Origin of the sequence: Rummeliibacillus sp. G93, assembly GCF_023515935.1 — a bacterium.
GTDB classification, from domain to species: Bacteria; Bacillota; Bacilli; order Bacillales_A; family Planococcaceae; genus Rummeliibacillus; species Rummeliibacillus stabekisii.
The window spans coordinates 1555373-1670715 of sequence record NZ_CP097314.1 but is presented as its reverse complement, the minus strand read 5'-3'; the positions used below and the strand labels follow the sequence as shown (position 1 = coordinate 1670715).

The 115343-nt window shown below is 35.5% G+C and carries 107 protein-coding genes, 2 pseudogenes, 2 riboswitches and 1 other annotated feature (2 of these 112 running past the window's edge); of the genes and pseudogenes, 27 read left to right on the top strand and 82 right to left on the bottom strand.

All coding sequences use genetic code 11. The features are described 5' to 3' along the window. On the bottom strand, positions 1-125 hold the start of the coding sequence (locus M2M59_RS08295) for a LysR family transcriptional regulator (RefSeq protein ID WP_249775993.1). Its footprint begins 751 nt before the window's first position; only the first 125 of its 876 coding nucleotides appear in the window; the start codon lies at positions 123-125; the stop codon falls past the left edge of the window. Positions 126-304: 179 nt separating this feature from the next. On the opposite strand from M2M59_RS08295, the gene M2M59_RS08290 reads away from it, so the two are divergent. From M2M59_RS08290 to M2M59_RS08260, 7 genes are all read left to right on the top strand, one after another. Continuing rightward, complete coding sequence (locus M2M59_RS08290; protein WP_249774289.1) at positions 305-772, top strand: nucleoside deaminase; 468 nt, start codon at positions 305-307, stop codon at positions 770-772. Between the two features lie 21 nt (positions 773-793). Beyond that, positions 794-2014 (top strand): amidohydrolase, encoded by a 1221-nt coding sequence (locus M2M59_RS08285; protein WP_371923778.1) that lies wholly within the window; start codon positions 794-796, stop codon positions 2012-2014. Positions 2015-2256: 242 nt separating this feature from the next. Then, positions 2257-3504: an amidohydrolase gene (locus M2M59_RS08280; RefSeq protein ID WP_249774287.1), complete on the top strand. Its 1248-nt coding sequence runs from the start codon at positions 2257-2259 to the stop codon at positions 3502-3504. Continuing rightward, positions 3501-4724: an amidohydrolase gene (locus tag M2M59_RS08275; protein ID WP_249774286.1), complete on the top strand. Its 1224-nt coding sequence runs from the start codon at positions 3501-3503 to the stop codon at positions 4722-4724. Before M2M59_RS08280 ends, M2M59_RS08275 begins: the two co-directional genes overlap by 4 nt. A gap of 235 nt (positions 4725-4959) precedes the next feature. Then, positions 4960-5445 carry a hypothetical protein gene (locus tag M2M59_RS08270; protein ID WP_249774285.1) on the top strand — a complete coding sequence of 162 codons (486 nt, stop codon included), beginning with the start codon at positions 4960-4962 and terminating at the stop codon, positions 5443-5445. Between the two features lie 112 nt (positions 5446-5557). Next, complete coding sequence (locus M2M59_RS08265; protein WP_249774284.1) at positions 5558-6313, top strand: class I SAM-dependent methyltransferase; 756 nt, start codon at positions 5558-5560, stop codon at positions 6311-6313. A gap of 498 nt (positions 6314-6811) precedes the next feature. Beyond that, on the top strand, positions 6812-7048 hold the full coding sequence (locus tag M2M59_RS08260) for a hypothetical protein (protein ID WP_249774283.1): 237 nt from the start codon (positions 6812-6814) through the stop codon (positions 7046-7048). 378 nt (positions 7049-7426) lie between these two features. On the opposite strand, the gene M2M59_RS08255 is transcribed toward M2M59_RS08260, so the two are convergent. Further along, positions 7427-7720 carry a hypothetical protein gene (locus M2M59_RS08255; RefSeq protein WP_147193428.1) on the bottom strand — a complete coding sequence of 98 codons (294 nt, stop codon included), beginning with the start codon at positions 7718-7720 and terminating at the stop codon, positions 7427-7429. 774 nt (positions 7721-8494) lie between these two features. Here M2M59_RS08255 and M2M59_RS08250 point away from each other — a divergent pair. Next, positions 8495-8761, top strand: coding sequence for a tyrosine-type recombinase/integrase (locus M2M59_RS08250; protein WP_249774282.1), 267 nt, complete (start codon positions 8495-8497; stop codon positions 8759-8761). A 374-nt stretch (positions 8762-9135) separates the two neighbouring features. Here M2M59_RS08250 and M2M59_RS08245 read toward each other — a convergent pair whose 3' ends face one another. Continuing rightward, a complete protein-coding gene (locus M2M59_RS08245; protein ID WP_249774281.1) occupies positions 9136-10545 on the bottom strand; it encodes a right-handed parallel beta-helix repeat-containing protein in 1410 nt (469 codons plus the stop codon). A gap of 230 nt (positions 10546-10775) precedes the next feature. Continuing rightward, positions 10776-10962 (bottom strand): annotated as a pseudogene (locus M2M59_RS16520) (hypothetical protein); the annotation flags it as partial. Positions 10963-11261: 299 nt separating this feature from the next. On the opposite strand from M2M59_RS16520, the gene M2M59_RS08240 reads away from it, so the two are divergent. After that, positions 11262-11702, top strand: a complete 441-nt coding sequence (locus M2M59_RS08240) for a hypothetical protein (protein WP_249774280.1) — start codon at positions 11262-11264, stop codon at positions 11700-11702. A gap of 346 nt (positions 11703-12048) precedes the next feature. On the opposite strand, the gene M2M59_RS08235 is transcribed toward M2M59_RS08240, so the two are convergent. Next, a complete protein-coding gene (locus M2M59_RS08235; protein ID WP_371859436.1) occupies positions 12049-12663 on the bottom strand; it encodes an ankyrin repeat domain-containing protein in 615 nt (204 codons plus the stop codon). Between the two features lie 1074 nt (positions 12664-13737). Then, positions 13738-14610: a YitT family protein gene (locus M2M59_RS08230; RefSeq protein ID WP_147193431.1), complete on the bottom strand. Its 873-nt coding sequence runs from the start codon at positions 14608-14610 to the stop codon at positions 13738-13740. A 700-nt stretch (positions 14611-15310) separates the two neighbouring features. Between M2M59_RS08230 and M2M59_RS08225 the strand changes: the two genes are divergently transcribed. After that, complete coding sequence (locus tag M2M59_RS08225) at positions 15311-16168, top strand: manganese catalase family protein (RefSeq protein WP_147193432.1); 858 nt, start codon at positions 15311-15313, stop codon at positions 16166-16168. A gap of 436 nt (positions 16169-16604) precedes the next feature. Here the strand turns inward: M2M59_RS08225 and M2M59_RS08220 are convergent, their stop codons facing one another. From M2M59_RS08220 to M2M59_RS08205, 4 genes are read right to left on the bottom strand one after another with little or no spacing between them, the layout of a single operon-like run. Next, positions 16605-17369: an IucA/IucC family C-terminal-domain containing protein gene (locus M2M59_RS08220; protein ID WP_249774279.1), complete on the bottom strand. Its 765-nt coding sequence runs from the start codon at positions 17367-17369 to the stop codon at positions 16605-16607. Further along, positions 17350-18183, bottom strand: coding sequence for an ABC transporter ATP-binding protein (locus tag M2M59_RS08215; RefSeq protein WP_249774278.1), 834 nt, complete (start codon positions 18181-18183; stop codon positions 17350-17352). Before M2M59_RS08215 ends, M2M59_RS08220 begins: the two co-directional genes overlap by 20 nt. A 16-nt stretch (positions 18184-18199) precedes the next feature. After that, on the bottom strand, positions 18200-19255 hold the full coding sequence (locus tag M2M59_RS08210; protein ID WP_249774277.1) for a FecCD family ABC transporter permease: 1056 nt from the start codon (positions 19253-19255) through the stop codon (positions 18200-18202). After that, positions 19252-20256 carry a FecCD family ABC transporter permease gene (locus M2M59_RS08205; protein ID WP_147193435.1) on the bottom strand — a complete coding sequence of 335 codons (1005 nt, stop codon included), beginning with the start codon at positions 20254-20256 and terminating at the stop codon, positions 19252-19254. Before M2M59_RS08205 ends, M2M59_RS08210 begins: the two co-directional genes overlap by 4 nt. A gap of 174 nt (positions 20257-20430) precedes the next feature. On the opposite strand from M2M59_RS08205, the gene M2M59_RS08200 reads away from it, so the two are divergent. Beyond that, on the top strand, positions 20431-21417 hold the full coding sequence (locus M2M59_RS08200) for an ABC transporter substrate-binding protein (protein WP_249774276.1): 987 nt from the start codon (positions 20431-20433) through the stop codon (positions 21415-21417). A gap of 270 nt (positions 21418-21687) precedes the next feature. Here the strand turns inward: M2M59_RS08200 and M2M59_RS08195 are convergent, their stop codons facing one another. The 5 genes from M2M59_RS08195 to M2M59_RS08175 form a co-directional block, all read right to left on the bottom strand. Beyond that, positions 21688-22308 (bottom strand): hypothetical protein, encoded by a 621-nt coding sequence (locus M2M59_RS08195; protein WP_249774275.1) that lies wholly within the window; start codon positions 22306-22308, stop codon positions 21688-21690. Between the two features lie 412 nt (positions 22309-22720). Then, the gene (locus tag M2M59_RS08190) at positions 22721-23746 is read right to left on the bottom strand and encodes an NADH:flavin oxidoreductase/NADH oxidase (RefSeq protein ID WP_249774274.1); all 1026 of its coding nucleotides are present in this window, start codon (positions 23744-23746) and stop codon (positions 22721-22723) included. Between the two features lie 165 nt (positions 23747-23911). Further along, positions 23912-24334, bottom strand: coding sequence for a MarR family winged helix-turn-helix transcriptional regulator (locus M2M59_RS08185; protein ID WP_249774273.1), 423 nt, complete (start codon positions 24332-24334; stop codon positions 23912-23914). Between the two features lie 240 nt (positions 24335-24574). Further along, the gene (gene fosM, locus M2M59_RS08180; RefSeq protein ID WP_249774272.1) at positions 24575-24997 is read right to left on the bottom strand and encodes a FosM family fosfomycin resistance protein; all 423 of its coding nucleotides are present in this window, start codon (positions 24995-24997) and stop codon (positions 24575-24577) included. A gap of 33 nt (positions 24998-25030) precedes the next feature. Further along, complete coding sequence (locus tag M2M59_RS08175) at positions 25031-25957, bottom strand: EamA family transporter (protein ID WP_249774271.1); 927 nt, start codon at positions 25955-25957, stop codon at positions 25031-25033. Between the two features lie 111 nt (positions 25958-26068). Here M2M59_RS08175 and M2M59_RS08170 point away from each other — a divergent pair, with 111 nt between their 5' ends. Then, positions 26069-26950: an AraC family transcriptional regulator gene (locus M2M59_RS08170; RefSeq protein ID WP_371923777.1), complete on the top strand. Its 882-nt coding sequence runs from the start codon at positions 26069-26071 to the stop codon at positions 26948-26950. 63 nt (positions 26951-27013) lie between these two features. Here the strand turns inward: M2M59_RS08170 and M2M59_RS08165 are convergent, their stop codons facing one another. The 4 genes from M2M59_RS08165 to M2M59_RS08150 all read right to left on the bottom strand — a co-directional run bounded on the left by M2M59_RS08165 (position 27014) and on the right by M2M59_RS08150 (position 30340). Beyond that, entirely contained in the window at positions 27014-27547 is a 534-nt protein-coding gene (locus tag M2M59_RS08165) for a hypothetical protein (protein ID WP_249774269.1), read from the bottom strand. Between the two features lie 84 nt (positions 27548-27631). Beyond that, complete coding sequence (locus M2M59_RS08160; protein WP_249774268.1) at positions 27632-28018, bottom strand: DUF2975 domain-containing protein; 387 nt, start codon at positions 28016-28018, stop codon at positions 27632-27634. Positions 28019-28286: 268 nt separating this feature from the next. Next, on the bottom strand, positions 28287-28790 hold the full coding sequence (locus tag M2M59_RS08155; RefSeq protein ID WP_184117482.1) for a YusW family protein: 504 nt from the start codon (positions 28788-28790) through the stop codon (positions 28287-28289). A gap of 101 nt (positions 28791-28891) precedes the next feature. Continuing rightward, positions 28892-30340 (bottom strand): SulP family inorganic anion transporter, encoded by a 1449-nt coding sequence (locus M2M59_RS08150; RefSeq protein ID WP_249774267.1) that lies wholly within the window; start codon positions 30338-30340, stop codon positions 28892-28894. Between the two features lie 183 nt (positions 30341-30523). Here M2M59_RS08150 and M2M59_RS08145 point away from each other — a divergent pair, with 183 nt between their 5' ends. Continuing rightward, on the top strand, positions 30524-31066 hold the full coding sequence (locus M2M59_RS08145; RefSeq protein WP_066787203.1) for a recombinase family protein: 543 nt from the start codon (positions 30524-30526) through the stop codon (positions 31064-31066). Positions 31067-31126: 60 nt separating this feature from the next. Here M2M59_RS08145 and M2M59_RS08140 read toward each other — a convergent pair whose 3' ends face one another. The 4 genes from M2M59_RS08140 to M2M59_RS08125 form a co-directional block, all read right to left on the bottom strand. Next, on the bottom strand, positions 31127-31513 hold the full coding sequence (locus M2M59_RS08140) for a hypothetical protein (RefSeq protein ID WP_147193447.1): 387 nt from the start codon (positions 31511-31513) through the stop codon (positions 31127-31129). A 32-nt stretch (positions 31514-31545) separates the two neighbouring features. Beyond that, positions 31546-31956: a GNAT family N-acetyltransferase gene (locus tag M2M59_RS08135; RefSeq protein ID WP_147195040.1), complete on the bottom strand. Its 411-nt coding sequence runs from the start codon at positions 31954-31956 to the stop codon at positions 31546-31548. A gap of 163 nt (positions 31957-32119) precedes the next feature. After that, complete coding sequence (lepB, locus tag M2M59_RS08130) at positions 32120-32641, bottom strand: signal peptidase I (protein WP_256467854.1); 522 nt, start codon at positions 32639-32641, stop codon at positions 32120-32122. Positions 32642-32737: 96 nt separating this feature from the next. Beyond that, positions 32738-33232: a hypothetical protein gene (locus M2M59_RS08125; RefSeq protein WP_249774266.1), complete on the bottom strand. Its 495-nt coding sequence runs from the start codon at positions 33230-33232 to the stop codon at positions 32738-32740. A 153-nt stretch (positions 33233-33385) separates the two neighbouring features. Between M2M59_RS08125 and M2M59_RS08120 the strand changes: the two genes are divergently transcribed. After that, complete coding sequence (locus M2M59_RS08120; RefSeq protein WP_305882074.1) at positions 33386-34228, top strand: aldo/keto reductase; 843 nt, start codon at positions 33386-33388, stop codon at positions 34226-34228. 44 nt (positions 34229-34272) lie between these two features. On the opposite strand, the gene M2M59_RS08115 is transcribed toward M2M59_RS08120, so the two are convergent. The 14 genes from M2M59_RS08115 to M2M59_RS08050 all read right to left on the bottom strand — a co-directional run bounded on the left by M2M59_RS08115 (position 34273) and on the right by M2M59_RS08050 (position 48909). Next, positions 34273-36279: an FtsX-like permease family protein gene (locus M2M59_RS08115; protein WP_249774265.1), complete on the bottom strand. Its 2007-nt coding sequence runs from the start codon at positions 36277-36279 to the stop codon at positions 34273-34275. Then, complete coding sequence (locus M2M59_RS08110; RefSeq protein ID WP_249774264.1) at positions 36269-37030, bottom strand: ABC transporter ATP-binding protein; 762 nt, start codon at positions 37028-37030, stop codon at positions 36269-36271. The genes M2M59_RS08115 and M2M59_RS08110 overlap by 11 nt, the downstream gene beginning before the upstream one ends. Positions 37031-37127: 97 nt before the next feature. Continuing rightward, positions 37128-38108, bottom strand: a complete 981-nt coding sequence (locus M2M59_RS08105; RefSeq protein ID WP_249774263.1) for a sensor histidine kinase — start codon at positions 38106-38108, stop codon at positions 37128-37130. Continuing rightward, positions 38109-38807, bottom strand: a complete 699-nt coding sequence (locus M2M59_RS08100; RefSeq protein ID WP_249774262.1) for a response regulator transcription factor — start codon at positions 38805-38807, stop codon at positions 38109-38111. It abuts the gene before it with no gap. 162 nt (positions 38808-38969) lie between these two features. Then, on the bottom strand, positions 38970-40376 hold the full coding sequence (locus tag M2M59_RS08095) for a sensor histidine kinase (protein ID WP_249774261.1): 1407 nt from the start codon (positions 40374-40376) through the stop codon (positions 38970-38972). A 2-nt stretch (positions 40377-40378) separates the two neighbouring features. Further along, positions 40379-41086, bottom strand: a complete 708-nt coding sequence (locus tag M2M59_RS08090; RefSeq protein ID WP_371923776.1) for a response regulator transcription factor — start codon at positions 41084-41086, stop codon at positions 40379-40381. An 83-nt stretch (positions 41087-41169) separates the two neighbouring features. Further along, positions 41170-41529 carry a YxeA family protein gene (locus M2M59_RS08085; RefSeq protein ID WP_147193456.1) on the bottom strand — a complete coding sequence of 120 codons (360 nt, stop codon included), beginning with the start codon at positions 41527-41529 and terminating at the stop codon, positions 41170-41172. A gap of 16 nt (positions 41530-41545) precedes the next feature. Continuing rightward, the gene (locus M2M59_RS08080; RefSeq protein WP_249774260.1) at positions 41546-43471 is read right to left on the bottom strand and encodes an ABC transporter permease; all 1926 of its coding nucleotides are present in this window, start codon (positions 43469-43471) and stop codon (positions 41546-41548) included. 1 nt (position 43472) lies between these two features. Continuing rightward, positions 43473-44228 (bottom strand): ABC transporter ATP-binding protein, encoded by a 756-nt coding sequence (locus M2M59_RS08075; RefSeq protein WP_147193458.1) that lies wholly within the window; start codon positions 44226-44228, stop codon positions 43473-43475. A 271-nt stretch (positions 44229-44499) separates the two neighbouring features. Continuing rightward, positions 44500-44970: a DinB family protein gene (locus M2M59_RS08070; RefSeq protein ID WP_249774259.1), complete on the bottom strand. Its 471-nt coding sequence runs from the start codon at positions 44968-44970 to the stop codon at positions 44500-44502. Positions 44971-45128: 158 nt separating this feature from the next. Continuing rightward, positions 45129-46331: a M20 family metallopeptidase gene (locus tag M2M59_RS08065; RefSeq protein ID WP_249774258.1), complete on the bottom strand. Its 1203-nt coding sequence runs from the start codon at positions 46329-46331 to the stop codon at positions 45129-45131. A 45-nt stretch (positions 46332-46376) separates the two neighbouring features. After that, a complete protein-coding gene (locus tag M2M59_RS08060) occupies positions 46377-47219 on the bottom strand; it encodes a MetQ/NlpA family ABC transporter substrate-binding protein (RefSeq protein WP_249774257.1) in 843 nt (280 codons plus the stop codon). Positions 47220-47237: 18 nt separating this feature from the next. Further along, on the bottom strand, positions 47238-47888 hold the full coding sequence (locus M2M59_RS08055; protein WP_066787149.1) for a methionine ABC transporter permease: 651 nt from the start codon (positions 47886-47888) through the stop codon (positions 47238-47240). Then, a complete protein-coding gene (locus M2M59_RS08050; protein WP_150284414.1) occupies positions 47878-48909 on the bottom strand; it encodes a methionine ABC transporter ATP-binding protein in 1032 nt (343 codons plus the stop codon). The genes M2M59_RS08055 and M2M59_RS08050 overlap by 11 nt, the downstream gene beginning before the upstream one ends. Positions 48910-49005: 96 nt before the next feature. Then, positions 49006-49108: riboswitch (SAM riboswitch) on the bottom strand. A gap of 143 nt (positions 49109-49251) precedes the next feature. Then, a riboswitch (SAM riboswitch) is annotated at positions 49252-49352 on the bottom strand. 241 nt (positions 49353-49593) lie between these two features. On the opposite strand from M2M59_RS08050, the gene M2M59_RS08045 reads away from it, so the two are divergent. Then, positions 49594-49854: a hypothetical protein gene (locus M2M59_RS08045; protein ID WP_249775957.1), complete on the top strand. Its 261-nt coding sequence runs from the start codon at positions 49594-49596 to the stop codon at positions 49852-49854. A 131-nt stretch (positions 49855-49985) separates the two neighbouring features. Here M2M59_RS08045 and M2M59_RS08040 read toward each other — a convergent pair whose 3' ends face one another. Together M2M59_RS08040 and M2M59_RS08035 are read right to left on the bottom strand one after the other, a co-directional pair. Further along, entirely contained in the window at positions 49986-51311 is a 1326-nt protein-coding gene (locus M2M59_RS08040; RefSeq protein ID WP_249775956.1) for a PA2928 family protein, read from the bottom strand. 174 nt (positions 51312-51485) lie between these two features. Beyond that, positions 51486-52166, bottom strand: a pseudogene (locus tag M2M59_RS08035) (Type 1 glutamine amidotransferase-like domain-containing protein); the annotation flags it as partial. 356 nt (positions 52167-52522) lie between these two features. Here M2M59_RS08035 and M2M59_RS08030 point away from each other — a divergent pair. Together M2M59_RS08030 and M2M59_RS08025 are read left to right on the top strand one after the other, a co-directional pair. Then, the gene (locus M2M59_RS08030) at positions 52523-53905 is read left to right on the top strand and encodes an alkaline phosphatase (RefSeq protein ID WP_249775989.1); all 1383 of its coding nucleotides are present in this window, start codon (positions 52523-52525) and stop codon (positions 53903-53905) included. Positions 53906-54014: 109 nt separating this feature from the next. After that, positions 54015-54668, top strand: coding sequence for a DUF4352 domain-containing protein (locus tag M2M59_RS08025; protein WP_249775954.1), 654 nt, complete (start codon positions 54015-54017; stop codon positions 54666-54668). A 654-nt stretch (positions 54669-55322) separates the two neighbouring features. Here M2M59_RS08025 and M2M59_RS08020 read toward each other — a convergent pair. The 5 genes from M2M59_RS08020 to M2M59_RS08000 form a co-directional block, all read right to left on the bottom strand. After that, positions 55323-55427 carry a 3D domain-containing protein gene (locus M2M59_RS08020; protein WP_249775953.1) on the bottom strand — a complete coding sequence of 35 codons (105 nt, stop codon included), beginning with the start codon at positions 55425-55427 and terminating at the stop codon, positions 55323-55325. Positions 55428-55707: 280 nt separating this feature from the next. Further along, on the bottom strand, positions 55708-56502 hold the full coding sequence (locus tag M2M59_RS08015) for an SDR family NAD(P)-dependent oxidoreductase (protein WP_249775952.1): 795 nt from the start codon (positions 56500-56502) through the stop codon (positions 55708-55710). 121 nt (positions 56503-56623) lie between these two features. After that, entirely contained in the window at positions 56624-57637 is a 1014-nt protein-coding gene (locus M2M59_RS08010) for an AraC family transcriptional regulator (protein ID WP_249775951.1), read from the bottom strand. 515 nt (positions 57638-58152) lie between these two features. Continuing rightward, positions 58153-59514 carry an amino acid permease gene (locus M2M59_RS08005; protein WP_249775950.1) on the bottom strand — a complete coding sequence of 454 codons (1362 nt, stop codon included), beginning with the start codon at positions 59512-59514 and terminating at the stop codon, positions 58153-58155. An 80-nt stretch (positions 59515-59594) separates the two neighbouring features. Further along, positions 59595-59854 (bottom strand) — a binding site (T-box leader). 131 nt (positions 59855-59985) lie between these two features. Then, on the bottom strand, positions 59986-61173 hold the full coding sequence (locus tag M2M59_RS08000) for an erythromycin esterase family protein (protein WP_249775949.1): 1188 nt from the start codon (positions 61171-61173) through the stop codon (positions 59986-59988). 294 nt (positions 61174-61467) lie between these two features. On the opposite strand from M2M59_RS08000, the gene M2M59_RS07995 reads away from it, so the two are divergent. Then, positions 61468-61836, top strand: a complete 369-nt coding sequence (locus tag M2M59_RS07995) for a DUF3889 domain-containing protein (RefSeq protein WP_249775948.1) — start codon at positions 61468-61470, stop codon at positions 61834-61836. A gap of 110 nt (positions 61837-61946) precedes the next feature. Here M2M59_RS07995 and M2M59_RS07990 read toward each other — a convergent pair whose 3' ends face one another. Beyond that, positions 61947-62597, bottom strand: coding sequence for a DedA family protein (locus M2M59_RS07990; RefSeq protein WP_249775947.1), 651 nt, complete (start codon positions 62595-62597; stop codon positions 61947-61949). Positions 62598-62864: 267 nt separating this feature from the next. Between M2M59_RS07990 and M2M59_RS07985 the strand changes: the two genes are divergently transcribed. Then, positions 62865-64034, top strand: a complete 1170-nt coding sequence (locus tag M2M59_RS07985) for an acyl-CoA dehydrogenase family protein (RefSeq protein ID WP_249775946.1) — start codon at positions 62865-62867, stop codon at positions 64032-64034. A 123-nt stretch (positions 64035-64157) separates the two neighbouring features. Here M2M59_RS07985 and M2M59_RS07980 read toward each other — a convergent pair whose 3' ends face one another. The 7 genes from M2M59_RS07980 to M2M59_RS07950 all read right to left on the bottom strand — a co-directional run bounded on the left by M2M59_RS07980 (position 64158) and on the right by M2M59_RS07950 (position 69753). Further along, entirely contained in the window at positions 64158-64694 is a 537-nt protein-coding gene (locus M2M59_RS07980) for a hypothetical protein (RefSeq protein WP_147193473.1), read from the bottom strand. A 358-nt stretch (positions 64695-65052) separates the two neighbouring features. Continuing rightward, positions 65053-66006, bottom strand: a complete 954-nt coding sequence (locus M2M59_RS07975; protein WP_147193474.1) for an ABC transporter permease — start codon at positions 66004-66006, stop codon at positions 65053-65055. Further along, positions 65999-66904, bottom strand: a complete 906-nt coding sequence (locus M2M59_RS07970) for an ABC transporter ATP-binding protein (protein WP_249775945.1) — start codon at positions 66902-66904, stop codon at positions 65999-66001. The genes M2M59_RS07975 and M2M59_RS07970 overlap by 8 nt, the downstream gene beginning before the upstream one ends. Further along, positions 66897-67613 (bottom strand): ABC transporter ATP-binding protein, encoded by a 717-nt coding sequence (locus tag M2M59_RS07965; RefSeq protein ID WP_249775944.1) that lies wholly within the window; start codon positions 67611-67613, stop codon positions 66897-66899. The genes M2M59_RS07970 and M2M59_RS07965 overlap by 8 nt, the downstream gene beginning before the upstream one ends. Next, entirely contained in the window at positions 67603-67980 is a 378-nt protein-coding gene (locus M2M59_RS07960; RefSeq protein WP_147193477.1) for a GntR family transcriptional regulator, read from the bottom strand. Before M2M59_RS07960 ends, M2M59_RS07965 begins: the two co-directional genes overlap by 11 nt. A gap of 356 nt (positions 67981-68336) precedes the next feature. Continuing rightward, positions 68337-69044, bottom strand: a complete 708-nt coding sequence (locus M2M59_RS07955) for a hypothetical protein (protein WP_249775943.1) — start codon at positions 69042-69044, stop codon at positions 68337-68339. Between the two features lie 130 nt (positions 69045-69174). Further along, the gene (locus M2M59_RS07950; protein WP_249775942.1) at positions 69175-69753 is read right to left on the bottom strand and encodes a hypothetical protein; all 579 of its coding nucleotides are present in this window, start codon (positions 69751-69753) and stop codon (positions 69175-69177) included. Between the two features lie 169 nt (positions 69754-69922). On the opposite strand from M2M59_RS07950, the gene M2M59_RS07945 reads away from it, so the two are divergent. From M2M59_RS07945 to M2M59_RS07935, 3 genes are all read left to right on the top strand, one after another. Beyond that, the gene (locus M2M59_RS07945; RefSeq protein WP_249775941.1) at positions 69923-70252 is read left to right on the top strand and encodes a PadR family transcriptional regulator; all 330 of its coding nucleotides are present in this window, start codon (positions 69923-69925) and stop codon (positions 70250-70252) included. A 1-nt stretch (position 70253) separates the two neighbouring features. After that, positions 70254-71099 carry a DUF1129 domain-containing protein gene (locus M2M59_RS07940; protein ID WP_249775940.1) on the top strand — a complete coding sequence of 282 codons (846 nt, stop codon included), beginning with the start codon at positions 70254-70256 and terminating at the stop codon, positions 71097-71099. A 103-nt stretch (positions 71100-71202) separates the two neighbouring features. After that, a complete protein-coding gene (locus tag M2M59_RS07935; protein ID WP_249775939.1) occupies positions 71203-71355 on the top strand; it encodes a hypothetical protein in 153 nt (50 codons plus the stop codon). A gap of 56 nt (positions 71356-71411) precedes the next feature. Here M2M59_RS07935 and M2M59_RS07930 read toward each other — a convergent pair whose 3' ends face one another. From M2M59_RS07930 to M2M59_RS07920, 3 genes are read right to left on the bottom strand one after another with little or no spacing between them, the layout of a single operon-like run. Further along, positions 71412-72134 (bottom strand): amino acid ABC transporter ATP-binding protein, encoded by a 723-nt coding sequence (locus tag M2M59_RS07930; RefSeq protein WP_249775938.1) that lies wholly within the window; start codon positions 72132-72134, stop codon positions 71412-71414. Continuing rightward, complete coding sequence (locus tag M2M59_RS07925) at positions 72127-72789, bottom strand: amino acid ABC transporter permease (RefSeq protein ID WP_249775937.1); 663 nt, start codon at positions 72787-72789, stop codon at positions 72127-72129. The genes M2M59_RS07930 and M2M59_RS07925 overlap by 8 nt, the downstream gene beginning before the upstream one ends. A gap of 22 nt (positions 72790-72811) precedes the next feature. Beyond that, positions 72812-73597 (bottom strand): transporter substrate-binding domain-containing protein, encoded by a 786-nt coding sequence (locus M2M59_RS07920; protein WP_249775936.1) that lies wholly within the window; start codon positions 73595-73597, stop codon positions 72812-72814. Positions 73598-74242: 645 nt separating this feature from the next. Here M2M59_RS07920 and M2M59_RS07915 point away from each other — a divergent pair. After that, positions 74243-74578, top strand: coding sequence for a 2Fe-2S iron-sulfur cluster-binding protein (locus tag M2M59_RS07915; protein WP_147193485.1), 336 nt, complete (start codon positions 74243-74245; stop codon positions 74576-74578). A gap of 181 nt (positions 74579-74759) precedes the next feature. Here the strand turns inward: M2M59_RS07915 and M2M59_RS07910 are convergent, their stop codons facing one another. The 10 genes from M2M59_RS07910 to M2M59_RS07865 all read right to left on the bottom strand — a co-directional run bounded on the left by M2M59_RS07910 (position 74760) and on the right by M2M59_RS07865 (position 86481). Then, a complete protein-coding gene (locus M2M59_RS07910; RefSeq protein ID WP_249775935.1) occupies positions 74760-75821 on the bottom strand; it encodes an SLAC1 family transporter in 1062 nt (353 codons plus the stop codon). A gap of 100 nt (positions 75822-75921) precedes the next feature. Further along, a complete protein-coding gene (locus tag M2M59_RS07905) occupies positions 75922-76707 on the bottom strand; it encodes a transporter substrate-binding domain-containing protein (RefSeq protein ID WP_249775934.1) in 786 nt (261 codons plus the stop codon). A gap of 1 nt (position 76708) precedes the next feature. Continuing rightward, complete coding sequence (locus tag M2M59_RS07900; protein ID WP_249775933.1) at positions 76709-78016, bottom strand: aspartate aminotransferase family protein; 1308 nt, start codon at positions 78014-78016, stop codon at positions 76709-76711. Between the two features lie 245 nt (positions 78017-78261). Continuing rightward, the gene (gene speB / locus M2M59_RS07895) at positions 78262-79107 is read right to left on the bottom strand and encodes an agmatinase (RefSeq protein ID WP_249775988.1); all 846 of its coding nucleotides are present in this window, start codon (positions 79105-79107) and stop codon (positions 78262-78264) included. A gap of 4 nt (positions 79108-79111) precedes the next feature. Continuing rightward, positions 79112-79966: a polyamine aminopropyltransferase gene (gene speE / locus M2M59_RS07890; RefSeq protein WP_147193491.1), complete on the bottom strand. Its 855-nt coding sequence runs from the start codon at positions 79964-79966 to the stop codon at positions 79112-79114. Then, complete coding sequence (speD, locus tag M2M59_RS07885) at positions 79966-80406, bottom strand: adenosylmethionine decarboxylase (protein WP_066787050.1); 441 nt, start codon at positions 80404-80406, stop codon at positions 79966-79968. The genes speE and speD overlap by 1 nt, the downstream gene beginning before the upstream one ends. Next, positions 80407-81903, bottom strand: coding sequence for an aminotransferase class I/II-fold pyridoxal phosphate-dependent enzyme (locus M2M59_RS07880; RefSeq protein ID WP_249775932.1), 1497 nt, complete (start codon positions 81901-81903; stop codon positions 80407-80409). Continuing rightward, a complete protein-coding gene (gene metK / locus M2M59_RS07875; protein WP_249775987.1) occupies positions 81903-83090 on the bottom strand; it encodes a methionine adenosyltransferase in 1188 nt (395 codons plus the stop codon). The genes M2M59_RS07880 and metK overlap by 1 nt, the downstream gene beginning before the upstream one ends. A gap of 388 nt (positions 83091-83478) precedes the next feature. Further along, the gene (locus tag M2M59_RS07870) at positions 83479-85845 is read right to left on the bottom strand and encodes a heavy metal translocating P-type ATPase (RefSeq protein ID WP_249775931.1); all 2367 of its coding nucleotides are present in this window, start codon (positions 85843-85845) and stop codon (positions 83479-83481) included. A 387-nt stretch (positions 85846-86232) separates the two neighbouring features. Then, the gene (locus tag M2M59_RS07865) at positions 86233-86481 is read right to left on the bottom strand and encodes a hypothetical protein (RefSeq protein ID WP_147193494.1); all 249 of its coding nucleotides are present in this window, start codon (positions 86479-86481) and stop codon (positions 86233-86235) included. An 835-nt stretch (positions 86482-87316) separates the two neighbouring features. Here M2M59_RS07865 and M2M59_RS07860 point away from each other — a divergent pair. Continuing rightward, positions 87317-87826, top strand: coding sequence for a YfiT family bacillithiol transferase (locus tag M2M59_RS07860; protein WP_249775930.1), 510 nt, complete (start codon positions 87317-87319; stop codon positions 87824-87826). A gap of 571 nt (positions 87827-88397) precedes the next feature. Here the strand turns inward: M2M59_RS07860 and parC are convergent. Both parC and parE read right to left on the bottom strand, forming a co-directional pair. After that, complete coding sequence (gene parC, locus M2M59_RS07855; RefSeq protein ID WP_249775929.1) at positions 88398-90821, bottom strand: DNA topoisomerase IV subunit A; 2424 nt, start codon at positions 90819-90821, stop codon at positions 88398-88400. Continuing rightward, the gene (gene parE / locus M2M59_RS07850; RefSeq protein WP_150284385.1) at positions 90818-92791 is read right to left on the bottom strand and encodes a DNA topoisomerase IV subunit B; all 1974 of its coding nucleotides are present in this window, start codon (positions 92789-92791) and stop codon (positions 90818-90820) included. Before parE ends, parC begins: the two co-directional genes overlap by 4 nt. Positions 92792-93031: 240 nt before the next feature. On the opposite strand from parE, the gene plsY reads away from it, so the two are divergent. Continuing rightward, positions 93032-93634 (top strand): glycerol-3-phosphate 1-O-acyltransferase PlsY, encoded by a 603-nt coding sequence (gene plsY, locus M2M59_RS07845; protein ID WP_249775928.1) that lies wholly within the window; start codon positions 93032-93034, stop codon positions 93632-93634. Positions 93635-93649: 15 nt separating this feature from the next. Beyond that, complete coding sequence (locus M2M59_RS07840; protein WP_066787020.1) at positions 93650-93937, top strand: HesB/YadR/YfhF family protein; 288 nt, start codon at positions 93650-93652, stop codon at positions 93935-93937. Between the two features lie 61 nt (positions 93938-93998). Here the strand turns inward: M2M59_RS07840 and M2M59_RS07835 are convergent, their stop codons facing one another. The 13 genes from M2M59_RS07835 to M2M59_RS07775 form a co-directional block, all read right to left on the bottom strand. Beyond that, on the bottom strand, positions 93999-94421 hold the full coding sequence (locus tag M2M59_RS07835; RefSeq protein ID WP_249775927.1) for an acyl-CoA thioesterase: 423 nt from the start codon (positions 94419-94421) through the stop codon (positions 93999-94001). Between the two features lie 135 nt (positions 94422-94556). Next, positions 94557-97262, bottom strand: coding sequence for an aconitate hydratase AcnA (acnA, locus tag M2M59_RS07830; RefSeq protein ID WP_147193500.1), 2706 nt, complete (start codon positions 97260-97262; stop codon positions 94557-94559). A gap of 665 nt (positions 97263-97927) precedes the next feature. Then, entirely contained in the window at positions 97928-99193 is a 1266-nt protein-coding gene (locus M2M59_RS07825) for a cytosine deaminase (RefSeq protein ID WP_249775926.1), read from the bottom strand. Then, the gene (gene codB / locus M2M59_RS07820) at positions 99190-100473 is read right to left on the bottom strand and encodes a cytosine permease (RefSeq protein WP_249775925.1); all 1284 of its coding nucleotides are present in this window, start codon (positions 100471-100473) and stop codon (positions 99190-99192) included. The genes M2M59_RS07825 and codB overlap by 4 nt, the downstream gene beginning before the upstream one ends. Before the next feature lie 308 nt (positions 100474-100781). Beyond that, positions 100782-102065 carry an MFS transporter gene (locus M2M59_RS07815; protein WP_249775924.1) on the bottom strand — a complete coding sequence of 428 codons (1284 nt, stop codon included), beginning with the start codon at positions 102063-102065 and terminating at the stop codon, positions 100782-100784. Positions 102066-102220: 155 nt separating this feature from the next. Continuing rightward, on the bottom strand, positions 102221-103156 hold the full coding sequence (arcC, locus tag M2M59_RS07810; RefSeq protein WP_066786998.1) for a carbamate kinase: 936 nt from the start codon (positions 103154-103156) through the stop codon (positions 102221-102223). An 86-nt stretch (positions 103157-103242) separates the two neighbouring features. Further along, entirely contained in the window at positions 103243-104517 is a 1275-nt protein-coding gene (locus M2M59_RS07805; protein WP_066786995.1) for a YlbE family protein, read from the bottom strand. Positions 104518-104579: 62 nt separating this feature from the next. Further along, the gene (fdrA, locus tag M2M59_RS07800; protein ID WP_066786992.1) at positions 104580-106325 is read right to left on the bottom strand and encodes an acyl-CoA synthetase FdrA; all 1746 of its coding nucleotides are present in this window, start codon (positions 106323-106325) and stop codon (positions 104580-104582) included. Between the two features lie 73 nt (positions 106326-106398). Beyond that, the gene (allD, locus tag M2M59_RS07795; RefSeq protein ID WP_249775923.1) at positions 106399-107448 is read right to left on the bottom strand and encodes an ureidoglycolate dehydrogenase; all 1050 of its coding nucleotides are present in this window, start codon (positions 107446-107448) and stop codon (positions 106399-106401) included. Positions 107449-107479: 31 nt separating this feature from the next. Continuing rightward, complete coding sequence (allD, locus tag M2M59_RS07790) at positions 107480-108529, bottom strand: ureidoglycolate dehydrogenase (protein WP_147193505.1); 1050 nt, start codon at positions 108527-108529, stop codon at positions 107480-107482. Between the two features lie 153 nt (positions 108530-108682). Further along, complete coding sequence (allE, locus tag M2M59_RS07785; RefSeq protein ID WP_066786979.1) at positions 108683-109447, bottom strand: (S)-ureidoglycine aminohydrolase; 765 nt, start codon at positions 109445-109447, stop codon at positions 108683-108685. 43 nt (positions 109448-109490) lie between these two features. Further along, positions 109491-110723, bottom strand: coding sequence for an allantoate deiminase (allC, locus tag M2M59_RS07780; RefSeq protein WP_147195048.1), 1233 nt, complete (start codon positions 110721-110723; stop codon positions 109491-109493). Between the two features lie 326 nt (positions 110724-111049). Continuing rightward, entirely contained in the window at positions 111050-112717 is a 1668-nt protein-coding gene (locus M2M59_RS07775; RefSeq protein ID WP_249775922.1) for a PucR family transcriptional regulator, read from the bottom strand. Positions 112718-112974: 257 nt separating this feature from the next. Between M2M59_RS07775 and M2M59_RS07770 the strand changes: the two genes are divergently transcribed. Further along, positions 112975-113844, top strand: coding sequence for an alpha/beta hydrolase (locus M2M59_RS07770; RefSeq protein WP_249775921.1), 870 nt, complete (start codon positions 112975-112977; stop codon positions 113842-113844). A gap of 53 nt (positions 113845-113897) precedes the next feature. Here the strand turns inward: M2M59_RS07770 and M2M59_RS07765 are convergent, their stop codons facing one another. After that, complete coding sequence (locus tag M2M59_RS07765) at positions 113898-115220, bottom strand: uracil/xanthine transporter (RefSeq protein WP_249775920.1); 1323 nt, start codon at positions 115218-115220, stop codon at positions 113898-113900. A gap of 21 nt (positions 115221-115241) precedes the next feature. Next, positions 115242-115343, bottom strand: partial view of an oxamate carbamoyltransferase subunit AllH family protein gene (locus tag M2M59_RS07760; RefSeq protein ID WP_249775919.1) — the 3' portion only. The gene runs 801 nt beyond the window's last position; 102 of the gene's 903 nt are visible here — the last part of the coding sequence; the start codon falls outside the window, past its right edge; its stop codon occupies positions 115242-115244.

Here is a 115343-nt window from a genome sequence, read left to right as displayed (position 1 = left end):
TCATCTTCCATTGCTTTCAATTGCTGGCTTAATGGTGGTTGAGACATATGAAGCCTTTTAGCAGCAGCGGAAATTTTCCTTTCCTCTACCATGGCAATAAAATAGCGCAATTGTCTGATATCAATCAATGAAATTCCCTCCTTATAGTTAAATGATATATGAAAAATATAAGTAAAACTAATTTTATTAATATTTTTCATATATTTAAGCGCGTGATAACATATTTATATCGGCGATGTAACTCCTAAAACAGAGTGCATTACTGCCGTTAAAGGTTAAACAAATTAAGATGAGGTGAATTGAAATGGATTTTGTACAACGAACAATCGATTTAGCGCGTGAAAATGTGGAAGCGGGTGGACGCCCATTCGCTACAGTAATAGTTCGAGACGGTGAGATTATTGCTGAGAGTCCCAACTTAGTGGCGCAAACAAATGATCCGACTGCACATGCTGAAATAGTCGCTATTAGAGAAGCATGTAAGAAGCTACAAACTGAACATTTAACAGATTGTGATATTTACATCCTCACTACACCATGTCCTATGTGTTTAGGTGCAATGTATTATTGCAGCCCTAGAAAAGTAATCTATATAACAACTCGTGAGGATTATGTTCCATATTATAAGGATGATCGCAAGTACTTTGAGTTGGAAACATTTTATGATGAATTTAGTAAACCTATAGAAGAACGCCGATTACCTATGGTTCAACAGCCAAATGAAGATAGTATTAAAGTGTATCAACGTTGGAACGAGTTAAACTCAAAATAAACGGTGAAAGGATTGATGTGTGTGAATTCTACTTATTGGTTAACTAATACACGTCTAGAGACAAGTTATCAAATCAATGAAGGAAATGTAACAGGAACAAATTCAGAAGAATTCCACTTATTGATTAAAGATAAGAAAATTGCAAAAATAATTGCTGCTTCTGAAGAGATCACAGACAATCTACCGCAAAAAGATGCGAAACAACTACTAGCTCTACCTTCTTTTATTGAAAAACATTGTCATTTGGACAAAACCTTACTAGGCGACCGTTGGCGATCTGTGACACCAGTTCGAAATATTTTTGAACGATTGGAGATTGAAAAAGAAGTTCTTCCTTCTCTAGAGACCACTACACAAGAACGAGCAGAATTGTTGCTTGAAAAATATGTGGAATATGGCATTACTCATGTGCGTACACATGTAGATATTTATCCTGAGGTAGGTTTAAAGAATTTAGAAAATGTCCTAAAGGTATTACGAAAATTTGAGGGGAAATTAACATATGAAATTGTAGCCTTCCCTCAGCATGGACTGTTACGTACAGATTCAAGAGACTTAATTAGAGAAGCGTTAAAAAGTGGTGCAAGTTTTGTAGGCGGTGTTGACCCGGCTACAGTGGATGGGGATATAGAGGCTTCACTAAAAGCAATGGTGGAGTTGGCCGTTGAAGGTAATGCTGGAATCGACTTGCATTTGCATGATCCTGATCATTTGGGTATTTTCACAATGAAAAAACTAGCTCAATTAACAAAAGAAGCAGGTTTGCAAGGAAAAGTAGCGATTAGCCATGCGTTTGGTCTCGGAGATATCTCGATATCTCAAGCAGAAGAAATGGCCGAATTACTAGCTGATGCCGGAATCACTATTATCTCTAGCGTACCGATTGATCGTAAATTCCCTCCGATGGGCTTATTGCGCGAGCGTGGCGTATCAGTTGCAGTAGGATGTGATAACATTTTTGATGTTTGGTCACCTTTCGGCAATGGAGATATATTAGAACGGGTTGGACGTTTAGCTGAGATTTCTCATTGGGTGGATGAACGGTCACTTTCACAAGCACTTTATTATATTACAGGCGGTAAGACACCATTGAATCAAGAAGGAAAACAAGTATGGCCAAAGGTTGGAGATGAGGCAAATCTTGTTTTGGTCGAAGCATCGTGTTCTGCAGAAGCTGTTGCTCGCAGATCTAAACGAGTAGCTACCATTTTCAATGGAGAAATGACTGCAGGTTCACTTTAAGCATACTAAGAGCATTAGGGGTGTAAGGTTCTGAGTTGTGAGGCGTTAGCATAAGAAAATATAGGAAGTTGTCTTTGAATACTTGTTTTCATAATAGAAGTATTCAAAGACATACTTCTATTTGGTTTTAGTCAACAAGAAAACTATACATAAAATCCTAAATGAATTGAGTTGGATGTTCTTTTAGCGAAGCAGCGAGAGCTATCTAGCGCATTGAATGGGACTAAAAGGGGAGTGGTTTTTTGCAAATATTATTAAAAAATGTGCGTTTGGAAACAGGATATCTGTATGACCAAACATTTGTAACAGCGACAAAAACAGATTTATTTGATGTGTTAATTGAAAATGGGACATTTATTGAAATTGCCCCAACGATTGAAGTAAGTAATGTAGTAGTAATTGATGCCAAAAACCAGCTACTCATTCCATCATTTAAAGAGATGCATATACATATTGATAAAACATATTTCAGTGGAGAATGGAAAGCACCAACTGCACCTACAGAAGGGATTTTTTCTCGTTTAAAGGAAGAGGCGTTATTATTACCGAAGCAATTGCATGTTGCAGCAGATAGGGCACACGCGATGATCCAACACTATATTAAAATGGGACATACACATATTCGAACACATGTGAATGTTGATCCACAGATCGAGACGAAACATATAGAAATAGTCAAACATGTATTAGAAAGCTATCAAGAACAAATCACGTATGAAATTGTGGCATTCCCACAGCATGGTCTATTACGTAATGGTCCTTCTTTTTTATCAATCCTTGAGAAAGCTCTACAATTGGGTGCTACCCATATAGGAGGGGTAGATCCTTCTTTAGTAGATCGCAATAGTAGAGAAGTGATAAAAACAACTTTTGAATTAGCTGAAAAATATGAGATAGGCATCGACATGCATTTACATGAGCAAAATACATTAGGCGAATTTGACATTCAACAAATTCTAAACGAAATGGAACAACGCTCTTTTAAAAAGGATGTAACGATTAGTCATGCGTTCGCTTTTGCAGACTTATCTGAAAAGTCACTAGATCAGTTAATAAGTCGAATGGCTACCAATAAAGTTGGTTTAACGACAACCATTCCTATTGGTCCAGGTGCTATTACAATCCCTGTGAAGTATTTGTATGATAGGGGCGTAAAAGTTTCATTTGGCCATGATAGCCTGGTGGATCATTGGTCGCCTTTCGGAAGTGGAGATACTATACAAAAATTAAATCAATTTATAGAGCGCTTTGGTTATATAGATGAATGGCATATAGGACAATCCTTAAAATATGCGACAGGCGGAATCACACCTTTAAATCTTGCTGGAGAACAACAATGGCCAAAAATTGGAGATACAGCGAATGCACTACTTGTAGATGCAGTTAGCTCCGCACATCTGATTGCTAGACAATGTCCTATTTCCACAGTAATCTCAAACGGGAAGGTCATTCATGAAGAAAAGATAGATTTAAGGGGGAAATTTCGATGAGCACATGGGTACGGAATGTTCGACTGGAAACAGGGGAAACAACATATGAAGATGGCAGTATTAAAACCGAGACAAGTTTGTTTCACATTCAAGTATCAGAAGCAGGATTGATTCAAGAAATCCTGCCTGCTTCATCGAATGTACCTAAAACAAATTCAATCGACATGCAAGGGAAATTGGCCCTTCCTGCATTTAAAGAAATGCATAATCATTTGGATAAAACCTATCTTTCTGTAGGGTGGAAGGCTTGTCGTCCTGTGAATAGTTTGTCCGAAAGATTAGAGTTGGAAGCGGCAGAATTAGAAGTCCTTTCTGAGACGGTGACGCAAAGAGCTTCTGCTATGATTGAATTACATTTGAATAATGGTGTGAATCATATCCGAACACATGTCAATATCGACCCTTTTATAAAGCTAAAAAATCTAGAGGGCGTTAAAAAAGCACTGGAGTCCTATGAGCAATATTTAACCTATGAAATCGTTGCATTTCCGCAACATGGCTTGCTAGCTCATGATGAAATGCCTGACTTATTAAGACAAGCTCTAGATTCTGGTGCCACAATCTTAGGAGCGCTTGATCCAGCTGGTATTGATCAAGATATTGAAAAGTCATTACAAGTAACCATGGATATTGCTAAGGACTACAATGTAGATCTGGATATGCATCTACACGATAGAGGACAAGTAGGTTTTTATACGATGGATAAATGGCTTGATATGGTGAAGGAACAAAATTATAATGGGCATACAGCTTTCAGTCATGCATTTGGGTTAAGTAAATTAACGCCACCTTCACAAAAGAAATTTGCGGAAAAGTTAAGTGAGTATGAAGTGGAAATCATGTCTACTGTTCCTATATCAATTAATCATCAGCTAATACCTATAGATATTTTGAAAACAGAAGGTGTTAAAGTGGCTTTAGGCTGTGATGGCTTTTATGATTCTTGGAGTCCGTATTTCTCAGGCGATATTTTAGAAAAGGTACATAATTTTTGCCAATATACGGGTAAATCCAGCGAACGTGCCTTACGCAATAGTTTAAGCTTGATTACACAAGGTGTAACTCCCTTATGCACAGAAGGACAACAACAATGGCCGAAAGTAGGTACAGAAGCTAGTTTCGTATTTGTTGATGCAAGCTGCAGTGCAGAAGTAATAGCGAGACTGCCGAAAAACAGAATGTTAATGCATAAAGGCAAGTTATATCAATCGAAACACTAGAGACAAGTAGGTAAATTTAACACTAACCAAAAATTTAAAAATTATAAAATAAAAAAATCTACGGAAGAGCGAGAAAAAGTTCTGTCGTAGATTTTTTAGCATGAAGGTTTTAGAGAATATTAATAATTTTCATATAGATGCTGTTATGCAAAGATAAACCCCTCAAATGGGTATAATAAGAGGGCAGGAATTTAGTTCGAATTATGTTCTTAATACTCAAATGGAGGCGGGATAAATGGAAGAAAAAAAGATGGAAACATATTTTAATACAAAGGATATTGCCAAGCGAAATGCTCTATTAAAGCAAATTGTATTTGACTTGCCAGAGCAAGGAAAGGACTTTTTTCTAAAAGTATATAAAAAAGAACGATATTTGGATATGCGGCTTACTGCCATTAGAGGATACGCTGCCTTCGCAAGTGAAGAAGAAGTGGCCGTTTTAATGAACAAGATGTTAGAAATCTTAAAAAAGCGTTCTGAAACTACGCCATATAATTATGAGGAATATGAAATTTTGCGATCAGCTTTTTTAATGCCCTACCTGGTGGAAAAGTATCCTTATGACTGTTTCAAAAAATTTAATGAACAGCTAGAGAAACAGTACCATATCATGCCTGATGTTTTTAAAGGGATTTTCACCTGCAATGATAAAGGTGAACATATCCAACTGATACCACCCGCAGTAGCACGGAAACAGATGGAAGGTTTCTTGCGTAAGTGAAGAAGGGTAAAGATGAAGAGATACTTAGATAAGAGGATTAACGATTAACCAGCTCACCCTAACTGGTTCGAAATTATTTTGTACATAATGTCTTAAGAAAGAAGGTAGTATTTTGGAGACATCTGGAAATTTTTCAGGCAAGGCTGATGTATATGCGAAATATCGCCCTAGTTACCCTAAAGAATACATCGATTATTTATTTTCAACTAACCATTTGAAAGATGATCGGATAGTGGCTGATATTGGTTCAGGTACTGGCATATTTAGCCGTCAGCTGCTTGAAAGAGGCTTAAATGTGATTGGCGTAGAGCCAAATGATGACATGAGAACGATGGCTGAGCAATCGTTAAACCAATATACTCGTTATATTTCAGTAAAAGCAACTGCAGAAAATACCACACTGAAAGGGAACAGTGTAGATTTAATAACGGTTGCTCAGGCCTTTCATTGGTTTGATAAGGAAGCATTCAAAAATGAATGTCAACGGATTTTGAAACAAAAGGCAAATGTTGCTCTTGTTTGGAACAGCAGAGATTTAACTAGCCCGGTAATTAAAGAAAATGAAGAGATTTGCCAAAGGATCTGTTCAAATTTCAAAGGATTTAGCGGTGGAATAGAGGAAACGCCAGAAGTATTTAGCAAATTTTTTAAAGAAGGTAAGTATGAGTTTAAAAAATATTCAAGTGAGATACTTTTTGATTATGAAGGTTTTTTGGGAAGAAATTTATCAGCATCCTATGCACCGAAAAAAGATGATAAAGAGTACGAAAAATTTGTTTTCCTCCTATCAGAGTTATTCGAAAAATATAGTGAAAACGGAAAAATTGCTCTCCAAAACATAACGCGAAGCTATCTAGGCACTGTCTAAACAACTGAACACATATTAAATGGGTTAATGTCTGTATTAATTTAGTAAAAGGTTCTTTTGATGATTTTCTGTAGCCTTCATAAATCAAAAGAATCTTTTAATATTGTTGAAAAAGGAAAGGGTGAATTTAAAATAATCCATTACTGTGTAAATTTTTGCTTTGTAGTAGAGAAACTTAGATAGAAAAAACTTTTAAAAGCCGGCGCACATTGCACGGCTTTATTGGGTTTATTATAAAACATTTTTTATTGAGATGTGACAAGAAGGAATTTAACAGATTTACCTAGGTAGTTGTACCAATAAGTAAAAAAGTAACTTCGGCAGTACAGCAAGCAGATATCTTTTGTTGTGCTACATGATCAACTAGAGCTGTTTTAGATGGAGAATTATTAAAGCCAGGTGTTCAAATCAATGGATTTGGTTCATATTTGCCGAATATACGTTAAATTGATGCAACATCCATATTAAAGGCCAATAAAATAGTAGTTGATGATTTTAATGGCGTTAAAAATGAAGCTGGGGAATTTATCCATGCTGCTAAAAAAAGGTATCTGGTCATTCGATAAGGTATATTGCGGACTTGGTGTATTTGTAACAGAACTTAAAAATGTCAGAGATGATGATGAGATAACTATTTTCAAATCGGTAGGTGCGGCTTACTATGATATTGTAGTTGCTAAAGGAGTATATCAAAAGGCTAAGCAACAAGGATTTGGCATAGAGATTAATATATAATTGATAAAATAACTTCTTTGGCTATATTGCTTAAAGAAGTTATTTTTATAATTAACAAAAACATGAGGTATAAAGTTGAAAAATCGAGAAAACATAAGGAGACAGATTTAGATCGTTCTTACAGCCAAGCATATGGGAAAGCTCTCAGTGGTTATAAAGGAAAAAGGAGTAATGAATAGTGGAAATAAAAAAGTGATGAATTAGAAGTATAAAAGAGATCTACAATTACAAATTCTTAGGGGATCTTATTTATAATTTTTTTAGTTTACATAATATAAATTATAGGAAGTTATATTTCATAATAAAGTATACTTATAATAGTGAGATATTTGAGATTTTTTATAACAAAAAACCCAGCATTTCAGCCAGGCTTTTTGTTTATGGATTTTTATGACGTGCTTTAACATGTTCTTTTTTAGAATGAATCATTGAGTTGGCTGTGTTCCAAATTTTTTCTTTAATCTTTACTCCAAATTTATACCATTTGAACGATTGGATATGTTGCAGCCATTTTTGATGCTTTTCATGGCGCTTTGCAATCTCTTCATCTGGCATTTCTAATCTTTGGATAGCTTTTGTATATTGATTCATTTCCAACTTGAATTTAATGTCAAGCAATAAAAAAGGAATAAGTGCTAGAATAAAAATTGCTCCAAGATATACCAAAACCACTGATCAACCTCCTATATCTTTTCTATTCCCACTATTTCCTATGTATATGCATTCCATTCATTTATAAATCAAAAAAATTTAAATAAAACTTAAAATTGTTTTAATTATTTTGTAACACTTGATTTCACTTTTATCTGAACTGTAAGTTAAATGATTAGAGTTGGAATATACGATTGGATCTTATGCCCTTTTATATTAAGGAATACATATTATCAAAAAAACGCTCTGGTTTGTCCCCTAACACGCTTTTGCAATGCCTATATAGATATAAACAATTTTTTAATTGGTTGCTGTCTGAAGGGATTTTGGAAGCTGCAAATGCTGCTTCAATTGACTATAAAGAATTAGAAATTATGAAAAAAGAAACGATTGAATTTTACTTGGATTTGAGAGGAAAATATAGATGAAGGAGATCAAGTTGAGCATCGTGGACCTATAGTTGTCGAGTTATCTATCCATGCTTTAATATCCTTGTTTAATTACTTAACGGAGGAAACAGAAATGGAAAACGGCGAATGTCACTTCTATAGGAATGATATGAATAAAATAGTTATCCATAAGAAAAAAAAACAGCTAATAGACAAGCTAGAAATATCAGTTCAATTATCTTAAACGAAGAAGAAATTTCTGAGTACCTGGAATTCATCAAAAATGATCATGGTTATTTACTCGACTCCCCCTTGCTCAATGAGGTTTTGAAAGAGACAAGGAACGGGATATTGCCATAATCTTTCTAATCCAGGGTACGGGAATGCGTGTTGGTGAAATTGCCTCTTGAAGGGAAAAAGTGCATCTATTGAAATCACTCATAAAGGTGGATCTTTTGTAAGTGTACACGGTGGAACAGCGAAAGCCCTCTCCCGCCGAGCCATACAATATGTGGTTAATGAATATTCAGCTGCCTTGGGTCAAAGTAATGGTATAAGTCCCCATAAGCTTCGTCATAGTTTTGCGGTAGACTTGATTCGTAAAGATGGTGATATTATCCTGCTTCGGAATCAACTTGGACATAATGATATTAAGACAAATTCGCTTTACTAAATTGGCAAATAAAAATAGCGAGAAAATCTTAACTAAAATGGATCAGCAACGAAATACAACAAATTAAAAAATCTATCTTTTAATCCTCTAAGAATAACTAATATGTATTAAGCAATTGACTAAAATATCTGAATTGAGGATAGATGAACAGCTGAAAGGTCTGTATTCATCTATCCTATTTTTACAGCAAATGAGCTAATTTACCACAACAATAAAGTATGGTGTTATTACGAACTATGTAAACGCTGACTCTCCTTCATTATCCTAGAGGTGTTTAACCCCCATAGGTTTCTTAAATAAATTCAAGTGCATCTATACATCTAATTACGATCAGATAAAAAGCAAACATGTCCACGGAAATATCTAATACAAAGTTAGAATACAATTTTTTTGGCAGGAGAATCTTTTTTTAATCTAAAATCATATTTGTTTGCATTTTGATATTTTGGATCTATATAACTGGATTTCTTATCACTTTTTGAAGCTTTTAGAAATTCGGGAAAAGATTTATGTTCTCTCTCCTTCCATATCCAAATACCGATTTCTCCTTTTTCTTTATGATAAACATTCTTACCTAGTTTATTTTTTTGATTAGTTGTAAAATAGTTAGAGATGAAAATCCGTGATGGGCCAGCAGTTAAAATATTCTTCTCAATTACATTGTTTTTTGTATCATATTGTAATAATAGCTGTCCTCCATTTAACCCCTTTGTATCATTCCGATAAAGAATATTTTGAGAGATAGTAGAATTGGTTGTACCTCCTCGATGTTTATCATAGCCACCAATTGATATCCCAGTGTAAAAATTTTCATATATGGTATTGTTTATTATATTAATATTACTAGCGTATTTTTTAGCATGCTCAGAGGTTGCTTCAATTCCAATATCACTTTTATAAATAGTATTTTGTTTAATGGTTATATTCTTTCCACCATCTACATAAATACCGCCAGCAGAATAATCCTCTCCATATGCTGGATTGCCGTAAGAGGATATTTCATAAATTATATTGTTCTTTACGATTCCATTTCGCACATAGTCCACTTTTTCGTCATTGGAAGTTCCTTCATAACCAATCAGATCAATCCCGATATTATTACTCCGACGAACTATATTATTCTCCACTTTAAAATCGTAAATATTTCCATTTAGCACAAGAGATTCACTTAATCCCAGTTTCAAATCCTGTAACGTATTATTAAAAATATTTATATCTTTTATTTTGCCTGTTCCATATATAGCAATCCCATGGGCATTCCCATCATCTGTATGAGTTTCAATGCGTTGGACTGTATTATTTCTTAATTTAATATGGCTACTAGTCCCCGTTACATAAATCCCCATTACTGTTTTGTCTTCTAAATCAGTAGATAGATCCTGGATAGTTATTCCACTGATAGTAACATAATTTTTATTATTAATCGTCACTAAAGCGGTATCCTCTTCACCATCTTTCATGTTCTTTCCACTTAAAATAACCTTCTCCTTATTGTAGGCCTTAAATAAAATTGGCTTTGAATTAGTACCACTATGTTTTACGATAAGTTTTTCATGATAAACTCCTTTACGTAAAAGAATAGTAGTACCTGCATTTGCTTCTGACGCTGCTTTTTTGAGTGTGCGAAATGGCTTTGATTTTGTACCAACATTTTGATCACTTCCATTTGTTGCAACGTAAATAGCCTTAGTAATAGCCTTGGCCTGCTTCTCTTCTTTATTGGTTATAACCAAAACAGCTGCCAAAGAAACTGCTGTCAAGAGAATAATATAAATTTTTTTCATTAAATCATTCCTTAGTTAATATATTTCTAACTTTCATACTAATTTAAGCTATATTAAATATAGCAAAAAAACTTAAAACGTGGAACGGGATGGCAAAGGCTTCCTTTATTCATTGCCTATCCTCAGCTCCGCATAGATACGGCATAAAAAATAAAAAGAAATGTTAATAACTTTATTACAGGATTAGCATATATGCTCGGCAATTTAATTAGCCTCCAATTTCTTGGTGCTTATTCCCCTACCATACCATCATTATCTCGGTCATCCATATATGGGTATACTTGTTATGGGTATACTATAACCTGCTGCTATTGCTTCTTTAATTGTCGCTTGTCCATCCCCATTTATATCAACACTAGAAATATTGCCTTTTGAATTGGAATACTTATTATCAGTTAGACCAAGTGATTTGTTTACTTAATCACTAAAACTCCTGCATTCATCTATCTTTTTATATAACAAATGAACTCATTACTATAAAATAAAGTTTTTGTATGTTCAACTAAAACGCCAATGAACTAACGCCTCCAATTGTTTAAGTATTACTTATTGACAAATATTAGATATCAACTATATTCTCTGACTTGAATAGATTTTCTTTAAAATAGTTAACAAAAGAATGCTCATTCTCATCCATATTTCTTGCTGCTCCACAAATACTCGACTTAGTCTATTTTGGTTAAGATCCCAATTCTTTAAGATTAGGAGGCCTTGAATTGATTCGTTATAAAAGAAGATTACGAATGAAGGATTTAGAAATTTTTATGCTTTTTAAAGAGGGTACTTCGATGGGATATTTAATCATTGAAGATACGAAAAGAACGTTAAATTCAGCTGAAAAACAACTTCTACCTTTTAAAATTATGGACGAAGATGAATTAGATGAATATAAGAATTTGATTAAGATTTATATTTTAGCTGATGAAGAATTATCAAAAGATGATAAATCAATATTCGAAGAATTTGCGATGGATTTAGTTGATGAAAAAGATTATTGTGCCTACATACTAGAATCATATGTAGATGAGCAATTCTTCTACGTTTCTCAAGTTGATTTAGAAGTAGAAGATTATAAAAAAATGCTTAAAATTGTTAACTCTTCTTACGATATTTCAAATTTAGATTTAAAAAACTTGAGTTATTTATCACAAGAATAATAATATTTAAGTAAAAGAAGAAAAGGTAAAGGCATCACGAGGATGTTTTTACCTTTTCTATGATTAGGTGAACAATTTTATTTAGTCAATCCACAACTTAATCAATAATTGAACCATTGGATAAAGGGATTAACTTGACAGTTAAATGTGGAATAAAACTTCTGCCGGTTGAATGAGTAATCAACGATTAATATCAATTTCATTATTCTTTATTGTGCCTCCAATAAAAGCTTTGCCAGTGGGAGGGATATCTGAAGAAGATAAAGCGGGAATTACATTTTTGTCTATTATTTATAGTAGTATGTTTCTCTTGTACCGAATGGGATTTAATACAATATAGACCTAGTTATTTTGCCCCTGCTTTTAATAAAATTTTTTCAATCTCTAAATAGCCTTTTTTACGTGCATGTTGTAAAGGTGTCACCTTTTTGGTGTCTGGAATGTTCACATCTGCTCCATGTTCTATCAGCAATTGAACCGTTTGTTGCTGCTTTTCGTCCCCATCATTCAAAATAATCGCTTCTAATAAAGCCGTCCATCCAAGATTATTGACATGATTTACATCAATATCCGTATGGGTGAGTATTTCTTTTATTACATCTATATATCCATGTTCTGAAGCAGGGATTAAAGCAGTTCCTCCATACCGATTTGTAATAGTCGGATCGGCCCCTGCTTCAATTGTAAGTTTTAAAATATCTATATATCCTTCTGCACCAGCATACAGGAAAGGGTTGTTTTTCATATCATCCCTAATATTCACATCTGCTCCAGCTTTGATGAGAACTTTTGCGGTTTCTACATCATTGTTATAGGTCGAAATCATAGTAGCAGTCCTATCTTTTGAGTCTTGTGCGTTGATATTCGCCCCTTTCTTGATGAGTTTGCTTACAGTATCTACCTCTCCATGTTCCGCTGCTTGAAGCAACTGCTCATTTAATCCTTTGTGCACGATTCTCATCTCCTTTTCTTGTTTTTTTGGTTCGCCACTAATATTTGAAATACAACCTTGAAGCAAGAGAATACAACCTATAAACGCTATCATCCACTTCCACATAAATATTCCTCTCAATTCTAATTTTATTGTTACCCTGCTCTTTTTACATGATGACCAAAATTTTTTATATCTAGCGACTTATATCGGAAAACGCGTAAGTTAAATATATAATTCATTTATTCTACTCTTTCCAAAGAACAAGGCATCCTTGTATAAGAGAGCTAATGCCTACCACAAAAAATGTTCGTTGCATTAAAATAGATACTTATGCTATCGATAATTGAAATAATCCCTTGACCACAATAGCTAGCCGGCATACCAACCCTTTTCTCTTTAAGGGTTTTATAAGTTGCGATAAGTTTGATTTAAAATAATGATATCTTAATAGGTAGTATATGAAAAATATTAAAAAAATTAATTTTACTTATATTTTTCATATAGAAAGTGGAACTTTCCTTTAAGGGATATTATCCAAACTAGAAGAAAGATCTCTGGAGCTGTTTAAAGAACTCATAAGTCATATCTTCTGCCTCTGTTATACCGAATAATCTCAATCCATTTCTATACTTTATCATCGTTGTATAATCTCTTCTATTTCGGTGCCTCTTCAGAATTACAACAAATATTTGGCCATCTTACCATCTTGGCTGAATATGAAGATAAAAACCCTTTGTGTAAGTGTGATTGTGGTAATCTTGTGACTCGAAGCAGATCACTACTTTGTAAAAGGACAGCAAGTTCTTCGTGTGGCTGTTTAAAAGGAGAAACTATCGCATAAGGCATATCAAGAAAATGATTATATAAAAAGACAAAATTCACTTGATGTTGAAAGTGAATTTTGTCTTTTTCTAGCTTTAAAATAATGTTATCTTAAAAATACCTTGTAACCTGTATTACATTAAAAGAACCCATTTTGTGAAAAAAAGTTGACTCAAATGGGTTCTTTCTTTGTGAAGTAATGTTATCGCGATAATTATGGAAGTTCTTATTCAAAGATTGCTCTTTACAGTATAAGTGTTATATTGACAAAACTTTTATCTAATGAATATCATTCTTTCTAAAATTACCGCCCTTTACTTCTGATACCTCATAAACAGTAACAAAAGATTTTGGGTCAATTTCATTTATAATTTCCTTTAGTTTGGTTTCTTCTAAGCGATTAATGACACAGCTGATTTCTTTAAACTTTTCGTGGGAAAACCCGCCATAAACCTCGTTAAACGTTGCACTTCTACCTAAGCGATCGCGTATAGTTTCTACCATTAATTCAGGTTGACTTGTGATAATTTTAAAGGTTTTAGAACCACTCAAACCTTCCTCCACAATGTGAACTACTTTAGAAGCTATAAAGTATGCAATTGCCGAAAGAATTGCTCCTTGTAAACCAAATACGGTTGAAACAACTATAAATACAAACACGTTTAAGAAGAGAATGAAATCACTTGTCCCAAATGGTAATTTTCGCGATAGAAGTACGGCAAGCATGTCAATTCCATCTAATGCACCGCCATTACGTAAGGCTAGTCCCATCCCAAAACCAAGAATAATACCACCAACAACCGTAATCAACAAAGTATCCCCTTGAATAATTGCCGGCGTATGGTGAAATAAGATGGTGCCAAACGATAATGAAACAATGCCGATAATTGAAAATAGGGCAAAAGTTTTTCCGATTTGTTTATAACCCAACCAAATAAAAGGGATATTTATGATGGCAATGAGAGCTCCCAATGGTAGTCCAAAAAGTTCAGAACCCACAATGCTTAGCCCAGTCACCCCTCCATCGGATACATGATTTGGAATTAATACTGTTTCTAGTCCATAGGCAGCTATAAATCCCCCTAAAATGACTAATAATCCTCGAATAATTATTTTTAGTTTATTGGTCTTTTGTTTTTTGCTTTTCTCCATAAATTCCTCACTTCTAGTCTTTTTTAAAGTATAACACATTTTATTCTCTGCATTGTAGCCATTCCTCAAACTCAAAGTAGGGATCTTAAGCAATATTGTTTCCCTTCTAGTAAAATTCCTTCAAAGGATTTTAAGTAGCTGTTTAGTGAATATCTTCTTATATGATTTACCAGAACGTCATATCAGTTTCAATCCGTCAAAGTTTGAATTTGAATGATCCTTGCAACTAGACTTATTCGAGACAAACAAATTTAAACGAAGATTGTTAGGAGATACTATGGATTGCATACACTCGCGTTTTGGCTCTGGAGCAGTTCTACATGCAGTTTCCTATACAGAAACAAGTACCGTTTAGTTTTAGTATATTTATACTCAAATTCGCTAATCGAATGAGTTAATTTGTAAAAATCCTTGATTTATTCTATGAATTATTTTTAAAAATCCACTTATACTATCCTTGTTTAAAAAATGGCAAAAAACAAGAAAAGGACGTGTAGAATGTAAGAGATTACTTAGCGGAAATCCAAAAATGCATTAAGATGAAGTATTTAGTGTTTGGACTGGTTTAACTACAAGCTACGGCATGATTTCTGGCTTTCAAACTTTTTCTAATAGTGTATATGACGAAGATGTTAAAAATAATTGAAGAAATTACATGTAGATTATTTTAAAACCTATTAATCCGAATCGAGGAATGTAAATGTATTATTACAAAAATGAATTAATTAATATTATTAAACCCGGCAAACCAGATCCACAAGCAGCACGGGTCATGCAAGAAATATTAGGTGGTCATTATGGTGAAATGAGAACCATGATGCAATACTTTTTCCAAAGCTCTAATTTTAGAGGCAAGGAAACACAATATCGTGATTTACTTCGTGGCGTTTTCTTAGAAGAAATAGCTCACGTAGAACTTGTTCAGAATACAATTAATCAATTACTTAATGATTCTGGGGAATCTTCTGCACCGGGCAACAATGGTTTGGATCAAGCACCATTAGATGATGCTGTTAGACATGCAAATCCACACCATTATATTATGGCAGCTCAATCATCTTTACCTGTCGATGCTTCAGGTAATCCGTGGAATGGCTCATGGGTGTATGCACATGGAAACCTTATTGCAGATTTATTGGACAATTTAGTTCTTGAATCAACTGGTGTCCTTCAAAAGACACGTATTTATGAAATGAGTTCTAATCAGACTTTTAGAGAAACACTTGCATTCCTAATAGTTCGTGACAATGCTCACCAAAATGCATTTGCCAAAGCATTAGAAACTTTAGGTGTAGATTGGGGTAAACTATTCCCTGTTCCGAACTATGATATCAACAAATATCCTGAATGTAGAAAGTATGTTGAAATGGGCTATCATAATGCTCAATTTAATTTCAGATTAGACCCGACACGTATCGGTGAAATCTTTCAAGGGCAATCTCCAAGTAGAAATGGCGGAGAATTAAATGTAACTCCTCCACCAGAAGGATTCCCTGTGCCGGTTTTGCCAGAAATGCCAAATGAGCATAGCCCAGGTCTCAATGATATGAATAATTAATTCACCTATTTTCTGCTGTAGCCTGTGACAACGGTACAGCTTTTTATTATTGAGAAGTTGACTTTTAATGACAAATAACAATCAAAATTACATTAAGAGTGGTTCCATAATGGTAATTTGTTGAAAAATACCTTAAGAGGATTCTTCAATTGTTAGTTGAAGAGAGAATGAAAAAGATTCCCTTTGAGTGTTGCTTAAGCTCAATAGCTTTAATAAAAATATCTTGTTAATATGCTGCGCCATGGAACATGAAAATGTATTTAATGAACCATCAATTTCTAGATAACTATTCCCTACCATCCCATCGTTATCTCGGTCATCCTTATATCGGTATAATTAGACTATAAACAAAAACAAATATAGCTCCTAATTTCAATCTGTAATCAAAAAATTGCATTAAAAAATAAAGCGTTCTCCTATTTAGTGGAGAGTCGCTTTATTTTTTATCTACTCTACCCTTAGTACCACTAAGTGGACATGTGTTACAGCTCCTGCTTCCGTTCTTTAACCTATAGGATAAACAACATGTTTTTCTTTGTCTGATGTTGACATTGTCATTAACAAAATCGTAACCGAACTTTTCAAAAACATTTGAGTTAGAAATACCTAAAACATTTTCAGGTGCTTCATGAATAAGGTAATGGATATCTTCCTTAGCACGAATTCTGATTTCTAAGTTGTCATGAGTCGAAAGAGTCTCATAAAGCCAATAAATATAAATCACAATATTCTCCCAGAGAATATCTTTAGAGACTTTAGTTTCTTTTTTTAGATGGTTCACTATAAGAAATAAATGTTCTGCAAAGAGTTCCTTGATGCATTCTTTTCTCCATTCATCTCTATCTTCAGTTGAAGCAAAAGTTGTTGTGTGGTTAAAATAAATCTTGGGAAGCCATTGTTCCTGATTTTCAATACTCTCTAAAGAAATATTTTGAAATGAAATATCAAGCTTTTTATTATAAACAGTCATTGAATAAAGAAAGATAACAGCTAAAAATGCGTATCTCTTTATAAAAATAGATGCTGTTGTTTGGAGATTTGGTGCTACCATCAAATTCGATAGTTTCTCCAAATAAATAGAGAGCATATCACTGTCCATTAATTGCGCTAACTCAATCGAAAGCTCTGATCGGCTCTTTGTTGAAGTAAATCGAAATTCTCGTAATTTTTGTTTCTCCTGCTCAGTAAGATGCGACTCCATTTAATACCGCTTCCCCTTTTAAAATGCTTCGTCCTTTTCCGTATGGAATACACATGGGTGTTCCAAAAATTGGATCATGGATGATTTCACTCTCTAAATCAAAGACATTTTTCACGAGTGACTTTGTAATAATATCTTCAGGTTTCCCTTTTTTATATACTGTTTGATTACGAACGGTAATAATATAATCCGCATATCTGCAGGCTAGATTAATATCATGTAACACCATGATAATTGTTCGCTTTTGTTGTTTATTTAGTTTATATAATAAATCTAATATTTCTATTTGATGAGTTAAATCTAAGTAAGTAGTTGGCTCGTCTAATAAAATAATATCCGTATTTTGAGCTAGTGTCATAGCAATCCAAGCGCGTTGCCTTTGACCGCCAGATAATTCTTCGATAGGTTTATCCTTCAAATGTTCAACTCCCGTAGATATTAAAGCATTCATAACGATTTCTTCATCTTCTTGTGACCATTGACTATGCCAACTTTGATGAGGGTATCTCCCCTGCTTAACAAGCTGTAAAACGGTCAGTCCTTCTGGTGCAACCGGGGACTGTGGTAGAATAGAAAGTTCTTTAGCAACTTGTTTATTTGTAAGTTTGAAGACGTTTTTCCCATCTAATAATATGGAGCCTTCACTTGGTTTTAATAGTCTAGCGATGGAACGTAGAAGTGTCGATTTACCACAACCATTAGAACCAATTAAAATTGTCACTTCGCCTACTGGAATTGATAAGTCAAGATTATTTATAATAATAGAATTTCCGTAGCTAAGCGTTAGAGATTTTGCTTCAATTGTTTCTGTCATATTTTCTCGGACTCCTTTATTTTTTGGGGTTTCTAAATAATAAATAAATAAAGTAAGGCGCACCAATAGCGGCGGTGAAAACGCCTGCTGGTACTTCAAGTGGACTGAAGGCAGTACGACCTATAACATCTGCAATCATTACTAGAAGTGCACCAATTGTAGCGGCAGTAGGAATTAAAACACCAAAAGATGAACCTACTAGTCGTCGTGCAATATGCGGTGCCATTAATCCAACAAAGCCAATAGCTCCAGCAAAAGCAATGGCCCCTGCAACTAAGGCAGTACTCAACAATAAAAGTAAGAAACGCATTTTTTGAACGGAGTGTCCAAGGCTAGATGCAGTGTCATCTCCGAATTCTTGAACATTTAAATGTCTCGTTATAAAGAAAGTAATAAGCAACAAAAGAATTGTCCAAGGAATAAGCATTTTTACTTGATCCCAGTTAGCTCCACTAACGCTCCCTGTAATCCACATATTCGCTTCAGTTGCTTTATAGATTGGTCCAAGCAACATTAGCATCGTCGTCATCGCCTGCATAAATGCAGATACACCAATACCGATTAAAACGAGTCTAATTGGTGTAATACCATCTTTCCAAGCGAAAATATATACTAAAAATCCAATACTAGTAGCGCCGATAAATCCTGCAACAGGAAGCCATTGAATACTTACCGTTAATGAATGGTTCGAATCACTGAAAATAGCTAAAAAGGCAACAACAGCAGCTCCACCACCAGCCGAAATCCCAATAATATCTGGAGACGCTAGTGGATTTTTTATCATTCCTTGTAATATCGCACCAGCTACTGCTAAAGCCATTCCTGCAAAAGTAGCGATAAAGATTCGGGGTAATCTAAAATCTATAACGACTAACTGGTCAAAATCATTACCTCCACCAAATATGATTTGTAACACGTTCAATGGATTAATATAGGAATCCCCAACTGAAGCGCTAAAAATGAATATCGCTATCGTTAGGAATACTAAAAGTATGATTTTCTTATATGCTTTTATATCAAGCAGAAAAGATAGTCGATCTTTAAGGAGTCTAATTGTTTTGAAGTGATTCATGCTTTTTTGAACCCCTTTCTTGCAATGTAAATAAAGAATGGTGTTCCAATAAATGCTGTCATGACTCCGACAGGTACCTCTTGAGGCATGATTATATAACGGGCAGCCACATCTGCTATTAATAACAAAATACTCCCTAATAACGCTGCCATAGGTATTAGCCACTTATGGTCATTACCAATACACTTTCTAGCAATATGTGGAATGACAATTCCGATAAAACCGATTGGACCAGCAACTGCAACAGAGCCTCCAGCAAGTAGAATAACGATTATACCAACAATTACTTTGATAAAACCTAGATTCAATCCCAATCCTTTTGCTATATCGTCGCCTAGTGCAAGTACATTCATTTTAGGAGAAATGAATAAAGCAGCAATCCAACCTAAAGCTAGGTATGGAAAAACAGAGGTTAATATCTCTAATTTTCTTCCTTGCACGGAACCTGCAAGCCAAAATAATACTTGGTCAAGTTCTGCCTCGTTGGTTGCTAGTAAGCCCTGAGTGAAAGATGAAAATAATGCACTCATAGCGGCACCAGCTAAAGTGATTTTAATAGGAGTCATTGCGTCCCTTCCGGAAGAACTTATTCCTAAAACTGCAATTGCAGCAATAGTAGCTCCTAAAAAGGCAATCCAAGCAAATGACTGTAAACCAGAAATTTTAAAGAAAACCATAGAGAAAACGACTGCAAATCCCGCACCTGCATTGATACCTAAAATACCAGGCGAGGCTAGCGGATTTTTTGTTAGCGTTTGCATAAGAACGCCTGTTATAGCTAAAGAAGCTCCAACGCTTGCAGCGATTAATGCTCTAGGAACACGTAAATTTCTAATAATAATATGCTCATTTGAGTGGTCAAATTGAGTAAAAGCATGTAATGCGGTTTCAATAGAGGTATCTGCGTAACCATATACAATGCTAATTCCGATACATAGTATCAGGATGATAACGCTAATCAATAAAGCTAATGTTTTCGAAATAGTATTATTAAATATCATATGTAGTTAAATCTCTTTCCTAAATTTAATATTCAAAGCATATGAAATAATTTCCTAAATAGTTATTGACAACGAAAATATCGTGCCATATGATTATTACAATACAAGTGATAATGATTATCATTATCGAATTTCATTTTTAATTTTATCACATACATTGGAGGAAGAAAAGAGATGCCAAGTACATTTCGCAAATTGATTGCACTGTTAGCAATCATTGCTGTATTTACACTAGCTGCTTGTGGAAATACAAAAGAAAAAAATAAAGACCAAAATGCTTCAAAAGAAAAAATAGTTTCATATTCGGTTAAACATGCAATGGGATCAACAGAAGTTAAAGGGATGCCAAAACGTATTGTTGTATTAACAAATGAAGGAACAGAAGCTTTACTAGCAATGGGTGTAAAACCAGTAGGAGCAGTAAAATCATGGGCAGGAGACCCTTGGTATGATCATATTAAAGATAAAATGGATAATGTTGAAGTAGTTGGCGAGGAGGGCGCAATCAATATTGAAAAAATTGCTTCCTTAAGACCCGACTTGATCATTGGTAATAAAATGAGACAAGAAAAGGATTATGAAAAACTAAGTAAAATCGCCCCAACTGTTTTCTCAGAAACATTACGCGGTGATTGGAAAGAAAACTTTGAACTGTATGCTAAAGCCTTAAATAAAGAATCTAAGGGAAAAGACGTTTTGCAAAAATACGACGATAAAGTAAAAGCTTTAAAAGCTAAACTTGGAGATAAAACAAACCAACAAGTATCAGTTGTTCGCTTTTTGGCTGATAAATCTCGAATTTACTATACTGACTCATTCTCTGGTGTCATTTTTAATGAGCTTGGATTTAAACGAGTTCCTGAACAAGACAAAATGTTTAAAGCTGACAGTAAGCTAGGTAACCTTGCTATTGAAGTAGGAAAAGAAGCTATTCCTAAAATGGATGGTGATCTAATATTCTATTTTACATACCTTCCAACTGGTGATGATACAGCATTAGCAACTGAAAAAGATTGGACAAATGATCCACTATGGAAAAATCTATCAGCAGTTAAAAAAGGTCATGCATATAGAGTCGATGATTCTATTTGGAATACAGCAGGTGGCGTACTAGCTGCGAATTTAATGCTAGACCAAATTGATAAGATTTTCTCAAAATAACATTATTAAAATAAGACCCGGTTGGAAAATAGAGTATTTTCTATCCGGGTTTCTTTATGGGTAAAAGTAGATTATTTAGACTAGCATATTCACCTTAAATATAGGTAATACAGGTATAAACTTTACTATAACTCCCCTAGATATCAGATGAAGGCAACCTGTAGATATTTTCGTTTGTAAATTTCACGATGCATTAATCATTTAGCTTAATATTTTTAAAAAACATTTATCCTTTGCTAAAGATACTGTTCTAAAATTTATTTGTAAATTTTAGTCTTTAATAAATGAATAAATATCATACTCGGAAAGATCAAATAAATTCATCCTAATTGTGTCGTAATGTGAAGATGAAATCTCTAATACCTCTCTAAGGGAAACACTGATTAGATAGTAATTTCCATCTTCACTAGCTAAGAAATCTCCATCAGATAAATCTCTTAAATGTAACATTCTACGGCCTTTTACTTTTACTTCAAATACATCACTCGGATTAAATTTTTTAATCCCTAAAGATAGCATAATTTCTTTTACATTTTCATCCATTTCCTTTTCTTTCACTTTAATAAAATCAATATTAATTTTATTTAGATTTAAATCAGATAGAATTAATTCATTATCGGATGAAACACCAGCAATTACTCCCGAGCTAAAAAAAATCTCAAGTTGGGTTTCATTGCTTGTTTTTTCATTAAATATTTTTATACCAGTAATAGAAAAATCTTTCTCATCTTTTTTTTCATATTTTCTTATAACTTCCCTTTTATATGAAACGCCAAAAGAATAATCCGAATCTCCAATTACAGGAACTATATCTTGCAAGATTCCTTCCATTATTTGTTTCAGATAAATCGAATATTCGCTTGGTAGTTTTTCTAAAACGGCTATCAGCATTGCATTAAACCTGTTTACATCAATTTCAATACATTCTTTTTTAGCCCTCCTTGTAACGTCGTCATGTACTTTCTGTAGAATAAATTTAACATATTGCTATTTCAAATAGGGTTTGCGGTGATACAGCATATACATCCGTTGTCGGGTATGTATATATTATTCTATTCTTTTTTCAACTTGTACAGTGGGATATATATCTTTTTTATCCTAATGTTTTAGCGAAGTTCAACTATTTAATTTTCCTTTCTATCAGTATTTATATTATTCTTACTCTTTTCATAAAATCTCTAATATAAAATATATAAGTTTATAATATAAAAAGATGATGTCCCAAATTGCAGACATCATCTTTTAACTTATAAAATTAACGTATTACCTTAGTAAAGCACGCTATCTGAAGATATTAAGGCATTTATCTAAAACCACGTTCATATTGTTTGGGTTCATTTATTTCCTTTTTAAGCTTTGCTGCTGCATCTAATGCCCAATATGGATTACGCAACATACCACGACCAACAGCAACAAGATCAGCTTCTTCGTTCCCAATTACAGCATTGGCTAGAATAGGATCATCTAATCTTCCCACTGCAATAACTGGAACATTCAGAGCTTCCTTGATTTTACGAGCTAGCGGTACTTGATAAGCTGCCTGAGTACCAGGTCGACCCCCTGCACCAATTGGCCCTTCTCCACCTGAAGAGATATGGAAGATGTCTACGCCTGCTTTTTGGTATTCTTTCGCAAATTGAATACTTTCATTAATGCCGTATCCCCCATCCACATATTCACTTGCAGATATTCGCATAATTAATGGCATATTTTCAGGTATCTCTTTTTTAGCTGCTTCAATAACTTCCCGACCAAACTTAGTCAGATCTTTTCCATATTCGTCCTCTCTCTTATTTGTTAAAGGAGAATGGAATTGATGAATTAAATAGCCATGAGCACCGTGAATTTCAATAGCATCAACGCCGGCTTTTACTGCACGTTCTACAGCCTTACGGAATTTTTCGACCATTTCTTTTACTTCATCAGTTGAAAGGGCTCTTGGTGTCTTAGAATTTTCATCGAATGGAATTGCAGAAGCAGAAACCGGTACTTCAGCATCTTCTGCTTTACGTCCAGCGTGAGCAATCTGGATACCTACTTTGGCTCCATGTTGATGGCAAGCTTCTACAATGCGTGCTAATGGAGCAATTTGTTCATCTGACCATAAACCTAAGTCAAAGTCAGTAATTCGTCCATCAGGTTCTACATCTGTCATTTCTATAATAATAAAACTTGTTCCCCCAATTGCTCGAGATACATAGTGTATATAATGCCAATCTGTAGCAATGCCGTCTTTCTTTTCAACGGAATATTGACACATAGGAGGCATGACAACACGGTTCTTTAACTCTAAGCCTTTGAACTTATAAGGACTAAATAAATGTTCCATTTGAAAACTCCTTTTTCTTTAAATTTAATCGATTTAATTAAACGAAAAAGATTCATTCGAAAATTAAATGCATGACGCATGCATTTAATTTAATGCTAAACAATACTTCATGTCAAGTCAAAGTACTTCATCTAAAATGTAGTACTTTGACTTCATTTTATTTTCTTATAACCCCTCTGTTAACTGTTTCATTACAGCTTCAACATTAACAGTTGAAAGATTCGATTTTAGTATTTTATGGAAAGAGGCTAAACTTCCTTGAAGTTTTTGTTCTCCTAGATTAGTTAGACGTGTATAAGTACCCCTACGATCATCCGTACAAACTTGTTTTTCTAATGCCCCGCAGCTATTCGCTTCCATATTGCCTACAAGCCTAGACATTGCACTTTGACTCAATCCTACCATCTCTTGTAGTTGTTGTAATCTGAGCTTTTTTTCTGGCGCTTTAGAAAGGTGGTAGAGTACGTAGAATGCTTTTAATGACAAGTTATACTCTATTTGTAGGACATCCTCTAATTCTTTCTTTAATTTACTTTGTATAGAATCTATGACCAACCAGTGCTCCATAAAATCATTATTATTCTTCATTCTATTCCACCTATTCAGCATTATATTATGGCTTTCCGATTAAAATTTATGCATAAACTAATATATCTCAAAAAAACAAGTTACATAATAATTTCTTTAACATAAAATTCTACTATGTATTCGCATAGATAGTCAACTTGACATTAGGTGTATGAAATTAAGAATAATGTTGATCAAATTTATAATGCGGATTCTATTTACTTCTTTCTTATCAATAGCTTCTATTAATGTTACCTATACTCAATTGAAAAATTCCATATGAGGTTTCTTTTCTTTGTAATAATCTAATCTGTTCTGCAGTGTACCAGTATGAAATTCGAACTTATGGCCATCTGGATCTGTAAAATATATAGATTTTTTATCCTTTTCGTCTCTAGGACGACCCGAAAGTATGTTTACTCCTAATTTCTCTAATTTACTATAGATATCATCGATTTCCGCTTCTTCTACGGAAAAAGCTATATGAGTGTATGATTGATTTATTTCATTACGAGGAATATTCTGTTCCTCATTTAGAGCAAGCCACATGCCATTTAAATCAAAGTAAGCAGTACTTCTTCCTTTAACCAATAGTTTCGCTTCACAGACATCCTGATAAAATGCTATAGATTGTTCCAAATTAGACACAGAAAATAAAAAATGATTTAATCCTTTAATAAACAATATAGTCACCCCTATTTATTAGTATATACACTGTTATGATGATTGCTTAGTATGCGAAGAAGAATCTTTATTCAAAGCCACCGATAATATCATCGTAATAATACAGGCAGTGCCGACCCATTGAAAAAAACCAAAAGATTCTTTTAACCAAAAAACTGTTGTTAATACGGCCGCTAACGGTTCCAAACTCCCTAAGAGGCTTGTTTCTTTAGGTGAAAGACTTTGCAAACTTTCTATATAAAACCAGAATGCCATCATTGTACCAAAAATTATTACAAAAACTAAATATATATAAGATTCCACTGTTAAGCTATTAAAGTCCATTTGCCAAGGAGGGTGGATAAAACTTAATGTAAACCCACCAATAACCATCGCCCAACCAACAATGACAAGAGATTCGAATTGTGCTAGAAGAGGAACTGCATATAATGTGTAAAATGCAAGAGCTAATCCAGACAAGACACCCCAGACAATTGCGGGTATTGGTACAGATAGACTTGAGATTGAACCATTCGTTAATAAGAAAAAGCAACCCCCTAATGCAAGAAAAACAGTTAACACATCTTGTCTTGTAAATACAGCCTTCTTACGTAAAACCAAATAAATAATAATCATCACAGGTGCTAAGTATTGTAATAGTGTTGCAACGGCAGCATTCCCATATTTAATCGATGCCATATATGTATATTGGACCGAAAGCATACCTAGTAATCCAAATATAATGAGTTGAACAGCTGTTCTTTTATTTTTCCAGATGCCAAAAACTTGGGAACGGCTTTTTCCAAAAAACTGTATGCTTAAAAGCAAGAATCCGGATATGAGCAATCGTGTCGTAACGAGCCAATTTACATCAATTTTACTTTGGTGAAATAGTTTCTGTGCAACTGTACCTCCCACACCCCAAAATATAGCCCCCATAATTACGAGTAACAATCCTTTTCTTCTAGTAGTTCTATGCATGTTCATACTCCACCTCTAATATAATAATAGTGTTATAATAAGGGGAAAATAATTATAATAATACATAAAAAGAATGAAAAAATATAAATATATTGAGGTGATGATGTGCAGGTGAACAATTTTGAAGTAAATAAAAGTTTAAAAGAACTCACCCAACATCGTACTGTTGAATTACCAATTGCATGTTATGAGACAAAGATAAACCAAAACATTCATGGTCATATACCGCTCCATTGGCATGAGGAAATTCAATTTGTGTTGGTTCTTATCGGTGAAGCAACTTTTCAAATAAACGAAGAGAAATTAATAGTACGAGAAGGAGAAGGTGTATATATAAATAGTGGCTGTTTGCATATGGCAGAAGATAGGAAAAAAACAGACTGTGTCTATATTTGTTTAAATGTATCACCTCATTTCGTCCTCCCACAAGAACTCTATACGACTTATGTTCTTCCTTTTATTCAAGCAACTAACTTATCTTACATCCCTGTTGATACGAATACGCAATGGGGTAAAAACATAGTAGAAGCCATTCTTAAAATCAAAGAGTTGATGGAACAAAAAGTGCAGTTCTTTGAAATGGATATAAACATGCAACTAACGGTGATTTGGAAAAACCTAATCTGTAATGGTTTTCAACCAGAATATATTCAGACAGAAAAGTTAAAAAGTCAACGAATGAAACAAATGTTAAGTTGGATCCAAGTTCATTATACTGAGAAAATCAAATTAGAGGATATTGCTAAAGCCGGTCAATTGAGCCGCTCTGAATGCTGTAGGTACTTCAAGCGAACTTTAAAAACGACACCATTAAATTATGTAATTGATTATCGAATTCAAAAAAGCCTTCTCCTTTTACTGCAAGAAGAGACTAGTGTGACAGAAGTTGCTTATGAAGTCGGTTTTAATAGTACCAGCTATTTTATTGAAAAATTTAAAAGATCAATGAACATGACACCGTTAGCATATAAAAAATACTTTATGGAGGATTGAAGCATCTATTTCGGGGACTCTCTCAAAATAAGCAAAAGAAAAAGACCTATCATATCCACTATGCTAGGCTTTTTTCTTAATATTTTGGTTGCTTGCCGTAAAAACAAAACAGGTAATACATGCAACGAATGATACAACCATGCCGAACAATAATCCAAAACCCTTCATAAATATGTCTTCCCCTTGATAAGAAGGCTTGATGGTAACAAACCAATAGATGAATAGTATTAAAAGGAAAAAGTAAAAACTGCTCCCAACTACGCTCATTTTTATACGATTTCGTTTTGATCCTTGCCAAGCTTTATTTATAGCTATCCATAGAAGAATGCTAGTCAATACAGCAGCAAACATTAAAAGTATGTGAAGATAAGGGATGGGAAAGAAAATCAATAGGTAAAGAATTAAGCCAGTTGAGAAGAACAAAACAGCATTCATACAAAATAAAAATAGGCCAGAGAGCCAATGGTTTTGGAACCAGTTTGCGTTTTTTAACTTATGTACAAGATTATTTTTTTTACCAAGATGTTCAATGAATGTCTTTCTAAAATAAATGATGAGTAAAACTCCGATACATCCAACCATTAATATAGACGTCATAATACTACTCCCCTTTAATCAACTTATCAGTTGGATAATTGTTTGTGGCAGGCTTAAAAGGCCATAGATCGGCATTCGGTTTTCTCAGACAGTCAGATCATTTTCTGCTTTTATGTGAAGAGCTCTTTCTAATGTTTCTTGTAGGACTGCTGCGAACAAAGTAATAACAACAGTAACAAAAATGATAGCAGCCGCAATAAGTGCGAGGCCTGGGTGAAGAGCATTTTGTTGGAGAAGGATGAGCACACCGATTGTATACATTGAAATAATCGTTAACGCACTCTTCTTTATACATCCTAATGCCTCGACAGCTACCTTTGAAAAAGCGGTTTCCTCCTGAATAAAATTTAGTAATCGATAAGCTTGATATAAAGCGATATAAAAAGGTATTGCAGTGATATAAATGCCTATTAGAAGAGGTAATGCCAAGTAAGCATATGTTGGGTTAGCTTCTGCAGCTTGACTGGCCATGCTCGGTAACCAAAAAACGCAGCATATTAAGAGGAATAGGCCAATCACAATAATAGAAAACCTCAAAAAAATTAACGATTCCCTTTTCATAAAGACCTCCAAATTTTGTTATTACAGCTATCATACTAATTTATTTATCGTTTTTCAATAAAAATATATTCTTTTTCACTATTAATTTATAATTGTGCTTTTAGAAACGAATAAAGGATTCATATTTTGATGCCTTTACAGAAAAACACGCAGGCCCTTAAGAAAAGGCCCGCGTGTTTTATTTCGTGAAAGTATAATGTCTTTCTACATTATCCTCAAATTTAATTTCTAATTCAATTTTCTTGTAATCTGAACCTAAATGGAAGACAGAGATAACTTCATTTAATACCTCTTGGTCTGGGGTTTTTGAATCGAATGTTAATTTTTTAAAGAGTTTTTGCACATGTTCGTACGCCGCGTTACCTTCTAACAATTGATTTTTACGATTATTTTCTACTTTTACTTCTGCCCCGTCACGTTCATTTTCATATTCAATATTGTAAAATTGATTAGCTCCATAATCTACTTCTAAATCAAATTCGGAGAAGCTAAAAGGAGCACCGTTGACTTTTTTATTGGTAGTATCGTTGCTATTTGGTGGCGCAGTTGTGACAGGTTCGTTTTCACCGCTGTTAGAGACTGGTGCATTCTTGTGTACATTTGATGCTTTATCTTTATCGCCGCAGCCCATTAGCGAAGCGGCTAAAAGAGGAATCGCAAGAATAGCAGACCATTTAGACATGTTCTTCATCTCCTTTATAGTATTAGCAATAGTATTTGCAGATAAAGGGATGAATAAACATATAACTACCATTCTTTATAAATAAACAAGGTTTGTTCATTTTATACCTTTAAATTGTTGTGTATAGCAAACCGGTCCATCATTTTCTGACTGGATGAAGATAACCCTCTAAGTGTTACTGTATTACCATTAACATGAAACTTCTGAATTACTTTGTCAATGGCCAATACCGCTGAATCATCCCATATTTGAGCATTGGAAAAATCTATTATCACTTCTTTATGCTCCACATTGTAATGAAAAGAATCAATGAAACGGTCTGATGAAGCAAAGAATAGTTGCCCTTTGACTATACAAATAATTTCTTCATTCACTTGTTGTTCTTTTACTTGCAAACGAGATATCTTAGCTACGAAAAATAATGCACTTAAAATGACGCCTGCTAAAACACCTTTTGATAGGTCATGGGTGGCAATCACAATAATAACCGTGACAAGCATTACAATCGCATCCATCTTAGGAGCTTTTCTTATATATGAAAAGGACGACCAATCAAATGTTCCTATTGAAACGATAATCATAATGCCTGCTAAAACAGACATCGGAATTTGAACAACCAAATCGCCAAGAACAACAATCAAGAACATAAGGAAAATGCCTGCTACGAATGTTGACAATCTGCTTCTCCCACCAGAGCTTACATTTATGACCGATTGGCCGATCATTGCACATCCTGCCATACCGCCAAAAAAGCCATTTACAATGTTGGCAATACCTTGACCTCTCGCTTCTTTATTCTTATTGCTTTCGGTCTTAGTCATATCATCTATAATGGATGCTGTTAGTAAAGACTCTAATAAACCAACGATCGCTAAGGCGAATGAATAAGGGAAAATAATTTTCAATGTTTCAAACGAAAAAGGAACATCAGGAATAAAGAAATTAGGTAATGATTTAGTAATTTCACCTAGATCACCAACTGTACGTAGATCCATATGTGTATTCATCGCTATCGCTGTTAAGATAACTATAGCAATTAAGGGTGCAGGAATTGCCTTGAAAAATCTAGGTACTATATAGACAATTAACAATGTGATACCTATAAAGACATATGTCATATTAGGGACATGAATAAAGTTCGGCACTTGAGCCATGAAAATTAAGAGGGCAAGCGAGTTAACAAAACCAATCATGACAGCACGAGGAATGAATTTCATCAGCTTTGCTATTTTAAATATGCCAAATAGTACTTGGATAACCCCTGTTAATATGGTGGCTGCCAACAAATAGTTAAGTCCGTGCTCTTTTACTAATGGGCCCATCAACAAAGCCATAGAACCAGTAGCAGCAGAAATCATTGCTGGTCTTCCTCCGACAAAAGAAATAATAACTGCGATGCTGAAAGAAGCATACAACCCCACCATTGGGTCAACGCCAGCAATGATTGAAAAAGCAAGTGCTTCAGGAATTAAAGCTAAAGCTACCACAATACCTGCAAGAATATCCGCTCTTACATTAGAAAACCATTGTTTCTGGATGCTTTCTAACATATATTCACCTCATTTCGATAATATCTGTTTAAGAGTTATATAGCTTGAAGCTTTTTAACTTTTTCAGACAACAAAATGAAGTATAACACCTTACTTCCCAAAATAGAACCATTTTGGAACTATTTTTTGATGATTTATAGTATGTTATAATAGAAAAAACGACTTTTATATAGGAGAGCCAATATGTTAATAGGATATATGAGGCCTTATATTGAGGATCAAAACTGTGAAAAACAAATCCAAACACTTCAAAGCTTTCAATGTGATCAGTTGATTCAAGAAGAACATTCGTCTGCAAAGAAAAGGATACATTTGCAAAAGATGATGGAAAACATTCAATCTGGAGATAAAATACTTGTAAACAGATTGTTTATCTTAGCAGATTCGACGCGCCATTTAGTTGAACTATTAGAGATTGCCCATGCTAAAGGTGCTTTCTTCTATTCGATTCACGAGGGTATCGATACAAGTAGCGAAGGCGGCTATTCATTTGAGGAGATTGTTAAACATTTACTTGATTTTCAAAGTGACGTCATTAGTGAAAGAACAAGAAAGGGTTTAGATAGAGCAAAACAAAAAGGAGTATCAGCTGGACGCCCTAAAAAACCGGATGAAAATGTGAAGCGCGCCATCCAAATGTATCAAAGTAAGCAACATAGTCTTACAGAAATAAAAAATGAAACAGGTATCAGCAAATCAACCTTATATAGGTATCTTGAACGTTAAATATAATTTAAAAACACCAGCGACTCCCCAAATATTTCGGGAATCCACTGGTGTTTTATATTATCCTTCTGTTAAAGCATAGTACTTCTTTTCTATTCCGTTAATTTCAACGATTAAAACATCATTTCTTTCTTTCGTTGAGTATATCTTAGTTCCTACTGGAATATTGTTAGCCATCTTATTCTTAAAGGTTTGGCCAGAGCCATATTTACTTTCCACTTTGCCAATTTCTTTATCTTTGGTTACTTCCAATTGATTAACCCAATCAATATTTGTTTGATAAAGAGTATCATGGACCATTAACAGATCGGCATTATTATCTTCTTTTAATACTTCCGCTGCTGTAGGCGGTGCACTCACAGTCTGTGTTTCCTTAACTTTGCTTCCGCACGCTGTCACGAAAATAGATACTGCAACAAGAAGTACGATGAGTGTTTTATAGCTCATCGCTAATTCCCCCCTGAAACTAAATTAATAGCTTAGTTTACATTTCCAGCTTGCATCGCGTAATTTCTTACTATCATACCATTGGTTTGTTTCATGTCGAGCTGTTCATAATAAGCTACTAAATCATCATCACAACATAAATCCACCATATAGATATCTTCTAATTCATGCAACATACGCTTTACCAAATCTTTGCCGATACCTTTACTTTTATACTCAGGCAACACTTCTAGAAGTGGAATATACGCGGACAACACACCATCGCTAATCGCCGTTATAAAACCTACTACCTTATTTTTCTCTTTATCAAGTGCAAGTACCACTTTATTGCTGTTTTTTAGTAATTGTAGATGTGTTATCGGACTTGGCGGGTTTGGCCAATCCACGAAAAAGCCTTGTAGCATATCTGAAGAAATGTTATCTAGAGAATTTGTATAAATCATCATCATTCAACTCCTGAATTGTATTTTTCAACATCATAGAAGCAGATGATTAATCAAAAGTATAATAACAATATAGCGACCCCCACATTTTAGTTCACACTATAAAGTTCGATAAAGGAACAGCAAACCCCTTCCATTATTCGAAAACTTTTATAAAACTTCTTTAGTGCCAAGACTGATTAAATGGTTTAAAACGAAGCAATACTTTTCCTCTGATCTCTTTCCTATAATCGATCGGCCCAAAGTCTCTAGAATCCATAGAATGATTGCGATTATCTCCCATAACAAAGACTTTACGTTTTGGAATCACGATATCAATTGATGGACTATCCATTGTTTCTTTTATGTATGGCTCTTTAACCATTTTTCCATTGCGATAGAGTGTTTTTCCTCTAATTTGAATATGGTCTCCCGGCAAACCAATGACACGTTTTATATATAAGTCATGGCCCGCTACAATGTCAGCATCAAAACTGACAATATCATTATATTCTGGGGCATGAAATTCGTAGGAAACTTTGCTGGAAAGCAGGTAATCCCCTTCATGTAAACTGTTTTCCATACTATCTCCTACGACGACCTCGGGCGTAAAAAAAGTCCGAAAGAGCATCACCAAAAGAATCATTACTACAAGAGTAAAAATAAAATATTTAAAGTCCTCTATTAATGCAGCATATTTTTTCACTAAAATCGCCTAATTTCTATTAAGAATATGGTTGTGGTTAATTCTATTATTATCTATACTCCCTTCCTTACGCAATGCTATAAAAGGAGAGATGTCTCAAGCTCTCCTAATACCTGATAAAGACATAATGGTCGGAATAGCAATCATGAGAATGACAAAAACCCACAGCATTCCCTCTAAATTTGAATCATTTCCTATTGCCATTTGTATAGATTGCCAGATATAAACCGATTGAAAGAGAAATAGCATTGTTCTAATAAAAACTAAAAGGCACACCATTTGTTTCGTTTCTCTTTGCTGATCGCTAGTAAGCTGGATGTGCGGGTTCTTATGATAGCTTGGGGATTTTTCTAACCAATATAGTCCCACAGCCAGAATGCCAATTAACAATGGAAGGAAAAGCAAGAAAACGCGCGAGCCGAGTTCTATAGACTCTCCTCTTACCCCAAAATCAATAGGTACTTTCAATGGAATGCTTGAGAACATAAACCATACATAAGAAGCAGAAACTACAAATAGTCCAAACCCACTTAAATTGACGAGTTGCAACAACAAAAGGCTTCTTCCTTGAAAAGTTGTATGGTGTTTCATGCTAAATCTCCCCGCTTCTTTTTATAAAAGTTATGGTTAGATTGGACAATTATACAATTATTATGTATGATTCTAAACCTGATAAGATGAAAATTTGGTAAAATCATTACAATTAAGATAAAATAGTTAATGGTAAAAGAAGGAGTGAATAATATGGTAAAACAAACAGTTACATTAAATAATGGCAATGAAATGCCTGCAGTAGGCTACGGTACATTTCGTGTAAAAGATAGCAATGAACTTTCAGATATGGTTGTAGTAGCTATCAAAGAAGGTTACCGCCACATTGATACAGCGCACATCTATCAAAATGAAGAGAGTGTTGGTTTAGGTATTAAAAAAGCAATCGATGAAGGACTTGTTACGCGTGAGGAATTATTCGTAACCTCAAAAGTATGGAATGACGGGCTTACATATGATGAAACAATCGCAGCTTATGAAGAAAGCCTTCGCAAACTAGGTCTAGATTATTTAGATCTTTATATTATTCACTGGCCAGGCCTAGATGAAAATTATGTAGAAGTGTATAAGGCGCTTGAAGAACTTTATAATAATAAAAGAGTCAAAAATATTGGCGTCAGCAATTTCCACGTTCATCACCTGGAAACATTGCTTTCAAAAACATCAGTAGTCCCTGCAGTAAATCAAATCGAATTCCAACCAAAATTAACACAAGTTGAAGTACGAGAATACTGCAAAAAACACGGTATTCAAGTTGAAGCTTGGTCTCCTCTTATGAATGGCGAAATTTTAAACCATGAAGTTCTTGTTGATATCGCAAAAAAATATAATAAATCAACAGCTCAAATTGTATTAAAGTGGGACTTAGAAAATGATGTCATTACGATTCCCAAATCAATGACACCATCTAGAATCCGTGAAAATCTGGAGTTATTTGATTTTGAATTAACACAAGATGAAATCGACAAAATTTCTTCATTGAACGAAGGATTCCATTTCGGTCCGAATCCTGACGAATATAACTTCAATAATTAATCATAAAAAGGCAAAAGCTCTTAGAGCTTTTGCCTTTTGTTTTTTTATTGAGGTAAACTGTCGTTGACAATTTTACGATAGTATTTTGTTGAAAGGATAGCGAAGATAGAGTAAAGAACAATATAGATGCCAATCGTTACAACTAGTGGGATTACTAATTCTGTTCCAAATAACATCCAGCCTGATTTTACTGCAAAGTAGCTATGGCAAACACCAACAACTAGCGGGATGCCAAAACTAAAGAGTTGCTTGCGGCGTATTCCTTTCATGATTTCGTCTGTCGTAAAACCAATTTTACGAAGAGTTTTAAAGGATTCCCGCTCTTCTTCAGCTTCTGTCATCTGTTTAAAGTAGAGGATGCTGCCAGTTGCAAGTAAGAAAGCTAGTCCTAAAAAGCCAGTCACAAAAATAAGTAATCCAATGTTTTCTAGAGAATGCTTGTATGTTTCGCTCTTGATGGAAAATTGTTCTTCCGGAGCAAAATCCCCTTTACTATGTGATGTGAAAATACCACCTTTTGTTGACTTTTTATAAATTGAAATGGCTTTATCCATCTGCTCACTATTAGTAATCGTGTAGCCAGTATAGGTACGCCAGCCTGTTTGTTTAAGAATTTGTTTGTTAGTCTTAATTTGATTAAACAACTGATCTGACAGTACAATTGTTTTTTTTCCGCCATATGTTATTTCTGAAGGAACACTATTCTTTGCTTCAACCCCTATTAACTTCAAATGTTTAATCGAATTATTTACTCTTAATTTCATTTGGTTACCGATTTCTAATGGCATTATTTTTTGGAATATGGAGTTGTAACCCAGTATATAAGCTTCGTTTTTATTTAAGCTAATAGAAGGTAATTTTTTCTTTACATCACTTTCTTTTAGAACAATTGTATCAGAGTACTGATTACCTTTGCTCGCTTGTTTTGCTTCTTCATTTTTCATCACTGGTGTGAAATCGATAGGGACATTTAATAATTCATAATGATCTGTTTTATAATTTATTTCTTTTGCTTGTAGTGATTTTTCAAAAGCACTATCTTGATCATTAGCAACACTCATATCATAGGGAGTATATTGCTCTATTTGTGCCCCTATTGAATAGTAGGTAATGGACGATAGAGAAAGAACTGTAAGCGCGAGTGCCGTCAAAACCGTAATAATTGATAATGACAATGCATTACTTTTCATTCTATGCATAATGGGCGATACGGCCAGGACATCTTTTAATGAGAGATGTCCATTTTTAGAGCTGCGAATGGCATTCATAATTAAAGCAATAGAAAAACGGAAGACGAAATAAGTACCAATAATGACACTAGCCAATACGACTCCCATTTTGATAAATAATGTGTTTTCGTTTGCACTCTCATTTATATTAAAAATTGTAGTTGATAAATAGTACCCATACACAATAGCTGCTAGGCCTACTGCACCTAAAATGAGTTGAATTGGATTCATCTTTTTCATTTTTTGCTCACTGTTACTTGTTGTATGGAATAACTGTAACAACGTTGAACGATTTACAACCCATGTTGTTTGAATCAATACAATAATAAATAATCCAGCAAAAACAATCAGTGTTTGGACTAGTGCTATGAATGAAAAATCTAGCATAACTAATCCATCAACATGTATAATCTTCAAGAAAATTAGCGCAAAGAAACGTGAAAATAGGAACCCGATTAGAATGCCTGCTACTAAGGCAGCCACCCAAAGCAATAAGTTTTCAAGTGCAAGAATATAAGAGATTGTTGACTTTGGCATTCCAACAATTTGGTATAATCCAATTTCCTTACTTCGTCTTTTTAAAAATAACTGATTCGCATAGAAGACGAAGAAAAAGACAATAATCACAAGCATAACAGCGCCTACTTTAAAGCCGGCTCCTGCCTTTATGCTTGACCGAGTTAATTGATCAATCGCATCATTATGCTGCAATGTCACAAATGAAAAATAAAGGGCTGCACTGAAAATCAATGCGAAAAAATAGAGATAGTAGTGTTTAATGTTCTTTCGCATGCTGCGAAGAATTAATGTACTAATCTTCATAGCCATCACCGCCTAGAACACCTTGCGTATGCATGATGTCTTGGAAAAATTGCGTGCGTTTTTTGTCGCCTTTATATAATTGTGTATAAATCTGTCCATCTTTTAAGAAAAGAACGCGACTGCAGTAACTTGCAGCGACGGGATCATGAGTGACCATCATAATAGTTGCACCATTTGTTTTATTTAAAGATGCTAAGTTCTCTAATAGAGACGAAGCAGCTTTTGAATCAAGTGCGCCTGTGGGCTCATCTGCGAATACAATACTCGGTTTAATAATTAGCGCACGAGCTGCTGCTGTACGTTGTTTTTGGCCGCCTGATAATTCATTTGGGTATTTCTTTAATAAATCTACAATCCCCAATTGCTTAGCTAATTTTTGGCACCGGTTTTCTGCTTCTTTTTCATTTGTTTTACCAACCGCGAGTGGAAGTAAGATATTTTCCTTAACTGTTAGCGTATCTAGAAGGTTGTAATCTTGAAAGATAAAACCCATCTCAGTACGCCGAAATGAAGCAAGTTGTTTTGATTTCATTTTTTGTAGCATTTGCCCATTGATCTCTATTGTCCCCTGGGTAGGATTATCAATTGAACAGAGTACGTTTAAAAGCGTTGTTTTCCCAGAACCTGATGGCCCCATGATCCCAACATATTCCCCTGCTTCTACATCTAAGTCAATCCCCTTTAATACTTCTTGTGCAGACTGTTTTTTTCCATATATCTTTTTGATTTTACGTCCTTTTAATATTTCCATATTATCTCCTCCTGATTAACTATTTATATTTTATAAAACTCTTGATAAATAATCGTTCGATTGACGTGACATTTAAAAAAGCAAAGTGACAAAAATGTCACTTTGCTATGGTTTCCAAGTAAGGATTGGATGTAGGGAAAGTAAGTGTGAACGTACTCCCTTCATTTATTGAAGATTGTACAGTAAGATTAATCCCTAATTTAACAGCCGCATTCCTTGCGAGGTAAAGGCCCATTCCTGTTGATGCGCTCTGCTTTCGTCCTGTCGTTCCTGTAAAGGATTTATCAAAAATTCTAGGTAAATCAGAAGGAGCAATCCCTTCTCCAGTATCTTCAATGGACAGTATTTTATGTCCTTTATCATCAGTAGACATACGGATTGTAATAACATCTCCATTATGGCTATATTTCACCGCATTGGTTAGTATTTGTCTTAGTAAAAAGGATAACCATTTTTGATCTGTTAAAACCTTTTCTACATTACCCTCTACTTCAATAGCCAAATTTTTCGCAAGGCACCAGGATTGTAGCTCCTTTACTTCAAGCATGATAACAGATGAAAGGTTTATCTGCTGCATCATAGTATCCTGCTCGATTTCAGCCAGTCGCAAAGTATGAAGCGTTTGATCTAGAAGTAAATGAATTCTGAGCCATTCAACTTGAAGTGATTTTTGATATTCTCTTGGCAAATCTTCAATCATGAGTTTCATTGCTGTGAGAGGCGTTTTCACCTCATGAATCCATGCTAAATGCTCATCGCGCTCTTGCATTCTTCTGATATTCAGTTCATTTTGATAATGCTCAAACTCCCGTTCAATTCCCTTGATTCTAGCGAGAAATACATCATTCATACACTGATACTCGCTAAGATCTTCATCCATTTCCTTAATGGCAATAGATTCTCTAAAGTAACGCCACAACAAAAACACTAGGAAAAAGAAGATTGTCGTTAAATTCATATACATGATGGAAATCAGCTTAAAGCCTGTATCTAGGTAGATTAAAAAATTAATCCATACTAAGCAGCCTATGAAAAATAGAATCCAAGGAAGCCGATCTTTTAGATAAAATAAAAACAATTAGGACACGTCCCTTGTAATCGCCATATAACCAAGTCCTTTTTTTGTAACAATCACATCAGCCAAGTTCAATTGTTCTAGTTTGCCTCTTAATCGGTTAATATTAACTGTCAATGTGTTGTCATTGACAAATCGTTCGTCATCCCAAAGCTCACGCATTAAATCATCTCTAGAGACAATTTGGTTTTTATACTTTAATAGAATTCGCAAAATGGATTGCTCATTCTTAGTTAAATCAGCGGTTTGGTGTTGGTATGTAACAGTGCTAGAAGCGTAATCGATTGATGCTCCATTCCATAATACATACTCATCTTTTTCTCCTTCTTCTGCATAAGCATAGGTCCTTCGTAAAATAGCTTGGACCTTTGCTAGTAGAACGTCCATATGGAATGGCTTTTGAATATAATCATCCGCTCCCATTCCCATTGCCATCACCATATCCATGGGCTGATCGCGAGATGACAAGAAGAGAATTGGTACATTAGAAATAGCACGAATTTCTCTGCACCAATGAAATCCATCGTATGCAGGAAGCTGAATATCAATTAAAACAAGCTGGGGATTTATTTCATGATATGAATGCATGACATCCTTGAAATTTTCAGGCTGTTTCACGTTTAAATCCCACTTTGTAAATTGCTGTTTTATTAGTTGAAATATTGACGTATCATCTTCGATTAATAAAATAGTAAATGCCATATGCAAGCTCCTTATCAAGTCCTTTAAACTTTATTTATCATACCACTTCTTTTAAAATATTTTCATCCTCATCTAAATCTTTAATAGTTGAATATAACAACAATAATTAATAATAAAAAGGCAAAAGTTCTAAGAGCTTTTGCCTTTTACACAATAAGAAGATTATATTTGAATTTCAATCGACGTTCCGCAATCAATCTCACTTTGAATGGTGATTTGACCGTCATGGGCTTTGATTATATCATGGGCAATCGCCATACCTAGTCCAGACCCCTTATGTGCAGCTCCAGTATTTGTACCCCGATAGTAGCGATCAAAAATCCTTTCTATCTCTTTCTTCTTAATGCCCTTACCATTATCTTTAATCAAAATATGTGTATGGTCTTTCTTTTCAATACTTATTTCTATCTTTACATGATCATTGTTATGAACAATAGCATTATAAATTAGATTATTAATAGCCCTGCGGAAAAGTATTTCATCCACTTCTTCGATTATGATCTCTTGCTTCACATGAAACTGTATTTCACGATTCCCATATTTAGGATCATTCAATACATCAATCACAATTGTACGCAGAAGGGCGACAATATTTATTTCTTTTTTGTTTAAAGAAAGTTCTTTGTTCTTTATTCTAGTTGATAAATTTAAATCTTCCATGACGTCTTTAATGTATCGTGACTTTTCCTCAATTATTCCTGCATATTCCCTTATTTCATCAGTAGAAAAAGTATAATCTTTATCTTTCATCATTTCTGCATAGCCTTGAATAGAGGAGAGCGGAGTTTTAATATCATGAGAAATGTTGGAAATCCATTCCTCTCTCATTAAATCGAGTCTTTTCCTTTCTTTCTCACTTAACTTTAATTGGTCAGCTAAATGATTTAAATTATAAAAGACATTTTTATATAACCCTCTTGGCTTAGCATGGTGATTAAATTCATGATTAGCAAGTTTTTTTATACCGTCAATTAGAGTATACAATGGCTGTGTTAACCTTTTGCTAAAGACATAACCGATCATTAACGCAATTAAGATATCAACAAGAAAAATAATTACCCCAATATTAAATAATCTAATTATATCTTGATTGTTGTAGGAGATAAATTGGCGATCTAAATTTTGATTTTCAATACCTAACAAATAGCTAAACTGATGTCCATTTATATTCTTTTCTCCTACATAAACGACTGTTTTTGCATTTATTTCTTTATACTTATACATTTGAATAATATCTGCAGGTATATACTTTTTCTTACTGTTTGGAGGAGTTCTAAACCCGTATACCTCTGTACCGTTTTCATCCAAGATTTGAATCCACGCATTCTTTTTCGTTAACTTTTTTTCTCCTTCTTCAGAAATTGTCACTGCATGCTTCTCTGTGATGATCTCTTTATTAAAGTTTCTTGTGAATTGTTCGGGTGATATTTCATGATTTTGAAAAATTGGGACACCAAAAGAATTCTGTGCTGTAAGCAAACCTATCCCAAGGAAGAGATTAATGAAAATAACTGAAATAACTACCAATACAATAGAAATTAAATATCTTCCTGTTAGCTTCCACTTCATAACTATTCTTCCTCTATAACCAGCTTATACCCTAAGCCTTTAACGGTCATCAGAAATTGAGGATGAGAAGGCTTTTCTTCGATTTTTTCACGAAGCCTTCGTATATGAACCATGACTGTATTATCCATCCCGAAAAAATCTTCACCCCATACTAAATCATAAAGCTGTTCTTTGCTAATTACCTTGTTTTTATTTTGTAGGAAAACTTTCATCAGCCCAAGTTCTTTTGGTTTCAATTCAATCACTCGTCCACTCTTTTTTAACTCCGCTTTTTCTTCGTTTAATTCAAATGGACCTGCCTTTAATTTTCTCTCTACCACTGCTTCAGACTTCATGTATTCTGTGCGGCGTAAATGAGCTTTAACACGATAAGCAAGCTCTTTAGGGCTAAATGGTTTTGTAATGTAATCATCCCCACCAATGGCAAAACCCAATATCTTATCTATTTCTTCCGTTTTAGCTGATAAGAATAGAATAGGTACCTTGGAGATATTTCTTATTTGTTTACAGACATCATAGCCTTCTCCATCCGGTAGCATAATGTCCAATATAACAAGATCTGGGTTATTGTTTTGAAATTGTTCCAACCCTTCTTGAGAAGTAGTTGCCGTTATAACGTTTTCGATTCCTTCTTTTTTTAGTACGGTTTTGATAAGGCGTAAAATATCTTCCTCATCATCGATGATTAGAATTTTATTGTTTATTGACACGATGTATGACCTCCAGATTTGTCCTCTGCTTATTATATTATAGTAAAAAGGAATCCTTTTACATAAGGATTCCTTCTTCATAATTATTTTACCAACTTCTCACTAGCTTTTTTGGGAATATCCCCTTTTTTCACTTCCTGATATGAAGTAACACCTTTATCATTTTTTACAAATAAAGATAAATAAGCATTTTTCCGAAGCTGTTTTTGTGCGGTAAATGTTAATGTTTTAGCTTTACCATCCTTATCGAAAGCGGGGAGTTTATACTCATAAGAAACATATGTTTTCCCATTATCATCTTTATCTTTTAACATCGTTCCTTCTCCAGTAATTTGAGTGTAGTATTGTTCTGCACCTAACCTATTGAAGTTAACATTCTGAAGAATAACTAATCCGCCGACTATTATGACAATAGCTACAATAAATCCAATTAATTTTTTCATGTTTTTTTCCTCTTTTCTATTTAATGATTATCTTGTAATAGTTCCTTACTGTTAAGAAATAATAGACAATGTAAATACAAACGTATGCGCCTATACAGATGCTGACAGGCATCATCAAATTTGTTTCCATTAACTTAGATAGCATGGTTAGTGCCACGATTGAGTGTGAAATACCTGCTATTAATGGCAATGCAAAAATGAATAGGATTTGTTTTGAAATCGACCTTTTCACTTCTTTTTTGTTTACACCAATTTTGTGTAAAATCACATAACGGTCTTTATCTAAGGTTGCCTCAGTCAGTTGTTTAAAGTAGATAATGCTTCCTGTTGCTGCAAGGAATACTAATCCTAAAAATCCTGCAATGAAAATGATTAAACCTGTTGATTCCAAACCTTGGGCATAATTTGAATAGAAACTTGAGAAATCTGCTTCCTCTGGTAACAAGTTTTCTATTTTTTTTGTTAAAACTTTGGCATTCTCGTCATTACTTAGTTTGTAAACTTCCATGTTGACGACTTTTGTTTTACCTGCAAATTTTGCGAATAGTTCATCACTAATTACAATTGTCATACCTGCTGTAGGTGTATTTAATACATTATATTTCTTCAATTTTTTAAAGGTAATATCCTCATTTTTATTATTCACTTTTAAAGGAATTGATGCCCCTATATACTTAGGCGAGAAACTCTCTGAATAGCCGGCTTCTAGTGCAGCTGCTTCATTTCCCTTTAATGATAAAGATTCATTTCTTTTTTGTAACTTAGCTAACTGGTTAAAGGTTTTGTTGTTGATTATGCTGTATTCCATTTCGTCAGGTAAATTGTTGTTATGAAGATTTGATATATTGACATCCACTATAAATGTCGGGACCGTCTCATGATAGATAATTTTATGATCTTTCGCTCCCCAGATCTGTTCATCGATCTGCTTAGATACATTTTCATTTTTAGCGATAAACATCATGCTATTAGGATTTATTAATTCTGCATTGCTACGATTGTTATAATATAAACTGTAGGCGGCTCCCACTGCAGTTAATGTTGTTGCACTTAGTACAGCAATAATTGTTAATGTACGTGCATTTCCTTTTATTCTATACAGTAGTTGCGATGTACTAATTAAGTTAATTCCATTCCAAAAATGTTTTTTGTTTTTTCGTAATAACTTTAATAAATAAACCGTTAATGTACTAAACAATAAATACGTGCCCAAAATAACTGCTAGTAAGATAAGAATTGGTGTTACCAAAAACCCTATCTTTCTCCATACTTCAGACATTAAGATATCTTGTAATGCAAGCCAATATCCAATGCCAACTAAGAGAACTGCAATTAATGCGGTGGTAATAGAAGACTTTGGTTCTTTTTCGCCTTCTTGTTCTGCTTTAAACAGCTCAATTAATTTAAACCGGTAAATTAACCGATATCCGTGTATTGAAGTAATGGCAGTAATCAGAATAAATACGATAACTGTATTTACAATTGCTTGAGAAGAAATAGCTAGACTTCCAATGGCTTTAAAACCCATTACTTTCATTAAAATGATGACAAAAACCTTTGAAAGGAACAAACCAAGGATAATGCCGATCACTAAAGCGATGAGCCCCATTATAAAATTTTCGTAAAATAGCATTCGGCCGATTTGCTTCTTGCGAACTCCAAGTAAAGAGTAGAGACCGACTTCTTTCTTACGTTTCTTCACAAAAAACGAGTTTGAATACCAAATAAATACAGCAACAAATATAATTAGCACAATGGAAGCACCATTAAAAACTGAGCTAATTTTATCGGATGTTTCCGTTGTTTCTTGTATTGATTGGTCATACTTTAAAGAAACAAAGGTAAAGTAAATGATAATACTAAAAATCATTGATCCTATATATAAAGAATAGTTAGCAAAGTTTTTTCGTATATTCTTTCTGGCGATGCTAAATAGCGTCATTTTATTGTCCACCTCCAAGAGAAGCAAGGACATTTAGTATTTTTTGAAAGAATTCTTCACGGGAAAGTTGCATTTTTTGAATTTCCGCATAGATTCCTCCATCTTTGATAAATAAAATACGTTTACAAAAGCTTGCTGCGAAGGCATCATGTGTGACCATCATTATGGTTGAATGATTTTGCTCATTAAGTACTGTTAAACTTTCCAATAAATCAGTAGCAGATTTGGAATCCAAGGCCCCTGTTGGCTCATCCGCCAAAATAAGACTTGGTTTTGTCACCATCGCTCTTGAAGCGGCTGTTCTCTGCTTTTGCCCGCCAGAGATTTGATATGGATATTTATCAAGTATTCCTTGAATACCAAATGTTTCGGCTATTTCTTTTACACGTGTTTCTATTACATTTGGAGATACTTTGGACAATGCAAGAGGCAATAAGATATTTTCCCTTACTGTTAAAGTATCTAGCAAATTATAATCTTGAAAAATAAAACCAAGGTTATTACGGCGAAAATCTGATAACTGCTCTTCCTTCATGGTTACAATATTTTGACCAGCTATGATTACTTCACCTGAAGAGGGAGTATCAATAGTAGAAAATATATTAAGTAATGTAGATTTCCCTGCACCTGAAGGACCCATGATACCAATAAATTCACCTTCATTTATTTTAAAGTCAATATCCTCCAATGCTTTATATTGATTTCCTTTTGTCCCATACACTTTTTGAACATTTTTTGCGGATAAGATGGTTTTCATTGAAATGTCCTCCTTTAATGACTACATTTCAGATTATATTGGACCGACCTTACACTGTTTTAATCTAAACCTTACATAAACCTTAAATATAGAGAAATCATCAAGAATGAAGTTAAAAAGTTATGATTTCAAATGTAGTTTCGTAGAAACTCATTGTAAAATATCATAATGTTTCTTGTCGTTGATTTTTGATTATTTTAATATAGACTAACGAGGTATATAAATTTAAAATATAACGATAAATAAAAAGAGATGGCTGAATGCCCATCCCTTATTTTTTGTGTAAGATTTCTTTTATTTGATTGAAGTGATGCTGATCATGTTCTGCAAGACCTTCAAAGTAGTCGTATAAATTTAGCGTTGTTTGTCCAATAGTTATCTCTTCTTTCCAACGAATATCTGGAATTCCCTCTATTTTTTGAAGAAGTTCACTTCTTACTAAAATAAAGTCGGTTATAATTACCTTTTTTTCTTGTTCTCTAGCATTATGAGCAGATGTAGCATTTAATGTTTTTACATCAGGCCCTATTGGAAGTTCCTGAACTGAAAATAGGTAAGGTAAACGGTTATTTATGATAAATTCATCCCAAGGAATTAAATGTCCAATGATTTCAGCTACAGTCCATTTCCCTTCTTCTATTTTCCTCCTCCATTGCTCTTCTCTTAAATTATTCAATGATCGCACAAATTCTATAGCATATTGATGATGTTTAATTATCTTATTTCGTCCATTTATATTCATATAATCGTCTCTCTTCTTATATTATTTACTATGTAAGGTTCCAAACAAATAGAGTGGTTTTCCAAATGAATTAGCTATAGTTTATCATCCTTAATAATTATTTTCTTTATCAAGATAAAATAAAGCCCCTCAGCTAATTGCTGAGAGGTTTTATAGTTTTATTCTGCTTCGTCTGCTTTTTTCTGGTTAAATTCAGTTTTGATCGCATCTAACAAGTCAGGTTCAGTTATTAAGCGCAAAGCAGTAAGAGCAAGTGCTTTAGCACCTTTAATTAACGCTTCATCACCCTTTTCAGATTTTGCAGCTTCTCTAAATGCAATCGTGTGAGGTACAAGATCATCTGGACCAATTTTAATATATGGATGTATAGTAGGGACTACCTGGCTGATATTACCTGCATCTGTAGAGCCGATTCCATCACGTCCGCCAGCAACCTTCTCCCCTAACTCTTCTATTATGTCTTTAAACACTGCATTGAATGTATCATTAAGCAACAGATTATCTACTTCATTTTGGAAGGCAATAATATTAAGTTTTGCCCCAGTTGCGAGTGCTGCTCCTTCAGCGATAGCTTTTACTCGTTTGGTTACTTCGTTCAAACCTTTTCTTGTTGCTGCTCGAATGAAGAATCTAGCTTTTGCATATTCAGGCACAATATTCGGTGCATCCCCACCATGTGTAATAATTCCGTGAATACGAACATCACTTGTCACATGTTGGCGTAGGGCATTAATGCCATTAAACAATTGAATAACAGCATCCAGTGCATTGATACCTTTTTCAGGGGTTGCTGCTGCATGCGCCGCTGCACCGATAAACTCGAAATCGAGCGGATCTACTGCAAGCGATGGCGATGTTAGATTGGTTACACCTTGAGGATGTATCATCATTGCCGCATCAATTCCTTCTACTAATCCGTGTTTCACAAAGCTACCTTTCGCGCTTCCATTTGGTCCTCCCTCTTCTGCAGGTGTACCAAAGACAACCGCTTCTCCACCAACCTCATCCACCACTTTGCTTAAACTAATAGCAGCAGCAACACTCATGGTTCCAATAATATTATGCCCGCATGCATGACCGATTCCAGGAAGAGCATCATATTCAGCTAAAAAAGCAATTGATGGACCTGGTTTAGTAGATTTATAACGAGCAACAAATGCTGTTTTGTGACCAGCCACATCTCTCTCTACTGCAAAACCTTCTTCTTGGAGAAGGTTTGTTAATTCTTCAGAAGCAAAAAATTCCTCATTTCCGATCTCTGGATTATTATGAATCCTGTGGCTTGTTTCAATATACCTTCCTTGATTAACATCCACATTTGCTGTTATTGCCTCACTTAAATGTGTAAGTACTTGTGTCATATTAATTCCTCCTCATATTTTATTAAACTTTTAGCAACAATCTTTTTACCAACCTATTTTCTTCAATGGTACAAATGTTGGGATCAGTGTGCCGCCATATTCTTTATTGATGAATTTCGCTGTATCTTCCTCTTGGTATAACTCTGCAATTCGTTTTAAGGTTTTGTTGTTTTTATCTTTGTCATTCACTGCGATAATGTTCAGATAATCAATTGCTGTCTCGCTCTCATGGAAAATTGAATCTTTGATTGGATTAAGACTTGCATCTCGGGCAATACCGTTATTAATAACGCCTGCATCCACATCTTCTAATGCTCTCGGTATTTGAGCAGGAGCAGTAGGAATAAGTTCAATATTTTTAGGGTTTTCAATGACACTATCTTTAATAGAGCCTAAGCCATCATAACCATCTACTAATTTTATAAGGCCAGCCTCCTGCAGTAATAATAGGGCTCTCCCTTGATTTGAAACATCATTTGGCAAAGCAATCTTTGCACCTTTTTTGATATCTTTAATGTCCTTCAATTTGTTTGAGTAAACAGCCATAGGTGCTAAACATGTTGTAGCAATTGGAACAAGTTTAAGATTATGTTCTTTAATAAATTGGTCAAAATAAGCAACAGTTTGGAATGAATTGGCATCCAACTCACCATCTGCTAACGCTGTATTTGGAAGTACGTAATCATTAAAAGATACAAGCTTAATTTTGATTCCTTCTTTAGCTGCTTTTTTCGCTACATAATCCCAAATTTGCGTATCTGTCCCCGTAATGCCGATTTTATATGTTTTTGATTTTCCATCTGCCTCCTTACCGCTGGATTCGCTTGAACAGGCTGCCGTAAAAATAACTAGTGACAGCACCAGAATGGATAGTAAACATTTTTTCATTTTAATTTCCTCCTTAGATTAACCTCTTCTTATTTTTTTCGATAAAATGTTGCCAAATGACTGTAGCCCCTGAACCAAAACAATTAGTATGGCTACGGTAATTAGCATGGTGGTCGTATCAAAACGTTGATAGCCGAACGTTATGGCTAAGTCGCCAATACCACCGCCGCCTACGGTTCCTGCCATAGCCGATGCTCCAATCAGACCAATTGTCGCGATGGTAAAATTCACAATAAGTGAACTAAGAGCCTCAGGCAGTAAAAACCTGAAAATTGTCTGAAATGGAGTAGCCCCCATAGCATCTGCCGCCTCTAAAACACCTTTATCAACCTCTAGTAGCGAGCTTTCAACTAATCGAGCAATGTAAGGGCCTGCGTAGAAGACTAGTGGAACAATAGCTGCAGATGTTCCAATAGATGTTCCGACAATGAGCCGGGTAACTGGGATGATGGCTACGAGCAAAATAATAAAGGGCACAGATCGGAAAACATTGATCACTGCATTTAAAACCGTGAATACTGGAAGGTTCTCAATGATCTGTCCTTTACGAGTGACAAATAACAGGATGCCTAGCGGAAGGCCGATAATGATTGAAAAGATAAATGAAAAACCAACCATTTGAATAGTTTGAATGAGCGCTTCAATGATTTGTTCAGAATTAACTAGCATGTGCTACCACTTCCTTGTAAAGAATTTGTTGAGCTTGCATATATGATAATGCTCGTTTCACTTCCGTATCGGCTCCTTGGATTTCAACAATCAGTTTGCCAAAAGGAATACCTTGCAGTTCGGTAATATTGCCGAATAGCACATTGATTTCCACATCGAGAATTTTAGATAACTGTGATAAAAAAGGACTTCCTGTAGACTCGCCGACAAACGTAATATGGAAAATATGATTTAGTGCTTGCTTGCGTTCCATCATATTGAGTATTGATGGTGGAATTTGATCATGCATTACGGTACTAACAAAGTTTTGAGCAGTGTTAGTTTTCGGTGCGGAAAAGATATCAAATACTGTTCCTTCTTCTATCACTTTCCCCGCTTCCATCACTGCCACTCTGTCGCATATTTCTCGAATGACAGCCATTTCATGCGTGATCATTAAAATCGTAATCCCATACTCTTTGTTAATCTTCTTCAAGAGTTCCAATATGGAACCAGTTGTCTGTGGATCTAGAGCAGAGGTCGCTTCATCACAAAGTAGAATTGAAGGCTGTGTTGCTAAAGCGCGCGCTATGCCTACGCGTTGTTTCTGGCCGCCGGATAGTTGATCAGGATAGACTTGAGCTTTGTCACCTAAACCAACGAATTCAAGTAATTCTGAAACCCTTTGTTTGATTTGATCCTTAGGAACTTTACTTAAAATGAGCGGCATGGCTACATTTGCATATACTGTTTTGGAATTGAGCAAATTAAAGTGTTGAAATACCATACCAATGCTTTTCTTTACTTCGCGAATTCGCTTTTTGCTAATGGTTGTTAAGTCATGACCGTCTACTATGACTTTTCCGGAAGTAGGTTTTTCTAGTGAATTTACACAACGAATTAAGGAGCTTTTTCCTGCACCACTGAAGCCGACTACGCCAAATATTTCACCTTTATTAACTTTTAAATTAATCGAATTTAATGCACGTATCTCCTTTCCTCCGCTGTTATACACTTTAGAAACATTTTGGAATTCTATCATCCGTTCAATCTCCTTCCGATTTTTTCAACAAAAAAGTCCTTCTCCATGGAAGAAGAAGGACAGTAAGACATATGACTTCATATGTACGGTAACGTCTTCTTATCTTCCAAGCTTAATCGCTTGCTGGAATTGGCACGGTGCAAAAATGTCCGCTGCCGAGGTTTCAAAGGGCCAGTCCCTCCACCTCTCTTGATAAGGGCAATATTTAATTAAGTATAAGTGGTACATCTGCTAAACTGTGTTTTTAATTCCCCCTTTCAAATTAATTTTGCCATAAAAAAATCCTTCTCCATGGAAGAAGAAGGACACAAAGACATATGGCTTCATATGTACAAATACGTGTTCTTATCTTCCAAGCTTAATCGCTTGCTGGAATTGGCACGGTGCATATGTCCGTTGCCGAAGCTTCACAGGGCCAGTCCCTCCGCTTCTCTGGATAAGAAAAATGATTATTTGATTGATTTTTACTATACATGGTCATTTTTGAATAGTCAATATAAAATAATATTTTAAAAGATTTTTATTTTTCTTATTGATGTTTCTTTTATTATTTACATAGACTAACGAGGTTTATATATTTATTATTTTTATCTATTTTCAATGATTATTTCTCTAATAATCATTATATATTTTAGAAAATTTTGATAAAGTGTTATTACCCATATTTTACAAAGGAGTAATTCTATGAAAAAAATACTGACTGTTTTTTTGCTTGTAAGCTTTGTATTTCTTCTTAACTTTCTTATTTTAGGTCCTACTCGTACCTTGCTACCTTATTGGACTTCTTTCTTTATCATTTGTTTAGTCATTACCTTATTTAATTTCTTCCGATCAATGAATAAAAATTTTACAGTAACATTTATTTTTATGGGTGTTGCATTGGGTTGTTTAGGTTTATGTTTATTTTCTTTTTTGATTACTAGTGGATATGAAATTTACAAATAAAAGAGGAAAAATACTCTTTCCAATTTAAAAGCCGATGAAATTTTACAGCTAAGTAGAATTTCATCGGCTTTTATAGATAGTTTATAGTAAACAAAGTACAAGAAAGAGACTTTAGTAGTTTCGTTTATTAATTATTTTCCAAGCTTATAATCATACTGATACACTACTTTCCCTGTTTCGTTGTTGATTTTATATTGATAACGTCCCGTCCAAGCATAGACAAACTTTGTGTCAGCGAATACTTCTAATGAAGTGGTGGCATTCTCAAGTGGAGCATCTAAAAGTTGCTCCCAAATCAAGTCTTGTTTTGTAAGATCAAGTAAGGCTAAGGTCTGCCGATTATCGTTGCGCTTTTTCTGATAAACAATGAGCTGCTTTTCAACAGGCTTACTTTCAACTAGCCTTACGCCCATTAGCTCGGGGTAAAGTTTTTTTATTTTCTCGCTTCGTTTTTCAACACCTGCTACACTCTCATCCCATCCTACTGGTAAAGTACGTATTTTATCAGCATAACTCGGATCTTCTTTTATTTCGTTCGTAGCTAAATTTAACTTAAAATAACGACCATCTAAGCCGTAAAGATAGACTTTATTTAGACCTTTAATAGAATAGTCAGTATACATGTAGCTTAAATTATCTTCTAATACAGGGAATTTATTCAGAAAGTCTTTTTCGTCTGCTTGCTTTTTCCCTGTTTTTGGATCTATAAAATAAAGGGTTTTCTTTTTATTATTTAACACCAACAGTCCCTCGCTAGTCTCTCCTACTAAGTATTCTTGCCAAGTAGAGATCCTACTCCACAGCTTTTTACCAGTATGAAGATCAATAGCACTCATTAAGAAACCTTTAAAGTTGGTGGTTATTCCATTTTCTGTTCCATTGGGTGTAGTTTTACTTATTTTAACGACCGATATTGGCTTTTCTTTTAAATCGAAGAGTACAACAGGTGATTCTAGTTCAATTCTTTTGGGTGCGAAAAGTCCATTAAACCCCCATAACAGGCATGAAAAAACGAAAAACACCGTTATTAAAAACGAGCTGAATTTCAAGAACATTTTACCTAAGGTTTGTTCTTTTTTCTTCAATTGATAAATTTGGCGAGGTATAAAAATAAATAATGATAGGATAACTAAGGCAGCAATCACTGTTAACAGAATGTAATCAGACCGCCAACCTGTTGGTATCCAATTGGCTAGATAATTTGGCTGCAGGAACTTGAGTAAGGCCGAACCAAGTAGAAAATTAAAGAACAGTACAATAATTAATTTTTTAAAAATCTTAATTATTGAAAAAGGCTCAGTTTCTTCGTTTCTCTTCTTCGCTACTATATAAATCATCTTGATAGGCAAATATAATAAACGGAGGTAGAGTAAGATTAGAGCCGTATTATGTATTATATTAGAATTAAAGTTTAGCAGCATTAGCCACTTTTCAAAAAAATTTGTTATTATATCCATTTTTCAATCCTTTTAATTAATATTTTACTTAATTATATCATTCTCTTCCTATTTCTCACAGTTTTCACATGTCCAAGGCTCATGATCACCTAACCATCTCTAGCCTATTTTAAGATGAGGAACATTAGAAAACTTTCCTCACAAAAATCGTTCAGTAATTAAATAAGGTGACACCTAAGAATTGCCTAAATACAATGTATCTATCTCAATTTGAGTAGCTCCATTATCCATGTACTTAACATAGTATGCCTTTGCATTTGGTCTTGAACTAACAGAAGAAGATAATATTTCATTTTTAAAGTGAAGTGCCACTCCGTCATCAACTGCATAACCTTCTTTTATTTTCCCTTCCGAAACTAATTGTTTATATGAAGGCTTTCTTTTATTCTCACCGTCAAAATGGGGACAGTTACTTCCCTTTAAGAGCCCTAAACAATCCAACTTATACAAAGGAGCATTCAATGGGTCAGTTAATCCTTCTTCGAACCAACAAATTGAACCAGCACTTAATCCTGTTAGTATAATCCCTTTTTTATAAGCCTTTTTCAAAACGTTATCTAAACCCCATTCTTTCCATAAAACTAGCATATTTTTGGTATTGCCACCGCCTACATAGATTATATCTTGCTCCAGAACGTATCTTTCTAGGTCAGTAAATTCCGGCTCAAATAATGACAAATGAGAAGGCTGACAAGGTAGAGTCTTAAATGCCTTATAAAATCTATCAATATAATTTGTTTGATCTCCACTAGTCGTAGGAACAAAACAAACCTTTGGTAAATCTTTCTTAATTTGAGCTAATATATATTTATCAAGTAAGAGGTTTTCTGGCTCCATAGAAAAACCTCCTCCACCGCAATAATCTGTCTCATTTCTTCATCCCTCCTTGAATATCCCTTTTTCAAACTCCTACAAAAGGAGGTTTAATCTCCCCCCTCTATTTAATCAGTCTTCTTAAGCTGAAGTTCAAAATTAGTGCCTCACTATTATATGTTATTTAAGTGTACCAATTATTCCTAAAAAACGGAATAATATCATATGAAGTTGGATTTAAGAGCGTTGATTGACGTTAGACTTCTATTAAAATAACATTTTCAGAATAAATACCAAAAAAACTCCCTTCTTTACAATATCTTATCTTTCTATCAATATCTGCTTAATAATAGTTGATTAAAGTAAAGTTAGACCAAATAAAGGAGGAAATGTTATTGATGAAATCATTCTTATCAAAAAAGCTAATCTCGATTGCAGCCGTATCTACTCTAGCACTTAGCAGCTTTACTATTGCTGGTTCAGAGGCAGAGGCAAAAAGTTCTTCCAAGAAAACAACGCCTAAAAATGTCATTTTCCTAATCGGTGATGGTATGGGGAACTCATATACTTCCGCGTACCGGTATTTGAAAAATTCTTCAAACTCAAAGTTTAAAAACCAAACATCATTTGACAGGTACTTAGTTGGTCAACAAATGACTTACCCAGAAGATCCGTTACAAAATGTAACCGACTCTGCTTCTGCAGCAACGGCTATGTCAGCAGGGGTAAAAACGTACAATAATGCAATAGCAGTCGATAATAATAAGAAAGATGTGAAAACAGTCCTCGAATCAGCAAAAGAAATGGGCAAGGCAACTGGTTTAGTTGCTACTTCTGAAATTACACATGCTACTCCCGCTGCTTTCGGAGCCCATGATGAAAGCCGTAAGAATATGAACGGTATTGCAGATGATTACTTTGATGAATTAGTAAAAGGAAAACATAAAATTGATGTATTACTCGGCGGAGGCAAATCTAATTTCGTACGTGAAGATCGTGATTTGACAAAAGAATTTAAAAAAGATGGCTATAATTATGTTACCTCGAAAGCTGAATTACAAAAGAATAAGAATAATCAATTACTCGGATTATTTGCTGATGGCGGTATGGACAAGATGATTGATAGAAATGCCGAAACCCCTTCTCTCGCAGATATGACCAATTCAGCAATAAAACAGCTCAGCAAAGACAAAGACGGCTTCTTCTTAATGATTGAAGGAAGCCAAATTGATTGGGCAGGCCATGACAACGACATCGTTGGCGCTATGAGTGAAATGAAGGATTTTGAAAAAGCATTTCAAGCTGCTATCAATTACGCTAAAAAAGACAAAAACACATTAGTTGTGGCAACTGCCGATCACTCTACTGGCGGATTTTCGTTAGCAGCAAATGATGACTATAATTGGTTCCCTGAAGCCATTAAAGCTGCAAAGAAAACCCCTGATTTTATGGCAGCACAAATTGCTGGAGGAGCCGATGTTGAAGGTACATTAAAGAAATATAGCGGTTTGTCTTTAACGGAAGATGAAATCAATTCTGTAAAAGAAGCCAACACAGGTAAAGTAACAGATATCGATAATGCCATCGAAAAAATTTACGATAAGCGTTCAAACACAGGCTGGACTACTGGCGGGCATACTGGAGAAGATGTAAATGTTTATGCATTTGGTCCAGAATCAACAAAATTTGCAGGCCAAATCGATAATACAGATCAAGCGAAAATTATCTTTAATCTAATTGAAAAAAATAAAAAGAATAAAACAAAGATTAAAGATAAATAATACTCAGCTTTTAATATCTTTTCATCCCAAAACAGGTATATTTTCTATTAAATCTGTGAGAAAGCAGGCGTCTAAATGGCGCCTCTTTTCATAAGTTGGAGGGTTTTCTTTGAAGAAATTGTTATCTATGACCTTTATATGTCTCTGCTTTGCCACATTAACTGCGGGCTGCTTATTCCAATCAAACTCTTCAACTGATACACATGTTGAAGCTGCAAGTAATAAGGATTACCTAAAAACGTATCAACCTAATCCTCAAGTAACAGACGATCGTACACTTTTAAAGTCCGAGGACGATATAACGGACAAGCGTGGTTATGCAAAATTAGAGAACATTAATTTATCTCAGAAAAGCTATAAAATTGGAGACATTACACTAATCATTCGTGATGTTAAAAAAATTCATCTTGAACCAACGTATAGCATGATGGATTATTTTCATGTTTTAACACAAGATGAAACATTTAGCGTTGTAAAAGCATTCGTAGAAATTACGAATAATAGCGATAAAAGTTTACTTTTCTCCCCTGTTGGATCACTGACTGCTAATACCGGACAAAAGTGGACGTTTGAACATGATATATACCTGGACGATATAACAGGAGAAATCAAGCCTCATGAAACGAAAAAAGGTAATATTGGTTATGTTTTAGAAAATGGTAGCAACCCCAGGGAATTCACCCTTCAAACGAGTGATATTTTTGATAATAAAGAGCAAAAAGTAGCAGCTGGCACAAAAATTATACTTACTTTGCCAAAGTAAGAGTTTATGCCAGAAAGACAAAAAGCGGAAAAATGAGGTGATTTTCTTTTAGCCTTTTACATATTCGATATACGAACCAGCTAGCAATTCTATTGTTTGCTGGCTTTTTTACAATAATATGCTTAAGGATTATCAGGCAACCCATGTTTAATGATTACTATTCAATTCCCAAAATTGAAAGAATCAATAATAGTATCATAAAAAAAATAAAGCAACTCAGTATATGAATTTTAATCGACTTTTGTTGATTTTTACTTTTTCCTAATCCCGACGCAGCAATAATAATAAGTGATCCAAAAAATAAGAACATGATTGTTTGTGCAAATATCACTGACCAATACATTATAACAACTATAATCGTTAAATAGTTTAATAACATCAGTAACTTCAATACCTTAAAGGGATTCTTAAAGTTTAATTTTTTCTTCATATTAAGTATGAATATAACAAAAGATACTAAATATAAAATACAAAAAGTAATGCTAATAACAGACATAGCCAAAATTAATTACCTTCTCTTTCCAAAATTAATATATTCAACTACCCTGCTCCTGAGGAACGTTTGTAAATGATTATCTTATTCTATTAGTTTAGATTTATATATTACTATTTGGAGTATGATTGTATTGTTACTTTCACATGGTGCCGTCGTCCTCAATTGACGGTTTGCTTATTTATCCTCATATAAACGTCTATTTTACAACCTTTTATAGCATCACCTATATCCCCTGCAATAGCTAACCCATAACATTTTAACATAAACAATTATATGAAGAGGAATCACCTTAGTGTCAACTGCAATGACCTTTTTATATGGGTTTATTCTTAGATTGATACCAATCTTTGTGATTCCTGTACAGCCTACACATGTATCAGTATAAGTGGTTGTTGTAACATACATAGACTTTGGCTTTGCTTTCGCTTGACCATTAGTCGGCAACATACAAAACGAATTAAAAAAAGATTTTCACCAATAGTATTAGAGCATCCTAATGTATTCGTTTCTTAAACTATATACAATATTTGAAATAGAAAAAAGTTAAAAAATAGTCGGGACCATTCCCCCATCCATGCGGATTGGAGAACCTTTAAATGCGGATGCATAAGGACTACACACAAATGTAGTTAGTCTACCAATTTCCATTGGCTTGATAAATCGTTGTATTTCAGATTGGGGTAAGTTTTTAGACATAAAATCTTTCTCTTTTTCTGAAAAAGTTAAATCTTCATTAGGGTATATACCATCAATTATTTGATGAACATTTTCAGAGAGTGTTGGTCCTGGCATGATCGTATTAACTGTAACTTCTTTTCCGATTGTTAATTTAGATAAGCTTTTTGATAATGATAATAGCATTGATTTTGTCATACAGTACTGAGGCATTTGTCCTGAAGGCATTATTGCTTCCTCACTCGCAATAAAGATAACGCGACCATAATTATTTTTTAACATTTTAGGTAAATAAAAATTAGATAACCCATTTGCAGCAAGAACATTAATACGGAAGTATTTTTCCCATACTTCGTCGTCAATGTCCTCGAATTGCATAATTTCATAGATACCCATACTGTTAACTAAAATATCAATAGTGGGGTACTTTTTAAATAAAGCTTCTCTTTGTTGAATATCGACAATATCGCCTGTAGCATTTTGAGGAGAGGTTGCAGGGAACTCCGTTTTAATTTCATTTACAATTCGTTCTACCTCTTCATAATTTCGTCCATTAATTAGTACATTGACACCTTCTTTGGCAAGTTCAATGGCAATTGCTTTACCTATACCTTTCGTTGATCCTGTAACTAAAGCTATTTTATTGTTTAATCCCATATCCATAACACATTTCTCCATTTCATTTACCTTTTAGTTAATAATAAAAAATGCTCTTATCCTTTAAGATATTAATTAGGTTAATATTTTCTAATATAATGTAAAAAATTGTACATATAAGAAAAAGTTAATTTATCGAGTTTGTATTTAAATGTTCAGTCCGCCAATTTGCGGGAGTATCACCTTCCCAAATGCGGAATGCGCGGTAGAACGAGTTTTGGTCTTCGTATCCAACCATAAATGCCACTTCTTTAATTTCGAACGAGGGGTCTGCCAAGTACTCTCGAGCCAAACCATATCGGACTTGTGTCAAAAGCTGTTTGAAACTCGTGCCTTCATCAGTAAGACGTCGCTGCAAGGTGCGACCGCTCATCCCCAGCTCGCTAGCGACAGTCTTAATGTCAGGGCACCCTCCTGGTAGGCTACGTTTCATGATCCACTTGACCATTTCAGTGATTGAGCGACTGTGTTGCTGCTTATCCAACGATTTATCCAATACGGGAGTTAAAATCTCGAGCAACTCTTCGTTATACGAGACAAAAGGGAGGTCCAGATCTCCTCGATGTAGCGTCAACCTGTTACAATTTCCTCCAATCCGGATATGGCAGCCAAAGTAAGCTTCAAGTACCTCTTTGTCCCCCATTGATTGTGAAAATTCGACAGATCTCGCCATCACTGGTTTACCTGTGCCGCGACGTCCAAGCTCCAAAAGAAATGCCAGCGTGATTCCAACCAGCATAGATGGTCCCGATTGCTCGGTATACAACCAATCTAGTTCAATTGTACAGACCTCACCTTCCTCAGTGATACGAAGGCTTTCAGGAGGACACAGTTGTTTATACCGTGCCATACGTTTTAAAGCGTCACGGTAGTCACGAGCATGGTAAGTCGCTAAGACTGCGGGTGGGTAATGCGCTGTTTCAAAGACGGTCGTAAGCTTAATAATTCCTTCGGCAGTGTCCTCAATGAGATCCGAGTATGCCTGCCAAATCGCAAAATACTGTTGGTTGGTGACAGTTGGGTCAGCAATAATGGTGAGCGGTAGTTGTGCTTTTCGAGCCACGTCGTGGGGAGCAATTCCTAATTGATGTAAGCCTGCCCAGAATCCTGCTGGGAATTTAATACGATTATGAGACTTCATAATGGGTCCTCCTTTAGCTATCTATAAATTCATTAGTTCTGATTGTGTTTGCGTTCTACCTAGTTTTCAGGATAGATATTATAATACCTATTTAATGTCGCCTTGTAACTAGTGGAGGGCGACATTTCGTTAGCCAACTGCGTCAACCAAATCCGTTAGTATTAGTACGATTAACGAAATGAAGCTGCCGATTAAATAGGCAGCTTCATTAAAAGATATGATTCTTTCTTTTAGTAAATAATTTATAGTAATCTCAGCTTAAAGGCTTTCATGCTTGATAATTATAGAGGGCTTTTTAAAGATTATGGGGCTGGTCATCATATTTTTCCAATCCGAAATCATTAACATGTCTGCGTCAGCTTTGATAAGAGATTTGACGGTAACTTCTATTATTTCATTTTTAAAGGTAATATTTAGTTTAATCATTTTTAATATATCATTAAGAATGTCTCAACATAGGTAGTAAAGACATTTACTTGAAATTCATTTTCAAACCATTCAATAGAATGAACTAACTATTGTTTAATCTTTATTAATTTGTAACCAATGTAAAGAATCAAGAACCAAATCGGTGCAACAAACAATGCAACCCGCATACCAGGAATGAACGCCATTAAGACAACGACCATTAATAAGAATGTTAGGGCAATATATGAAGAAATTGGATGCCAAGGCATTTTGAATTTCAGCGCTGCAACTTCTTCTTTTGATTTTGCTTTACGGAATTTAATTTGTGTACATAAAATAATTGTCCAGCTCGTCACAACGGCAACTGTTGCCACTGCAGAGATGTATGTAAATACTTGCTCTGGTACGACATAATTTAAGACAACGGCTATTAACAACATCGCAGAAGAGAATAAAATACCACGGACAGGTGTACCATTTTTGCTTACTCGCTTGAACACTTTTGATCCCTGATTTTGTAATGCTAAGTTGTATAACATACGGCCTGAACCATATAGTCCACTGTTGAATGCTGAAACCGCTGCTGTAATGACAACGAAGTTAATAATATGTGCTGCTGCGGGAATACCGATTGCATCGAATATTTGAACGAATGGGCTGCCACTTGAACCAACTTCATCCCAAGGATAAATGGCCATCATAACACCTAAAGCGCCAATGTAGAAAATTAAAATACGCCAAACGATATTGTTAATTGCCTTTGGCACTGATTTACTGGGATTTTTTGCTTCTCCAGCTGTGATACCAACTAGTTCTACGCCCCCAAATGAAAACATTACTAAGACGAAACACATTAACAATCCTTCAAGACCATTTGGCATGAAACCGCCATGTTCCCAAAGATTACTTAAGCCCATTGGCTCGCCATTGTTACCGACACCGAAAATAATAATACATAAACCTACAATAATCATTGCAACAATTGCCACAACTTTGATCATCGCGAACCAGAATTCGAATTCACCGTACATTTTTACATTCGCTAAGTTAACAAGTGTCATGACGACAAGAACGACAAGTGCTGTTACCCATTGTGGTATATCTGGGAACCAGTAGTTAATATACACGCCTACCACTGTTAATTCTGCCATCCCAACGACAATCCACATGAACCAATATGTCCATCCTGTTAAGAAGCCCGCGAATTTCCCTACATATTTATCGGCATACTTGCTGAATGAGCCAGAGACAGGTTCAGCGACAGCCATTTCACCCAATGCACGCATGATCGTAAAGATGACTAATCCTCCAATTAAATACGCTAGCAATACAGCAGGACCTGCTAATTGAATCGTTGAACTTGAACCATAGAATAAGCCGACGCCAATCGACCCACCCAGAGCAATTAATTGCATATGACGGTTACTTAAATCACGTTTTAACTGTGAATCTTGATGATTTTCTTTCATACTTCCTTACTCCTCATCCTGTGAAATTTTCAAAATGTTTTGTGCAAAAAGGATAAAAAAAAACGCCCTTTTGGATTAACCAAAAGGACGATTCAACTCGTGTTACCACCTTTAATTTGTTAGCAACTCACATTGCTTACCTTAGAAAGTACGGCCAGTCATTTACTGACGATACTCTTGCACATGATTACGGATGCTTACCGGTATAGCCTACTAAGAAAAATCTTTTCGGTACACAGCTCCAAGATGAATTCTCAATCGTTTTACATGCACCTCTCAACAACCGGTAACTTTCTGTTTGTAAAAATGAATTGATACTATTTCTTTTCATAGCCTTTATTTTATACAAATGTTTTTGAATTGTTTTTAATTTTATATTAAAAAAATTTTTTGTCAATATATAATTATTAAATTTTCTTAAATTATTTATGCTATTTAACTATATAAATCCTTCACTAAAAAAGGTATTCCCTACTTATAATAATGAGAGGGGCCTACATGTTTAATGAAAAAAATACCGTCGTAATGGTTTCTGATGATCATCCGGTCTTCCCAATATCCTTGATTTAATGCAGTGATTGGTTCGAACATCCACTCATTATATTTCTCTTTTTTCTGATACTTTAAATCAATGAATGAGTAGTCATAAGGTATCTCATTGAGGATAAATTCAAGACTATTCTTGCTATACTTTTTATCAAAATTCACTTGATTAGAGACTGTAGCATATCTTTCTGCTATAGTTCCATCATGCATATAAAAACCCATTATATAACTTTTCTTTTTATAATCGCTTGGTAGATTCTCATACATAGATTGTATTTTCCACTTCTGAAAAGTATTTCTATCAATATCTTTTCCTGCAATTTCGATTTGACGGTTTCGGACATGAATGTTGTGCCCCCACACGATTATTTTTTTGTCTGGGTAAACCTGAGTTGATAACCATAGCAAGTTTTCTCCCATCATTTTGTCTCTAATTATACTACTGGTTTCCTCTGTTGTGGTTTCCTCTGCTTTTTTAGCCTTATAATATCTTTCCAACATCACAAATCGGTTTTCTAATGTTTTCTCTAATACTTTTGCAAGATTTTTTTCGTTCGGATATTCACGCTTTAATTCTTCTGAATGGGTATGTATGAATGCTATTATCTCTTGATAGGAATTCTTAACGTTACTTAATTCTTCTCTTGAAAGGCTATTTCCCTCGACCATTTTATTATTGTATGTTTCAAACCAGTTCAATTCTATTTCTTTATATCGTTGCGCAAGCTTATCATTATAAATTTTAATCCAATTACTTAGAAATTGAAAAAAATAACCTGTCCCCCTCATATCAAATCCTCCGAAAGATAGGTCATTTGTGTTTCGTTGTTGTATTAAATAATCAATTAAGGGTTTTGTTTCTTGATTATTCCACGGAGAAAGAAATGCAGATAATATTTCATTTGAATTCATATACTGGTTGATTGAACTTTCTGCAGAAACAGCAGCTCCCTCACCAATATTTCCTTCGAATAACACAACATCAAATCCTAATTCTTCGTGCAAGTATTTTATTAATCTTACTTTGGACTGGCTATATTCAGAGATGCCATGTGAACTTTCACCGAGAAATACATACTTTTTGTCCTTTAAAATTGGCGACAAAAATTTCAAGTCTGAATAATCATTGGATGTCAACGAGTTAATTTTATGACTATGGGTTATTAACCATGATTTTTCAGCATTTTTATGAGTATAAATGACAGATATTACTACGATAATAAGGAGAACTATAATCGTAAACGAGTATTTATTGAAGTTCTTAATGACTTTTTACCCCTCCAAATTTAGAATTATTTGTAATAATTTCTTTTATATAGGTTCGTTATGAAAGAGCCTATATCCTTCATGAGACTATATAAATAATCATCCGAAATTTCAAAGACTAATTTCAAAGGGAGCAATGATATGAAAACAATTTTATTAATCCAATTCGCTCTTTTTTCAACGTTTATTGGTGATATTTCACATAATGATTTAGATCAAAATACGAATAATAAACATACGATCTCTACTTATTACAAATGGGGACAAGTTGCTATTCAAAAAACAAAAGAGCAATATCCTCAAGCTAAAATTATTGATTATTTTCAAGTTGGAAAAGTTTCCATCACAGATTACTCTATAGAAAAGTTTAGATTTTGGATAAAAGATAGTAATAAAGAATTTGGAGTGTATGTTGATCTTAAAATTAATAATTCAACTGGAGAATTAATTGAAATTCAGTTTAAAGAAACAAAAACCGAACTGACCCAAGGCACTTTATCAGCACCGTGAACAGTTCGGCTATTTTTATGGATGAATAAGTAGTTATCAAGTTTTGTATGTGATTTCAGTAAAATATAGGTGGTCAATACCGTAAAGAAAAGAAAGGTATTCTTTAATTTTCAGTGCATGTTTCCCTTTCTTCTAAACGTTCCGCCCTTTTTTACTATTATAAAAACTACAGGAACTAATATTGGTATCATCGAAATAATAGCTAGAGACACCGCTAAATTATTTTCAACCAACTTAAGATTTCCTAATACAAAACCTATAATAAGCCAAAAGAAAGTCCACAGAACTGCGCCTATACTATTGAATTTTAAAAAAGTATAAAATGGATAATTTGTATACGCACTTACACAAGGAATAGTTGTTCGCATAAACGGAATAAACCGTGAAATGATTATAGAAATATCTCTATAACGTTGGATAAATGCTTCTGCTGATTGTATTTGGTTCTCCTTTAAGAAATTCAGCCTTGGCTTTTTATGCTGCCATTTTCTTATTAAAGTACCTATATAATAGTTCTGACTATCTCCGCTTATTGTTGCAAATATAAAGAGAGCTAATAAAATCCATAGATTCAATTCCCCTACTGCAGCTAGTGCAGCGCTTGCAAATACTATAGAGTCCCCCGGCAAAAATGTTAAAACAATAAACGCGGTTTTTAAATAAACAACTAGAAATAAGAAAATGTAAATTTGCACACCATATATATCTGTTAAATTATCTAAGTTTTTATCTAAATTAGAAATAATATGCCCTATGTTCATTATTCCTTCTCACATCCTTGTTATTTAAAGTATAGTATATGATAAAGAATCTTATTAAATCCTTAAGTTTACTCCTTTACACCTCTTAATAAAATAAGTCCATTTAGATACATATTTAATTGCGTATAGACTTTATTATCTGATAATATAAATTTAGAATATTAACATCTATAGTAGTCCACCCTGTTTTAAATTGAGTGGATTTTATTTTAACTATAATCCTAGTAAACCTCTAAGTCTTATTTATTTTAATTGTGGGGTGTATATATGAAAGAGATATTTATAAGAACTGATCTACAGCGTAATTGGCTGCACAAACTTGAAACATTACGAGCCGAGCTTTCCGCAGATTCTTTAGAAATTGATAAAAATGCTCTTTTTCCAATAAGAAACTTTGAAACTCTCAGAAAAGCGGGTTATCCCAAAATTACTTTACCTAAAGAATATGGCGGAGAAGGTTTTTCTGTGTATGACATGATTCTTCTTCAAGAAACGTTAGCAAGCTATGACGCAAATACTTCGTTAGCAATTGGCTGGACACTAGGCATTATCGGCGAGCTTTATGAACATAAGCTATGGGATCCAGCACTATTAGAATCATTTTCAAAAGAAGTACAGAAAAATATCTTTATTAATCGGGCCGTAAGTGAAGCTCATACCGGTAGCCCAACGCGGGGCGGCCGTCCTGCTACACATGCTGTACGTGCAAAGAATGGTTGGACTATAAACGGCCGTAAGATTTTCACAACTGCTTCACCAATTTTAGACTATTTCATAGTAAGCGCTTGGATTGAGGAACAACAAGTAATCGGCTTTTTCCTCATCAATAAGGATGTTCCCGGGTTATCAATCGAAGAAACTTGGGATGTAATGTCCATGCGAGGTACGGGCAGCCATGATTTAGTGCTTGAAAATGTCCAGGTGGAAGCTTCAGCACTTGTTGAATATCCGCAAAGTCCTTTTGGAGGCACGCATATCAATGGCTGGATTTTGCAAATTCCTGCCACATATCTTGGGATTGCCCAGGCTGCACGTGACTATGTAGTAAACTTTGCCAATCATCATCAACCTAATAGCTTGAATGCGCCGATTGCTACTCTTCCTAACGTACAGCAGCATATAGGAAATATTGAATTAAAGCTGGATCAAGCACGCTTTACTTTATATGGGGCTGCCGAGGCATACGATGATTTAGAAAGGCGTCCATATTTAACAAATGAACTGGCAGTGGCGAAACACACTGTTACTAACGCAGCAATTGAAATTGTAGATATTGCTATGCGAATTGCAGGCGCAAAAAGTCTTCAGAATTCAAATCCTTTACAACGCTATTATCGAGATGTCCGGGCTGGTCTTCATAATCCACCAATGGATGACATGACTATTACGAAGCTGGCACAAACCGCGATTGACCAGGGTAAACAATCAAAATCATAATCATAAATTCCATATAAACAAAAATAAAAAAGCCTATAAAATCTTAGTAAAAGAATTTACAGGCTTTTTATCAACTTTTGTCTTGTTCATCTATTAGTTCACCAGGAAATATTGTTAATTCATTTATAAAGATCTCTTTGGCCAAATAAAATATGAAATCGATATTACAAAGTCAATACCTATTATCAAAGTCCATAATTGTAGGATTTCATAAAAAGGCGCATTTTGTACGTGATTATTTGTTATTAAAATCATACCAAATAATAATAATGCACCTATTATATAAGCAAAAACATGTTGTCCAAATGATTTCATACCATGACGAGCAAATTCCATCCCATATCTTTTAACAGGTTTAGAGCCATCTTTCATAATATAATACCGAAATTTCTCATCAAGCCAAGCAATCATGCTTTTACCAAATGCGATAGAACTGCCAATATAAACAGCGGCGATAGCATGTGCAGCTGTAGGCTTAGCACCAAAGTAAATATCCAATCCTGCTACAACCAGCAAAATTAAATCGATTAAAGGGACAGACGTAAAAAACAATAGGCTTAACTTTTTTCGCTTAAATACATACCTTAAAGTCAGTCCGACTAATATAACCACCCAAAATGCGATTTCACAAGCAACGATCAACCAGGCGATCAAGTTCAATTCTTCACCTCCACTTTTCTCTTGTACTTCGTTCAATGTTACAAGTTACGTTCTCTTATAAATTTTCTTTGGAAATTAGTCCTGTACTTCATTATTATTACTGTATTTTACAAATAGCAATTTGACAATCGTTTTTTAAAAGAAATTAAAATATTCTGTTACTGTCATTTTTTTCATTTTTATATAGACTAGCAAGGTTTATAAAATTGCTCTTATATAAATAAACTAGATAAGGTTAATTGAAATTAAGTAAAAAATTGTAAGGATTTTTTAAAACTAAAATGGTGCCTGCCCATTTTTATAAAAAATGAGTCAGACACCATTAAATAATTGTTCTAAACTATTATTTCTCTTAGTCTTACGCAGCTACATCTCGTTTTGTAAATACACCAAATGCAAGAAGCATAAAGACAATAAAGTAAATTAATAACATTGTAATAGAGAATCCTAGTGTCATACCATCAACCATTGGGATTCCATCGAAGTATTGAGATAGATCTGTATTAGCAAATAAGATGTATTTAGCCCAATTATACTGAGCGGCAATAATCGCTGTGACAGTACTACCCATAAATAAAAGGAAAATCGATAAACCTGTAGCTAATGAACTATTTCTAAATACAGCTGAAATCATAAATGCCATAGTAGTAATCATGATAACATCGATTGAAGCCAACAAATATCTTTTGATTAAATATAGAAGCATATTCTGCTCTACAACTGTTCCATTGGCATATGCAAGATGTGCATTATTCCCATCACCTGTACCGAATAATGCAAATCCTAAAATGGCAGCGCTAATAAATAAGATAGCTAATAAAAATACATCAAATATAATAACAGTTAAATATTTGGATAACAGAATTTTCGTTCGTTTAATAGGACGAATAAGCAACAGCTTGATTGTTCCCCATCCAAACTCGCTTGCCACAATTCCGGCTGCGACAATAATCGTAAACAATCCAGCAAATGAAATGAATGACGCACTGTCATAAATAAATGACCAACCTGTTTCAGCTTGCTCAGGAGGTAAATTATGATCTAAACGATATTGATTAATAGCTATATCTCTTTCTAAGCTTTGCTTATAGGTATTTGCTGATTTTGGAAGACCTTTCATTTCCTTCTTATACTCTTTTGTTTCTTGTTGTAATTCCTGCTTCCATTGCGGATTTGTACTCTGGCCTGAATCTCCATACACCTTTGTCAGAATGCCAGTCCCTAACACCGCAAGGACTAGTAGCCCAATCATTACGTAAGTTCCAGGTCGTTTAAATATTTTAATCCATTCATTTTTTATAAGATTAAGCATGCTTCTCCCCCCCTGTCGTAACTTCCATAAAGCGATCTTCTAGTGTTTTTGCTATTGGTTTTACTTCGTAAATTGAAATGCCTGCTTCAGTGAATTTTTGAATCATTTTTGGTACTTCTTCTTTTTCAAGCTCAATTTCATATCCTTTGTCCACTTTTTCATATAGAATGTTATCTAGTATACCAACATTCTCCAAATTGACCTCGAAGAAGTATTTTTGTTTTGTGTCATTTACATAATCGTGAACTTTTTGTATGTCTACGAGCTTCCCATTTTGGATAATTGCTATACGATCACACATCATTTCCATTTCAGATAATAGATGGCTCGAAACAATTACCGACATTCCTTTTTCTTTCGTCAGCTTTTTCAAATGATCTCGAATTTCTCTTATTCCCGCTGGGTCAAGACCATTTGTAGGTTCGTCTAAAATCATTACTTTTGGGTCGTGAAGCAAACTTTGGGCCAGGCCTAATCGTTGTCTCATTCCAAGTGAATACGTTTTAACTTTATCGTGAATGCGTTCTTTTAAACCGACAAATTCGACTACTTCGTCGATCTTTTGCTTTGATATACCTTTTATCATACGAGCATATTGCATTAGATTTTGATAACCAGTTAAAAATTTGTACATCTCTGGATTCTCTACGATACCTCCAATATTCATCAGAGCAGCTTCGAATTCTTTTTCTACATTTTTGCCGCAAATTAAGATTTCGCCTGATGTAATTCCCATCAATCCTACCATCATACGAATAGTTGTTGTTTTTCCCGCTCCATTAGGTCCAAGAAAGCCAAATACTTCTCCCTCTTCAATAGTGAAGCTCAAATCATCAATAATTTTCTTCCCTTTGATTACTTTCGTTACATGGTTCAATTGTACAACCGGACTAGCCATTCATCTTCGCCTCCATATTCTTTGCAGTATCCTTAAACCAATCTAATACCGATAGTCCTTCTTCTTCTCTTAACTCCTCTACATTTTTCTGACCAATTATGTTCCCGTGGAAAATGACAATCGCTTCATCAAGTAGAGGTTCGATTTCATCGATTTCATGTGTCGCAATAATCACTGTTTGTAAATCAAAATTAATGTAGGACAATAAGCTCTTCACGATGGAATCGCGAACCATTGGATCAAGACCTGAAAATGGCTCATCTAAAAGAAGTACAGGTGCATTTCTTGAGAGCGCCAAAACAAGTTTTAACCGGCCCCTAGTTCCCTTTGATAATTGTTTTATCTTTTTTTCTCGTTCCAGCTTCATTTCTTTCAATAATTCTTCGGCTTTTACAGAATCAAAATCAGTAAATTGGGTTGCATAATAATCTACCATATTCGCTACTGTAAAGCCTGGATAAAACATATCAAGTTCAGTTAAATAAGCCACATTTTTAGAAATTTTTCTTGATACTTCTTCATTTCCAACTTCCACTTTGCCGCTATTTGGATAAACAAGACCAGCAATCATTTTTAGAGTAGTGGACTTCCCACTGCCATTAGGTCCCAGTAGCCCATAAATTTTGCCTGTTTCGAATGTAAGAGAAACATTCTTTAAAGAAAATTCTTTTCCATACTTTTTCGAAACATTGCTTAGTTTAACGGCCATCCTGCTCCCCCCTTAAATATTGCTTTAATCCTTCCGTTATATCTTCTTCCGAGAGCCCAAGTCCTCTCATGCTTTGGACAAAACGATCAATAATTTCTCGTTGTAACTGAGTTTTTAATGAATCCACAATCTCTTCATTTTGTGTGACAAATGTTCCTTGGCCACGCTTCGTTTCCACAATTCCCATCCTTTCCATCTCACTATACGTTCTTTGGACTGTGTTAGGGTTAACACCTGATACGATCGCCATTTCTCGTACAGACGGAAGTTTCTCGCCTGGTCTGATCTCTCCTCTTACGATTTGGGATGACAAATGATCGGCTATTTGGATATAGATGGGCTTTGATGCTTGAAATTCTTTTGTCATCTTCTACACCTCAACTTTCCGGTCGAGAAGCAGGCAGGATATTACAAATAATCCAACAGAAATAGCCACATACAAAACAAGAGTTAAAACCGGTAAATTCATTGTATTTAATCCAAGCGTATAACCCGCATGACTGTATTTAAAACTCGCACCCATTATAACGGGGATCTTCCATTTAGTTAATATGTCTTGTAAAACATCGATACTTTCTAAAAAAGAAGAAATTAGGCTCAGCAGTATGAACAAAACAAACACGAAGAGCCAGCGCCAACTTTTCATTTTCGGATATTTACCTAATGAGTGATAAACCGTCCAATAAAACAAACACCAGAGAGAAAAATATAAGCTTATCAATACTAAACCGGCGTTAAAACCGGTAAATTCATTGTATTTAATCCAAGCGTATAACCCGCATGACTGTATTTAAAACTCGCACCCATTATAACGGGGATCTTCCATTTAGTTAATATGTCTTGTAAAACATCGATACTTTCTAAAAAAGAAGAAATTAGGCTCAGCAGTATGAACAAAACAAACACGAAGAGCCAGCGCCAACTTTTCATTTTCGGATATTTACCTAATGAGTGATAAACCGTCCAATAAAACAAACACCAGAGAGAAAAATATAAGCTTATCAATACTAAACCGGCGTTTAGTGTGGTCAATTCGATAAATAAATCTGCTTTATCCAAAATAAATAAATCTTTGAAGAACAGATAGATCACTAACCCAACACAAGTTATAAATAATTGAGCGATCAGCTGATATGCAATGGAAATAACTATCTTTGACAGAATCAATAATTTGCTGTTTTGAGGGTTATAAAGCCATAATTGGGTTTTCCCTTCTAAACGAAGCATAGATAGTAGCATCCCCGGCAAGAAAAATACATGAAAACCAAGTAGCATGATGACGGCTATCGGTAGAAAAGATAATGGCTGGTGAAAATAAACTTCTAAGGCGAATGGTAAAATCAAAAACAACGCAAGAAATCCAATCCATAAAAAGAACCAATTTTTCGAAATATGAAAGTCCTTTTTCAATAGCCCTTGAAAAGCTAACATGTAATACACATCCTTCTGTCACTCTGTCTTAGTGTCCTAATTAAATAGTACACTAAGACAGAAATAAAAATCAACAGAAATTTGAAGAAAAATTATATAACTGTAAAATAAAGTATTAATCTATAGCATGCTATAATTCTTTTCTAATTCTCTTTAATAAATTCAGTGCATCTTGAGTCGATTGAATTAAAGCTGGTCTACCCTTCTTGACCCTTAACTTCATAGCTTCTATTAAACAGGTTTCTGCTTCATCTAATCTCTTTAACTCTAAGAGACATTTCCCTTTGTGCTGCAAAACAAAGTCCAGATATTCATCGGTTTTATTTTCTTTGCCTAATTTCATCGCAAAATTAAAATGCTCTATAGCTATTCCATGTTCATTATCATACTTATACGCCTCGCCAAGTCGAATGGAAGTAATAATTTCTTTTGTTGTGCTTTTTTCTTTCTGAGCATACAAAAGACAGTACTTTAAACAAGCAATGGCCTTCTTTTGCTTTCCATTAATTCTATATAAATTGCCTAATGCTCCATTTAAAATATATAATTCCTCCTCTTTCAAATCCTGTTTCAATAAGCATTGAGCTTGAATAATCAAATCTTTTACTTTAGAACCGTCAGTAGGTTTTTCTCTTAAATAATCTGTTGAATCAAAATATGTTAGATTATTTATCTCATTCATTTTTTCCCTAAAACTTTGTATCGTCAACTTAAAGTCCCCCTTGGAAACTCGTTCAGTCTATATATTAATACAATAACTCCCAATTAAAAACCTTGTTTTTTCAGAAAATAAAATAATTTCTCCACTAGTATGTTTTACAAAGTAGTTAACATATGATACAGTACTATTATGTTATACAAAGTAGTGAGGCGAGCAAATGAAAGAAACCCAATTGTTAAAGGGCGTACTGGAGGGCTGTGTCTTAGCCATCATTAAGCGACAACAAGTTTATGGCTATGAGCTGGTACAAATTATGAGGGATTATGGATTTACTACAATTGTCGGCGGGACCATCTATCCTTTGCTACAGAAATTAGAAAAACAGGGGCTTATTAAGAGCAAGGAGTTAACTTCACCAGATGGGCCTAATAGGAAATACTTTTTTATCACAGCTTATGGTGAAGAGCAATTAATGAGTTTTGAAGAACAATGGAATTCATTAATAATAAAGGTTAACCGAATAGTAGAAAATGAGGAGAGTGAATAAAGTGGCAAATTCTTCAGCCGAACAATTGGTTGAGCAAAATAATCATCTTAGAGAACTTTTGTCCAAAGAAAATAAGGCGTACTACGAAGATATTTTAATGTACATGCGTACTCTTGGTCTTTTCTATAATGAATTGGAAACAGAAAAGCAATTAATGATGATATTACAAGATATATTAGAAGCACAGAAAAATGGTGAATCTGCAGAAAGCTTTTTTGGAAAACACCCAAAAGAAATGGTAGACCAAATAACAAAACAGTATGATAGACCCTCTTGGAAATCCATCTTTAAAATGAGTGGCTGGCTATTCTTAATTAGTTCTTTGTTTGTATTCATAGGAAGTTTTACAGCTCCCCTTTTACAAATAAACATCTTTGTTCTTTTAATGAATGGGGTGTTTTCAATTGCTTTGATTTATGGTTTGTTTAAATTAATTCATGTGAGTATTTATATGAAGGCGAAATTACCGAAGTTTATACAATTTTTCATATTATGGTTGATATTTATGCTATCATTCGGCATCTTTTTCCTCATTCAGTTTTATGCACCTAAGCAAGGTATCGTTAAAATTGGTCCTCCAATAGATTGGATTCTGATCATTGGTGTCGTTTTGACTGCTGTCTTGTATATCTCTACCAAAAAGAAACGAGAATTCTATGGCGCCCTTGCTTTTATCTTAACCTTAGGAATCTTTGGTCTATTATTAAGAATTCCTCAAACAAGAGAGTATCTGCAAAATGATCAAAATCATATTTATATGATGCTTGGCGTTATTCTCCCATTTGCTTTATTTATATTGATTAATTTGTTTACACTCTGGAAAATGAAGGATGATCAAAAGGTTTAATTCTTTTTAAAATTTGGTTGAAAGGCAGAAAATCTTTTGAAATCTTTTTATATTCTTTGTAGAATAAGAAGAGAAAGATTTAACGAGGAAACGAGGTTATCTCATGTCATTACAACATTCAGATAAAAAAACTTATTCACCTGAGGAACTACTAAAGGAAATACAGCGATTAGCAGAACTCTTACAAAAAGAGGATTTGTCAGAAGAAGAGTATCTCAAAGAAAAAGAGAAACTCATGGAAAAATTAAATAAATAATTAAACAGGCTATTCTTAAGTTCTTCGGACTTAAGAATAGCCTGTTTTCTTTTCTACTACAATACTTTTTCTAAGAAATCCTTTGCACGCTGTGTGGAAGGATTGTTAAAGAAGTCTGTTGGTGAAGCATCTTCAATGAGTTGGCCACCGTCCAAGAAGAATATCCTGTCTGCCACTTCACGAGCAAATCCCATTTCATGCGTGACGATCAACATGGTCATCCCTGTTTTAGTCAACGATTTCATTACATCTAGCACTTCTTTAACCATCTCTGGATCTAGCGCTGATGTAGGTTCATCAAATAACATAAGGTCAGGTTCCATCGCCAATGCTCTTGCTATGGCTACACGCTGTTTTTGGCCGCCAGATAACCGATTTGGGTATTCATCTTTTTTCTCCAAAAGACCTACTTGCTTTAACAGCTCCTCTCCCCTTTTTTCAGCATTCTCCTTTGAGATTTTCAATACTTTCATGGGAGCATACGTCAAATTCTCCATTACCGTTCTATGGGGAAAAAGATGAAAATGCTGGAATACCATGCCTACTTTTTCACGAATTTTCATTAAGTCTGTTTTTTTCTCAGTGATCAACTGATCGTTAATTTGGATATCACCGCTAGTTGGTGTTTCTAGCATGTTGATACAGCGTAAAAATGTTGATTTACCAGAGCCGGATGGGCCGATGATCGCAATTATTTCGCCATCTTGAACAGTTGTTGAGATTCCTTTTAGCACTTCATTATTGCCAAATGTTTTGTGCAAGTCTTGTACTTTAATCACCTATTCTCATCCTTTTCTCAACCAATTTTCCTGCATATGATAGTATCAGTACAATAATATAATAGATTAAACCTGCTACTAGCAATGGCTCGATATAGTGGAATGTAGATCCACCCACAATATAAGCGCGTCTCATAATATCGAGTGCTCCAATTACTGTAACGATAGCGGATTCTTTTGTTAGCGAGATAAACTCGTTCATTAAAGCAGGAATAATATTTTTTAAAGCTTGTGGCAAGATAATGTCTTTCATCATGCTCGTATAGGATACGCCAAGCGCTTGGGCAGCTTCACTCTGCCCTTTATCTACGGCCATAATACCGCCACGAATAATTTCTGAAATATAAGCAGCTGAATTAAGTGAGAAAGCTAATATTGCTGCTGGCATAGGGCTTATGTCAATGCTTGGGAACATTTGCGGTATTCCCATATAAATAATGATTAATTGCAAAACAAGCGGTGTACCGCGGAATACAGATGTATAAAAATCTGCAAGCCATTGTAACGGTTTTATTCCGCTTAACTTAATGAGTGATAATAATACACCCAAAATAAAGCCAAAAACACACGCGAACGCGGCTATCTCTAGCGTCACGCCAATCCCTTTTAAGATATAAGGGATGGAGTCTGCAATGGCTGAAAAATCTAGATTCATCTAAACTACCTACTTCCCTTAATTAATCAACTTTGAACCATTTGGCTTTCATCTTATCGATTTCGCCAGAGTCATTTAATTCTTTTACAGCTTTATTGAAATCTTTCACTAATTTGCTACCTTTAGGGAAAGCTGCTGCTTTTTTCTGGTTATCGACACCATCAATCGTCGAGAATTTTAGATCTTTATTTTGTTTAACATAATTTTTAGCTACAATATCTTCTAATACAATGGCGTCTAGTCTTCCTAATTTCACTTCTTGAATCAATTCTGGTACTCTGTCACGCGTTTCTACTTTTACTCTTGGCACTTTATCTGCAATTTCGTTGGCTGTATCTTCTTCAATGGATGAAACCTGCGCACCGACTTTTTTACCTTTCAAATCCTCAAGTTTGTCGTATGTCACATCTTTTTTAGTAATGAGATAATCTTCTGTATCATAGTAGGAATCCGTAAAGTCCACCACTTTAGAACGTTTTTCATCTGGTGTAATGCCCGCCATCGCAAAATCAATTTTTTTTGCTTGTACGGATGGAATTAAACTATTAAACTCCATATCTTGTATTTTCAATTGATAACCCATTTTTTTAGTTACTGCATTGGCGAAATCAACGTCAAATCCAATAATTTCATCTGACTTTGCTGCATCGATGTATTCAAATGGTGCGAAGTCTGCTGATGTGCCCATCACTAAAACCTTTTTTTGATTGTTATCGGAAGATGAACCATCCTTGCTGGAATCTGATCCGCACCCTGCTAGAGTTAATGATAATACTGCTGCTGCTGTAAATAACCATTTCTTTTTCATTGTCCAAATCTCCTATCTCGTCATTGTTTCAATAAAACCACCCTATGTAACATCGTGTTTTATTATGAATTCATATGAATAATTATAGATTTTAATTTATAATTATAATAACATATTAATAAAAAAAAAAAAGCATTTTTTGCATAAAAATAAATATAATCTATTAAAAATATATTAACAGAATCTTTAAATAATTACAATTACATTTGTATAATTTTGTCTAATTACCTTATTCCTCAGGCAATAATCATTTCGGATTCAATTGATAATGTTATGAAGGCAGTCTAAAGCAAGATTCCGCCAGGTTTCTATCAGAAAACTCATTTAGTCGTGATACTCTGCATTTCCAATCTGTATTTTATGATGTCAACGAGTTTATTACGTTAATTTATTGCCATCCCATGCATTGGCGTATTCTTCATTATCCTGTATGAAATTTATTTTATACAGCTAGCCAAATTAAATTTACCTACATTTGAAAACCCTTCTTCAAACTAACCACCATTCGGACACTCATTAAAACGATAGCTTATGCATTCCATCAATGAATGTTTTTTGTATGAGAATAGTCAGATTAATACAAACTGATATTAACATTTACTTCGCAAAACCTGATTATGAGGAAATTGAAAGGAGTATTCATCAATGCCACTTGTCACAGTACTTGGAGGAGAAACATTTGAAGTTGAAGCTGGTAAAAAATTAGTTTTAGCCCTTGAAGATAATGGAATAGAAATCTTTCACCAGTGTGGCGGAAAAGCTAAATGTACTACTTGTAGAGTGGAAGTCTTAGCTGGAGAATACAAAGATATTTCGAAAGTAGAAAAAAACGCCTTTGCTATTAAGAATATTGACGAGAATTTATATGAAGACTGTTTACGTTTATCTTGTCAAATTCGTGTCATTGAAGACATAACTGTTAAGCCAATTATAACTTCAGAAAATAAAAAAGGCTCTAGAGGACCTAGACCTGCAGATTAACTATGCTTAGATAAAAAACGCGGTGTTTAAGGCAATACCGCGTTTTTTTATAATTGAATTATATGATTATTGTAACCTTTCTTAGCTTTTTTAAAGCTAACAAAGGCACTTCTATATCTATTGTTTTTATGCATAAAAAACCAGTTCCATTTAGGTACTGGTTAAATGCTTTATATTACCTCTATCGTAATTTGTAAATTTTTACCTTTAATAAACAACTTACCATTAGTATGGCTTCAAACAAAAAGAAACCTATGACCACATATTTCCCTACATCGATAATGTAATATCTAATTGAACTTAATGGACCCGTCGGCAAATGCATCGTAAAGCTTAAGTACATACCAAATGTAAAGTTTCTTGCCCATTGTGAAGTTTGGTATTGAAGTACGCCCTTTTTTATTCCATATGCCTTCAACCGTTCAATTAAACGTAATATTTCAATGCTCTCTACTATAAGAAATATAAGTGAGACAATAATCCAAAGTACAAATAAGCTTTTGCCGTCTGATATTTTCGTAATACATAACGATAATCCAGTGATTGAAAGAGCTCCGTGAATAATACAATTTGTGCTTTTCCACTCTTTTATCTGTTCACGAAATGATTGTGAACGCATCGCTCTTATAAAAAGCCATATGCTCAGGCAGTAAAAGATCAGATCTATAAGCAAAATGAATGAAATACTCCCTTTATTAAATAGGTCCGGGAATAATATAAAACCTGCAATCACTAACGATTGGGTCGCTACGCTTGGCAATAGTGCTACACCATTTATCTTATTTGCAAAAGATTTATTTTTAAATAAAAATAAGTAATTCCGAACTACTATGACAATATATCCTACATACAGAAGAATAGCCATAGAATAGAGAAATATTTGATCCCATTTCATCTGAGATAAGTGATTGTCCATATTCAATAAAACAATGGATGTAGCAGCAATCCATGTCCCTATTCCAAAACTGTTGATTGGGTCTATAATATGTTTCTTTGCAAAATCTCCTTTCTTTAGATTGAGAAGCAATAAAACAAATAGTAAAGTATAGATGATGAATAAAACACAAGCATATATCAAACCAATCACTTCATGATAATGGGGAAATAACTGAATAATACCGATTGATAAAATCCCCATTGCCATCACCACAGCTCCTGCAGGTGTAGGAATAGAAACTTCACTTACTTTAAAAAATAAATTCAAGAGAATAAATATACAGACTATCGTAGTTAGTACCATCATAATAACACAACCCTTAACAGAAAATACGTCTTCTAGTATACCTCCATTCTTAATTAGATACAAAAAAGCCCCGCTCTCGTTAAGAAAACAGGGCATACGATTACTTTACTTTAAACCATTTAACCTTCAATTCTTCTACTTTGCCTTCCTTTTCTAGCTCTTCCATAGCACGGTCAAATTTCTCTGTTAGTTTACTACCTTCAGGAAAAGCAGCTGATTTGGATTGATCTTCTTGCTCCTCAATAACATAATAGGTTAAATCCTTATTATCTTTTAGATAATTGTCTGCTACTATATCTTCTGTTATGATGGCATCTATTCTCCCTAACTTTACTTCCTGCACAAGTTCAGGAATACGATCTCGGCTTACTAATTTAACACCTTTGTACTTTTTCGCTAATGTTTTCGCTAATTTCTCTTGAATAGATGCAGTTTGAGATCCCAACACTTTCCCTGCAAGATCTGAGTCTTTTTCTATACCGCTTCCTTTCTTAGTAAGAATGTATTCCTTTGTATCATAGTAGGAACTTGAGAAATCTACTACCTTATCACGTTCTTCATTTGGCGTCATACCAGCAAGTACGAAATCTACTTTGTTCGCTTGAAGCGCAGGAATAAGGCTACTAAACTCCATATCCTTCACTTGAACTTGATAACCTAATTTCTTCATAACCGCTTTGGCTAGATCAATATCGAAACCTATTATTTCATCAGAAACTTTCGCATCAATATATTCGAAAGGTGCATAGTCTGCTGCTGTGCCCATAACAAGAACTTTTTCTTTATTTTCTGCTTGTGCATCTGAATTTTTCTCTGTATCTTTTGTTCCACAGCCTACCAACAATACTGCTAGCAAGGCTATTGCAGCAAATAACCATTTTTTCATTCTACTCACTCCGTTTATCCATATATTTTTGTATTGCATGATCAAGCATTGTTAAGCCCTCATCTATTTGTTCTTTCGTTACTGTTAAAGGCGGTATCATTCGTATCACATCGTTGTCATTACCACAAAGATAAAAGAGGACGCCTTCTTCTAGTGCATTATCCAATATCTCCTTTAATGCTATCCCATCCCCTAACCCTGTTTTTGGATCGATTATGTTAATACCAATCATTAAGCCAATTGCTCGAACTTCCCCGACCACGTCATATTTTTCTTGAATGCCCTTTAAAAATTCGACTGCATAAGCCCCTACTTGTTTTGTATTCTCGAGCAAGTTTTCTTCTTTCATTACTTCAAGCGTTGTTAAAGCAACTGAGCATGAAATTGGATTACCACCGAATGTCGTCCCATGTGAGCCCATTGGCCACTTCTCCATTAGTTCTCGGCTTGCAACAGTTGCACTTAGAGGCAGACCTGAAGCAACCCCCTTCGCTATTGCCATAATATCTGGTGTGACACCGAATGTTTGTGCAGCAAACCATTCTCCTGTGCGCCCGAAGCCAGTTTGAACTTCATCGAATATAAGCAAAATACCATACTGATTACAAAGTTCCCGGAGTTTTTGTAGCCATTCTTTCGGCGGTATAATATAGCCCCCTTCACCTAGCACAGGCTCTACGATAAATGCCGCCACTTCTTCCGGTGTAACCTGATGCTTAAAGAGTGTCTTTACATTTTTCTCAAGCAGATCCACCGTATATTGAACTGAAGCAAAGCCTGTTGGAGCTTCATTTACATTGGCATACGGTATCGAATAGACATTAGATGGGTTCAAAAATTTACGGTATTTACTTTTGGATGTTGTCACACTTAATGCACCAAGAGAACGGCCATGAAAACAACCTGTGAAAGAAATTATATAAGGTCGCCCTGTAGTAAATTTCGCTAATTTGATTGCTCCTTCAATTGCTTCAGTGCCACTATTTCCATAGAAAAAACAATCTAAATTTCCCGGTGTGATTTCCGCAAGATTCTTCGATAACTTTAATATAGATTCATACATAATAACACCAGATGGACCATGGACTAATTGATCTGCTGCATCTTTTATACTTTGAACAATTTTCGGATGACGATGACCAGTATTTGCTACAGCAATGCCTGCAGTGAAATCAAGATATGTCTTGCCGTCTGCTCCAAAATAGTAACACCCTTCTTCCTTTATCACTGGTAAATTTGGATGATCCTTTGCCATACTAGGAGCTAGATAATCGCCCATCTGTTCATATAATTCTAACCAACTCTCCATGATGTCCTCCTTATTAACTGAATTGAATTTATATTATATTTATAAATATAATAGCATAAATATTCATTTAGTAAAGAGTTTTTTAAATTGTTAGAAACAGTATATAAAAAAAAGCATCTCTTTTTTTGAAATGCGTCCTTGTTACTTTATGTTAAATATCTAAAAGTGTGCCTAAGAAGTTTTCTAAAGATGAAGCTATTTACTAAAAAAGCCACACTTATAATAAGTGTGGCAGTGTTCTTAATCTATTTTCCTACGATTAATAATAATTCACGAATCGTTTTACATGCAATAGCAGTGGATGCGCCTGTTGGGTCATAAGGAGGGGATAACTCCACAACATCTGCTCCTACCACATGATTCAAATCATCAAGTACCTTTAATCCAGCTAACAATTCTTTATACGTAATACCACCTGGTTCAGGTGTTCCAGTGCCTGGGAAAGTGCCCGGATCTAATACATCGAGATCGATAGTTATATATATAGGAAGATTCTCTAATTTTTTTACGATTTCAGGTAAAGTTTCTATTGAAAAACGTTCCATATAGGTATGGTCTTTCGCCCATTCGAATTCTTCTTTAAGGCCTGAACGAATGCCAAATTGAAAGATGCGTCCGTCGCCTATGAATTCATGGCAACGTCTAATAACAGAAGCATGTGATAGTTTTTCACCCATATAGTCTTCTCGAAGATCTGTGTGTGCATCAATATGAATAACATGTAAATCCGGGTATTTTTCGTATGCGGCTTGGATGGTTGGGTAGCTTACCAAGTGCTCTCCACCGACCATTACAAACTTTTTCCCGTCATTAACAAGGCCTCTTGTAAATAGTAGAATTTCATTCATTGTTTTTTCAGTATTACCAAGTGGTAAATCAAGATCGCCAGAATCATGCACAGCAATATCTTCTAAGTCTCGATCAAGGTAAGGAGAATACGTTTCTAACCCATATGAGTCAGGGCGAATAGCTTGCATTGCAAAACGGGTACCTGGACGAAAACTAGTTGTCCCATCAAATGGAATCCCAAATAGAGCCAGTTCAGACTCCTCATAGGTGTTGTCACAGCCAATAAATGTTGATATATTCATTGTTTTACTTTGCAATCTTCAATGCCTCCCTTACATAGCTAGGCAATGCAAAAGCCCCAAGGTGTAAATCTGTATTATAATATTTCGTTTTCAACCCGAATGCATTCCACTTTTGTGCATCTAAATTAGTAATTGGGTGTTTTGTTTTTGATGCAAATCCGAATAGCCAATGGCCTGAAGGGTATGTTGGCATATGATATTGGTAAACTTCTGCAATTGGGAAAATGGTTGATAGTTTATGCCTTGCTTTTTTCATATTGTCCGCATACTCTGCAAAATAAGGTGATTCATGTTGATTGATTAAGATTCCATCAGTATTTAAAACTCTGTAGCATTCTTGATAAAAGGCAGTTGTAAACAAACCTTCTCCCACAGAAATTGGATCTGTTGAGTCCACAATAATCAAGTCAAATGATGCATCAGCAGCTTTTTTTACATAAGCTAGGCCGTCTTCAAATTTTAGAGACATGCGCGGATCTTCTTCTACCCCTTCAGCAGTGACAGGTAAATATTCTTGGCACAAGCGAAACACCCGCTCATCAATTTCCACCATAACTACTTCTTCGACTGTAGGATAACGCAATACTTCACGCGCTGTACCGCCATCCCCTCCCCCAATGATCAGAACCTTCTTGATATTTGGGTTTGTAGCAAAAGCAGGATGGACAATCATATCGTGGTAGATGAATTGGTCTTTTTCATTTACCATCATTAGTCCATCAAGTGTGAAAAATGTGCCAAACTCTTTACCTTTATAGAAATCGATTTTTTGAAAGGGCGATTGCTCACTATGCAAATGCTCATCATAGGAAATTGAAAACTTACAGTCTTCGCTCCATTGTTCTGTATACCAATTCATTATTTTGCACCTTCTAATTCATATTCTTCTGGTTTCACTTGAATTTTGCCTAATTCACGATTAGCAAATTGGCGAATTTTTTCAACGGTTCCTCGAGGAAAATCAAAGGATTCCACTTTTTTTGCTTTAAGCTTTTCAGCTAAGTAATCTCCGGCCTTCCATGGGCTAACTGACTCCCCGCACGTATAAACATCTACAGATGCAAAACCATACTCAGGCCATGTATGGATGGTTAAATGAGATTCAGATATAATTACAGCTCCCGAAACTCCATACGGATTGAAATGATGAAAAACAGATTCAACTATCGTTGCACCAGAATAGTCTGCTGCTTCACACATATATTGTTCAATTAATGCGTTATTCTCTATTATTTCACTTGGACACCCGTATAACTCAATTAATACATGTCTTCCTAAAGTATTTAATTCTAAACCCATTTACTTTTTCTCCTTTACGACCGTAATATGATTTTTTCTAGGTGAATCTGATAAAATATTACCAAAATTCTGGATATAATAATGATACTGTTCGATAACTTCTTTTGAAACGTATTCTCCAGGTATAACAAGAGGTATTCCTGGTGGGTAAATCATGAGAGAATCAGCACTTATTCTTCCTATTGCTTCGTGAATGGGTATTTCTTCATGTTCTGCATAGTAAGCCTCTCTCGGTGTTAAAAGTAAAGTGTTTGCACTAAAAGGCGTAACATGCGGGTATCGGATACTTTTCCCTTTGCCGTATTTGCGCTCAATATCAACCAAAGCAGTCACTAGCTTTTCTAGAGATTCTTTTGTATCAGCTGGAGTGATTACAGCCATAACAACATAACCTTCTGCTAATTCCATTTGAATATTATATTTTTCTTTTAGAAGCGTGTACACTTCAAAACCAGATAGTCCGCTTTCATTCACTCTGATGACAAGCTTTGTATAATCATGCAATTGACTAAATCTATGTTTTACATAGCTATTCTTTAATACTTCAAAGGAAGTATGTTCTTCTATTTCAATGATTGTTTGTTCAATGATTTCTTTTAAAGAATGATAACGAATGGCACCATATAATGCTAACTCGTGCCTAGCAACATCCAAGGAACTCATTAAAAGATAGCTAGCACTTGTCGATTGGAGCATATTCAATGATTTTTGAATTTGTTCTCTCGAAATTCGATCGCTGTTTAAAAGCAAGATAGAACTTTGCGTAAGCGAACCACCAGTTTTATGCATACTCATTGTGACCAAGTCTGCTCCTGCTTGGATGGGGTCGGGCAAAGAGTCAACAAATGATAAATGCGTTCCATGGGCGCTATCCACAATTACTGCTATATTTTGCTTATGTGCAAGTGTGCAAATTTTCTCCAAGTCATTCATCGTCCCAAAATAAGTTGGATACGTAACGAGCAAAGCTTTTGCCTTTGGATGTAATGTTAACGCCTTTTCTATCGTTCTTACAGAGACACCATGGGAAATTCCAAAGTGTTGATCCACTTCAGGCTCTAAAAATACTGGACAGGCGCCGCTCAAAATTATGCCATTCATTACTGATTTATGACAGTTTCTAGGAACCAGTATATGATCCCCTGGCTTACACGCCGATAGAATCATAGCTAAGATACCAATCGATGTTCCATTGACTAAAAAATACGCCGCTTTTGCCCTAAAAGCTTCTGCTGCTAACTGTTGTGCCTCTTGAATGACTGATGACGGATGGCTTAATAAATCCAATTCTTTCATCGAATTGACATCCATTTTCATCGTAAAGTCACTAAAGACATCGTTTAATGGGCTTTTTAAAGCTCCCATTTTATGCCCCGGCACATCAAAAGGGGTTGTATTTTTCTTTGCATAGTTAACGAGGGCTTCAAACAACGGCATCCGTTCTTGGGAACAAATATCATATTTTTCGTTAAGGATTTCTTGCAGCACTTGTGCCATTAACGAGTTGCTCCTGCTAAATCGCCTGCAACGGCTTCCCTTAAAGCACTTACTTTATCAAGCTGTTCCCATGGCAAATTTAAGTCATGTCGCCCAAAGTGTCCATATGCTGCTACCTGTTTGAACTGAGGATTCCGAAGATTAAGCATATTGATAATACCTCCAGGTGTTAAATCGAATGTATTGCGAATAGCTTGCAGTAGTTGATCTTTATCTACGGTTTCTGTTCCGAAGGTATCAATCGCGATACTTATTGGCTCACTAACCCCTATGGCGTAAGACAGCTGGATTTCACAACGTTTGGCAAATTTAGCAGCTACAATATTTTTAGCAACATAACGAGCTGCATAAGCTGCTGAGCGGTCTACTTTTGTACAATCTTTCCCTGAAAAAGCGCCGCCTCCGTGTTTTGCTGCTCCTCCATAAGTATCAACAATAATCTTACGGCCGGTAAGACCTGCATCGCCATGTGGACCTCCAATAACGAAACGTCCTGTTGGATTAATTAATGTATTTATATCTTCATTCATTCCAAATGTGCGAATTGTTTCTTGTACAATCTGTTCGTTTATATAATTCTTGAATTCAGCCATATTTACATCTTCATCATGCTGAATAGAGAGTAATATTGTTTCTATTCTTGGTTTAGTCGGATTTGTATAGTCGATCGTCACTTGAGATTTCATATCTGGGCGTGCCCATTTAAAGTCTCCAATTTTTCTTAAGAAAGAAGCTTTTTTCATCAAGGTATGAGCGATTTCAATTGCAAGCGGCATATATGTTTCTGTTTCATCCGTTGCATAACCAAACATAATCCCTTGGTCTCCTGCTCCAATCTCCTTTAGATCACTTGAAGAATCGACACCCATTGCAATATCTGGTGATTGTGTATGAACAAGTACTTGAATATTGCAAGTATGTCCGTCAATACCGAATTGTGCATCACTGTAACCAATCTCAAGTAATGTGTCACGAGCAATTCTCTCAATATCTAATATGGCAGAAGTTGTGATTTCTCCCCCGATAATAACCATATTTGTTGTCGTAAACACTTCACATGCAACTCTTGAAAATGGATCTTGAGCTAAAGCTGCATCTAATACAGCATCCGAGATTTGGTCTGCGATTTTATCGGGATGTCCTTCTGACACCGATTCCGAAGTAAATAAAATTTTTTCAGTCAATATAATCCTCTCCTACTAAAAAATGTAAATATTAGCATACAAAAAAGCTCTCCAACCATTAGAAGGAAAGCTTCGATTAATATCAACTGCTTATCCTCTTATCGTTCACAAAACTTTGTACATTTTGTGCTCAGGTTGAGCCCCATGAACTGATAAATATCAGTTTGGTTTGCCACCGTATCTTAGACCCCTCGTCTCAACGGTTTTTAATAAGAGCAACTTTATTTTGCTAAGGCTTATAGTAATTGAATTTTTTTTGACTGTCAATCTATTTTTAAAACTTTTTTTATTTTGTTGAATTAAAAATCTACTAAAAAAGCCCTCATTAATGATAAATAAAACCCCAAAACTCTTTTAACACTTAGAGTTTTGGGGTTCTCACGATAGAAAATTAGCGGTTCGGTACTCGAAGGACACGCATGGCATTTAACACAGCTAGCAATGTAACCCCAACGTCAGAGAATACTGCTTCCCACATAGTGGCAATGCCAAAGGCACCTAATAGCAGGAATATACCTTTCACACCTAATGCAAAGAGAATATTTTGCCACACAATCACTCGTGTCCGTTTTGCAATACCTATAGCTGCTGGTATCTTAGAAGGTTCATCGGTCATTATAACGATATCTGCTGCTTCAATCGCTGCATCTGATCCTAATCCTCCCATTGCCATTCCGACATCAGCACGAGCTAATACAGGTGTATCATTGATACCATCCCCAACAAAAATTAACTTTTCTTTAGGATTTTTCTGGGCATCAATTTTTTCGATTTCTTCTACTTTGTGTTGCGGCAATAATTCAGCATGCACCTCATCAAGCCCAAGTTTCTCGCCCACAGATTTCGCTACAGATGCTGCATCACCAGTCAGCATGATGGTCTTTTTTATGCCTAGTTCTTTTAAAGAACGAACTGCTTGAACAGAATCTTCTTTTAGTTCATCTGCTATAACAATATACCCAGCATAATTACGATTTAGGGCAATATGAACAATCGTTCCAATCTCACTAGGTTCCTTGAATGCTATGTTTTCTTTGTTCATTAGTTTTGCATTTCCAGCTAAAATTTCTTTCCCATCAACTGTTACAGCAGTACCGTGGCCTGAAATTTCATTGTACTCTTGTATCTTGTCAACGCTAAATTCTTTCCCATATGCATTTCGTATTGACTGTGCGATTGGGTGATTGGAATGAGTTTCAGCAAAAGCAGCATATTCCAATAGGTCTTCTTTCGAAATATTACCAGATGGGCAAATGGTCGTGACTTCAAATACGCCTTTGGTTAAGGTACCCGTCTTGTCGAACACAACATACTTCACATTATTTAGAGCTTCTAAATAGTTGCTTCCTTTGACCAAGATACCCATCTTAGATGCTGCTCCTATTCCCCCAAAGAATCCTAATGGAATAGAAACCACCAACGCACAAGGACAAGAGATAACTAAGAATACCAGCGCCCGATAAATCCAATCCGAAAAAGTTGCGCCATTTAACAATAGCGGTGGTATGAAAGCTAATGCAGCAGCTACAATAACGACAACCGGTGTGTAATAACGAGCAAATTTCGTAATAAAATTTTCGGTTGGTGCTTTTCGACTGCTAGCATTTTGTACGAGATCTAGTATTTTAGAAACAGTCGACTCACCAAATGCCTTAGTTACCTCTACACTCAATAGCCCACTTTTATTGATAAACCCACTTAGTACATCAGAACCAGACTGCACCTCTCTTGGAACTGATTCACCTGTTAGCGCAGATGTGTCTACCATGGAGTTTCCTTCTATGACCTTTCCATCTAATGGAACCTTTTCGCCTGGTTTAATGACAATGATATCCCCAATCTTTACTTCATCAGGCGAAACTCTTTTTATTTCATTTCCGACTTTTATGTTGGCATAGTCTGGTCTGATATCCATCAAATCCCCAATGGATTTGCGAGAACGGTTTACAGCAATGCCTTGGAATAATTCACCCACTTGGTAGAACAGCATAACAGCCACACCTTCTGGATATTGCTTGATTGCAAACGCGCCAATAGTTGCAAGAGCCATAAGAAAATGCTCATCAAATACTTGCCCACGCAAGATATTCCTAAAGGCCCTATAGATGACATCCCCACCTACGATTAAATAAGCAAGAAGAAATAGAGCTAACTCATATATACCTGAAACAGGAGTAAACATACCAAGCGAGCCTATAACTATACCAATTCCCAGTCGAACCAACACTTTTTTTGTATTTCCAGTTTCATGATTGTGTTCATGTGGATCTTTGTCGTATTCTTCAATGGCTTTCACGTGTGGTTCAATCCGGTTAATTAGCTTCACTGCTTCATTTATCACCAATTGTTCCGAAGTGGCGGATTCGGAAACTTCTATTATTAATTTTTTCGATACAAAATCTACAGAAGAACTGGTAACTCCTTCTAATTCTCCTACACTTTTTTCTATCTTTGCTGCGCAATTTGCACAATCTAGTCCATCCAAGTACAGAGTGTGGTTATGAGTATTTCTCGCTTTCCGTCCTTTTTCTAATATATTGATGTGTGGCTCTAGCCTGTGAATATTACGCCTTGCTTCTGCAATGGTATCTATTTCTTTTGCCTTATCCATCTCCATCGTCAATGTCTTCGTGGCAAAATTAACATTACACGAAGTAACGGATTGAATACCATTTACACTTTTTTCAATTTTCATCGCGCAATTTGCACAATCAAGTCCTTCTAACAGAAGTTCATGCTTTACTTTTTTGTTTTCCAATTTATTCACCCTCCTTTCTCTTTTTTCTGCTCTTTCATACAATCCCTACCCTTTTTAACCAAGCTATTTACTTTTATTTGCATTTCCATCACCTCTCAATAATATATGATCAAATATTCATATGTTAAATGTATGCAAACTTAAGCTCTTAATTACTTCACTAGCAATATATGAACAAATGCTCATATATAGTATTGACTACATTATATTCATTAACATAAAAAACGTCAATGAATAAACAGAATTTTAATTAAAATACAAATAAAAAGGATTTCGGATAAAATAAAAAACCTACACTAAAGTGTAGGTTTTGCCAAAGGAAAGGATTTTCCCAGCCTATTATAAGGAAATGACAAGGAATACTAGTTAGAATTTTGCTTTGATTTTTTAATCCATGATGGTGATTTTGTGTTCATAAAGTTCACCAGGATATTCAATCGACAGAAAAGAAAGTAAAGGCAATCGCAAATCCTTCGTTATACGAAAATGCACATCGTTAAGATGAATGTTGCGACCTAGCTTGTAAATAGATTCGTAAAGGGAATCCTTAGACAGCCATAAAACCCCTTTTTCTTTCTTAGAAAGGTACTCTACTACATAATCCTTATTCTCCTTATTAATAGTTAACGTTAGCATTACATCAATCCCTTCCTCTAACTACTATTCAGTAATGAATAGCCATATTATTATTTCGCAAAAAATGAACCTTATAACTTGTCAGGCCACGTAACTGCGATTTAAGTTTTCTATAATATGGTATGCGCACTGAAAAATTGACTGTTTTTTGATAAAAAAGTATTTTTGATTAAATTTAAGAATAAATCCATAAATCAACACTAATACTTGAATACTTGTAATAAGAAATAAATACCAGTACCAATTTTGCTTAAAATACCTATTTCCTCAAATGTGCCTTGAAAAGTAAGTTATTACTATAGGTACCTGCTTCATATCAATAATAAACAAAAGAAAAATCCTTCTCATTATTTTACATTTACCATCTATCTAAAAGAATCCCCACTTGCCCTTTCTAATTGTAGAGATGAACAAATCAAAGTCAACTTATTGCCGACTAATCTATATGCTTGGATCAATAACTTACTTATTCCATATCAAAATTTTATATAGTTCATTTATCATTTACATCAGAAGAAGTAAAAAAAGAAATATTAAATATTGCACTTGCACTTATTGAATTAGACAGAAGCTATACTATCCCAACAGGTTCTATTAGAAAATCATCATTCTTTCTGGAAGATGATGAAAATGTTATGATTGAAATTATTACTACTGTTTCTAACCTTCATGATTTTTTATCCAGATAGACCACGGAGAATGTAGTATTTATAAAGTTTCAGTTCGAGCGTATTGGAGAAATTAGAATTAAAGTTAATCTAAAAGAAGGCCCATATTATTTTGAAGACAATTGTGTGAATAGCTTTTAAACTATAAAGAGGAAAAGAGGATTATGATGGATATAAAATACCCAATTGGTAAACTAAATGTTCCTGATGAAGTAACAGTTGAATATCTACAAGAATGGCTGAGAAAAATCGAGACTTTTTCAAATCGATTAAGAGAAACAGTAGGAACATTAAACGATCAGGAATTAAGCAAAACCTATCGTGATGGTAGTTGGACAGTTCGTCAACTTGTACATCACATCGCAGATTCACAGTTGAACATGTATCAACGACTAAAACTAGCTTTAACAGATGAGAATGCAAAAGTACCCGCTTTTGATGAAGAAAAGTGGGCGATACAACCAGATACAAAACTTCCTGTAGAAGCTTCCATTAAAATGTTAGAAGGTATAAATGAGCGTATCGTGTACTTAGGAAATAGTTTAACTGAAGATCAATTAGTTCGATACTTTACTCATCAGACTAACGGTAAAATTACAGTTGCGACAAAACTGGCCAAATTAGCTTGGCATGAGGAGCATCACTTAGCTCATATAAAAATCGCATTATTACAATAATACAATTTTTATGGAAGTGGCTTATCAGTTCGATGAGCCGCTTATTTTTGGGGATTATTTAACCATTCGCTACTTATCCCCTTACATATACTTCTTCAGGATGTTTGCTTTTATTGCATCAACTCGTAGGATTGTACATATTTTTCGTAATTACTGTTTCAAATGTTCTTAGTCCTACAAATAATACATATATAGTTCAAGTCCTCTCTACCATAATCAATCTATTAAAACTAATAATAATACGATTGCCTAAATTCATTACATTTTTTAATTCTATTTTCCAAACTTACAATAAAGATGCAATGACAATTATCACCATTCTATATTCATTTGTAGGATATCCAAAATTGTCATTCCCAAAAACAAAAAACCTGAGAGAAAACTGAAAAACAGTTTCTCCCAGGTTTTTATCTTTCTGTGGCATAGCAAGCTGAGGTTTTCTACCGGACAGCCCATTACTATCATTGCGTAATCCTAGAAAAATTGCCTAGAATGGCAACTTAAAAATTATGTCAGCTAATTTCATCCATATAATAAGTGATTAATGCTTACATATTTATTTAGGATTTCCCTATTTAGCTGGTAGTTTTAAAATATGAGATATGAAGCCGTCTGTTTTAACATCAATTACATAAGATACATTTGAATATCTTTCCGACAAGCTATAATTTTCTTCTCGCAAATCTTCTTTTAAGCCATTATCAGTAATTATTTGAATGCCTTCCCCTTTTTCTACATAGACAACCGTATAAATACGGTGTGGTTGCTTTTTGAGCTCTCGAAGTGTAAGTACACCACGTAGTGCACGATTGCCTGTCTCTACTTCATCAAGGGCCATTTTTTTAACGCCTCCGCGTTCTGTAACAATCATTACCTTGCCTTTATGGTTTGGCGGAATAATATTTGCAGCTTTTACCATATCCCCATCCAATAAATTCATCGCTTTTACGCCAGCAGTCCTTATGCCTGCCACCGGTACTTCATCGAGTTTAAATCTTATTGCATAGCTCAGATAGGATGTTAAATAGACTTCCGCACCTGAATCTGCAATTCCAGAAGCTATTATAAGATCATCTTTCTTAAGATTCATCATTTTAAATGGCTTATTATAGCGTTGTACCTGGAAATCTGCCAAAGCAGTTCGTTTAATTTGTCCATTCTTCGTAATGCTGACAACATATTGATCGGTATTAAAATCTGCAACGCCTTCAACATTTATAATTTTTTCTTCAGAGTCTAAAGGAATGATACTTGAAATATGCTGCCCTAAATCTTTCCAACGAATATCTGGTAACTCATGGACTGGAAGGAATATATAATGACCTTTATTTGTAAAGGCCAATATATGCTGTTGCGTATTTAATTGCGCCTCGTACAGTAAATGGTCGGATTCTTTCATGGCAAAATCTTCACCATTTGAAGCATTATACGAACGAATACTTGTCCTCTTTACGTAGCCATCACTAGTAACTGTCACGACTACGTCTTCACTTGGTACTAAAACATCTAAGTCTACTTTAATTTCTTCAATTTTTTCTTCTATTTCTGAGCGTCTTGGTTCTTGGAACGTTTTTTTCACTTCTTTTAATTCCTTTTGTAGCACGCTCACAAGCTTCTTCTCGCTCTCTAATATACTCTTTAGCTCGAGAATCTTTTCTTCAAGTTCTTTCTGTTCTTGCCGAAGTTCTGTAATATCTGTATTGGTCAATCTGTATAGCTGTAATGAAACAATTGCTTCCGCTTGAATTTCAGTAAAACCAAACTTCTCTTGCAAATTATGCTTAGCATCTTTTTTATCTTTTGAAGCACGGATAGCTGCAATAACTTCATCTAGAATTGATAGTGCTTTCATCAACCCTTCTACAATATGTAAACGGTTGTTAGCTTTATCTAAATCATACCGAGATCGTCTTACAATAATTTCTTTTTGGTGAGCGATGTATGCGTCTAATAGCATCTGTAAACTCATCATAGTTGGACGACGATTGTATATAGCAATCATATTGAAGTTATATGTAACCTGTAGATCGGTATTTTTCAATAAATATTTTAAAATCGGTTCTCCGCTGATTTCTTTCTTTAATTCAACTACTATTCTTAAGCCTGAACGGTCAGACTCGTCACGTACTTCTGCAATGCCATCTAAGCGTTTATCTAATCGCATTTCATCCATTTTTTTAACAAGATTTGCCTTGTTTACATCATATGGAATTTCAGTGATAACGATTTGCTCTTTAGCACCCTTAAGTTTCTCAATTTCTGCTTTAGCTCTAACAATGATCTTTCCTTTGCCTGTTTCGTAGGCTTTTTTAATCCCGTCAACCCCTTGAATAATGCCACCTGTTGGAAAGTCAGGTCCATGCAATACCTGCATTAGTTCTTGAACAGTAGCTTGAGGATTTTTCAAACGCATTAATACTGCATCTAACACTTCAGCTAGATTATGCGGTGGGATGTCGGTCGCATAGCCCGCGGATATCCCTGTTGACCCATTGACTAATAAATTAGGAAAACGTGAAGGCAGTACAGTTGGTTCTAAATCTTGATCATCAAAATTTGGCACTAAATCCACTGTATCTTTTTGAATATCGCGCAGCATTAGAGCTGCAATAGAAGATAAACGGGCTTCTGTATAACGCATAGCAGCAGGCGGATCACCATCGACAGAACCGTTATTGCCATGCATTTCGATTAACATGTGGCGGGCTTTCCAGTCCTGGCTCATACGTACCATAGCCTCGTAAACAGAACTATCACCATGTGGATGATAGTTACCGATTACATTTCCGACTGTTTTAGCCGATTTTCTAAAGGGCTTGTCGTGTGTATTGCCTTCCATAAACATTGCATATAGAATACGGCGCTGTACTGGTTTAAGACCGTCTCTTGCATCTGGCAAAGCACGGTCCTGGATAATGTATTTACTATAACGACCGAAGCGATCACCGATGACTTCCTCTAAAGGCAAGTCTTGAAATATCTCTGACTGCGTCATGTAAGATCCCCTCCATCATGTTGTATAAATTCGCTTTCTAATATCGTACTGTCTTCTTCAAGGCCAAAGTCCACATGCGATTCAATCCATTTTCTTCGTGGTTCTACCTTATCACCCATCAATGTGGCAACGCCTTTTTCTGCTCTTTCAACATCATTGATTTGAACGCGAACCAATGTCCGTGTTTCAGGGTTCATGGTTGTTTCCCAAAGCTGCTCAGCATTCATTTCACCAAGGCCTTTGTAGCGTTGAAGAATATAACCCTTACCAATTTTCTTAATTGCTTGTTGAAGATCTTTCTCTGTCCAAGCATATTCAATTACTTCTTTGCGCCCAGTCCCTTTTGATACTTTATAAAGTGGCGGCAAGGCAATATATACTTTTCCTGCTTCAACAAGTGGTCTCATATAACGGAAGAAGAAAGTTAAGAGTAATACCTGTATATGAGCGCCATCCGTATCGGCATCCGTCATGATTATAACTTTATCGTAAGCAGCGTCTTCAATGTTGAAATCTGTACCAACTCCAGCACCGACTGCATGAATAATGGTAGCAATTTCTTCGTTTTTCATGATGTCCTGAAGCTTTGCTTTTTCCGTATTGATTACTTTTCCTCGAAGAGGCAAGATGGCTTGGAAAGTACGGTCCCGCCCTTGTTTAGCTGAGCCTCCCGCAGAATCGCCTTCGACTAAGTATAATTCATTTTTGGCAGCATTCTTAGATTGTGCTGGCGTCAATTTTCCTGATAAGATAGTTTGTTTTTTGGATTTTTTACCATGACGTGCGTCTTCTCTTGCTTTCCGTGCTGCTTCGCGAACTTGCTGTGCACGAATAGCTTTACGTACAAGCGATGCACTAAGCTCCGCATTCTCTTCCAAAATATACATTAATTTTTGGGATACGACACCATCGACAGAGCTACGTGCTTCTGCTGTGCCAAGTTTGCCTTTAGTTTGACCTTCGAATTGTAATAGATTTTCAGGAATTCGGACTGAGATGATGGCAGCTAATCCTTCACGTATATCTGAGCCATCCAAATTTTTATCTTTTTCTTTTAGGAGTCCGACTTTACGTGCATATTCGTTAAACACACGAGTCATTGCAGCTTTAGCGCCTGTTTCGTGTGTGCCTCCATCACGTGTGCGAACATTATTAACAAAGGAGAGGATAGTTTCGGAATAACCATCATTGAATTGAAAAGCAAATTCAACTTCAATTTCATCTAGTTCGCCTTCAACATATTTAACTGGATGCAATACATCTTTTTCTTCGTTAAGATAGGCTACAAAGGCTTCAATTCCATTTTCATAATGATATACTTCTTGTCGCTCGGTTTCTTCATCAATAAGCTCTATTTTTAAGCCCTTTAATAAAAAAGCAGATTCACGTAAACGTTCAGCTAATGTATCGAATTGATACTTGGTTGTTGAAAAGATTTCTGGATCAGGCTTAAAATGAATAAATGTGCCTGTTTCTTTCGTTTTGCCTAGATTAGCAAGTGTAGTTACGGGCTTACCGCCATTTTCAAAGCGCATGCTGTATTTATGGCCATCTCGGTAAATGGTTACATCAAGCCATGAAGAAAGGGCGTTTACAACAGATGCTCCTACACCGTGCAAACCACCACTTGTTTTATAACCACCTTGTCCAAATTTACCGCCTGCATGCAAAATGGTAAAGATTACTTCAGGAGTTGATTTACCTGTCTTGTGCATCCCAGTTGGCATGCCACGTCCATAATCTCTTACACTAATACTTTGATCTTTATGGATTTTCACTACAATATGTGAGCCAAAACCCGCTAATACCTCATCTACAGCATTGTCGACGATTTCGTATACAAGGTGGTGCAAGCCTCTGCTGTCTGTAGAGCCAATATACATACCCGGACGTTTTCTTACGGCTTCTAAACCTTCTAATACTTGAATATCATCTTCACTATAAGAGGTGATTGTTTGTTTATTTGTCAAAAAATATTCCCCCTAAACACAAACATCCGTTCTACTTTTATAAATCATATACACAATAATAGATACTGTCAACTTCTTGTTCAGTTAGACTCAGGTTTTATTGTATCATTCGTTTAATCTATTGGACAATAAGAACCGGCAATTATTGAGAAAGTTGGTCATTGTGTACGCTTACAGTCTCGTGATAAAATATTATTACAATCTAATAATACCAACTACTAATGTTGGAGGGAGTTTTAAATGAATAGTATTTTAGTTGTTGTATTGGCTTATCTAATTGGTTCCATCCCATCCGGTTTATGGGTTGGTAAAGTTTTTTATAAAACCGATATCAGACAGCACGGAAGCGGAAACTTAGGTGCTACTAATACCTTCCGTACGCTTGGAAAAAAAGCGGGTATAGCCGTTACACTTATGGATATATTAAAGGGCACACTTGCAACTATACTTCCTATTCTAGCTGTTTTCCAAGGAAGTGGTATCCATCCACTCGTTGCTGGCATCATTGCTGTCGTTGGGCACATGTTCCCTATCTTCGCTGACTTCCGAGGAGGCAAAGCTGTGGCTACGTCTGCAGGTATTTTACTTGGCTACCATTGGCCAATCTTTATCTTGCTCCTTATCGCCTTCCTTCTTTGCTTAAAAGTGTATAAAATGGTGAGTCTAGCATCTATGTTTGCAGCTGTTGTGGCTTTTATTTACGCACTTATTTATGGTATTTTATATAATGAATATCTTTTACTTATCATTATTTCCATTATTGTAGTCTTTATTTTTTATCGCCATAGATCTAATATATCGCGCATAAAAAAAGGAACAGAACCAAAAGTAACATGGTTATAAAAAAGGAGTGTTCTTATGAAAATTGTCATGTCTGAACAAGCATTTCAGTGGTTTTCCGATGAAATGGATGTAGCGCAAGGAGATACCATTCGTTTTTATGCTAGATATGGTGGCTCAAATCCTTTCCACGAAGGGTTTTCTCTCGGCATGAGTCAAGACTCGCCAATTAATCCAAGTGTTGTATTAGAGCATAATGGCACTACTTTTTTTATTGAGCAAGACGATACATGGTTTTTTAACAACCATGATTTATATGTAGATGTAGATCGCCAATTAGATGAACTTAAATTTGATTACAAGTAGATAAAAAATGCAAAAAGCATGCCTAATTCGGGCATGCTTTTTTACACTATTCATCCAAGAGTTATTTGATTTCTGCAATTTCTTTATACTTATTAAACCACACCGGATTAATTCGTTCAAAAGCAACTGGTCGGAAATTTTCTTTTTTCACCACAATATGTTCGGATGCTGCTGTTGCTGCAATCGTTCCATCACTATGTACAATTTCATAGCCATACACAGTACGAAGACGTTCCTGTGATACAATCCATGTACGTATAATCGCTTTTTCACCATAACGTAGTGCAGCTTTGTAGCTAATATTGACATTCATAACAGGCGATACATAGCCTGCTTCTTCTAATTGAGTCACGCTAAAGCCTAAATCATGAATCAGCTGCGTCCTCCCTAATTCCATCCATATAACATAATTAGCATGGTATACAACGCCCATTTGATCTGTCTCCGCATAACGAATTTCAATTTCTTTTTCACTTACAAACATGTTGTTCACCTCATGTTAAGTATACCGTTATTTTGAGAGAAAATCCTTCCATAGCTTTTCTTCTTTCATTAAATCTCCTTTGTCTTATAAACTAAAACAAGTGCACAAAATTATTGTGCACTTGTTTGAACCATATTATTTAGATAATTTGTTACGTAAAACCATTTGTAGGATACCGCCGTTACGGTAGTAATCTACTTCTACTTCTGAGTCAAAACGAGCAAGCGCTTTGAATGTTTTAGTATCGCCATCTGGAGATGTAGCAGTCACAGTTAGGATATCACGAGGTTTAACTTCATCTGTAATATTAACTGAGAATGTTTCTTCACCAGTCAATCCTAGTGATTCTGAGCTTTCACCATCAACGAATTGTAGTGGTAGAACACCCATCATTACTAAGTTTGAACGGTGGATACGTTCGTATGATTCTGCGATAACTGTTTTAACGCCAAGAAGGTTAGTACCTTTAGCTGCCCAGTCACGTGAAGAACCCATACCGTAGTCTTTACCAGTAAGTACAACTAAGCCTACACGGTTTTTAGCATATTTCATTGCTGCATCGTAGATATACTCTACATCACCTGTTGGCCAGTAAGTAGTGAAGCCGCCTTCTGTACCAGGTGCGATTTGGTTGCGGATACGGATGTTTGCGAAAGTACCGCGCATCATTACTTCATGGTTACCTCGACGGCTACCATAAGAGTTGAAGTTTCGTGGTTCTACGCCATGTTCACGCAAGTATTTTCCGGCAGGTGTATCTTTACCAATTGCACCAGCAGGAGAAATATGGTCAGTTGTAATAGAGTCACCAAATTTCGCTAACACACGCATACCCATAAGCTGTTGAATTGCTTCTGGTTTTGCAGATAGGTTTTGGAAGAATGGCGGATTTTGAATGTAAGTTGAATTCTCATCAAACTCGTAAAGTGAATCTGTAGAAGTTTCAATTGCATTCCATTTTTCATTTGCATTGAATACAGTTTCATATTCTTTTTGGAACAACTCACGTGTAACAACTTTTGAAAGAACGGCATTTACTTCATCAGATGATGGCCAGATGTCATCAAAGAAGACATCATTTCCATCTTTGTCTTTACCGAATGAATCTTTACGTAGGTCTACATCTACAGTACCAGCAAGCGCATAAGCTACTACTAATGGTGGTGAAGCCAAGTAGTTAGCTTTCACTAATGGATGTACACGGCCTTCAAAGTTACGGTTACCTGAAAGTACAGAAGTCACGAATAAATCTTTAGACATGATTGCTTCTTCAATTTCTGGTAATAGTGGACCTGAGTTACCGATACATGTTGTACAACCGTAACCAACTGTATTGAAACCTAGCGTATTTAGGTAATCTTGTAAACCAGAATCTTCTAAGTAGCCAGTAACAACTTTTGATCCTGGAGCAAGTGATGTTTTAACCCATTTAGGAACAGTTAAACCTTTTTCCACTGCTTTTTTCGCAACAAGACCTGCAGCGATTAGAACGTAAGGGTTAGATGTGTTCGTACAAGAAGTAATCGCAGCAATTGCTACAGCACCTGCTGGAATTTCAACATCACCCTCTGCAAATTTAGCAGTTGAAGTTTTTGTGAATTCATCTGGAGTTAAGCCAAAACCTTGAACGCCAGCTGGAGCCACTACTACTTCGTGGTAGCGTGTTTTCATATCTGAAAGCGGAATTAAATCTTGTGGACGTTTAGGGCCTGAAAGATTAGTTTCGATTTCATCTAAGTTAATTTCTAATACATCTGTGTAAGTAGGTTCTAATTCTGGGTCAAAGAACATGTTGTTTGCTTTTAAGTAAGCTTCAACAACGTTGATATGTTCTTCGTCTCGGCCTGTAAGACGCATGTAGCTTAATGATTCATCATCGATTGCGAAATAACCACATGTAGCGCCATATTCAGGTGCCATGTTAGAAATTGTTGCACGATCCGCTAAAGGTAATGCAGAAACGCCTGGTCCGAAGAACTCAACGAATTTGCCGACTACACCTTTTTTACGCAATTCTTGAGTTACTTTAAGCGCTAAGTCAGTAGCTGTTGAACCGCTTGGCAATTTTCCAGTTAATTTCACACCAATTACTTCAGGAATTGGGAAGTATGATGGTTGGCCTAACATACCAGCTTCTGCTTCAATACCGCCAACACCCCATCCAAGAACACCAATACCATTGATCATTGTTGTATGAGAGTCAGTACCCACAACAGAGTCTGGGAATGTTTCGTAAGTGCCATCAGCATTTTCATTCACGTGAACTACTGGAGCCAAATACTCTAAGTTTACTTGGTGAACGATACCTGTTGCTGGTGGTACAGCACGGAAATTATCGTAAGCTGTTTGAGCCCATTTCAAGAAATTGTAACGCTCAGCATTACGTTCGAATTCAAGATCCATATTCGCTTTAAGAGCTGCTTCGTTACCGTATTTGTCAACTTGAACAGAGTGGTCGATAACAAGGTCAACAGGAATTGCTGGATTGATCTCGTTTGGATCTCCGCCCATTTTTTTCATTGCATCGCGTAATGATGCAAGGTCAACTACTACTGGTACACCAGTGAAGTCTTGAAGAACAACGCGAGAAGGTTTGAATGGCACTTCAGCATTTTCGTCTGCATCTTTGCCCCATTTCGCTAAGTTTTCTACATGGTCTTCTTTAATTACATAGCCATCATATTGACGTAATACAGATTCTAATAAAACTTTGATTGAATAAGGAAGGCGTGATACTTGTGCAATACCAGCTTCTTCGATTGCAGCTAAACGATAATAGTTGTAAGATTTACCGTTAACTTCGAATGAAGAACGACTGTTGTGCAAGTTATTGTTTGCCATGTTCGGTTCCCCCTTTAATTATCTACTGAAAAGGGCTTCGTATAAGCTTCTTTTCACCAATACCAATAATAATAGAAAACAACACATAAGTAAATAACATTAATTTTATAGATTGATATAAATTTTTCTTATCACTTCTCACTTTTCATAAAAAAACATAATCCCACATGATATTACTACCCTGTTACAAGGATGAATACACCTATTTTTTAGAAAAATATATAGAAGGTAGGACATTTATGGGAATATAGAAATAAAGAAGTAATATATATCAAATAACCGCAGTTTTAATTATATGTGATAATTTAACTTACACAAAAATTATAAGAGTTTGCACAAGAGGTTTTGCTAATAAAAAAACGAACTAAGTATGACATTTAATCTCATACTAGTTCGATTTCTGATTAATATTTTACCTGATTACTATTCAATAAGAAAAACTCACATGAAAATTTAGTTTTGTGTTCATTCCAGCTAGTGCTTTCCACGGGCTTGGCTTCAACCTCCTAGTTCTCCTGCGGGGTTTCGACTCAAGCTTTTGCCGCAGCAGCCGCCGTCTCCAATTCACATCGTTAGATATAATCATCACTACTTAGGACTATGTTCTAAGAAAATGCTTATATGAATATAAAATCTAATTTTATTCAAAACTCTTAAGGAAAATATTATCGATCAAATGTAACTCCCTCTGTAACACCATCTAGCATGATTTTCGTATCTCTAGGCTTTGTTTCAGCTATTATTTCACCATTCCTAATTGAATATAGAACAGAAGCTTGTTTGCGGATTGCATCGTATTCACTCGCTGCTTCTAATACAATCAAGTTCGCTGGCTTCCCTTCTTCTATTCCATATTGTTCTTCTATATCAAGTGTTCTTGCACTGTTGTTTGTGATTAAATCAATTGAATTCACAATTTGGTCATAGCCCATTAGTTGAGTAACATGCAAGCCCATATGTAAGACTTGTAGCATATTGCCAGTACCTAGTGGATACCACGGATCAAATATATCATCATGGCCAAAGCATACGTTGATACCCTCTTCTTGTAGTTCTTTCACACGAGTAATACCTCTGCGTTTCGGATAAGTATCAAAACGTCCCTGAAGGTGTATATTTACCAGTGGGTTTGCAACAAAATTGATATCTGCAAGCTTTAATAGTCTAAATAATTTTGATGTATAAGCTCCGTTATAGGAATGCATAGCTGTCGTATGGCTTGCAGTTACTCGGCTGCCCATCCCGAGGCGGTACGCTTCGGCTGCTACTACTTCCACAAAACGAGATTGTTCATCATCTATTTCGTCACAATGTATATCAACAAGGCGATCATATTTTTCAGCTAACTGAAAGGCAGCTTTTAATGAATCCACACCATATTCACGTGTAAATTCATAGTGTGGAATACCGCCAACCACATCAGCACCCATTTTTAATGATTCTTCCAACAATTCATAGCCATTTGGGTAAGAAAGAATCCCTTCTTGTGGGAAGGCTACCAGCTGTAAGTCAATAAACTTCGCCATCTCTTCTTTTACTTCTAGCATTGCCTTTAGTGCTGTCAGATCTGGATCTGTGACATCAACATGTGTGCGTACATGCTGAATCCCCTGCGCTATTTGCCATTTCAATGCTGTTTTTGCTCTAGTTTTTACATCTCGGGCTGTTAAAGATTCTTTTCTCTCCGACCATCTTTGAATCCCTTCAAACAATGTACCGCTGACGTTCCAGTTTGGTTCGCCTGCTGTCAATGTGGTATCCAAATGAATGTGTGGTTCAATAAATGGAGGAAGCACTAGGCACCCTTGCACATCTATAATTTGTTGGTCGTTCTTTTCAATTTTTTGAGCTATTTTTACTATCTTCTTATTTTGTATATGGATTTGCCATAATCCTTCTCTTTTTCTAAGCTTCGCATTTTTAATGATCATGCTTCTTTCACCTCATTGATTGTCATTGGTTTTACACTTGAAGTAGATTCCGCTTCCTTATTTAATAGAAGGGATAACACTACATAGATTAGAGCTGCGCTGATAAGTCCGTTCAATGGCGGTATGCCCGGTATGAATTTCGCTGCTACAAAACCGATTCCCCATGATACAATTGCATTCCAGTTGAACGCTTTAAATTTCATTGTTTCAAACTCTTTATACTTGCCTCGGTGTACGATAAAGAAATCTGCAATAATAATCGCACCAATTGGCGGCAGTGCAGCTCCAAGCATAGTGAGGAATCCAACAAAATTGTTGTATAGCCACATAGCTAGAAATGTCCCAACAATGCCGTTAACAATAACTACCTTACTTTTCTTTATTTTTGTAATGTTAGATATCCCTAAACCTGATGCATAAATGGCGTTGTCATTCGTTGTCCAAATATTTAAGCCTAGCACGATAATTGCTGGGATGATTAGCCCTTGTAAAAACATCACTTCTGAAATATCTGATTGCCCTGTTGCAATCGCTCCAATCGCCCCAAACAAGAACATTAACGTATTTCCAACAAAGAAAGCTAGTACAGTAGTGATTACACTTGTCTTTTTCGTATTTGAGAATCTTGTAAAGTCTGGCGTTAAGGTACCACCACTGATGAACGATCCTACACAAATTGTTAGAGCAGCTGCAAAACTCATTGTTTCTTTTGGCTGATGCTGCATGAGAGCGTTAAATCCGCCAAGCATGTCCACTGCATCCCACGCAGAGTAGCTTCCTAATATAACAATCAAAGGTACGGCAATAAAACTTAAGATCGTGAGTGCTTTCATGCCGAAAAAGGCAGTTGCCGTCATAAGTAATCCCATGATAATGATTAAAAGATACGTATCTATGCCAGTTGCTTTATGAACAGGTACAGCGAACATCGCTACCCCTACTCCAAACCAGCCAATTTGGGTTAAGCTTAGGATAAAAGAAGACAGATAAGAACCCTTTAATCCAAATGCGTAACGCGTCAATAAGTGTGTAGATAAACCTGTTTTCGCAGCTATATAAGCGAGAGTGCCTGTGTATGCACCTAGTAATAGATTACCTAAAAGAACAATGACAATAAATTGTTTCATTGATAAGCCTAAGCCAAGTGTTCCTCCAGAGAGCATACTAGCTGAGAAGAAAGTAAAGCCAAGCATTACTACCAACATTCTAAAGAAACCGTTTCGGTGTGACGCGGGCACCGCCTGCAATGAAAAGTCTGCGTCTACTTTTTTGTTTTCCATACAAAACATTCCTCCTGTTTTAGAACAATCTAAAACTGGTACCGAGAATAGGATCTTCGGTATCGTACCTGCAGGGAAAACAAAAGAGGCTTCTTGCCATAATTCTGACAAGAAGCCTCTTTTTCAGCATAGGAAAAGGGCATAATCTAACACCATCTTCTTCTAAGCAATTCCGCTGTCCTTGTCAGCCTCTCTGGACTGATTTAAAGGTACCAGTATTAAGTTAAATCTATTATCACAAATAACAAAGCTATAGTCAATAGATTTTTTATTTAAAGCGAAAGTGATTTTATTTTTAAAACTCTAAATTATATGGTAATGTCGGTAGATTCATTAACATCCTTCCGTTTCTCTAAAATCAAAAGTGCACCGATGACACCAATTAATGAGAAAATCACTGGTATAATAAAGCCGTATTGATAACCAGTATTTACAGACGACGAATGAAAATGATCTAAAACACTACCAAAAATGCTTGGCAATAATACAGCGCTTAAAAAACCACCCGTATTTGCAAAGCCTGATACTACGCCCACTTCTTTCATATCGAAAGAATTTCTTACCACGGCGAATGTCAACGCACTCGCTCCATTACCGTATCCAATAATAAAGAAAAGTACATAAAGCATGCCCATGGGAGGTTTACCCCCTAAAAACAAGAAAGCGGTCCAGCATGCAAAGACAAACAATTGAACAATTATATAAGGCCTTTTTATTGTACCTATACGGCTAGTTATCCAGCTTGTTAGCGGAGCGCCGATTATTGCTCCAAATAACCCAATCATGACTAGCTGGCTCGCATCCTGACGACTCATACCATATAGATGCATTCCAAATGGAACTGCCCACGAACCAATGAAACCGACATAGGTACCGACCAACCCAAAATGGCATAAGAAGGTTGCCCAAGCTTGGCGCTCGGTAAAGATTCTGCGCAATAAAATCAAAGTTTTTTCTCGCTGTGGCTTTTCTTTTTTAATTGACTGCGTGATGTCTTGAGAAATACTCTTCTCCATCTTTTTAGGATGTTTAACTAGCACTAAATAGAGAAGAATCCCACATAGGCATAGTAATATGCCTACTGTTAAGAATGGAGTTCTCCATCCTGTAGCAGTAATCCATGATGAAAATGGTACAGTTGCAAATAAAAATCCAAGACTCCCACTCATACCTGCTAACCCTAGCAAACCTACAAATTCTTTCAATTTGAACCATTGACTTAATATTAGTACTAGATTAATCCAGATAGTAGCGTCACCTATTCCTACTAATAACCTCGCAAAGAAAAGGAAAAACTCATTAGAAGAGAGACTGTACATAAGGGTGCCTAGCCCATTTACAATAGCTCCACCAACCAAAAAATAGTTTGGACCAAATCGATCAGAAAGAATTCCAACCGGTATTTGCAGACCTGCGTAGGCCATAAACTGGATGCTTGTCAAAAGTCCAATTGTTGAGGCAGGTATACTAAATTCACCCATTAATTGATCTGTTATTAAGCCTGGGGCAGTTCGCTGACTTGCAATTAAAAGATATGTAACTAAAACGGTTGTGAAAACAACCCATCGGAACTTGCTATCCTGCTTTTTCAAAAGCAACACTCCTGGCTTTATAGATTTACTTTTTTCATTTTACTATACATTCTATGCAAAACTGTATTACCATTTTTTATATTTATATCGCTACTGATAAATAAAAACAGACGGAGAAATATGAACTCTTCTCCGCCTGCTTTCACTTTAAAATTTTATAATGTTACACGAGTACCTGTTTTACCTTCAAGAGCTTCTTGAAGTTTGTCGATAGAAGTGATTACGACATTTTTGCCGCCTTTTTTCAAGAACAAAATTGCAGCTTCGATTTTCGGACCCATGCTTCCTTTAGGGAAGTGACCTTCGTCCATGTAACGCAATGCTTCATCAATAGTCATTTCTAATAGGTTTTGTTGTTGTGGTGTACCGAAATGAATCGCTACTTGTTCAACACCAGTCAAGATGAATAGGTAATCAGCATTGATGTCAGCAGCAAGCAATGCACTTGCAAAGTCTTTATCAATAACTGCTTCTACACCTTTAAGCATACCATTTTCTTCAATTACAGGAATACCACCGCCACCAGCAGTAACTACTGTGATATCTTTTTCTAATAAAGCTTCAATTGCTTCTTTTTCTACAATGCGAGTTGGTTTTGGAGAAGCAACTACGCGTCTGTAGCCTCTACCGCTGTCTTCAACGAAGCTTACATTTTCTTCTGCAGAAATTCTATCAGCTTCTTCTTTAGTAAAGAAAGGACCAATTGGCTTAGTTGGATTTTCAAAAGCTGGATCGTCTTGAGAAACAACTGATTGAGTGATAACAGTTGCAACAGTTTTATTAATGTTTTTCTCTGTCATTTTGTTTTTAAATGCTTGTTGAATTAAGTAACCTAAGTTGCCTTCAGTTTCGGCATCTAAAACATCAAGTGGATAGTTAGGAATAACAGATTCTGCCATTTGAGATTTAATTAATGAATTCCCTACTTGTGGGCCGTTACCATGCGTGATAACTACTGTGTTACCTTGTTCAACTAATTTAAGAACTGGTTCACAGCTTTCATTGATATTTTGTTGTTGTTCTTCAATTGTACCTTTTTGGCCTTCTTTAATAATCGCGTTACCGCCGATTGCTAAAACGATTTTGTTCATTAATTTCTCTCCTTAAAAGTAAAAATAATAATATTCTTGTCAGAAAGAAGGAGAGGACGATGCCTCTCCTTCATCATTTGATCAGACTATTGTGGGTCGATAAGACCTAATTTAACTGCATAAGCATCGATTGCTTTTTCGAAGCAAGCTAATGGTGCACGAACAGTACCTGCGCCGATTTGGCCAACTCCAGCTTCTTTGTGTGCAATACCAGTGTTGATGACTGGTTCAATTCCTAATTCAACAACTTTTCTTGCATCGATTCCTAGGCAAGAACCTTGGAAATCCCAAGTTGGAATAGAGAAGTTTGGGTTTTGGTCAATACAAATTTCAAGCATTTCATTACTTGTTTTTAGTGCATCTTCAAATCCGCCTGCACCTACAAAACGTGTAACACCAGGAGCAGCGATCATAGCAAAACCGCCGACACCGAATGTTTCAGTGATTGCGCTATCACCCATATCTGAGCATGCCATGTCTTGTGAATAGCCAGTAAAGAACAAACCTTGTGGTGTGTTTACAGGAGCAGTAAACCATTGGTCGCCCATACCTGCGATGCGGATACCAAATTCGTAACCATTACGGCACATAGCTGTTACAACAGTACCATGTTGGATAGTTCTAGCAGTATCCATAATTGATTTACCTGTCGCCATTGCAATATTTAGGAAGAATTGATCTGTATCTGCTAAGAATTTAATTACAGCTTGTTTTTCTTCTTCGCTTGCATCTGTTTTTAAGATATAAGGAGCGATCTCTTTTAAGAAAATAAGTGAACCAGCGATATTACGTTGGTGGAATTCATCACCCATTGTGATAGCTTTAGCGATCATTACGTTGATGTTCATGCCATCTTCAGTTTCTTTAAGAGCTTTAGAAAGAACTGGTCCAAGAACATCTCTCATCCAAGCTAGACGATTTGTTACTTCTTCAGAGTAAGCACCGAAACGAAGAACTTTACCGATACCTTCGTTCATTGTGCAATAAGCACGGTTTCCACCGTCACGGTTTTCTACAACTAGAACAGGCATGCTTCCAGAAGTGATACCGCCCATTGGTCCAACAGCATTTACGTGGTGGCAAGGAATGAATTCTACTTCACCGTTTTCTAACATTTTGAAAGCTTCATCTGCATTAGATGCCCAGCCTTCGAATAATGCAGCACCTACGCAAGAACCTTGCATTGGGCTTGGCATGTTTTCCCATTTAGTTGGAGGGCCTGCATGAAGCAAGACCTTTCCGTTTAATTCTTCAATAACTGATTTTGCTGGAACCACATCTAATAAGAATGGTGCACCTGCAACAATTTTATCTAACACGGCGCGGTTAGCTTCATCGATTGTATTATATTGTCCGTACATACTATTTTTCCTCCAATTTCAAGAACTGTACTTCCACTTTTTGATTCTCTTGCTTAAGCAGATTAACGAAGAACACTTAATACTTTGCGCATTCTTTCGTTTCCGCCAGCAACTGGACGCCAGTCGAACTGAACAACTCTACCATTATTAGCAGTAATTGCTTCTGTGAATTTTTTCAAACCAACATTGACTACACTTGGTTTTTCTTTCAATAATTTTTCAATTGCTTCTGAAACAGTGAAGTCTTTTGAAGCTGTTTCTTTACCAGCAACCACTTCTTTATCTTTTTCTTCAATTTGAATATCAAGCATGCCAAGTGCAGTGCGAACAGCTTGGTTGTTACTGTCTCTTAGAATAACGCCAGCACTTTCAAGTTTTGCTTTTTGATCTGCAATATCTTGAGGATCTTGGTTAGTACCGCAAACAGTTGCAACAAAGTAAATTTCTTTGCCTTTTGCTTTTGCTTCTTGTTGAATTTTTTGGATACCAGGAACCAAAGCGCTTGCCATATCTTCATGAGAACCATAACCAAGTACAACATCGAATAAGATAATTGCAGTTGAGTCATCTTCTGCAGCTTTTTTGAAGAATTGAATTCTTGTATCTGGATCGATCATTGGGTGTGGTTTACCTTGTGTATAAATATCATCACCAAGGTCAGCTACTTCAAATCCATCTGCACTTAATAGGTACCCTTCATCATGGTGACCACTTTGAGCCAATCCAAGGCCTCTGCTGATAAGAGTAGCAGCTTCATAACCTAATGTACCGCCAGAGTATAAACCTTTAATTGTTTTTTGGTCAGCATTTAGGTTCACAGATGGAACTTCAATAGCTGCACCATAGTAATTAGGTTTAACTGTATTGCCACTTGCAAGATCTACTGCGATAGCTGCAGTTTCTTCAAGTGTATTTGCATAATAGATGTTACCTTCATGGTTGTGTGGTTCTTCACCTAAGAAGATAGCAACTACTGGTTTTGAAACGCTTTGTAGCAATTCAACAACTTCATCGCGCACTTCTTTTGCTGGTGGCTTAGAAATCATTGTGATGACTTCTGTATCTTTGTGATTAGCCAATGCTCTGATTGCATCCAACATTGTAATTGCACCAATCTTATCTGAAAGGTCACGTCCACCTGTACCGATAGCAGAAGAAACGCCTCCGCCTAAACGATCGACTTGTACAGATACTTCTTGGATACCAGTACCAGAAGCACCAACGATACCGATGTTGCCTGGTTTTACAACGTTAGCGAATGCAACTGGAACACCTGAAACAATAGAAGTACCGCAGTCAGGTCCCATTACAAGCAAGCCTTTATCATGTGCTTTTTCTTTTAAACGGCGTTCGTCTTCTACAGTTACATTGTCACTGAAAATCAAAACGTGCAAACCATTATCTAGCGCTTTGTCAGCTTCTTCTGCAGCGTATTGACCTGGAGTAGAGATAAGAGCCATGTTTGCATTTGGCAAAGCTTTCATTGCTTTATCCCAAGTTTTTACTGTTTGGAATTCTTCTTTGCTGTTGTTGATAGATTGGTTATTTAAATAAGTGTCAATCTCTTCAAGGATTTCTTCGATTTTTTCGTCTGCATCAGTATCGACAACGATACACATATCGTTTGCAGCTGCTCTCTCAAGATCTTCAGAGTATAGACCTGATGATTTGAAAATATCTTTATTCGCAGGAGTCCCCATCATTACTTGGACTTTATTAACGCCTTCCATTGTAGAAAGTTTGTTTGTGAGAAGCATTAAGTTTACTGAATCCTGGTAGGAGTTCTGTTTAATAATTGTATGAAGCATGTTGTTATGCACCTCTTTATAAAATTTGCTTTTGTAATAAGGGTGGCAAATAATTGCCCCTTATTCATATCCTTTATTCCGCGAAAGGATTTTTATGGTCATATGCATTATTGTGAATGACATCTGAAGTTAAGTACTCATAAATATCGTCAACAATTTCAATGCCATTTTCTTCGTACTTCTTAACTCTTTCAGCACTTCTTTGTCCTGGATAATAAACTTTGTCATAACCAGGTGCAGGTTTTATGTTATTCAAATCCTGCATAGTAGTAGAAATGCCTTCTTGGAATGCACTTAAAGTTGTGAAGAAATCTGGATTAATGACAATATGCAATTGGCCAAGATTACGATACTCAGTCAAATCATGGTACATAGAAGACACCTTGCCGCCAAATGGAAGGCCCAGCAAGATACCTGAAAGCACATCCACCATCATCATAAGACCGTAGCCTTTAGGACCTGCAATAGGCAATAATGCATTAACTTTAAATGGATCAGTTGTAGGTTCACCATTGCTGTCTACTGCCCAAGTTTCAGGTATTGGTTCATTTTTTGAACGCGCATGTAAAACTTTTCCCCAAGCTTGAACGGTAGTAGCCATATCAAATGTGATTTGGTCTCCATCTTTACCAGGAGCAGCAAAGGCAATAGGATTGGTACCATAGTAAGGTTCCGCTCCGCCAAATGGCACAACCATAGGATCAGATTGACAAACAGAAATTCCAATTAAATTTTCATGTGCTGCTTGCCCCACAAAGTAAGAAAGTGCCCCACTGTGGCTTATTTTCTTAACACCAACAACAGCAATGCCGTTTTCTTTCGCCATTTTGATAGCTTCATCCATAGCTAGCTTAGCAGCTACATGACCTACCCCATTGTCGCCGTCAAAAACAGCAGTACAAGGACCTGTTTTTTCGAACTTGAAGTTAGGTTTATTATTAATTCCGCCTTTAGCGATTCTTTCGGCATAATACTCAACTCGCATAGCTCCATGTGAATGAACGCCTCGAGCATCAGCATGAACAAGAACGTCTGCAACCCCATTGGCATGCTCTTCTGTAAGTCCAGCTTTATTAAGTTTTGTTGAGATTAAGTCTTTTAATTTTTCCTTTGTTACTTTCATTGTGCTCCACCCCTATGATCCCCATTTGTTTTTATTCTGCAAAAGGATTTTTATGGTCGTATTGATTGTTATGAATAACATCCGATTTTAAATAATCATAAATATCATCTACAATTTCAATGCCGTTTTCCTTATAATCTGCAATCACTACATCGTTGTTTTGTCCTGGATACAATACTTTGTCGAAACCTGGAGCAGGCTTAATGCCATTCAAGTCATCCATAGATTGTGAAATATCTTTTTGGAAGCCTGTGATTCCCATAAAGAATTCTGGATTAATAACAATGTGAAGTTGACCTAATTTACGGTATTCCGAAAGGTTTTCATACATAGAAGACACTTTATTACCGAATGGAAGGCCTAGTAATACACCAGATAGTACATCTACCATCATTGCTAAACCATAGCCTTTAGGACCTGAGATTGGCAATAATGCGTTTACTTTGTAAGGATCTGTTGTAGGTTCACCGTTTCCATCTACAGCCCATGTATCAGGAATTGTTTGATTTTTAGAACGAGCATGTAGAATTTTACCCCAAGCTTGAACAGTAGTAGCCATATCTAAAGTCATTTTACGATCGTCAGTACTTGGTGCAGCAAAAGCAATCGGATTTGTACCATAGTAAGGCTCTGCTCCGCCGAATGGAACTACCATAGGGTCGGATTGGCAAACAGAGAATCCAATAAGGTTTGATTCTGCCGCTTGATTTGTGAAGTATGAAATAGCTCCACTGTGTGAAATGTCACGTACGCCTACAATAGCTACGCCACTTTCTTTAGCCATTTTAATGGCTTCGTCCATAGCAAGTTTAGCTGCTGTGTGGCCATTACCGCCATCACCATGGAAAACACCTGTTGCAGGACCTGTTTTTTCAAATTTGAAATCAGGATTTGTGTTCATGCCGCCTTTAGCAATTCTTTCAGCATAGTACTCTACACGCATTGCGCCATGAGAGTGAATTCCTCTTTCATCCGCAAATACAAGAACGTCAGCTGCTGTTGAGGCATGTTCTTCATTTAAGCCTGCTTTATGAAGCTTATTTTTGATTAAACTTTTTAAATCTTCTTTGCTAACTCTCATCGTAGCACCTCTTTGCTTTCGATATTATCTCTCATTAACGGGCTTTTAACCCCACCTCAAGCTATTAGGCATAGGTGGAGTTCCGTACAGCCCGATTGCTATATTAACCCTCAGCAGAAAATCAAAATGCGCTGAGAATAAGGCAAAATGATATTATAGTGATGCGTCACGGTTGCAGTCTTTAGAGTACACATAAGTTAATGGTTCTCTACCAACTGCATAGCCAGCTTGTTGTACATAAGGACCCATGAAAATGTAGTCGTCTTTTTTAACTGGAATCCATTCGTTGTCTAAGTTATACATACCTTCACCAGACAACAGGTAAGCGCCATGTTCTTGAACATGAGTTTCGATGAATGGGTGGCTTGCTGCAGGATCGAATGATAAGATATGGAAGTTCATATCGAAATCAATATCCATTGGTAATAAGTCTTTGATATGAACATTTGTCATATCATCGTAGTCTCTGTAGTCGATATCATTTGAATGGCCAGATACAACCCATGGTTTACGGCCTTCAAGTGGTCTATATTTTTGTTTGTAAAGGAACAAACGAGAATCGCCAGCTTCTACATTTTCTAAATACATTGCAACGCCTGGAGGGCAATATACATAGCCGCTTTCTTTTAGTGTGTACTCTTCATTGCCAGCTTTTACTTTCACTTGGCCGCTAAGTACATAAACAAAGCTTTCTACATCGTCTTGGCCGCAGAAGCCTTCGCTGTTTTTCCCGCCCTCATGCATTGTTACGATGTAATCAACGAAGCTTGCGCCTAATTTTGGTGAACCTAAGATTGACATAGAGCAGTTTTCAAAACCAGGTACCACATTATTTACTAATCCTTCTGGAGCGATTAATGCATATAAACCATGTTTAATAATTGATCTGCTTGAAAGTAAGTCTTTAGGATAACCCATTTAAATACATCCCCTAATCTATTTTTTATATTATTTTTGAAGATTATTTATAGCCTAATTCATACAATGCACCAATAAGTGCTTTTACACCTTCAGCTAAATCAGCAGGCTCTGTAAATTCTGCAGGGTTGTGGCTGATTCCTTTTAGGCTCGGTACAAACAACATAGCTGTTGGTACAAACGGTGCAAAGATTTGTGAATCATGGCCTGCACCACTGTGCATTACTTTATAGTTCAATCCATTTTCTTCACATTGTTTCTCAATAAGTTCAACCACGTTTTTATCCATTGGAACAGGATCTGCATCCATCCACATATCAATATCTGTTTCCACACCATGCTCTTTTGAAATCTCGTTCATTCGAGCAGTCATGCTTTCTGTAAAGGATACAATTGCATCTTTATCAGTATGACGTACATCAATTGTGAATAGTGCTTTCCCTGGTACTACATTGACAATGTTTGGCGTTACTTCCACTTTGCCGACTGTAGTTACAAGAGGATCTCCAACTTCTTTTGCCATATTGATGATTTCATAAATCATATGGCTTGCAGCATACATAGCGTCTTTTCTGTAGCCCATTGGTGTTGTACCTGCATGGTTTGCTTCACCAGAAATTTCGATTGTATATCTTCTTTGACCGACAATACTATTGACAACTGCCACTGATTTCTTTTCGGTCTCAAGAACGCTACCTTGTTCTACATGCACTTCTACAAATGCTTTTAGATCTTCGCGAGGTCCTTTGCTTTCATCTCTGAAGCCAAAGCCTGCATTCTTCATTGCATCTACAAAAGGAACGCCTTCGAAATCGCTAATTGATTCAACTTCTTCACGTTTAGCGCTTCCAACAATGTTTTTAGAACCCCAGAAAGCATAAGGGAAACGACTTCCCTCTTCTTCTGCCATTGAAACAATCTCAATGTTTCGAAGTGGCTCTCCGTAAGTTTCTTTTAAATATTTAATCGCAATAATACCAGCGATAACCCCGTATGCTCCATCGTATTTACCGCCGTTAACAACGGAATCCACATGAGAGCCGGTTAAAATTGTTTCTGATTCATCTTTACCTTTTAATGTACCGAATAGGTTGCCGACTTCATCAAAGCGAGCAGAAAGACCAAAGCTTTCCATCCACTCTTTTAAAGCGTGTTGTGCATCGACCCATTCTTTTGAGTAAAGCAGACGGGATACACCGCCTTTAGCATCCTTACCAAAACTGCCTAGCCATTCTAGCTTTCCAGCTGTTTCTTCAGGTAATGCAGAAAAATCCATTGCATCTATTGCCAAATCACTCATCTTCCTTTCTATCTTTATAGGGAAATCACCAGTACATATTCTCCACAAATGGGGTTGAACTGTACTATGTAATTTGCGCATAGCCTGTAAAAAGCTGTGTTAATAAAATGCCGCATTTAATTTTGGACATTCGTACTTGTTTATTTTTACCCTATATCGTGATAAAAATTCCACTTCCTATTGTAAGTTTTTTTAACCAAATAGTCTTTATGATATTTTGATAAATATTATTTATTTTTTTATCCTTATAAGACAAAATCCCACCAACATCCTTGTTGGTGGGGTTTTTAAACACAATGTGATTATTTTTCTCTTTCGCGCTTCAAAAAGTTGATGATTTTTAAACCAACTTGTACAGACAGAGTTTCCTCTGAATCATCAAAATTAATGCCAGTTATTTCTTTTATTCGATCCAATCGATACATTACAGATTTATAATGGATGAAAAGAACTTTTGCAGTCTTAGATGCATTTTGTTGGCATTCCAAGAATGTTTGCAATGTAACCAGCAAATCTGTTCGATTCGATTGGGGATATTCAAGCAAGCGCTGTAATGATTGTGGGATAAATTGAGTTAACACTTGTGGATCATCAAATTGGCTTAAAAGCCTGAAAATACCTAGCTCTGCGAATGCAGTAATGGATTTTTGACCATTTAGCTTTTCACCAACATCGAGAGCATCTTGCGCTTCTTTGTAGCTTTTTGAAATTTCGATAATACTTTCTGCAACATTTCCTATTCCCACCTGTACTGCTACATCTTGAATTTGTTTCTCGATAATGTGTTGAATATTTGCAGCTGTTTTTTGAACGCCCTTTCGCCATGACTTATCATCATATTCATTTTTCTTTTTAACTTTCCACAGCACAGTTACCATATTGCCTTTGTTGGTAATAATTCCCCCAGGAAGATAATGATTTACCGCATCATATAGTGCTGCATGGCTTCGAACTAAGAGATTACTTTTGTTGCTCTCTTTAGAATACGACGTTTCAGTAAGTGGATGAATTTTAAATAAGACAGCTACAAAAGAGCCTTCAAAATCCCAGCTGATGACATTAGCCTTTTCGTATATGGACTGCATTGAACGGATTTTACCGCTAATTAACTCATCAACCAAATCGTTTTTAAATTTCTTCTCAACTTCGGAGACCGCAAATTGTTTAACTAATTCAAGCGATAATGCATTAGCAGAATTTTCAACAGCGATAAAATCAAGTTCTTCTAACGATTTATTGATTTCACCAATTAGCAGATATGTCTTTATATGATTGATGGTTTCAAGCGGAACAACGATTTGGTGACTTTTTTGATTTGGGATCTCTTGATATTTTACGATTTGACGATAATGCGGATATTTAATATTGATCGTTTCCTCATAAAAATGAACCTTTTCCACCAATTCAAATGTTTCAAGGTAAGGTACAGTTGAAACGATGCAATGAAAGTTTCTATCGAAGAGCGCAACAGGATTACCGATCAAATCTGAAAGAGTCGCAATTATACTGTCTATACCTTTATCAGCCAGAGAGATTTCAGTAAAACGGTCATGAATTTCTTTATAGTATTGCAATTTTTTCACTTGCCGATTAAATAGTTCGCCCATTACAGGATACATTACATCGATAAAAGGGATTTCTTTCGACATCTGTATGACTGGCATGCCTAATTGTTCAGCAGCACCAACCAACGGATTAGAGATATCTGTATCAAGATTCTTAATGACGAGAGCACTAACTTTCTTTCTTGCCAAACTTTCAATAAACTCAATTTGTTCTTTGTCATTGAACGAGCGAATGGAGTAGAGGCTAGTTAATATAACTTCACCGCCTTTAATCCATTCAACGATATCAGGTCCTTCCATAATGGTAATACCTGAAACATCATTATTTAAAAAACGCTCACCACCTAATACAATTGCATTTTGAAGTGGGGCTAAGTTTAATAGGTCGGATACTTTAAATTCCATTTGCCATGGTCCTTTACATTAGTTTATTAATCATTAACCTGCTAAGCTTTTAAGCAGCATAGCTTAGTTTTTGATAACGCACGTTTAGTTAAGAAACGACTACTACATGAATTTTGCTTTATACATGCAAACATTCATCATATTATTATACAATAATAACACAGCAAATGAAAAACATAGTTCATTTAGCTGTAATCAAATAATCGTTTCTAGCCAGTATATGGTTATACGATTTAAAGAAAGTGTGAGTGAAGTACATGTTAAAAACGACTGTTTCCTTTAAAAAGGAATTTAACTTCGAGTTGAAGGGAGACTTCTATCCAGCTGATGAAGCAAATAAACCAGTAATTGTCTATATACATGGTGGTGGCTTGTTTTGGGGCTCACGCGAAGATTTGAAAGCAGAACAAATTGAGTTTTACCATGAAGCAGGCTACAATATTTTTTCTATCGATTATCGTCTAGCACCTGAAACGAAAATTTCAGAAATTCGAACGGATATTGAAAGTGCTCTCTCATGGCTTGAAAATAAAGGCACTCATGAATTTGAATATGATCCAGAAAGAATAGCTGTTATTGGTGGTTCTGCAGGAGGGTATTTAGCTCTCTTATCTGGATTATTTAATCAAAAGCCTAAAGCAATCGTTTCTTTCTATGGCTATGGCGATATTACAGGCAATTGGGCAACAAAACCTAGCCCCCATTATCAAAAAATGACAGCTGTACCGGCAGAGCTTGCAAAAATGCTTGTTTCAGACCAACCGATATCAGTAGGACCTATAGAGAAACGCTATGCGATCTACATGTATGCTAGACAAAGTGGCAATTGGATTGAACAAATCAGCGGTCTTCATCCCGTAATATTCAAAGATAAATTACTACAGTATTGTCCTGCAGCTTTAGCAGATGCTGAATATCCTCCTACTTTGTTGCTTCATGGGACAGACGATGAAGATGTCCCATATGAACAATCTGTCGTAATGCAAGAAAAACTGCAAGAAGCTGGTGTACAAAGTAAACTAATCACCATTCCAGGTGGAAAACATGTTTTTGACGAAAATTGGGGTAATTCTGACGTCCAAAATGCCTTTAAAGAGGTTGTTCAATTCTTAGATCAATACCTATAAGAAAAAGAGCTAAAGAATTTTCATTCTTTAGCTCTTTTTAGCATTACATATTTTTACGCTTTTTTACTATCGTCTTCTACACCATAACGATCCCATTTGATTAAGTTTTCCATTAAGAGTGCCAAAATAATTCCCATTAGCAAACCACTGCTAAGCAAAGGTCGGATAACACTTGGAATACTTTCAAAATAAGAAGCAGGAAGTGTCATTATGATTATACCTACGAATAATGGAACCGCAGAACGGTATGCATTGATTGTATTGAACTTAACTTGTCTGAAGAAAGCGAAAGAAGAATTCAAAAGAAGTAAGTAAGAAACAAACAACGCTGCACTACCAATGCTCAGTGGCAATAATGAGAAGAAATGACCAAGCGGCGGTATTAACCCCATAACTAAGAACATAAATCCACCTAAAATAAATGGCATTCTTTTCAAGATACCTGTTTGGCTTAAAAATCCAATAGAAGACACATATGGAGAATAAGGTACAAGTCCAAACAAACCTGCAATAAAAGTGAATATGCCTGTAATAACGAATGAAACTCTATATTCTGAGTTCGTCGTTTTCACCTTATACATGCTTTCTGTCCCTTTTAGTGCTCCAAATGTATTGGCTGAGTTTAATAAACCCGCTAAGACAGCAGTTATGATAATACCTGGATCCCATGCAGGTTTACCTAAAGGAAACAAATCAAGACTAAATGATCCTGATTCGCTTGTTGTATTACCTGAATGGAAAATCAATGAATAAGCAATCCAACCAACAATAATACCTATTAACAAACCATAGCGTCTTATGCTGACAGGAGCTTTAACACTAATCACAATAACAAGTATAGCAATAATGATAGATAACAAAGAAATCGGCAAATCAATATGTGCATTATCTGCTCCGTTACCAAAAGGAATACCTAGCATTCCCTTTAAGAAAATCCGAATAATTTGGCATCCAAATAAAAACATAAATACGCCCATAACCGCAGGTGTAAATAGCTTTGCAAGATGTGGCCCAAGACCAGTAATACCAATAAGAAATGTTAAAATTGCTGATATAATGACACCTACAGTTAAACTTCCGCCTAAAACGTCCAAAGACATACCTTGAGCAGCTGCGGTAGTGCCAAGCGCTAAAATTACGCCCCACCATAGACCTGATTGCCCTTCCATGATTGCCCGTTTATGTCCTACAAGTGCCTGAACGATACAAGCAAGACCCGTTACGATAAATGATAGTTGTAGCATACTGACAATTTTACCTTGTGGTAAATCAAATGCTGCACCTACCGTAATCGGGATTACTACTATATTTGTAAAAATAAAAAAGAGCCATTGCAAGCCCGAAATCCAGTTGCTAGATTTTAATAATTCTTTCATGTGTACACCTCTTATACAATATTATTCCAAAGTAGAAAGAGCTTTAATGCCAAGTAACATCCCTAATAATGTGTCTGTACCGGATGTATGCCCTAACTTTTTCATTTCCAAAAGCGCGTCTTG

Coding starts and splice junctions, on each gene's coding strand:
- M2M59_RS08290 (WP_249774289.1), top strand. CDS start 305: ATGGATTTTGTACAACGAACAATCGATTTAGCGCGTGAAAATGTGGAA.
- M2M59_RS08275 (WP_249774286.1), top strand. CDS start 3,501: ATGAGCACATGGGTACGGAATGTTCGACTGGAAACAGGGGAAACAACA.
- M2M59_RS08270 (WP_249774285.1), top strand. CDS start 4,960: ATGGAAGAAAAAAAGATGGAAACATATTTTAATACAAAGGATATTGCC.
- M2M59_RS08260 (WP_249774283.1), top strand. CDS start 6,812: ATGGCGTTAAAAATGAAGCTGGGGAATTTATCCATGCTGCTAAAAAAA.
- M2M59_RS08245 (WP_249774281.1), bottom strand. CDS start 10,545: ATGAAAAAAATTTATATTATTCTCTTGACAGCAGTTTCTTTGGCAGCT.
- M2M59_RS08235 (WP_371859436.1), bottom strand. CDS start 12,663: ATGAGAATCGTGCACAAAGGATTAAATGAGCAGTTGCTTCAAGCAGCG.
- M2M59_RS08230 (WP_147193431.1), bottom strand. CDS start 14,610: ATGGAGAAAAGCAAAAAACAAAAGACCAATAAACTAAAAATAATTATT.
- M2M59_RS08225 (WP_147193432.1), top strand. CDS start 15,311: ATGTATTATTACAAAAATGAATTAATTAATATTATTAAACCCGGCAAA.
- M2M59_RS08220 (WP_249774279.1), bottom strand. CDS start 17,369: ATGGAGTCGCATCTTACTGAGCAGGAGAAACAAAAATTACGAGAATTT.
- M2M59_RS08215 (WP_249774278.1), bottom strand. CDS start 18,183: ATGACAGAAACAATTGAAGCAAAATCTCTAACGCTTAGCTACGGAAAT.
- M2M59_RS08210 (WP_249774277.1), bottom strand. CDS start 19,255: ATGAATCACTTCAAAACAATTAGACTCCTTAAAGATCGACTATCTTTT.
- M2M59_RS08205 (WP_147193435.1), bottom strand. CDS start 20,256: ATGATATTTAATAATACTATTTCGAAAACATTAGCTTTATTGATTAGC.
- M2M59_RS08200 (WP_249774276.1), top strand. CDS start 20,431: ATGCCAAGTACATTTCGCAAATTGATTGCACTGTTAGCAATCATTGCT.
- M2M59_RS08195 (WP_249774275.1), bottom strand. CDS start 22,308: ATGCTGATAGCCGTTTTAGAAAAACTACCAAGCGAATATTCGATTTAT.
- M2M59_RS08190 (WP_249774274.1), bottom strand. CDS start 23,746: ATGGAACATTTATTTAGTCCTTATAAGTTCAAAGGCTTAGAGTTAAAG.
- M2M59_RS08185 (WP_249774273.1), bottom strand. CDS start 24,334: ATGAAGAATAATAATGATTTTATGGAGCACTGGTTGGTCATAGATTCT.
- M2M59_RS08175 (WP_249774271.1), bottom strand. CDS start 25,957: ATGCATAGAACTACTAGAAGAAAAGGATTGTTACTCGTAATTATGGGG.
- M2M59_RS08165 (WP_249774269.1), bottom strand. CDS start 27,547: ATGACGTCTATATTAATGGTTGGATGTATCGGAGTTTTACTCATCATT.
- M2M59_RS08160 (WP_249774268.1), bottom strand. CDS start 28,018: ATGGCCAGTCAAGCTGCAGAAGCTAACCCAACATATGCTTACTTGGCA.
- M2M59_RS08155 (WP_184117482.1), bottom strand. CDS start 28,790: ATGTCTAAATGGTCTGCTATTCTTGCGATTCCTCTTTTAGCCGCTTCG.
- M2M59_RS08150 (WP_249774267.1), bottom strand. CDS start 30,340: ATGTTAGAAAGCATCCAGAAACAATGGTTTTCTAATGTAAGAGCGGAT.
- M2M59_RS08145 (WP_066787203.1), top strand. CDS start 30,524: ATGTTAATAGGATATATGAGGCCTTATATTGAGGATCAAAACTGTGAA.
- M2M59_RS08140 (WP_147193447.1), bottom strand. CDS start 31,513: ATGAGCTATAAAACACTCATCGTACTTCTTGTTGCAGTATCTATTTTC.
- M2M59_RS08135 (WP_147195040.1), bottom strand. CDS start 31,956: ATGATTTATACAAATTCTCTAGATAACATTTCTTCAGATATGCTACAA.
- M2M59_RS08125 (WP_249774266.1), bottom strand. CDS start 33,232: ATGAAACACCATACAACTTTTCAAGGAAGAAGCCTTTTGTTGTTGCAA.
- M2M59_RS08120 (WP_305882074.1), top strand. CDS start 33,386: ATGGTAAAACAAACAGTTACATTAAATAATGGCAATGAAATGCCTGCA.
- M2M59_RS08115 (WP_249774265.1), bottom strand. CDS start 36,279: ATGAAGATTAGTACATTAATTCTTCGCAGCATGCGAAAGAACATTAAA.
- M2M59_RS08110 (WP_249774264.1), bottom strand. CDS start 37,030: ATGGAAATATTAAAAGGACGTAAAATCAAAAAGATATATGGAAAAAAA.
- M2M59_RS08100 (WP_249774262.1), bottom strand. CDS start 38,807: ATGGCATTTACTATTTTATTAATCGAAGATGATACGTCAATATTTCAA.
- M2M59_RS08095 (WP_249774261.1), bottom strand. CDS start 40,376: ATGAAGTGGAAGCTAACAGGAAGATATTTAATTTCTATTGTATTGGTA.
- M2M59_RS08085 (WP_147193456.1), bottom strand. CDS start 41,529: ATGAAAAAATTAATTGGATTTATTGTAGCTATTGTCATAATAGTCGGC.
- M2M59_RS08080 (WP_249774260.1), bottom strand. CDS start 43,471: ATGACGCTATTTAGCATCGCCAGAAAGAATATACGAAAAAACTTTGCT.
- M2M59_RS08075 (WP_147193458.1), bottom strand. CDS start 44,228: ATGAAAACCATCTTATCCGCAAAAAATGTTCAAAAAGTGTATGGGACA.
- M2M59_RS08070 (WP_249774259.1), bottom strand. CDS start 44,970: ATGAATATAAATGGACGAAATAAGATAATTAAACATCATCAATATGCT.
- M2M59_RS08065 (WP_249774258.1), bottom strand. CDS start 46,331: ATGACACAAGTACTTACACATTTAAGTGAGGCAATAACAGCAAATGTG.
- M2M59_RS08060 (WP_249774257.1), bottom strand. CDS start 47,219: ATGAAAAAATGTTTACTATCCATTCTGGTGCTGTCACTAGTTATTTTT.
- M2M59_RS08055 (WP_066787149.1), bottom strand. CDS start 47,888: ATGCTAGTTAATTCTGAACAAATCATTGAAGCGCTCATTCAAACTATT.
- M2M59_RS08050 (WP_150284414.1), bottom strand. CDS start 48,909: ATGATAGAATTCCAAAATGTTTCTAAAGTGTATAACAGCGGAGGAAAG.
- M2M59_RS08045 (WP_249775957.1), top strand. CDS start 49,594: ATGAAAAAAATACTGACTGTTTTTTTGCTTGTAAGCTTTGTATTTCTT.
- M2M59_RS08040 (WP_249775956.1), bottom strand. CDS start 51,311: ATGGATATAATAACAAATTTTTTTGAAAAGTGGCTAATGCTGCTAAAC.
- M2M59_RS08030 (WP_249775989.1), top strand. CDS start 52,523: ATGAAATCATTCTTATCAAAAAAGCTAATCTCGATTGCAGCCGTATCT.
- M2M59_RS08020 (WP_249775953.1), bottom strand. CDS start 55,427: ATGTTAAAATGTTATGGGTTAGCTATTGCAGGGGATATAGGTGATGCT.
- M2M59_RS08015 (WP_249775952.1), bottom strand. CDS start 56,502: ATGGATATGGGATTAAACAATAAAATAGCTTTAGTTACAGGATCAACG.
- M2M59_RS08010 (WP_249775951.1), bottom strand. CDS start 57,637: ATGAAGTCTCATAATCGTATTAAATTCCCAGCAGGATTCTGGGCAGGC.
- M2M59_RS08005 (WP_249775950.1), bottom strand. CDS start 59,514: ATGAAAGAAAATCATCAAGATTCACAGTTAAAACGTGATTTAAGTAAC.
- M2M59_RS07995 (WP_249775948.1), top strand. CDS start 61,468: ATGAAAACAATTTTATTAATCCAATTCGCTCTTTTTTCAACGTTTATT.
- M2M59_RS07990 (WP_249775947.1), bottom strand. CDS start 62,597: ATGAACATAGGGCATATTATTTCTAATTTAGATAAAAACTTAGATAAT.
- M2M59_RS07985 (WP_249775946.1), top strand. CDS start 62,865: ATGAAAGAGATATTTATAAGAACTGATCTACAGCGTAATTGGCTGCAC.
- M2M59_RS07975 (WP_147193474.1), bottom strand. CDS start 66,006: ATGCTTAATCTTATAAAAAATGAATGGATTAAAATATTTAAACGACCT.
- M2M59_RS07970 (WP_249775945.1), bottom strand. CDS start 66,904: ATGGCTAGTCCGGTTGTACAATTGAACCATGTAACGAAAGTAATCAAA.
- M2M59_RS07965 (WP_249775944.1), bottom strand. CDS start 67,613: ATGGCCGTTAAACTAAGCAATGTTTCGAAAAAGTATGGAAAAGAATTT.
- M2M59_RS07960 (WP_147193477.1), bottom strand. CDS start 67,980: ATGACAAAAGAATTTCAAGCATCAAAGCCCATCTATATCCAAATAGCC.
- M2M59_RS07955 (WP_249775943.1), bottom strand. CDS start 69,044: ATGTTAGCTTTTCAAGGGCTATTGAAAAAGGACTTTCATATTTCGAAA.
- M2M59_RS07945 (WP_249775941.1), top strand. CDS start 69,923: ATGAAAGAAACCCAATTGTTAAAGGGCGTACTGGAGGGCTGTGTCTTA.
- M2M59_RS07935 (WP_249775939.1), top strand. CDS start 71,203: ATGTCATTACAACATTCAGATAAAAAAACTTATTCACCTGAGGAACTA.
- M2M59_RS07925 (WP_249775937.1), bottom strand. CDS start 72,789: ATGAATCTAGATTTTTCAGCCATTGCAGACTCCATCCCTTATATCTTA.
- M2M59_RS07920 (WP_249775936.1), bottom strand. CDS start 73,597: ATGAAAAAGAAATGGTTATTTACAGCAGCAGCAGTATTATCATTAACT.
- M2M59_RS07915 (WP_147193485.1), top strand. CDS start 74,243: ATGCCACTTGTCACAGTACTTGGAGGAGAAACATTTGAAGTTGAAGCT.
- M2M59_RS07910 (WP_249775935.1), bottom strand. CDS start 75,821: ATGATGGTACTAACTACGATAGTCTGTATATTTATTCTCTTGAATTTA.
- M2M59_RS07905 (WP_249775934.1), bottom strand. CDS start 76,707: ATGAAAAAATGGTTATTTGCTGCAATAGCCTTGCTAGCAGTATTGTTG.
- M2M59_RS07900 (WP_249775933.1), bottom strand. CDS start 78,016: ATGGAGAGTTGGTTAGAATTATATGAACAGATGGGCGATTATCTAGCT.
- speB (WP_249775988.1), bottom strand. CDS start 79,107: ATGAATATATCAACATTTATTGGCTGTGACAACACCTATGAGGAGTCT.
- speE (WP_147193491.1), bottom strand. CDS start 79,966: ATGAATTGGTATACAGAACAATGGAGCGAAGACTGTAAGTTTTCAATT.
- speD (WP_066787050.1), bottom strand. CDS start 80,406: ATGGGTTTAGAATTAAATACTTTAGGAAGACATGTATTAATTGAGTTA.
- M2M59_RS07880 (WP_249775932.1), bottom strand. CDS start 81,903: ATGGCACAAGTGCTGCAAGAAATCCTTAACGAAAAATATGATATTTGT.
- M2M59_RS07865 (WP_147193494.1), bottom strand. CDS start 86,481: ATGCTAACGTTAACTATTAATAAGGAGAATAAGGATTATGTAGTAGAG.
- M2M59_RS07860 (WP_249775930.1), top strand. CDS start 87,317: ATGGATATAAAATACCCAATTGGTAAACTAAATGTTCCTGATGAAGTA.
- parC (WP_249775929.1), bottom strand. CDS start 90,821: ATGACGCAGTCAGAGATATTTCAAGACTTGCCTTTAGAGGAAGTCATC.
- plsY (WP_249775928.1), top strand. CDS start 93,032: ATGAATAGTATTTTAGTTGTTGTATTGGCTTATCTAATTGGTTCCATC.
- M2M59_RS07840 (WP_066787020.1), top strand. CDS start 93,650: ATGAAAATTGTCATGTCTGAACAAGCATTTCAGTGGTTTTCCGATGAA.
- M2M59_RS07835 (WP_249775927.1), bottom strand. CDS start 94,421: ATGTTTGTAAGTGAAAAAGAAATTGAAATTCGTTATGCGGAGACAGAT.
- acnA (WP_147193500.1), bottom strand. CDS start 97,262: ATGGCAAACAATAACTTGCACAACAGTCGTTCTTCATTCGAAGTTAAC.
- M2M59_RS07825 (WP_249775926.1), bottom strand. CDS start 99,193: ATGATCATTAAAAATGCGAAGCTTAGAAAAAGAGAAGGATTATGGCAA.
- codB (WP_249775925.1), bottom strand. CDS start 100,473: ATGGAAAACAAAAAAGTAGACGCAGACTTTTCATTGCAGGCGGTGCCC.
- arcC (WP_066786998.1), bottom strand. CDS start 103,156: ATGAACAAAATCGTTTTAGCAATCGGCGGTAACGCGATTATTAAAGAA.
- M2M59_RS07805 (WP_066786995.1), bottom strand. CDS start 104,517: ATGTACGGACAATATAATACAATCGATGAAGCTAACCGCGCCGTGTTA.
- fdrA (WP_066786992.1), bottom strand. CDS start 106,325: ATGCTTCATACAATTATTAAACAGAACTCCTACCAGGATTCAGTAAAC.
- allD (WP_249775923.1), bottom strand. CDS start 107,448: ATGAAAGTAACAAAGGAAAAATTAAAAGACTTAATCTCAACAAAACTT.
- allD (WP_147193505.1), bottom strand. CDS start 108,529: ATGAGAGTTAGCAAAGAAGATTTAAAAAGTTTAATCAAAAATAAGCTT.
- allE (WP_066786979.1), bottom strand. CDS start 109,447: ATGGGTTATCCTAAAGACTTACTTTCAAGCAGATCAATTATTAAACAT.
- allC (WP_147195048.1), bottom strand. CDS start 110,723: ATGGATTTTTCTGCATTACCTGAAGAAACAGCTGGAAAGCTAGAATGG.
- M2M59_RS07775 (WP_249775922.1), bottom strand. CDS start 112,717: ATGGAATTTAAAGTATCCGACCTATTAAACTTAGCCCCACTTCAAAAT.
- M2M59_RS07770 (WP_249775921.1), top strand. CDS start 112,975: ATGTTAAAAACGACTGTTTCCTTTAAAAAGGAATTTAACTTCGAGTTG.
- M2M59_RS07765 (WP_249775920.1), bottom strand. CDS start 115,220: ATGAAAGAATTATTAAAATCTAGCAACTGGATTTCGGGCTTGCAATGG.